The 113,532-nt window shown below is 70.3% G+C and carries 107 protein-coding genes, 1 pseudogene and 2 riboswitches (1 of these 110 only partly in view); of the genes and pseudogenes, 67 read left to right on the top strand and 41 right to left on the bottom strand.

Annotated features, from left to right (window positions below; translation table 11 throughout):
- Positions 1-1,343 carry the 3' portion of an acyl-CoA synthetase gene (locus ACTOWY_RS37610; protein ID WP_441314348.1) on the top strand. Its footprint begins 232 nt before the window's first position, so only the last 1,343 of its 1,575 coding nucleotides appear in the window; its start codon lies beyond the left edge, outside the window; it ends in the stop codon at positions 1,341-1,343.
- Positions 1,344-1,354: 11 nt separating this feature from the next.
- The gene (locus tag ACTOWY_RS37605) at positions 1,355-1,819 is read left to right on the top strand and encodes a pyridoxamine 5'-phosphate oxidase family protein (RefSeq protein WP_441314347.1); all 465 of its coding nucleotides are present in this window, start codon (positions 1,355-1,357) and stop codon (positions 1,817-1,819) included.
- A 341-nt stretch (positions 1,820-2,160) separates the two neighbouring features.
- On the opposite strand, the gene ACTOWY_RS37600 is transcribed toward ACTOWY_RS37605, so the two are convergent.
- Positions 2,161-2,952, bottom strand: a complete 792-nt coding sequence (locus ACTOWY_RS37600; RefSeq protein WP_441314346.1) for a crotonase/enoyl-CoA hydratase family protein — start codon at positions 2,950-2,952, stop codon at positions 2,161-2,163.
- A 62-nt stretch (positions 2,953-3,014) separates the two neighbouring features.
- Between ACTOWY_RS37600 and ACTOWY_RS37595 the strand changes: the two genes are divergently transcribed.
- The 3 genes from ACTOWY_RS37595 (at position 3,015) to ACTOWY_RS37585 (ending at position 9,506) form a co-directional block, all read left to right on the top strand.
- Positions 3,015-4,613, top strand: a complete 1,599-nt coding sequence (locus ACTOWY_RS37595) for an acyl-CoA synthetase (protein WP_441314345.1) — start codon at positions 3,015-3,017, stop codon at positions 4,611-4,613.
- Positions 4,594-5,691 (top strand): NAD(P)H-dependent flavin oxidoreductase, encoded by a 1,098-nt coding sequence (locus ACTOWY_RS37590; protein ID WP_441314344.1) that lies wholly within the window; start codon positions 4,594-4,596, stop codon positions 5,689-5,691. The genes ACTOWY_RS37595 and ACTOWY_RS37590 overlap by 20 nt, the downstream gene beginning before the upstream one ends.
- Before the next feature lie 104 nt (positions 5,692-5,795).
- A complete protein-coding gene (locus tag ACTOWY_RS37585) occupies positions 5,796-9,506 on the top strand; it encodes a glycoside hydrolase family 2 TIM barrel-domain containing protein (RefSeq protein WP_441314343.1) in 3,711 nt (1,236 codons plus the stop codon).
- Here the strand turns inward: ACTOWY_RS37585 and ACTOWY_RS37580 are convergent.
- Both ACTOWY_RS37580 and ACTOWY_RS37575 read right to left on the bottom strand, forming a co-directional pair.
- Positions 9,503-10,585 carry an acyl-CoA dehydrogenase family protein gene (locus ACTOWY_RS37580; RefSeq protein ID WP_441314342.1) on the bottom strand — a complete coding sequence of 361 codons (1,083 nt, stop codon included), beginning with the start codon at positions 10,583-10,585 and terminating at the stop codon, positions 9,503-9,505. The genes ACTOWY_RS37585 and ACTOWY_RS37580 overlap by 4 nt on opposite strands.
- 92 nt (positions 10,586-10,677) lie before the next feature.
- Positions 10,678-11,856, bottom strand: a complete 1,179-nt coding sequence (locus ACTOWY_RS37575; protein WP_441314341.1) for an acyl-CoA dehydrogenase family protein — start codon at positions 11,854-11,856, stop codon at positions 10,678-10,680.
- A gap of 159 nt (positions 11,857-12,015) precedes the next feature.
- Between ACTOWY_RS37575 and ACTOWY_RS37570 the strand changes: the two genes are divergently transcribed.
- The 16 genes from ACTOWY_RS37570 to ACTOWY_RS37495 all read left to right on the top strand — a co-directional run bounded on the left by ACTOWY_RS37570 (position 12,016) and on the right by ACTOWY_RS37495 (position 26,992).
- A complete protein-coding gene (locus ACTOWY_RS37570) occupies positions 12,016-13,098 on the top strand; it encodes a Zn-dependent alcohol dehydrogenase (protein WP_441314340.1) in 1,083 nt (360 codons plus the stop codon).
- A gap of 25 nt (positions 13,099-13,123) precedes the next feature.
- Complete coding sequence (locus ACTOWY_RS37565; RefSeq protein ID WP_441314352.1) at positions 13,124-14,017, top strand: 3-oxoacyl-ACP reductase; 894 nt, start codon at positions 13,124-13,126, stop codon at positions 14,015-14,017.
- Between the two features lie 21 nt (positions 14,018-14,038).
- Positions 14,039-15,550, top strand: a complete 1,512-nt coding sequence (locus ACTOWY_RS37560; protein ID WP_441314339.1) for an aldehyde dehydrogenase family protein — start codon at positions 14,039-14,041, stop codon at positions 15,548-15,550.
- A complete protein-coding gene (locus ACTOWY_RS37555) occupies positions 15,547-16,311 on the top strand; it encodes a glucose 1-dehydrogenase (RefSeq protein ID WP_441314338.1) in 765 nt (254 codons plus the stop codon). Before ACTOWY_RS37560 ends, ACTOWY_RS37555 begins: the two co-directional genes overlap by 4 nt.
- Positions 16,308-17,102: an MlaE family ABC transporter permease gene (locus ACTOWY_RS37550; RefSeq protein ID WP_441314337.1), complete on the top strand. Its 795-nt coding sequence runs from the start codon at positions 16,308-16,310 to the stop codon at positions 17,100-17,102. The genes ACTOWY_RS37555 and ACTOWY_RS37550 overlap by 4 nt, the downstream gene beginning before the upstream one ends.
- 13 nt (positions 17,103-17,115) lie before the next feature.
- Positions 17,116-17,934 carry an MlaE family ABC transporter permease gene (locus ACTOWY_RS37545; RefSeq protein WP_374205804.1) on the top strand — a complete coding sequence of 273 codons (819 nt, stop codon included), beginning with the start codon at positions 17,116-17,118 and terminating at the stop codon, positions 17,932-17,934.
- On the top strand, positions 17,931-19,202 hold the full coding sequence (locus ACTOWY_RS37540) for an MCE family protein (RefSeq protein WP_441314336.1): 1,272 nt from the start codon (positions 17,931-17,933) through the stop codon (positions 19,200-19,202). Before ACTOWY_RS37545 ends, ACTOWY_RS37540 begins: the two co-directional genes overlap by 4 nt.
- On the top strand, positions 19,199-20,236 hold the full coding sequence (locus ACTOWY_RS37535) for an MCE family protein (protein WP_441314335.1): 1,038 nt from the start codon (positions 19,199-19,201) through the stop codon (positions 20,234-20,236). Before ACTOWY_RS37540 ends, ACTOWY_RS37535 begins: the two co-directional genes overlap by 4 nt.
- Entirely contained in the window at positions 20,233-21,249 is a 1,017-nt protein-coding gene (locus ACTOWY_RS37530) for an MCE family protein (RefSeq protein ID WP_441314334.1), read from the top strand. Before ACTOWY_RS37535 ends, ACTOWY_RS37530 begins: the two co-directional genes overlap by 4 nt.
- A complete protein-coding gene (locus ACTOWY_RS37525; RefSeq protein ID WP_441314333.1) occupies positions 21,246-22,412 on the top strand; it encodes an MCE family protein in 1,167 nt (388 codons plus the stop codon). The genes ACTOWY_RS37530 and ACTOWY_RS37525 overlap by 4 nt, the downstream gene beginning before the upstream one ends.
- Before the next feature lie 83 nt (positions 22,413-22,495).
- Entirely contained in the window at positions 22,496-23,641 is a 1,146-nt protein-coding gene (locus tag ACTOWY_RS37520; RefSeq protein ID WP_441314332.1) for an MCE family protein, read from the top strand.
- Positions 23,638-24,867 carry an MCE family protein gene (locus ACTOWY_RS37515; RefSeq protein WP_441314331.1) on the top strand — a complete coding sequence of 410 codons (1,230 nt, stop codon included), beginning with the start codon at positions 23,638-23,640 and terminating at the stop codon, positions 24,865-24,867. The genes ACTOWY_RS37520 and ACTOWY_RS37515 overlap by 4 nt, the downstream gene beginning before the upstream one ends.
- Positions 24,864-25,358, top strand: coding sequence for a hypothetical protein (locus ACTOWY_RS37510; protein ID WP_441314330.1), 495 nt, complete (start codon positions 24,864-24,866; stop codon positions 25,356-25,358). Before ACTOWY_RS37515 ends, ACTOWY_RS37510 begins: the two co-directional genes overlap by 4 nt.
- Positions 25,355-26,095 carry a hypothetical protein gene (locus ACTOWY_RS37505; protein WP_441314329.1) on the top strand — a complete coding sequence of 247 codons (741 nt, stop codon included), beginning with the start codon at positions 25,355-25,357 and terminating at the stop codon, positions 26,093-26,095. Before ACTOWY_RS37510 ends, ACTOWY_RS37505 begins: the two co-directional genes overlap by 4 nt.
- Before the next feature lie 37 nt (positions 26,096-26,132).
- Positions 26,133-26,495: a metalloregulator ArsR/SmtB family transcription factor gene (locus ACTOWY_RS37500; protein ID WP_441314328.1), complete on the top strand. Its 363-nt coding sequence runs from the start codon at positions 26,133-26,135 to the stop codon at positions 26,493-26,495.
- Positions 26,492-26,992, top strand: coding sequence for an SRPBCC family protein (locus ACTOWY_RS37495; protein WP_441314327.1), 501 nt, complete (start codon positions 26,492-26,494; stop codon positions 26,990-26,992). Before ACTOWY_RS37500 ends, ACTOWY_RS37495 begins: the two co-directional genes overlap by 4 nt.
- A gap of 59 nt (positions 26,993-27,051) precedes the next feature.
- Here ACTOWY_RS37495 and ACTOWY_RS37490 read toward each other — a convergent pair whose 3' ends face one another.
- Positions 27,052-28,293, bottom strand: a complete 1,242-nt coding sequence (locus ACTOWY_RS37490; protein WP_441314351.1) for a glycoside hydrolase family 18 protein — start codon at positions 28,291-28,293, stop codon at positions 27,052-27,054.
- A 330-nt stretch (positions 28,294-28,623) separates the two neighbouring features.
- On the opposite strand from ACTOWY_RS37490, the gene ACTOWY_RS37485 reads away from it, so the two are divergent.
- A complete protein-coding gene (locus tag ACTOWY_RS37485; RefSeq protein WP_441314326.1) occupies positions 28,624-29,805 on the top strand; it encodes a serine hydrolase domain-containing protein in 1,182 nt (393 codons plus the stop codon).
- A gap of 70 nt (positions 29,806-29,875) precedes the next feature.
- Here the strand turns inward: ACTOWY_RS37485 and ACTOWY_RS37480 are convergent, their stop codons facing one another.
- The 3 genes from ACTOWY_RS37480 to ACTOWY_RS37470 all read right to left on the bottom strand — a co-directional run bounded on the left by ACTOWY_RS37480 (position 29,876) and on the right by ACTOWY_RS37470 (position 36,031).
- Entirely contained in the window at positions 29,876-34,168 is a 4,293-nt protein-coding gene (locus ACTOWY_RS37480) for a GH92 family glycosyl hydrolase (protein WP_441314350.1), read from the bottom strand.
- 254 nt (positions 34,169-34,422) lie between these two features.
- Complete coding sequence (locus tag ACTOWY_RS37475; RefSeq protein ID WP_441314325.1) at positions 34,423-34,860, bottom strand: PPOX class F420-dependent oxidoreductase; 438 nt, start codon at positions 34,858-34,860, stop codon at positions 34,423-34,425.
- A 64-nt stretch (positions 34,861-34,924) separates the two neighbouring features.
- Entirely contained in the window at positions 34,925-36,031 is a 1,107-nt protein-coding gene (locus ACTOWY_RS37470) for a matrixin family metalloprotease (RefSeq protein ID WP_441314324.1), read from the bottom strand.
- 135 nt (positions 36,032-36,166) lie between these two features.
- Here ACTOWY_RS37470 and ACTOWY_RS37465 point away from each other — a divergent pair, with 135 nt between their 5' ends.
- Positions 36,167-36,799 (top strand): TetR/AcrR family transcriptional regulator, encoded by a 633-nt coding sequence (locus tag ACTOWY_RS37465; RefSeq protein ID WP_247762469.1) that lies wholly within the window; start codon positions 36,167-36,169, stop codon positions 36,797-36,799.
- A 985-nt stretch (positions 36,800-37,784) separates the two neighbouring features.
- The gene (locus tag ACTOWY_RS37460) at positions 37,785-38,009 is read left to right on the top strand and encodes a hypothetical protein (RefSeq protein WP_441314323.1); all 225 of its coding nucleotides are present in this window, start codon (positions 37,785-37,787) and stop codon (positions 38,007-38,009) included.
- A 2-nt stretch (positions 38,010-38,011) separates the two neighbouring features.
- Here the strand turns inward: ACTOWY_RS37460 and ACTOWY_RS37455 are convergent, their stop codons facing one another.
- The 3 genes from ACTOWY_RS37455 to ACTOWY_RS37445 form a co-directional block, all read right to left on the bottom strand.
- Positions 38,012-39,652: an AMP-dependent synthetase/ligase gene (locus tag ACTOWY_RS37455; protein WP_441314322.1), complete on the bottom strand. Its 1,641-nt coding sequence runs from the start codon at positions 39,650-39,652 to the stop codon at positions 38,012-38,014.
- Positions 39,653-39,660: 8 nt separating this feature from the next.
- Positions 39,661-40,881, bottom strand: coding sequence for a lipase family protein (locus ACTOWY_RS37450; protein WP_441314321.1), 1,221 nt, complete (start codon positions 40,879-40,881; stop codon positions 39,661-39,663).
- 196 nt (positions 40,882-41,077) lie between these two features.
- Positions 41,078-41,674 (bottom strand): TetR/AcrR family transcriptional regulator, encoded by a 597-nt coding sequence (locus ACTOWY_RS37445; protein WP_441314320.1) that lies wholly within the window; start codon positions 41,672-41,674, stop codon positions 41,078-41,080.
- Positions 41,675-42,037: 363 nt separating this feature from the next.
- On the opposite strand from ACTOWY_RS37445, the gene ACTOWY_RS37440 reads away from it, so the two are divergent.
- The 5 genes from ACTOWY_RS37440 to ACTOWY_RS37420 all read left to right on the top strand — a co-directional run bounded on the left by ACTOWY_RS37440 (position 42,038) and on the right by ACTOWY_RS37420 (position 46,440).
- Positions 42,038-43,525 (top strand): AbfB domain-containing protein, encoded by a 1,488-nt coding sequence (locus tag ACTOWY_RS37440; protein ID WP_441314319.1) that lies wholly within the window; start codon positions 42,038-42,040, stop codon positions 43,523-43,525.
- On the top strand, positions 43,522-44,589 hold the full coding sequence (locus ACTOWY_RS37435; RefSeq protein WP_441314318.1) for a hypothetical protein: 1,068 nt from the start codon (positions 43,522-43,524) through the stop codon (positions 44,587-44,589). The genes ACTOWY_RS37440 and ACTOWY_RS37435 overlap by 4 nt, the downstream gene beginning before the upstream one ends.
- Positions 44,590-44,709: 120 nt before the next feature.
- On the top strand, positions 44,710-45,015 hold the full coding sequence (locus tag ACTOWY_RS37430; RefSeq protein WP_247762478.1) for a hypothetical protein: 306 nt from the start codon (positions 44,710-44,712) through the stop codon (positions 45,013-45,015).
- Positions 45,016-45,057: 42 nt separating this feature from the next.
- A complete protein-coding gene (locus ACTOWY_RS37425) occupies positions 45,058-45,834 on the top strand; it encodes an EI24 domain-containing protein (RefSeq protein WP_441314317.1) in 777 nt (258 codons plus the stop codon).
- 84 nt (positions 45,835-45,918) lie between these two features.
- Positions 45,919-46,440, top strand: a complete 522-nt coding sequence (locus ACTOWY_RS37420) for a hypothetical protein (RefSeq protein ID WP_441314316.1) — start codon at positions 45,919-45,921, stop codon at positions 46,438-46,440.
- On the opposite strand, the gene ACTOWY_RS37415 is transcribed toward ACTOWY_RS37420, so the two are convergent.
- From ACTOWY_RS37415 to ACTOWY_RS37400, 4 genes are read right to left on the bottom strand one after another with little or no spacing between them, the layout of a single operon-like run.
- Complete coding sequence (locus ACTOWY_RS37415; RefSeq protein ID WP_441314315.1) at positions 46,437-47,963, bottom strand: acyl-CoA mutase large subunit family protein; 1,527 nt, start codon at positions 47,961-47,963, stop codon at positions 46,437-46,439. The genes ACTOWY_RS37420 and ACTOWY_RS37415 overlap by 4 nt on opposite strands.
- 3 nt (positions 47,964-47,966) lie before the next feature.
- Complete coding sequence (locus ACTOWY_RS37410) at positions 47,967-49,493, bottom strand: AMP-binding protein (protein WP_441314349.1); 1,527 nt, start codon at positions 49,491-49,493, stop codon at positions 47,967-47,969.
- Between the two features lie 16 nt (positions 49,494-49,509).
- Positions 49,510-51,546: an acetate--CoA ligase family protein gene (locus tag ACTOWY_RS37405; RefSeq protein ID WP_441314314.1), complete on the bottom strand. Its 2,037-nt coding sequence runs from the start codon at positions 51,544-51,546 to the stop codon at positions 49,510-49,512.
- Complete coding sequence (locus ACTOWY_RS37400; RefSeq protein ID WP_441314313.1) at positions 51,546-53,900, bottom strand: bifunctional salicylyl-CoA 5-hydroxylase/oxidoreductase; 2,355 nt, start codon at positions 53,898-53,900, stop codon at positions 51,546-51,548. The genes ACTOWY_RS37405 and ACTOWY_RS37400 overlap by 1 nt, the downstream gene beginning before the upstream one ends.
- A 65-nt stretch (positions 53,901-53,965) precedes the next feature.
- Here ACTOWY_RS37400 and ACTOWY_RS37395 point away from each other — a divergent pair, with 65 nt between their 5' ends.
- Entirely contained in the window at positions 53,966-54,727 is a 762-nt protein-coding gene (locus tag ACTOWY_RS37395; protein ID WP_441314312.1) for an SDR family NAD(P)-dependent oxidoreductase, read from the top strand.
- A gap of 27 nt (positions 54,728-54,754) precedes the next feature.
- On the opposite strand, the gene ACTOWY_RS37390 is transcribed toward ACTOWY_RS37395, so the two are convergent.
- Together ACTOWY_RS37390 and ACTOWY_RS37385 are read right to left on the bottom strand one after the other, a co-directional pair.
- Entirely contained in the window at positions 54,755-55,156 is a 402-nt protein-coding gene (locus ACTOWY_RS37390; RefSeq protein WP_441314311.1) for a DUF952 domain-containing protein, read from the bottom strand.
- The gene (locus ACTOWY_RS37385) at positions 55,153-56,784 is read right to left on the bottom strand and encodes an AMP-binding protein (RefSeq protein ID WP_441314310.1); all 1,632 of its coding nucleotides are present in this window, start codon (positions 56,782-56,784) and stop codon (positions 55,153-55,155) included. Before ACTOWY_RS37385 ends, ACTOWY_RS37390 begins: the two co-directional genes overlap by 4 nt.
- A gap of 105 nt (positions 56,785-56,889) precedes the next feature.
- Between ACTOWY_RS37385 and ACTOWY_RS37380 the strand changes: the two genes are divergently transcribed.
- Positions 56,890-57,750 carry a PaaX family transcriptional regulator gene (locus ACTOWY_RS37380; RefSeq protein ID WP_441314309.1) on the top strand — a complete coding sequence of 287 codons (861 nt, stop codon included), beginning with the start codon at positions 56,890-56,892 and terminating at the stop codon, positions 57,748-57,750.
- Here the strand turns inward: ACTOWY_RS37380 and ACTOWY_RS37375 are convergent.
- The 4 genes from ACTOWY_RS37375 to ACTOWY_RS37360 all read right to left on the bottom strand — a co-directional run bounded on the left by ACTOWY_RS37375 (position 57,740) and on the right by ACTOWY_RS37360 (position 59,967).
- Entirely contained in the window at positions 57,740-58,036 is a 297-nt protein-coding gene (locus ACTOWY_RS37375) for a hypothetical protein (protein WP_441314308.1), read from the bottom strand. The two genes, ACTOWY_RS37380 and ACTOWY_RS37375, sit on opposite strands and share 11 nt — an antisense overlap.
- On the bottom strand, positions 58,036-58,578 hold the full coding sequence (locus ACTOWY_RS37370; RefSeq protein ID WP_441314307.1) for a DinB family protein: 543 nt from the start codon (positions 58,576-58,578) through the stop codon (positions 58,036-58,038). The genes ACTOWY_RS37375 and ACTOWY_RS37370 overlap by 1 nt, the downstream gene beginning before the upstream one ends.
- A gap of 241 nt (positions 58,579-58,819) precedes the next feature.
- Entirely contained in the window at positions 58,820-59,218 is a 399-nt protein-coding gene (locus ACTOWY_RS37365; RefSeq protein WP_441314306.1) for a RidA family protein, read from the bottom strand.
- The gene (locus tag ACTOWY_RS37360) at positions 59,215-59,967 is read right to left on the bottom strand and encodes an SDR family NAD(P)-dependent oxidoreductase (protein WP_441314305.1); all 753 of its coding nucleotides are present in this window, start codon (positions 59,965-59,967) and stop codon (positions 59,215-59,217) included. The genes ACTOWY_RS37365 and ACTOWY_RS37360 overlap by 4 nt, the downstream gene beginning before the upstream one ends.
- 50 nt (positions 59,968-60,017) lie before the next feature.
- Between ACTOWY_RS37360 and ACTOWY_RS37355 the strand changes: the two genes are divergently transcribed.
- Complete coding sequence (locus ACTOWY_RS37355) at positions 60,018-61,196, top strand: thiolase family protein (protein ID WP_441314304.1); 1,179 nt, start codon at positions 60,018-60,020, stop codon at positions 61,194-61,196.
- 16 nt (positions 61,197-61,212) lie between these two features.
- Positions 61,213-62,010 (top strand): enoyl-CoA hydratase-related protein, encoded by a 798-nt coding sequence (locus ACTOWY_RS37350; protein ID WP_441314303.1) that lies wholly within the window; start codon positions 61,213-61,215, stop codon positions 62,008-62,010.
- Positions 62,011-62,025: 15 nt separating this feature from the next.
- Here the strand turns inward: ACTOWY_RS37350 and ACTOWY_RS37345 are convergent, their stop codons facing one another.
- A complete protein-coding gene (locus ACTOWY_RS37345; protein ID WP_441314302.1) occupies positions 62,026-62,517 on the bottom strand; it encodes a TetR family transcriptional regulator in 492 nt (163 codons plus the stop codon).
- Positions 62,518-62,532: 15 nt separating this feature from the next.
- Here ACTOWY_RS37345 and ACTOWY_RS37340 point away from each other — a divergent pair, with 15 nt between their 5' ends.
- Positions 62,533-62,769 (top strand): hypothetical protein, encoded by a 237-nt coding sequence (locus tag ACTOWY_RS37340; RefSeq protein ID WP_441314301.1) that lies wholly within the window; start codon positions 62,533-62,535, stop codon positions 62,767-62,769.
- Here the strand turns inward: ACTOWY_RS37340 and ACTOWY_RS37335 are convergent.
- A complete protein-coding gene (locus tag ACTOWY_RS37335) occupies positions 62,694-63,149 on the bottom strand; it encodes an Lrp/AsnC family transcriptional regulator (RefSeq protein ID WP_247762500.1) in 456 nt (151 codons plus the stop codon). The two genes, ACTOWY_RS37340 and ACTOWY_RS37335, sit on opposite strands and share 76 nt — an antisense overlap.
- 125 nt (positions 63,150-63,274) lie before the next feature.
- Here ACTOWY_RS37335 and ACTOWY_RS37330 point away from each other — a divergent pair, with 125 nt between their 5' ends.
- From ACTOWY_RS37330 to ACTOWY_RS37320, 3 genes are all read left to right on the top strand, one after another.
- The gene (locus ACTOWY_RS37330) at positions 63,275-64,114 is read left to right on the top strand and encodes a tryptophan 2,3-dioxygenase (RefSeq protein ID WP_441314300.1); all 840 of its coding nucleotides are present in this window, start codon (positions 63,275-63,277) and stop codon (positions 64,112-64,114) included.
- Positions 64,115-64,177: 63 nt separating this feature from the next.
- Positions 64,178-65,347, top strand: coding sequence for a kynureninase (gene kynU, locus ACTOWY_RS37325; protein WP_441314299.1), 1,170 nt, complete (start codon positions 64,178-64,180; stop codon positions 65,345-65,347).
- Positions 65,348-65,406: 59 nt separating this feature from the next.
- Positions 65,407-66,018 (top strand): class I SAM-dependent methyltransferase, encoded by a 612-nt coding sequence (locus tag ACTOWY_RS37320; protein ID WP_441314298.1) that lies wholly within the window; start codon positions 65,407-65,409, stop codon positions 66,016-66,018.
- A gap of 7 nt (positions 66,019-66,025) precedes the next feature.
- On the opposite strand, the gene ACTOWY_RS37315 is transcribed toward ACTOWY_RS37320, so the two are convergent.
- Entirely contained in the window at positions 66,026-66,835 is an 810-nt protein-coding gene (locus tag ACTOWY_RS37315) for an alpha/beta hydrolase family protein (RefSeq protein WP_441314297.1), read from the bottom strand.
- A gap of 115 nt (positions 66,836-66,950) precedes the next feature.
- Here ACTOWY_RS37315 and ACTOWY_RS37310 point away from each other — a divergent pair, with 115 nt between their 5' ends.
- Together ACTOWY_RS37310 and glmS are read left to right on the top strand one after the other, a co-directional pair.
- Positions 66,951-67,223 (top strand): hypothetical protein, encoded by a 273-nt coding sequence (locus ACTOWY_RS37310; protein WP_441314296.1) that lies wholly within the window; start codon positions 66,951-66,953, stop codon positions 67,221-67,223.
- A gap of 33 nt (positions 67,224-67,256) precedes the next feature.
- A complete protein-coding gene (gene glmS, locus ACTOWY_RS37305; protein WP_441314295.1) occupies positions 67,257-69,074 on the top strand; it encodes a glutamine--fructose-6-phosphate transaminase (isomerizing) in 1,818 nt (605 codons plus the stop codon).
- A 9-nt stretch (positions 69,075-69,083) separates the two neighbouring features.
- Here the strand turns inward: glmS and ACTOWY_RS37300 are convergent, their stop codons facing one another.
- The 3 genes from ACTOWY_RS37300 to ACTOWY_RS37290 are packed head-to-tail and all read right to left on the bottom strand — an operon-like array spanning position 69,084 to position 72,679.
- Entirely contained in the window at positions 69,084-70,943 is a 1,860-nt protein-coding gene (locus tag ACTOWY_RS37300) for a CheR family methyltransferase (protein ID WP_441314294.1), read from the bottom strand.
- A gap of 34 nt (positions 70,944-70,977) precedes the next feature.
- Complete coding sequence (locus ACTOWY_RS37295) at positions 70,978-71,733, bottom strand: STAS domain-containing protein (protein ID WP_441314293.1); 756 nt, start codon at positions 71,731-71,733, stop codon at positions 70,978-70,980.
- Positions 71,723-72,679 carry a chemotaxis protein CheB gene (locus ACTOWY_RS37290; RefSeq protein WP_441314292.1) on the bottom strand — a complete coding sequence of 319 codons (957 nt, stop codon included), beginning with the start codon at positions 72,677-72,679 and terminating at the stop codon, positions 71,723-71,725. Before ACTOWY_RS37290 ends, ACTOWY_RS37295 begins: the two co-directional genes overlap by 11 nt.
- A gap of 88 nt (positions 72,680-72,767) precedes the next feature.
- On the opposite strand from ACTOWY_RS37290, the gene ACTOWY_RS37285 reads away from it, so the two are divergent.
- On the top strand, positions 72,768-73,085 hold the full coding sequence (locus ACTOWY_RS37285) for an STAS domain-containing protein (protein ID WP_441314291.1): 318 nt from the start codon (positions 72,768-72,770) through the stop codon (positions 73,083-73,085).
- Here the strand turns inward: ACTOWY_RS37285 and ACTOWY_RS37280 are convergent.
- On the bottom strand, positions 73,082-73,468 hold the full coding sequence (locus ACTOWY_RS37280; RefSeq protein WP_441314290.1) for a hypothetical protein: 387 nt from the start codon (positions 73,466-73,468) through the stop codon (positions 73,082-73,084). The two genes, ACTOWY_RS37285 and ACTOWY_RS37280, sit on opposite strands and share 4 nt — an antisense overlap.
- Before the next feature lie 130 nt (positions 73,469-73,598).
- On the opposite strand from ACTOWY_RS37280, the gene ACTOWY_RS37275 reads away from it, so the two are divergent.
- The 14 genes from ACTOWY_RS37275 to gcvP all read left to right on the top strand — a co-directional run bounded on the left by ACTOWY_RS37275 (position 73,599) and on the right by gcvP (position 85,030).
- Positions 73,599-74,318 (top strand): DUF6319 family protein, encoded by a 720-nt coding sequence (locus tag ACTOWY_RS37275; RefSeq protein ID WP_441314289.1) that lies wholly within the window; start codon positions 73,599-73,601, stop codon positions 74,316-74,318.
- 314 nt (positions 74,319-74,632) lie between these two features.
- Positions 74,633-74,860: a hypothetical protein gene (locus ACTOWY_RS37270; RefSeq protein ID WP_247762518.1), complete on the top strand. Its 228-nt coding sequence runs from the start codon at positions 74,633-74,635 to the stop codon at positions 74,858-74,860.
- Between the two features lie 111 nt (positions 74,861-74,971).
- Positions 74,972-75,598, top strand: coding sequence for a CDP-alcohol phosphatidyltransferase family protein (locus tag ACTOWY_RS37265; protein WP_441314288.1), 627 nt, complete (start codon positions 74,972-74,974; stop codon positions 75,596-75,598).
- Complete coding sequence (locus ACTOWY_RS37260) at positions 75,591-76,481, top strand: DUF881 domain-containing protein (RefSeq protein WP_441314287.1); 891 nt, start codon at positions 75,591-75,593, stop codon at positions 76,479-76,481. The genes ACTOWY_RS37265 and ACTOWY_RS37260 overlap by 8 nt, the downstream gene beginning before the upstream one ends.
- Complete coding sequence (locus ACTOWY_RS37255; RefSeq protein ID WP_185003507.1) at positions 76,478-76,810, top strand: small basic family protein; 333 nt, start codon at positions 76,478-76,480, stop codon at positions 76,808-76,810. The genes ACTOWY_RS37260 and ACTOWY_RS37255 overlap by 4 nt, the downstream gene beginning before the upstream one ends.
- A gap of 1 nt (position 76,811) precedes the next feature.
- The gene (locus ACTOWY_RS37250) at positions 76,812-77,549 is read left to right on the top strand and encodes a DUF881 domain-containing protein (protein ID WP_441314286.1); all 738 of its coding nucleotides are present in this window, start codon (positions 76,812-76,814) and stop codon (positions 77,547-77,549) included.
- 46 nt (positions 77,550-77,595) lie between these two features.
- A complete protein-coding gene (gene gcvH, locus ACTOWY_RS37245) occupies positions 77,596-77,982 on the top strand; it encodes a glycine cleavage system protein GcvH (protein WP_441314285.1) in 387 nt (128 codons plus the stop codon).
- A gap of 116 nt (positions 77,983-78,098) precedes the next feature.
- On the top strand, positions 78,099-78,554 hold the full coding sequence (gene garA, locus ACTOWY_RS37240; RefSeq protein ID WP_185003510.1) for a glycogen accumulation regulator GarA: 456 nt from the start codon (positions 78,099-78,101) through the stop codon (positions 78,552-78,554).
- On the top strand, positions 78,551-79,279 hold the full coding sequence (gene ftsR, locus ACTOWY_RS37235) for a transcriptional regulator FtsR (protein WP_441314284.1): 729 nt from the start codon (positions 78,551-78,553) through the stop codon (positions 79,277-79,279). The genes garA and ftsR overlap by 4 nt, the downstream gene beginning before the upstream one ends.
- A gap of 162 nt (positions 79,280-79,441) precedes the next feature.
- Positions 79,442-79,915 carry a bifunctional nuclease family protein gene (locus ACTOWY_RS37230; protein WP_086781012.1) on the top strand — a complete coding sequence of 158 codons (474 nt, stop codon included), beginning with the start codon at positions 79,442-79,444 and terminating at the stop codon, positions 79,913-79,915.
- Positions 79,916-80,321: 406 nt separating this feature from the next.
- Positions 80,322-80,888 (top strand): MerR family transcriptional regulator, encoded by a 567-nt coding sequence (locus ACTOWY_RS37225; protein WP_247762529.1) that lies wholly within the window; start codon positions 80,322-80,324, stop codon positions 80,886-80,888.
- Positions 80,889-81,020: 132 nt separating this feature from the next.
- Entirely contained in the window at positions 81,021-81,428 is a 408-nt protein-coding gene (locus ACTOWY_RS37220; RefSeq protein ID WP_441314283.1) for a hypothetical protein, read from the top strand.
- A gap of 119 nt (positions 81,429-81,547) precedes the next feature.
- The gene (locus tag ACTOWY_RS37215) at positions 81,548-81,808 is read left to right on the top strand and encodes a hypothetical protein (protein ID WP_441314282.1); all 261 of its coding nucleotides are present in this window, start codon (positions 81,548-81,550) and stop codon (positions 81,806-81,808) included.
- A gap of 82 nt (positions 81,809-81,890) precedes the next feature.
- Positions 81,891-81,990: riboswitch (glycine riboswitch) on the top strand.
- Positions 81,991-82,104, top strand: a riboswitch (glycine riboswitch).
- Between the two features lie 43 nt (positions 82,105-82,147).
- The gene (gcvP, locus tag ACTOWY_RS37210; RefSeq protein WP_441314281.1) at positions 82,148-85,030 is read left to right on the top strand and encodes an aminomethyl-transferring glycine dehydrogenase; all 2,883 of its coding nucleotides are present in this window, start codon (positions 82,148-82,150) and stop codon (positions 85,028-85,030) included.
- Positions 85,031-85,735: 705 nt separating this feature from the next.
- On the opposite strand, the gene ACTOWY_RS37205 is transcribed toward gcvP, so the two are convergent.
- The 8 genes from ACTOWY_RS37205 to ACTOWY_RS37170 all read right to left on the bottom strand — a co-directional run bounded on the left by ACTOWY_RS37205 (position 85,736) and on the right by ACTOWY_RS37170 (position 94,364).
- A complete protein-coding gene (locus ACTOWY_RS37205) occupies positions 85,736-85,978 on the bottom strand; it encodes a DUF397 domain-containing protein (RefSeq protein ID WP_441314280.1) in 243 nt (80 codons plus the stop codon).
- Between the two features lie 81 nt (positions 85,979-86,059).
- Entirely contained in the window at positions 86,060-87,805 is a 1,746-nt protein-coding gene (locus tag ACTOWY_RS37200; RefSeq protein WP_441314279.1) for a substrate-binding domain-containing protein, read from the bottom strand.
- Between the two features lie 173 nt (positions 87,806-87,978).
- Complete coding sequence (locus tag ACTOWY_RS37195) at positions 87,979-88,944, bottom strand: 3-methyladenine DNA glycosylase (protein ID WP_441314278.1); 966 nt, start codon at positions 88,942-88,944, stop codon at positions 87,979-87,981.
- A gap of 14 nt (positions 88,945-88,958) precedes the next feature.
- Positions 88,959-89,663, bottom strand: a complete 705-nt coding sequence (locus tag ACTOWY_RS37190; RefSeq protein WP_441314277.1) for a hypothetical protein — start codon at positions 89,661-89,663, stop codon at positions 88,959-88,961.
- Positions 89,660-90,184: an RNA polymerase sigma factor gene (locus tag ACTOWY_RS37185; protein ID WP_441314276.1), complete on the bottom strand. Its 525-nt coding sequence runs from the start codon at positions 90,182-90,184 to the stop codon at positions 89,660-89,662. Before ACTOWY_RS37185 ends, ACTOWY_RS37190 begins: the two co-directional genes overlap by 4 nt.
- Before the next feature lie 503 nt (positions 90,185-90,687).
- Entirely contained in the window at positions 90,688-91,731 is a 1,044-nt protein-coding gene (locus ACTOWY_RS37180; protein WP_441314275.1) for a hemolysin family protein, read from the bottom strand.
- Positions 91,728-93,086 (bottom strand): hemolysin family protein, encoded by a 1,359-nt coding sequence (locus tag ACTOWY_RS37175; RefSeq protein ID WP_441314274.1) that lies wholly within the window; start codon positions 93,084-93,086, stop codon positions 91,728-91,730. The genes ACTOWY_RS37180 and ACTOWY_RS37175 overlap by 4 nt, the downstream gene beginning before the upstream one ends.
- Before the next feature lie 249 nt (positions 93,087-93,335).
- Entirely contained in the window at positions 93,336-94,364 is a 1,029-nt protein-coding gene (locus ACTOWY_RS37170) for a LacI family DNA-binding transcriptional regulator (RefSeq protein WP_441314273.1), read from the bottom strand.
- A gap of 124 nt (positions 94,365-94,488) precedes the next feature.
- Between ACTOWY_RS37170 and ACTOWY_RS37165 the strand changes: the two genes are divergently transcribed.
- From ACTOWY_RS37165 to ACTOWY_RS37150, 4 genes are all read left to right on the top strand, one after another.
- Positions 94,489-95,646 carry a Gfo/Idh/MocA family protein gene (locus ACTOWY_RS37165; RefSeq protein WP_441314272.1) on the top strand — a complete coding sequence of 386 codons (1,158 nt, stop codon included), beginning with the start codon at positions 94,489-94,491 and terminating at the stop codon, positions 95,644-95,646.
- Positions 95,643-96,803 carry a dihydrodipicolinate synthase family protein gene (locus ACTOWY_RS37160; protein WP_441314271.1) on the top strand — a complete coding sequence of 387 codons (1,161 nt, stop codon included), beginning with the start codon at positions 95,643-95,645 and terminating at the stop codon, positions 96,801-96,803. Before ACTOWY_RS37165 ends, ACTOWY_RS37160 begins: the two co-directional genes overlap by 4 nt.
- A complete protein-coding gene (locus tag ACTOWY_RS37155; protein WP_441314270.1) occupies positions 96,800-97,630 on the top strand; it encodes a sugar phosphate isomerase/epimerase family protein in 831 nt (276 codons plus the stop codon). The genes ACTOWY_RS37160 and ACTOWY_RS37155 overlap by 4 nt, the downstream gene beginning before the upstream one ends.
- Positions 97,631-98,079: 449 nt before the next feature.
- Positions 98,080-99,549 carry a peptide MFS transporter gene (locus ACTOWY_RS37150; RefSeq protein WP_441314269.1) on the top strand — a complete coding sequence of 490 codons (1,470 nt, stop codon included), beginning with the start codon at positions 98,080-98,082 and terminating at the stop codon, positions 99,547-99,549.
- Between the two features lie 18 nt (positions 99,550-99,567).
- On the opposite strand, the gene ACTOWY_RS37145 is transcribed toward ACTOWY_RS37150, so the two are convergent.
- Positions 99,568-100,851, bottom strand: coding sequence for a cytochrome P450 (locus ACTOWY_RS37145; RefSeq protein WP_441314268.1), 1,284 nt, complete (start codon positions 100,849-100,851; stop codon positions 99,568-99,570).
- A 65-nt stretch (positions 100,852-100,916) separates the two neighbouring features.
- Here ACTOWY_RS37145 and ACTOWY_RS37140 point away from each other — a divergent pair, with 65 nt between their 5' ends.
- A complete protein-coding gene (locus ACTOWY_RS37140; RefSeq protein ID WP_441314267.1) occupies positions 100,917-101,837 on the top strand; it encodes a transposase in 921 nt (306 codons plus the stop codon).
- Between the two features lie 29 nt (positions 101,838-101,866).
- On the opposite strand, the gene ACTOWY_RS37135 is transcribed toward ACTOWY_RS37140, so the two are convergent.
- Entirely contained in the window at positions 101,867-102,433 is a 567-nt protein-coding gene (locus tag ACTOWY_RS37135; protein ID WP_441314266.1) for a TetR/AcrR family transcriptional regulator, read from the bottom strand.
- 171 nt (positions 102,434-102,604) lie between these two features.
- On the opposite strand from ACTOWY_RS37135, the gene ACTOWY_RS37130 reads away from it, so the two are divergent.
- On the top strand, positions 102,605-103,117 hold the full coding sequence (locus ACTOWY_RS37130) for a DUF1707 SHOCT-like domain-containing protein (RefSeq protein WP_441314265.1): 513 nt from the start codon (positions 102,605-102,607) through the stop codon (positions 103,115-103,117).
- 118 nt (positions 103,118-103,235) lie between these two features.
- Here ACTOWY_RS37130 and ACTOWY_RS37125 read toward each other — a convergent pair whose 3' ends face one another.
- Positions 103,236-103,601, bottom strand: a complete 366-nt coding sequence (locus tag ACTOWY_RS37125; protein ID WP_441314264.1) for a TSUP family transporter — start codon at positions 103,599-103,601, stop codon at positions 103,236-103,238.
- 17 nt (positions 103,602-103,618) lie between these two features.
- On the bottom strand, positions 103,619-104,023 hold the full coding sequence (locus ACTOWY_RS37120; RefSeq protein WP_441314263.1) for a sulfite exporter TauE/SafE family protein: 405 nt from the start codon (positions 104,021-104,023) through the stop codon (positions 103,619-103,621).
- 80 nt (positions 104,024-104,103) lie between these two features.
- Between ACTOWY_RS37120 and ACTOWY_RS37115 the strand changes: the two genes are divergently transcribed.
- Entirely contained in the window at positions 104,104-104,799 is a 696-nt protein-coding gene (locus ACTOWY_RS37115; protein WP_441314262.1) for a GntR family transcriptional regulator, read from the top strand.
- Positions 104,800-104,972: 173 nt separating this feature from the next.
- On the opposite strand, the gene ACTOWY_RS37110 is transcribed toward ACTOWY_RS37115, so the two are convergent.
- A complete protein-coding gene (locus ACTOWY_RS37110; RefSeq protein WP_247762569.1) occupies positions 104,973-105,569 on the bottom strand; it encodes a TetR/AcrR family transcriptional regulator in 597 nt (198 codons plus the stop codon).
- 315 nt (positions 105,570-105,884) lie between these two features.
- Here ACTOWY_RS37110 and ACTOWY_RS37105 point away from each other — a divergent pair, with 315 nt between their 5' ends.
- From ACTOWY_RS37105 to ACTOWY_RS37080, 6 genes are all read left to right on the top strand, one after another.
- Positions 105,885-108,416 carry a PQQ-dependent sugar dehydrogenase gene (locus ACTOWY_RS37105; RefSeq protein WP_441314261.1) on the top strand — a complete coding sequence of 844 codons (2,532 nt, stop codon included), beginning with the start codon at positions 105,885-105,887 and terminating at the stop codon, positions 108,414-108,416.
- A gap of 201 nt (positions 108,417-108,617) precedes the next feature.
- Positions 108,618-109,865: an ergothioneine biosynthesis glutamate--cysteine ligase EgtA gene (gene egtA / locus ACTOWY_RS37100; protein WP_441314260.1), complete on the top strand. Its 1,248-nt coding sequence runs from the start codon at positions 108,618-108,620 to the stop codon at positions 109,863-109,865.
- Positions 109,862-111,208 (top strand): ergothioneine biosynthesis protein EgtB, encoded by a 1,347-nt coding sequence (egtB, locus tag ACTOWY_RS37095; protein WP_441314259.1) that lies wholly within the window; start codon positions 109,862-109,864, stop codon positions 111,206-111,208. The genes egtA and egtB overlap by 4 nt, the downstream gene beginning before the upstream one ends.
- 2 nt (positions 111,209-111,210) lie before the next feature.
- The gene (egtC, locus tag ACTOWY_RS37090) at positions 111,211-111,957 is read left to right on the top strand and encodes an ergothioneine biosynthesis protein EgtC (RefSeq protein WP_441314258.1); all 747 of its coding nucleotides are present in this window, start codon (positions 111,211-111,213) and stop codon (positions 111,955-111,957) included.
- Positions 111,957-112,931 carry an L-histidine N(alpha)-methyltransferase gene (gene egtD / locus ACTOWY_RS37085; RefSeq protein WP_441314257.1) on the top strand — a complete coding sequence of 325 codons (975 nt, stop codon included), beginning with the start codon at positions 111,957-111,959 and terminating at the stop codon, positions 112,929-112,931. Before egtC ends, egtD begins: the two co-directional genes overlap by 1 nt.
- Positions 112,932-112,943: 12 nt before the next feature.
- Positions 112,944-113,414 (top strand): nitroreductase family deazaflavin-dependent oxidoreductase, encoded by a 471-nt coding sequence (locus ACTOWY_RS37080; RefSeq protein WP_441314256.1) that lies wholly within the window; start codon positions 112,944-112,946, stop codon positions 113,412-113,414.
- On the opposite strand, the pseudogene ACTOWY_RS37075 reads toward ACTOWY_RS37080, so the two are convergent.
- Positions 113,411-113,532: pseudogene (locus ACTOWY_RS37075) on the bottom strand (IS630 family transposase); the annotation flags it as partial. The gene ACTOWY_RS37080 and the pseudogene ACTOWY_RS37075 overlap by 4 nt on opposite strands.

The raw sequence follows: 113,532 nt of genomic DNA, 5'->3' as shown, positions 1-113,532 counted from the left end.
CCCTGCAGACCGGGCTGTACTTCGTGCCGGTGAACTGGCACCTGGTCGGCCCGGAGATCAACTACATCATCGGGGACAGCGGGGCCAAGGCCTTCGTCGCGCACGAACGCTTCACCGAGGCGGCCCAGGCCGCGGTCTCGGGCGCCGCGGTGCCTGCGGAGGCGCGGTTCGCGGTCGGGAAGATCGACGGGTTCCGGCCGCTGACCGAACTGGGTGAAAATGAACCTCCCTACCGACCGGACGGTAGGGTGCTAGGTTCGCCGATGCTGTACACCTCCGGCACCACCGGCCGGCCGAAAGGCGTGCGGCGGCCGCTCACCGGAGAGCCGGTGGACGAGATCCCGGCCCGCAACCGGCTGTTCTTCGCCCTGTTCGACCTCAAGCCGCACGACGGGCACGTGCACCTGTGCGGTTCGCCGCTCTACCACGCCGCGGTGCTCAGTTTCGGCGTCGTCTCGGTGCTCTACGGGCACCCGGTGGTGCTGATGGACGGCTGGGACGCCGAGGAGTCGCTGCGGCTGATCGAACGGCACCGGATCACGCACAGCCACGTGGTGCCCACCCAGTTCAACCGCCTGCTCACGCTGCCCGAACAGACCCGGCGACGCTACGACCTGTCCTCGCTGCGCAAGATCGTGCACGGGGCCGCGCCCTGCCCGACGGAGACCAAACGCCGGATGATCGAGTGGCTGGGGCCGGTGATCATGGAGTACTACGCGGCCACCGAGGGCGGCGGCGCGGTGATCGACTCCGCCCAGTGGCTGGCCAGACCCGGTTCGGTCGGCCTGCCCTGGCTGGGTTCGCAGGTCAGGGTGCTTGACGAGGAAGGTACCGACCGACCGGTAGGCGAGCCTGGACTGGTGTATCTGCAGGCCGGGGCGGTGACCACGTTCGAGTACCACGGGGATCCGGAGAAGACGAAGGCCAACCGGGTCGGCGAGCTGTTCACCATGGGCGACATCGGCTACCTGGACGCCGACGGCTACCTGTTTCTGTGCGACCGGCGCAACGACATGATCATCTCCGGCGGGGTGAACATCTACCCGGCCGAGATCGAGGGCGAGCTGGCGGTGCACCCGAAGGTGGCGGACGTGGCGGTGTTCGGCATCCCACACCCGGACTGGGGCGAGGAGGTCAAGGCGGTGGTCCAGCCCGCCGACGGGGTGGTCGCGGACGCCGCGCTCACCGAGGAGCTGCTCGCCTACGCCGGCACCCGGCTGGCCCGGTTCAAGCTGCCGCGCAGCATCGACTACCTCGACTCGCTGCCCAGGGATCCCAACGGCAAGCTGTACAAGCGCAGGCTGCGCGAACCGTACTGGGCGGGCAGCGCACGCAACATCTGAGAGGGAGCCGCATGAGTCGCCGCGACCAGATCACCATGTCCCCGGCCGAGGTGGAGGACTTCCTCGCCGAGCACCGCACGCTGGTGGTGGCCAGCCTCGGCCCGACCGGCCACCCGCACGTGGTGCCGATGTGGTTCGCCCTGCTGGACGGGGAGATCGTGTTCTGGACCTACGCCTCCTCACAGAAGGTGCTCAACCTGCGCCGGGACCCGCGGCTGAGCTGCCTGGTGGAGGCAGGGGACAGCTACGAGAAGCTGCGCGGGGTGTCCATGGAGGGCACCGCGCAGGTGGAGACCGATCCGGCGGCCGTGCTGCGGGTGGGGACGGCGATCCTCACCCGCTACGGCGGCGGCCCGGTGGACGAGGCCGCGCAGGAGCACATCGCCCGGCAGGCGGTGAAACGAGTCGCGATCACCTTCCACCGCAGCCGCATCGCCAGCTGGGACCACCGCAAACTCGGCGCAGGCGTCTACTGACCCACAACAGCCAACCCACCACCAACTCCGGCCAACTCACCGCCAACTTCGGCCAACTCGCCGCCAACTACGGCCAACCCACCGTCCACAACGGCCAACACACCGTACGAGAACGGCCAACACGCCGGGCCCGAAGGGCATGCCGCGTGTTGGCCGAAATGGACGGTGTGTTGGCCGAAGTTGTACGCCGGGTTGGCCGTTGTGGGACGGCTCGGGTGGCGAATTCGCCCTGGCGTGCCGATCTTCCGGCGAGTTGGGCCAACTGGTACGCCGGTTTTGCCCAAGCGGGCGTACCAGTTGGCCCAAGTGGGGCGGGGGATCGGCGGAGCTGGTGGGGTGGGTTACTCGCCGCGGAACTGGGGTGGGCGTTTTTCCTTGAAGGCGCGTGGGCCCTCGCGGGCGTCCGCGCTGGCGAAGACCGCGGCGCCCAGTTTCGCCTCCAGCTGGAACGCCTCGTCCTCCGGCAACCCCTCGGTCTCCCGGATCGTGCGCAGGATCGCTTGCACGGCCAGGGGCCCGTTCGCCGCGATCCGGCCAGCCAGTTCCAGGGCCTTGTCCAGGGCCTGGCCGTCCGGGACGACGTGGCCGATCAGGCCGATCTCCTTGGCCTCGGCCGCGCTGAGGTGCCTGCCGGTCAGCAACAGGTCCGCGGCCAGGGTGTACGGGATCTGCCTCGGTAGCCGGACCGCGCTGCCCCCCAACGGGAACAGGCCCCACCGCGCCTCGGACACGCCGAACCGCGCGCTCTCCCCGGCCACCCGGATGTCGGTTGCCTGCAGGATCTCGGTGCCACCCGCGATCGCCGGGCCTTCCACGGCGGCCAGCAACGGTTTGCTGAGTCGGCGGCCTTTCAGCAGCGCGGGGATCACCGCCAGGTCGAAGCCCGCGCGGAACTGTTCGCTCGGGTGGGACTGGGTCATCGCCTTGAGGTCCGCGCCCGCGCAGAAGGCGCCGCCCGCGCCGGTCAGCACGCAGGCGCGGATGGACGGGTTGGCGTCCACCTCGTCCCAGGCCTCGCGCATGATCGACAGCATCGGGCCGGACAGGGCGTTGCGGGCCTCCGGGCGGTTGAGCGTCACCACGAGCACGGCGTCTCGTTGTTCCACCAGGCAATGCGGAGCGTCAGCGGGCATGGAGCCGTTCTCCTCTCCATGGGCTATTGCCGAATAACAATAACACGTTCTACTTTCGAAGCGTGGCCGTCAACATCGCGGATCTCGTCGAACATGCCGTCGATCTCGTGCCCGAGCGTGTCGCCGTGATCTGTGGCGACCGTCAGGTCAGCTACGCGGAGCTGGAGGAGCGATCGAACAGACTCGCCCACCACCTGCGAAAAAACGGGGTCGTACCCGGTTCGCATATCGGGGTGCACTCGCGTAACTCCATCGAGGCGGTGGAGGCGATGATCGCCGCGTACAAACTGCGCGCGGTCGCGATCAACATCAACTACCGCTATCTCAAGAACGAGTTGCAGTACCTGTTCGGCAACGCCGACCTGGTCGCGCTGATCCACGAGCAGCGGCACAGCGAGGTGGTCGCCGAAGTGCTGCCGCACGTCCCCGGCCTGCGGCACACCGTGGTCATCCCGGACGAGTCCGGCCAGGAGTTCACCGGCGTGGCCTACCCGGACGCGCTCGCCGACGGCGCCCCGGACCGCGACTTCGCCGAACGCAGCCCCGACGATCACTACATCCTCTACACCGGCGGCACCACCGGCCATCCCAAGGGCGTGGTGTGGCGGCACGAAGACATCTGGCGGGTGCTCGGCGGTGGCATCGACTTCTTCAGCGGCGCCCGCCTGCCCGACGAATGGCACCAATGCCGCGCCGGCAAGGATTTCGCGCTGATCCGGCTGCCGGTGGCGCCGCTCATCCACGGCGCCGCCCAGTGGGCCACCTTCCAGAGTCTGTTCGGCGGCGGCACCGTGGTCCTGGTGCCGCACTTCGACGCGGACGAGGTGTGGCAGGCGATCGGCCGGCACCGGGTCAACGTGCTCACCATCGTCGGCGACGCCATGGCCCGCCCGCTCATCGAGGCATACCATCGCGGCGGCTACGACGCCTCCTCGCTGTACGCGGTCTCCAGCAGCGCCGCGCTGTTCTCGCCCAGTGTCAAGGAACAGTACGTCGCCGCGCTGCCCAACATCATGCTCACCGACACGATCGGCTCCTCCGAGACCGGGTTCAGCGGCATCGGCGTGATCGGCCGCGACGGGCAGCCCAAGGACGGCCCCCGGGTCAAGGTGGACGCGGACACCGTGGTGATCGGTGAGGACGGAAAGCCTGTCGCCCCAGGGGCTGTGGGCAGGCTGGCGCGGTCGGGGCACGTGCCGTTGGGCTATTACAAGGATCCGGTCAAGACCGCGACCATGCTCACCGAGATCGACGGCCGCCGCTACGCCATCCCCGGCGACTACGCCAGGGTCGAGGCCGACGGCACGGTCACCTTGCTGGGCAGGGGAAACACCAGCATCAACACCGCGGGCGAGAAGGTCTATCCGGAGGAGGTCGAGGGCGCGCTCAAGTCCCATCCGGACGTCTTCGACGCCCTAGTCGTCGGCATCCCGGACGACCGGCTCGGCCGCCGGGTGGCCGCGCTGGTGCAACCCAGACCCGGTGCCACCCCGAGCTTTGCCGCGCTGGACGAGCACGTGCGCGGCCTGATCGCCGGGTACAAGGTGCCGCGCAGCCTGTGGCTGGTCACCGAGATCGGCCGCACCGCCAGCGGGAAACCGGATTACCGCTGGGCACAACGCTATGTCGAGGAGCACCGGGATGCGAACGTCGCTGTGTGAGACCCTGGGCATCGAGTACCCGGTGCTCGGTTTCACCCCGTCCGAACAGGTCGCCGCCGCGATCAGCCGGGCAGGCGGACTCGGCGTGCTCGGCTGCGTGCGCTACAACCGGGCCGAGGACCTGGACGCCGCCCTGGACTGGATGGACGCCAACACCGAAGGCAAACCCTACGGCGTGGACATCGTCATGCCCGCCGCGGCGCCGAAAGAGGGCACCGCGGTCGACCTGGACGCGCTGATCCCCCTGGCACACAGGGAGTTCGTGCACCGCACCCTCGCCCAGCTCGGCGTCCCCGAGACCGCCGAGACCGAACCCGGCGGCGTGCTCGGCTGGCTGCACTCGGTGGCCCGGTCCCATGTGGACGTTGCCCTCGGGCACCCGATCCGGTTGATCGCCAACGCGCTCGGCCCGCCGCCCATCGACGTGATCGACCGCGCGCACCAGCACGACGTCCTGGTCGCCGCACTGGCCGGCCGGGCCGAGCACGCGGTCCGGCACGTCTACGGCGGGGTGGACATCGTGGTCTCCCAAGGCTATGAGGCGGGCGGGCACACCGGAGAGATCGCCACCATGGTGCTGCTGCCCGAGATCGTGGACGCCGTCGGCGCCCGGGTCCCGGTGCTCGCCGCGGGCGGCATCGGCTCCGGCCGCCAGGCCGCCGCGGCCATCGCCCTTGGCGCGCAAGGGGTCTGGATGGGTTCCTACTGGCTCACCAGCACCGAGTACACCCTCGGCGGCCCGAACTCGGCCACCCAGCGCGCCCTCCTGGCGGCCCGCTCCAGTGACACCGTGCGCTCCCGCATCTACACCGGCAAACCCGCCCGGCTGCTGCGCACCCGCTGGACCGAGGCCTGGTCCGCGCCGGACGCGCCCGAACCACTGCCGATGCCGTTGCAGAACCTCCTGGTCAGCCAGGCACACCAGCGGCTCGCCGCCTCCGATGACCCCGAGGTGGTGGCGATGCCGGTCGGACAGATCGTCGGCCGGATGAACCAGGTCCGCCCGGTGGCGCAGATCATGACCGAACTGGTCGCCGAATACCAGGAGACCGTGCGCAGGCTCGCCGAACTTGGCTGAAAGTCCACACCCGGCCAGCAAGTTCCCCCCGATCGGAGGTTGAGCCCGCACCGGCGGCCGCGCAGGCTCGCTGAGGACCGGGTGCCGATCGGGAGGATCGAACCGTGCGGGTGAGACATCGGGCCGTGCTTGCGACAACGTTGTCCGCGGCCCTGCTGGCCGGTGGGCAGCTGCCGATCGGCACGGCGCAACCAGCCTTGGACGTGTACTCCTACCTGGAGAATCCGCGGATCACCGGTGAGGGCCAGGAGCCGCACCACGCCGAACTGCGGCCCTACCCCGATCACGCCGCCGCGTTACGCGGGGACGAGCGCACGCCGTTCACGCAGAGCCTGGACGGTGACTGGAAGATCCAGATGGCCGAGCTGCCGGAGCAGGTGCCCGCCGGGTTCAGCGCCGCCGACTACGACGTGCGCGGCTGGCGTACCGTGCGGGTGCCGCACACCTGGCAGACCGACGGTCTGGACCACCCGATCTTCCGCAACATCGCCGAGGAGATCGTGCCGGACACCCCGCCCAAGGTGCCAAGGGACATCAACCCGACCGCGGCCTACGCCAAGGACTTCACCGTCCCCGACAACTTCGCCGACCGCCGCACCATGCTCCGCTTCGAGGGCACCACGTCCAGCTATTTCGTGTGGGTCAACGGAAAACGGGTCGGCTACGACCAGGGTGGCTACACCCCGGCCGAGTTCGACATCACCGACGCGCTGCGGCCGGGCAGCAACCGGCTGGCCGTGCAGGTGCACCGCTGGGCCGCCGGGGCCTACCTGGAGGACGTCGACCAGTGGCGCTTCGCCGGGATCTTCCGCTCGGTGTGGCTCTACTCCACCTCGGCCAGCTTCCTCCGCGATCTCACCGTGCACACCGACCTGGATGAGCACCACCGGGACGCGCGACTGGACGCCACCGTCGAACTCGCCCGCAAACCCGGTGGCAGCACCGGGAAACACCGGGTCAACGCGACCGTGCACGACGCGCGCGGCGGGGTGATCGCCACCGCCACCGGCGAGGCGGAGCTGACCGGCGAGACCGCCAGACTCACCCTGAGCACCCCGGTGACCAACCCGGCCAAGTGGACCGACGAGACCCCGAACCTGCACGCCCTGGTGCTCGAACTGCTTGGCCCGGACGGGAAAACCGTGCACACCACCAGGGAGACCATTGGCTTCCGCGAACTGTCCATCAAGGACAGACAGCTGCTGGTCAACGGCAAACAGGTGCTGTTCAAGGGCGTCAACCGGGCCGAGACCGACGCCCGGCACGGCAGGCACCAGCCGAGGGACAAGCAGCTCCAGGATGTGCGGCTGATGAAGCAGCTGCACGTGAACGCGGTCCGCACCTCGCACTACCCGTCCGATCCGCACTTCTACGACCTGGCCGACCAGCACGGGCTGTGGATCGACGACGAGGTGGACATCGAGACCCACTCCCGCGAGCACTGCCCGAGCAACTGCCTGGCGGACAAGCCGGAATGGCAGGACGCGTTCCTGGAACGGTTCGTGGCCATGGTGCAGCGGGACAAGAACCACCCCAGCGTGTTCATGTGGGACACCGGCAACGAGGCCGGGCTCGGCGCCGGCCACTACAAGATGGCCGAGTGGGCCAAGAAGAACGCGCCCGGCCGCCCGCTCTACCACCAGTCCAACCGGCCCGACGGCGACGCGCCGTACGCGGACGTATGGGGACCGCGATACCCGCATCCGGACGAGCACGCCAAACAGGGCCGGGACAGCACAAAACCGGTCATCATGGGCGAGTACGCGCACGCCCAGGGCAACAGCCTCGGCAACTTCCGCGAGTTCTGGGACGTCATCCGGGCCAATCCGGTGCTGCAGGGCGGGTTCATCTGGGACTGGGCCGAGCAGAACCTGAGCCTGCCGCTGAAACTCACCCCGGACCACTCACCCAACAAGATCACCGCCCACCTCAACGGGATGCCGGAACTGGTAGAGGGCAGGCGCGGCAAGGCGGTCAGCCTGTCCGGCCTGGACGATTTCGTCGAGGTCTACCGGGATCGCAAGCTCGACCTGACCGGTCCGCTCACCCTGGACGCCTGGGTGAAACCGGCCACCCAGTGGCGCGGCGACTTCACCGTGATCGCCAAGGGCGACCACCAGTTCGCGCTGAAGATGAAGGACCAGCGCACCCTGGAATTCTTCGTGTATTCCCAGGGTGATTGGCGGTTCGTGCACGCCACCGTGCCCGCCGACTTCTTCGGCAACTGGCACCGGGTCAGCGGCAGCTACGACGGAGCCATGCTGCGCCTCTACATCGACGGCCGGGAGGTCGGCCAGAAACCCTGGTCCGGTCCGGTGAACAACACCGCCGAGCAGGTCAACATCGGCCGCAACTCCGAACTGCACGAGGACCACAACGGCCGGATGGCGCACGGGCTGATCGACGACGCCCGGGTGTACGACCGGGCCCTGAGCGCGCAGGAGCTGGCCGCCGATCCGAGTGGCACCGCGGTGCTGGCGCTGGACTTCGACCGGACCGTGGACGCCGGCCGGTACGACTCCTTCGGCGCGCACCAGTCCGGCGCGGACGGCCTGGTGGACGCGGACCGGCGACTCCAGCCGGAAACCGCGCAACTGGCCTGGGCGCACCAGCCGCTGCGCTTCGCCTACGCCGACGGGAACCTGCGGATCAGCAACGAACAGCGGTTCGCGCCGATCGAGGGCGTGCGGCTGCACTGGCGGATCACCGAGGGCGGCAAGGACATCCGGCAGGGCGAGCAGCCGCTGCGGGTCGAACCCGACCAGACCGTGACCGTGCCGATCCCGGCCGTGGCCAACCCCGCCGACCGGGAGCGGTTCCTCACCGCGCGGGTGCTGCGACCCGGCGGTGAACTGTTCGCCCACGACCAGTTCGGCGCGGGCGGCAAGGTGGTGCCCGGTTTCGCCCCGCCCCCGGCCACCGGACGACCCGTCATCGTGAACGGCTTCAACCAGGTCGTGGTACACGGCAACGGGTTCCGGTACGTGGTGGACAAGCGCACCGGCACGCTCAGCTCGATGCGGGCCGGCGAGGTCGAACTGCTCAAGCAGGGCCCTCGGCTCAACGCCTGGCGCGCGCCGATCGACAACGAGGCGGTGGACTGGGGCCAGGCCGAGGCGCCGCTGTGGCGGGCCGCCGGACTGGACCGGCTGAGCACCAAGGTCGATTCGGTCGCGGTGGAGGGAAATACGGTGGTGGTGCGCAGCACGGTGGCCGCCCCCGATGTCGCCGACGCCTCCTTCGGTCAGACCGTGCGGTACACAGGGGACGGTGCGGGCACCATCTCGCTCGGCCACGAGGTGCGCCCGGCCGGCCGGATGCGCACCCTGCCGTATCTGCCGCGGATCGGGTTCAGTCTCGGCGTGCCAGCGGAGTTCCAGCGGTTCGCCTGGTACGGACGGCAGCTTGAGAGCTACAACGACCGGCGCGAAGGCAGTCCGATCGGCGTCTGGCAGTCCACCGTGGACGCCGAACAGCGCGGGTACGGAAAACCGCAGGACCACGGCAACCGGACGGACTCCCGGTGGGCGCTGCTCACCGACGGGCGCACCGGCGGACTGCTGATCAGCGGGGTCAACGACGTCAGCGTGAGCAGCTACGACGACACCGACCGGGCCGAGTACCCGTTCCAGCTGAAGAAGAACCCGGGCTGGACCACGCTCAGCGCCGCCTACGCCGCCAGCGGGGTCGGCGACACCCCGAACAACATCCGGGCCAAGTACAAGGTCCGGGCCGATATCGACTACAGCTACGGCATGATCCTGCGCCCGCTCAACCGCACCGAGATCAGCACCGGCCTGCCCGCCGGGAGTTAGGGACGGTGGACCAGGGCGGCGCCCAGCGCACGCAGGTGCGCGGTGGCGCCGCCCAGGGCGAACTCGGCGTGTTTGGCGGCCACGAAGTAGCGCTGCAGCCGGTGGTCCAGGTCGATGCCGACGCCGCCGTGCACGTGCACCGCGGTGTGCGCCACCCGGTGCCCGGCGTCGGCGGCCCAGAACTTGGCCGTGGCCAGGGCCTCCGAACTGGGCAGGCCCTCGCTGACCCGCCAGGCCGCTTGCCACAGGGTGAGCCGGATGCCCTGCACGTCCACGTAGGCGTCGGCCAGCCGCTGCGCCACGGCCTGGAACTGGCCGATCGGGCGGCCGAACTGCACCCGCTCGCGGGCGTACCCGGCGGTCAGTTCCAGGGCCCGTTCGGTGATGCCGAGCTGTAGCGCGCACCAGCCGAGCACGGCCCTGGTGTGCAGGAACTCCACCGCCGCCGGGTCCAGGACCCGGTCCGCGGGCAGGGGAGTGGCGCTCAGCTCCAGCTGTGCCGTGCCTGCCCCGTCCACGGTCTCCTGCCGCCGCACCGACACCCGTGGGTCTTCTGGGGTCACCAGGAACACCCGCGGCCCGTCGGGGGTGTCCGCGGGGACCAGGAACGCCGCGGCGATCCCGCCTGCGGGTACCGCGGTCTTGGTGCCGGTGAGCAGCCAGCCGTCGCCGGTGGGTTCGGCGGTGCTGGCGGTCTCGTCGGTGAGGGCGGCGGTCAGCACCGTCTCCCCGGCCAGCGCGCCCGGCAGCCAGCGGTCCCGCGCGATCGACCCGCCGAACTCGGCGATGGCCGAGGCGGCCAGCACGGTGGAGGCCAGGTACGGCACCGGCGCGACCGCCCGGCCCAGCGCGACCAGCACCGAGCACTGCTCCAGCACGCCGTACCCGGATCCGCCCAAGGCTTCCGGAATCCCGGCCCCGAGCAGCCCCGACGCCCCAAGCATATTCCACAGTGGACGGTCGAACCGGTCTGGACCGGACTCGGCGGCCCGCAGCCGCTCCTGGGTGACCTGGTCGGCCAGGATCTCACCGGCCACAGTGGACAGTGCGTCCTGCGCCTCGGTCATGCTGAAGTCCACGATCTCTCCAGTTCTCGTATACCGAGTTGGCCAAAGTCGTACGCCGCGTTGGCCCAACTGGTACGCCGAGTTGGGCCAACTCGGCGGGCGGGTTAGCGGCGGATGGGGAGGCCGAGGGCGGTGGCGGCGATGATGTCGCGTTGCACCTCGTTGGTGCCGCCGCCGAAGGTCAGGATCAGGCAGGACCGGTGCAGTCGCTCGATCTTGCCGTGCAGCGCGGCCCCTGGCGCGCCCGCGCGCAGGGTGGCGGCCGGGCCGAGCACCTCCATCAGCAGCCGGTAGGCCTCGGTGGCCAGTTCGGTGCCGTAGACCTTGGTGGCCGAGGCGTCCGCCGGGGTGGGGGTGTGCGCCGCGCCCCAGGCGATCCGCCAGTTCAGCAGCTTCAGGTACTCCACCTTCGCGTGCACCCTGGCCAGGTGGATCTGCACCCACTCCTGGTCGGCCACTCGCGAGCCGTCGGGCAGTTTGGTCGCCTTCGCCCAGTCCAGGACCTCCTGCAGGGCGTTGCGGATCGGCGCGGCCGAGGTGAGTGCGACGCGTTCGTGGTTGAGCTGGTTGGTGATCAGCGGCCAGCCCTTGTTCACCTCACCCACCAGCGCCCCGGCCGGGACCCGGACCTCGCTGTAGTAGGTGGCGCTGGTGCCCGGCCCGGCCATGGTGCGCACCGGCGTCCAGGAGAACCCGGGCGCGTCGGTGGGCACGATCAGCATGCTGAGACCCTTGTGTTTGGGCGCCTCCGGATCGGTGCGGCAGGCCAGCCACACGTAGTCGGCGTACTGGATCAGGCTGGTCCACATCTTCTGTCCGTTGATCACCCACTCGTCGCCGTCGAGCACCGCCCTGGTGCGCAGTGAGGCCAGGTCGGTGCCCGCCTCCGGCTCGGAGTAGCCGATGGCGAAGTGCAGTTCACCGGCGGCGATCCGGGGCAGGAAGAAGGACTTCTGCTGGTCCGTGCCGAAGCGCATGATCGTCGGGGCCACGCTGTTGAGGGTCAGGAACGGCACCGGCGCGCCCGCGGTGGCCGCCTCGTCGGTGAAGATCAGCTGATCCAGCAGCGGGCGTTCCTGACCGCCGTACTCGCGTGGCCAGCCCAGCGCGAGCCAGCCGTCCCGGCCCATCTGCCGCACCACCTCCAGATAGGTGGCGCGGTCGCCGTAGTCGCCGCCGCCGGCGTACAGCGCCGCGCGCCGCTCCGGGGTCATCAGCTCGGCGAAGTACGCCCGCAAGTCCGCGCGCAACTGCTGCTGTTCCCGCGTGAAGGCGATCCGCATGGGTCAATACTAGAACACGTTCTTTCGAATCCGGAACGTGTACTTGAGTCGTCCACCCCGGTACACCTGTGCCACTCAGTTGGCCCTTGCTCGGATCGAGAACACATTCTAGTGTCGGTCCCCATCCGAGGGCACACTACTCGTCGAGGAGTGGATTCGGTGAAGGCTGCCGTGCTGAACCAGGTTGGCGACGACCGGCTGGAGCTGCGGACCGATGTGGCCACGGTCCCGCCCGGCCCCTTCGACGTGCGGGTGGCGGTGCGCGCCTCCGGCATCTGCCACAGTGATCTGCACGCTATGGACGGCACCCTGCCCGCGCTGGCGCCGGGTGTGCTCGGCCATGAGGGCGCGGGCGAGGTGGTGGAGATCGGCTCGGCGGTCACCGATCTGGCGGTGGGTGACCACGTGCTGATCACCTTCGTGCCACCCTGCCTGCGCTGCAAGTCCTGTCTGCGCGGCCAGTCGCACCTGTGCGCGGTGTACGCGATCGAGTCCTTCATGAAGCCCCGCTTCACCAAGGGCGAGCAGCCGCTGTTCGGCTTCGCCGGTTGCGGCACCTTCGCCGAGGAGCTGGTGGTGCCGCAGCCCGCGGCGATCAAGGTGCCCGAGGACGTGCCGTTCGAGATCGCCGCGCTGATCGGTTGCGGCGTGCTCACCGGCGCGGGCGCGGTGCTCAACACGGCCGCGGTGCAACCCGGTTCGACCGTGGTGGTGATCGGCTGCGGCGGGGTCGGCGTGTCCACGTTGCAGGGCGCGCGGATCGCCGGGGCGAGCACGATCATCGCGGTGGATCCGGTGCGGGACAAGCACGAGGCCGCGCTCAAGTTCGGCGCCACGCACACCGCCACCCCCGAGGAACTTCCCGGCCTGCTGCCCGAGCTGACCGGCGGTGAGGGCGCGGACTACGCGTTCGAGGTGGTCGGCCTGCCCGCCACCATCCGCTCCGCCTGGGACTCCGCCCGCCGCGGCGGCACCGTGGTGGTGGTCGGCGCCGGCCGGGCCGAGGCCCAGGTCAGCTTCTCCGCCCAGGAACTCTTCCTGCACGAGAAGCGGTTGCTGGGCTCCTTCTACGGCTCGGCCGACGTCCGCCGCGACTCGGCCAAGATGATCGACTTCTGGCGGGCCGGGCAGCTCGACCTGGACGGCATGATCAGCCGCAGGCTGCCCCTGGCCGAGATCAACGACGGCCTGGACACCCTGCGCGGCGGCAAGGTGATCCGGCAGATCGTGACCTTCGACTAGGCGGGTGTCGCTTGTGGACGATGGGCTGAGCCTGTCCGGCAAGGTCGCCGTGGTGACCGGCGCCGGCGCCGGACTCGGGCGCGCGGAAGCGCTGGCACTGGCTACGGCCGGGGCGAGTGTGGTGCTCAACGACCTGCCCGGCGCGGCCGAGCAGACCGCCGAGCTGATCAAGGAGGCCGGTGGCGCGGTCACCGTGGTGGCCGGGGACATCGCCGAGCGGGCCACCGCGGACGCGTTGCTGGCCGCGGCGCTGGCCGAGTTCGGCGGCCTGCACGTGGTGGTCAACAACGCCGGCGTGCTGCGCGACCGGATGCTGTTCAACCTCTCCGACGAGGACTGGGACCTGGTGGTCCGGGTGCACCTGCGCGGGCACTTCCTGTTGTCCCGCAACGCCAGCGCGTACTGGCGGCAGCAGGCCAAGTACACCGACGGCCCGGTATACGGCCGGATCGTGAACACCGCCTCGGAGTCCTTCCTGCTCGGCTCGCCCGGCCAGGCCAACTACGCCGCGGCCAAGGCGGGCATCGCCGCCCTGACCGTGTCCACCGCCAGGGCGCTGGCGCAGTACGGGGTGCGCGCCAACGCGATCTGCCCGCGCGCCCGCACCGGCATGACCCGGCACGTCTTCGGCGAAGCTCCCGCCGAGGGCCTGGATCCCCTTGACCCACACCACGTCGCGCCCTTCGTCGCCTACCTCGCCGCGCCCGCCGCCGAGACGATCAACGGCCAGGTATTCGTGGTGCACGGCGGCATGGTCGCCCTGCTCGCCCCGCCCACGGTGGAACAGCGGTTCGTCAGCACCGGGGACACCTGGAGCCTGGCCGAGCTGGACGCCACCGTCGGCGACTACTTCACCGGCCGCCCGGCCGGGCGCACCTTCGCCTGCACCGAGCTGAACGCGTTGCAGGCCCGCCCCTGATCCGCCAGCGAAGGAGTAGCCATGCCGCTCACCGTGTTGCCGCACCGGGACACCGCGGGCCTGTCCGATGGTCTGCTGCTGGTCGACGGGAAGTGGCGGGCGGCGGCCGACGGCGAACTCTGGCGGCACCGGCATCCGGCCACCGGCGAGGAGATCGGCGGCTTCGCGGTGGCCACCGTGTCCGATGTGGACGAAGCCGTGCGCACCGCCCGCCGCGCCTTCGACGACGGCCCGTGGCCCAGAGCCCGTGCCGGGGAACGCATCCGCACCCTGCACCGCTACAGCAACCTGCTGCGCGAGCACACCGCCGAGCTGCAGGCGTTGCAGGCACTGGACAACAGCGTGCCGCTGTCCTTCGGCGGGATCTACACCACCTCGGTGGGCGCGGCCGCGGACGTCTTCGACCACCACGCCGGCTGGATCGACAAGCTCGGCGGGGACACCCTGCCGCCGTACCAGGGCGGTGATCACCTGGCCATGACCTTCCGCGAACCGGTGGGCGTGGTCGCCGCGATCCTGCCCTGGAACGCGCCGTTCCTGCTGTTCGCGCAGAAACTCGCGCCCGCGCTGGCCGCCGGATGCACGGTGGTGGTCAAACCCTCCGAATACGCCACCTTCTCCGTGCTGCGCATGGTGGAACTGCTCGCCGAGGCCGGATTGCCCGACGGCGTGGTCAGCGTGGTCACCGGCCCCGGCGCCACGGTGGGCGAGGCGCTGATCACCCACCCCGCGGTGGACAAGATCAGCTTCACCGGCAGTCGCGCGGTCGGCAGACGGATCATCGAAGCCTCCGCCAGTACGTTCAAACGGGTTTCCCTGGAACTGGGCGGAAAGAGCCCCAGCCTGGTGTTCCCGGACGCGCCCAACATCGGCCTGGCCGGGATGACCTCGATGGGCACCGTCACCATGGGCCTGTCCGGCCAGGCGTGTGTGGCGCACAGCCGGGCCCTGGTGCACCGCGACGTGTACGAGGAGTTCCTGGCCGCCGCACAAATGATGGCCGGGGTGATCACCTACGGCGACCCGTTCGACGCTGGCACCCTGGCCAGCCCGCTGATCAACGAACGCCAGCTGGAGCGGGTACTCGGCTACATCAACCGGGGCCAGGAGGAAGGCGCCCGGCTGGTCACCGGCGGGTCCAAAGTGGAGGGTGAACTCAGCACCGGCCACTTCGTGCAGCCCACCATCTTCGCCGACGTGGACAACGGCATGGCCATCGCTCAGGAGGAGATCTTCGGTCCGGTGCTCGTGGTGGTGCCGTTCACCGATGAGGACGAGGCGATCCGGCTGGCCAATGACACCGAGTACGGCCTGGGCGCCGGGATCTACACCGCGGACAGCCAGCGCGCCTTCCGGGTCGCCCGCAAGCTGCGCGCCGGAACCATTGGCATCAACGGGTTCACCGTCGAACCGCACCTGCCCTTCGGCGGGTTCAAGCAGTCCGGGCTGGGCCGCGAGGGCGGGCGCAGCGCGTATGAGGCCTACACCGAACTGAAAACCGTGCTGCTACCGCTGACCGAGGAGCTGATGTGAGGCTGGACGGCAAGGTCGCCCTGATCACCGGCGCGGCCCGCGGACTCGGCGAGGCCGTGGCCCGCCGATTCCTGCGCGAGGGGGCCAGGGTGGTGCTGGCCGACATCGCCGACGACACCGGCCACCGGCTCGCCGAGGAACTCGGGCCCAGCGCCCGCTACCGGCACCTGGACGTCGGATCCGAGGACGACTGGGCCGGGGTGGTCGCCGAGACCGTCACCGATCTGGGCCGCCTAGATGTGCTGGTCAACAACGCCGCGGTGCTGCACTTCGCGCCGCTGGCGCAGACCACCCTGGCCGACTACGAGCGGGTCATCCGGGTCAACCAGATCGGCTGCTTCCTCGGCATGCGCGCGGTGATCCCGGTGATGACCGAGGCCCGCGCCGGATCCATCGTCAACGTGTCCTCTGTGGAGGGTCTGGCCGGGATGCCGACCCTGTCCGCCTACACCGCGAGCAAATTCGCCATCCGCGGCATGACCAAGGTGGCCGCCCTGGAACTGGCCGCGCAGGGCGTACGGGTCAACTCGGTGCACCCCGGCGCGATGGACACCCAGATGGCCGGCGAGGCACTGGGCGGCATCGAACTGGACCGCGCCGCCATGGGCAAACTGGTGCCGATGAAGCGGATCGGCCAGCCCGAAGAGGTGGCCAACGTGGTGCTGTTCCTGGCCAGCGACGAAAGCTCCTACTGCTCCGGCGGCGAGTTCGCCGCGGACGGCGGCGCCACCGCGACGCACGCGTTCGGGTCGGTCGGATGACCGCTCCTCCCGCACGGCAAGGCGTGCCCGGCCTGGCGGCACTACGCCAGGTCGGGCGGATGAGCCTGCTGTCCTGGGAAGTGCTGGCCAGCCTGCCGCGCAGGCCGTTCCCCCTCGCGGAGTCGATCCGGCAGGCCTGGTTCTTCGCCAGCGTCACCATCCTGCCCACCGCGCTGGTCGCGATCCCCTTCGGCGCGGTCATCTCCCTGCAACTCGGCTCGCTCACCCAGCAGATCGGCGCCCAGTCCTTCACCGGCGCGGCAGGCGCCCTCGCCATCATCCAGCAGGCCAGCCCACTGATCACCGCGCTTCTCGTTGCCGGAGCAGGCGGTTCGGCGATGTGCGCGGACATCGGGGCCCGCACCATCCGCGAGGAAATCGACGCCCTAGAGGTGCTCGGAGTGTCCCCGGTGCACCGGCTGATCCTGCCCAGGGTGCTCGGCGCGATGCTGATCGCGGTGCTGCTCAACGGAGTCGTCAGCGTGGTCGGCGTGCTCGGCGGGTTCTTCTTCAACGTGATCCTGCAGGGCGGCACCCCCGGCGCCTACCTGTCCAGCTTCTCCGCACTGGCCCAGCTCTCCGACCTGTGGATCAGCGAGTTCAAGGCATTCCTCTACGGCTTCGTCGCGGGCATCGTGGCGGCCTACCGCGGCCTCAACCCCTCCGCCGGACCCAAAGGCGTCGGCGACGCGGTCAACCAGGCCGTGGTGATCACCTTCCTGCTGCTGTTCCTGATCAACATGGTGATCACCGGCGTCTACCTCCAGCTCGTCCCGGCGAAGGACGGGTGAGCCCGTGGCCGTGGTGGCGCGCAAGGTCCGATTACCCGTGCCGGGACTGGAGGCACTGGGCCGCCAGCTCTGGTTCTGCCTGCGCGCCCTCGCCCTCATCCCGCTGACCATTCGCCGCTACACCAGGGAAATCCTGCGGCTGCTCACCGAGGTCAGCTTCGGCAGCGGCGCCCTCGCCCTGATCGGCGGCACCCTCGGCGTGATGATCGGCATGACCGTGTTCACCGGCGCGGTCGTTGGCCTGCAAGGCTATTCCGCGCTCAACCAGCTCGGCACCTCCACCCTCACCGGGTTCATCTCCGCCTACTTCAACACCCGCGAGGTCGCCCCGCTCTCCGCCGGACTCGCGCTCTCGGCCACCGTCGGCTGCGGATTCACCGCCCAGCTGGGCGCGATGCGCATCTCCGAGGAGATCGACGCCCTGGAGGTCATGGGCGTGCGCAGCCTGCCCTACCTGGTGACCACCCGCATCCTGGCCGGACTCGGCGCGGTGATCCCGCTCTACGTGGTCGGCCTGCTCTGCTCCTACCTGGCCTCCCGGGTGGTCACCGTGCTCTTCTACGGCCAGTCGGCAGGCACCTATGACCACTACTTCGGCCTGTTCCTGCCGCCCGCCGACGTGCTGTGGTCCTTCCTCAAGGTCGTCGTGTTCGCCGTCGTGATCATCCTGGTGCACTGCTACTACGGCTACACCGCCAGCGGCGGACCGGCCGGAGTCGGTGTCGCGGTGGGCCGGGCGGTGCGCGCGGCGATCGTGGCCCAGATGTTCCTGGACCTCTTCCTCAGCCTGGCCATCTGGGGCTCCACCACCACCGTGCGGATCGCCGGATGAACGACCGCACCGCGCCACTGCGCTTCCAGCTGCTGGGACTGGTGTTCCTGCTGGTGGTCGCGCTGTTCGTGGCGGGCTCGATCGCGGTGTACCGCAAAGCTTTCACCCCGGTGGCCACGGTGCTGCTGGAGGTGGACCGGGCCGGTACGCAGTTGCGGGCGGGCGCGGATGTCAAGGTGCGCGGGCTGATCGTCGGCGAGGTCCGGGCCATCCGGGCCGGCCAGGACCGGGCGGTACTGGAACTGGCCCTGCAACCCGAGCGGATCCCGCTGATCCCGGCCGAGGTCACCGCCCGCCTGCTGCCCAAAACCCTCTTCGGCGAACGCTATGTGGCCCTGCAACCGCCGGAGCGGCGCAGTGGGAAGTCCCTTGTGGACGGTCAGACCATCGGCCTGGACCGTAGCCAGGCCGGGGTGGAGATCGAAGCGGTGCTCAACGACCTGCTGCCGGTGCTCACCGCGGTCCGCCCCGACCAGCTCGCCGCCACCCTCACCGCGATGGCCAACGCCTTGCGCGGCCGGGGAAAGCAACTCGGCGGCACCCTGATCCGGCTCGGCGACTACCTGGACGGCCTGGCCCCGGCACTGCCCGATCTGCGCGCCGACCTCAAGGCACTGGCCAAGGTCGCCGACACCTACACCACCGCCGCCCCCGACCTGCTCCAGGCTCTCGCCGACGCCACCACCACAACCCGGACCGTGCTCGACCAGCAGCACAACCTGCGGGCGCTGTTCGGCAACGTGACCCTGGCCGCCATCGACATCGAGGCGTTCCTGAAAGTCAACCGGGACAACCTGATCGCCCTGGTCGCCGAGGGCAGGCCGACCCTGGAGGTGCTGGCCAAGTACGCGCCCGAGTACCCCTGCCTGCTGGAACAACTCGTCGCGATGATCCCCAACACGGACAAGACCTTCGGCAAGGGCAGCAAGGAACCGCACATCGCCAAGTTCACCCTGGAGATCACCGCCAGCCGCGGCAAGTACCGGCCGGGCGTGGACGTGCCCAAGTACCTCGACCAACGCGGCCCGCGCTGTTACCCGCCCGCCAAACCACCCGGCCGGTTCCCGCAGTACCCGCCCGGCGGGCCGGTCCTGGACGGCTCCACGCATCCGGCCTCAGTGCCCTCGGTGGCCAACTCCCGGCCGGAACGCGAACTGATCAACGCGCTGGCCGCGCCGATCCTGGAGAAACCGGTGGCCGAGGTGCCGGAGTGGGCCGGACTGATGCTCGGACCGATGTTCCGGGGCACGGAGGTGACCCTGCGATGAACGTGCTCTCGCCACTGGCCAAACTCACCGTGTTCACCGCGGTGACCGTGACCCTGACCGCGTTGCTGGCACTCACCATCGCCAACTCCACCGGCGGCCCCAAATCCGGGTACGCGGCCAGGTTCACCGATGTCACCGGCCTCAACGTCGGCGACGAGGTCCGCATGTCCGGCGTCCGGCTCGGCAGCGTCACCGCGATCACCGTGGCAGATCAGAAACAGGCCAGGGTCGAGTTCGAAGTGGACAGTGCCACCCCGCTGCCCGCCGCGGTCACCCTGACCGTCAAGTACCGCAACCTGGTCGGCCAGCGCTACCTCGCCCTGGCCCTGGACAACGGCGACGTCCGGCAGAAACTGCCCTGGGGAGCGGAAATCCCACTCAGTCGCACCCGTCCCGCACTCAATCTCACCGTGCTGTTCAACGGTTTCCGCCCGCTGTTCCAGGCCCTCAACCCGGACCAGGTCAACAAACTCGCCGGCGAGATCATCCAGGTATTCCAGGGCGAGGGCGGCACCATCGAGAGCATCCTCGGCCACACCGCCTCACTCACCTCGGCCATCGCCGCCAAGGACAAGGTGATCGGCGAGGTCGTCGGCAACCTCAACACCGTCCTGGACACCGTCAACGGCCGCACCGGCGAACTCACCGGACTGCTCGACCAGCTGCAACGACTGGCCAGCGGCCTTGCCGCACAACGCCAGCCCATCGGCCAGGCCATCGCCGCCCTCGGCGAACTGACCCAGGTCACCGCCGGACTCCTGGACGCCGCCCGCCCCGCGCTCAAGGCCGATATCGGCGCCCTGGGCCAGATCGCCGGACAACTCGGCAACCGCAGCGACCTCCTGGAGAACTTCCTGGACCGCTTCCCGACCAAGGTCCGCTCCATCGCCAGAGTCGCCAGCTACGGCGGCTGGTTCAACTTCTTCGCCTGCCGCATCTCCGGCAAGGTCGGCGTCGGCGCCCTCGGCCTCACCGTGGACCTGCCACTGCTGCCCCTGGTGGGCACCCCGATGCCGGAACGGTGCAGCCAATGAGAAGGGTGAGCGCGAGCGCGCAGACCAGGATCGGCGCGATCACCGTCGTCGGCCTGCTGCTGGGCACCCTGGCCGCCTTCAACGCCGAGGACCTGCCGATCATCGGCGGCGGCACCACCTACACCGCCGAATTCGCCGAGGCCGGTGGCCTGCGCACCGGCAACGAGGTGCGGGTGGCCGGGGTCAAGGTGGGCCGGGTGACCACGATCAGCCTGGCGGGCAACAAGGTCCTGGTCGGCTTCCGGCTCAGCGACACCCGGCTCGGCGACCGGACCACCGCCGCCATCGAGATCAAGACCCTGCTCGGCGACAAGTACCTGTCCCTCATCCCCGACGGCGCCCAACCGCAACGCCCGAACGAACCCATCCCGCTGGCCCGCACCACCACCCCCTTCGACGTCACCGACGCGGTCAACCAACTCGGCGAAACAGTGTCTAAAGTGGACACTCGGCAATTGGCGGACAGCTTCCGGGTGCTCACCGACACCTTCCGCAACACACCCGACAAGACCAAGTCGGCCCTGGACGGCCTGTCCGCGTTGTCCCGCACCATCGCCAGCCGCGACGACCAGCTCGCCGCCTTGCTGGCCAACACCTCCCAGCTCAGCGGCACCCTGGCCGGCCGCGACGACCAGGTCCGGCGGCTGATCGCCGACGCCAGCCAGCTACTGGGCGAGCTGGACCGGCGCAAAGCCGCGATCAGCGCGTTACTGCGTGGCACCAAGGACCTCGCCGCGCAGCTCAAGGGCCTGGTCGCGGACAACCGGGCCCAACTCGGCCCGGCACTCAAGGAACTGGACAAGGTCACCGGGATCCTGCAACACAACCAGGACCAGCTCAGTGCCGGACTGCGTGACCTGGCCCCGTACGTGCGGCTGTTCAACAACACCATCGGCAACGGCCGCTGGTTCGACGGCTACTTCTGCGGCCTGGTCCCGCCCTACGCCAAGGTCGGCGTGTTCGAGATCAACGAGAACATCTGCACCCCGCCGCTCACCGGAGGTGGCCGATGACCCACCGCAGCACCACCGGCCGCAGCCTCACCAACCTCCTCGCCCTGGCCTGCGTCACCGCGTTGCTGCTCAGCGCCTCCCTGGTCTGGTTGCAGGGCGGCTCCGGCGGCTCGTCGATCACCGCGTTCTTCGCCCGCACGGTCGGGCTGTACCCGGGCTCGGAGGTGCGGGTGCTCGGCGTGCCGGTCGGGCGGGTGCGCGAGGTGACCCCCGAGGGCGAGCGGGTCCGGGTGCGGTTCGAGGTGGACCGCGGCATCCGGATCCCGGCCGAGGCCAAGGCCGTGGTGATCGCACCCAGCCTGGTCAGCGACCGCTACCTCCAGCTCACCCCCGCTTACGAGACCGGCCCCGAACTGGCCGGTGGCGCGGAAATCCCGTTGACCCGCACCGCGATCCCGGTCGAACTGGACGAACTGCTCGGCGACGTCGGCGAACTGAGCCGCGCGCTGGGACCCGACGGGGCGAACAAGAACGGCGCGCTCTCCGGCCTGCTGGACACCGCCGCGGCCAACCTCAAAGGCAACGGCGCCGCACTCAACGCCACCGTCAAGGACCTGGCCGCCGCCGCGGAAACCCTCAACCGCTCCCGCAAGGACCTCTTCACCACCGTCGACGGCCTGCGCCAGTTCACCGCCGCCCTGGTCGCCTCGGACGGCCAGCTCCGCGCCTTCAACAACCGGCTCGCCTCGGTCAGCGGCCACCTCGCCGCCGAACGCGAACAACTCGGCGCGGCCTTGCAAGGCTTGGCCGGGGCGATGATCGACGTCAAGGAGTTCATCACCGCCAACCAGGACCGGCTGAAGTCCACAGTGGACAAACTCGCCAGCGTCACCAAGGTCCTGGTCGACCAGCGCGCCGCACTCGCGGAGGTCCTGGACGTGGCACCGCTGGCCGCCACCAACTACCTCAACAGCTACGACGCCGCCTCCGGCACCTTCGCCGTACGCGGCGCGATCAACGAACTCACCTACCCACCGGTCCTGCTGCTGTGCCGAGTGATCCAGGCCGGAACCCCCAAACAGCTCCCGAAACTCCTCGGCGACGCCTGCGCCCAACTCGCCCCCCTCCTGGACGGCGTCCTCAAACTCCCCAGCCCAGCCGAAATCCTCGCCGCCCTCCAACAAGGCCGCCTCCCCAAACTCCCCCTCCTAGGCGGCCGCTAATGCCCCCCACCCGAGCGTTGGCCGTTCTCGTACGCCGACTTGGCCAAAGTCGTACGGCCCGTTGGCCCAACTGGGCGTACGAGTTGGCCCAACTCGTACGCGGGCGCTGGGTGCTGGCGCCGGTGGTGGTGCTGGCGGGGTGCACCGGGATGTACGGGGTGCCGCTGCCGGGCGGGGCGGACCTTGGTGACGCGCCGTACCGGATCACTGTGCGGTTCGCGGACGTGTTGGACCTGGTGCCGCAGGCCGGAGTCAAGGTGAATGACGTCGCGGTGGGACGGGTGGAGGAGATCAAGCTCGGCGCGGACTACGCGACCGCGGAGGTGCGGCTCGCGGTCAACGGGGCGGTGCGGTTGCCGGGCAACGCCCTCGCCCGGTTGCGGCAGTCGAGCTTGCTGGGGGAGAAGTTCGTCGAACTGGCCGCGCCCAAGGAACCCGAGGGACAGCTGGCCGAGGGCGCGGTGATCCCCCTGGACCGGACCAACCGCAGCACCGAGATCGAGGAGGTGCTGGGCGCACTGTCCCTGCTGCTCAACGGCGGCGGGATCGGGCAGCTGCGGACGATCACCACCGAACTGGACGCGGCACTGGCCGGGAACGAAGCCCGGTTGCGCGGCCTGCTGTCCACTGTGGACAAGGTGGTGGCGGATCTGGACGGGCAGCGGGTGGGCATCACCAGGGCCATCGACTCGATCAGCCGGCTGTCCACCACACTGGTCGCGCAACGGCACAACCTGACCACCGCGCTGGACCACCTGGCGCCGGGGCTCGCGGTGCTCAACACCCAGCGGGACCAGCTGGTGGAGATGCTGCGGGCACTGGACAAACTCGCGGTCACCGCCACCGACACCGTACGCCGCAGCTCGACCAACCTGATCGCCGACCTGAAGCTCCTCGAACCGGTGCTGCGCAAGATCGCCGAGGCCGGGGAGAACCTGCCCAAGTCCCTGGAGATCCTGGTGAGCTTCCCGTTCACCGACCAGACCCTGCACACCCTGCGCGGCGACTACGTCAACGCCGACGTCAAGCTGGACCTGGACCTCAGCTCCATCCTGGACAACCTCACCCGCTCCAACCAGCCCATCATCCAGCCGCCGGATCCGCGAAAACCCCCGGCTGAGCCGTTGCTGCCCGGCGCGCCTTCGGGGACGCCGAAGCCGCCGGAGCAACCGGGTCTGCTGGGCGGGCTCGGCGGGTTGCTGCACACGATCCTGGGTGGTCGGCGATGAGCCGGGGCGTGATCATCCGAATTGGACTGTTCCTGGCCATCGCGGCGATCGGACTCAGCTACGTGGGCGCCCGGTACGCGGGACTGGACCGGCTGTTCGGCGCCCGCGGGTACCTGGTCACGGTGCGGCTGGCCGATTCCGGGGGGATCTTCACCAATGCCGAGGTCACCTATCGCGGGGTCGCGGTGGGGCGGGTCGGGCAGCTGCACCTGACCGAGCGCGGGCTGGAGGTCGAGCTGGACATCGAACACTCCGCGCCGCGCATCCCGGCGGACACCGAGGCGGTGGTGGCCACCCGGTCCGCGGTGGGGGAGCAGTACGTGGACCTGCGGCCCAAGCACACCAGCGGGCCCTACCTGGCCGAAGGGTCGGTGATCGAGCAGCAGCGCACCACCATTCCGGCCGAGGTGTCCTCGGTGCTGGCCGATGCGCACCGCCTGGTCAAGAGCGTGCCGGTGGACTCGCTGCGGACGGTGGTCGGCGAGTTGAACACGGCCTTCGCAGACGCCGGGCCGGACCTGCAACGGTTGCTGGACAGCGCGGACAGCCTCACCCGGACCGCGATCCAGCACCTGCCGCAGACCAAGGAGTTGCTGGCCAACGCCAAGACCGTGCTGGGCACGCAGGAGGAGCAGAGCAGGCAGATCCTGGACTACAGCCGGAGTCTGCGGGAACTGGCCGATCAGCTGCGGCGATCGGACCCGGATCTGCGGGTGCTGGCCAAGGAGGTGCCGGAGGTCGCGGCGCGGACCGATGATCTGCTGCGGCGGTCCGGGACCGGGCTGTCGGTGCTGCTGGCGAACCTGTTGACCACCAGCCGGATCACCAGTGCGCGGACCGCGGGGCTGGAGCAGTTGCTGGTGGCGTTTCCGGTGATCACCGCGACCTCGCCGACCGCCTCCGGGGATGGCACCGGGCATTTGGGACTGGTGCTGAACTTCTTCGACCCGTTCAGTTGCACCAAGGGCTATGAGGGCACCAAACAGCGGCCGGGCAAGGAGACCACGGACGCGGCGTTGAACAACAAGGCGTACTGCGCGGAGCCGCCGAACAGTCCGACCGGGGTGCGCGGATCGCAGAACGCGCCATTCGGTGGACGGCCCGCGGTGTCGCCACCGGCCAGGCAGCAGCAGGCGGATCCGCGGTTACCCGGGCCGCTGGGATTGCTCGGACCACAGCCGGGGCCGCGGACATTGGGGCAGTTGCTGGGGTTGGAGGGCCGATGAGATCAGTCCTTTGTGGACTTGTCGCGGTGGCGTTGCTCGCGGCGGGCTGGTTCGGCTGGGGCTGGTGGGCGGCGAGCGGGGATCCGGATCTGCGGCAGGCCGTGGAGCGGGACGCCGCCCTGTCCGCCGGGCAGCGGGCCGTGGTGGAGCTGAACACCCTGGATCACCGGGATGTGGAGGCTGGACTGGCGCGCTGGCGGGAGGTGGCCACCGGGACGTTGCTGGAGGAGCTGGCGCAGAACCGGGAGCAGCACGCCAGGGACATCAAGACGGCCCGCACCGCGACCACGGCGAAACTGCTGTCGGCTGCACTGACCACTGTGGACGGTCACGCGGGGGCGGCGCGGCTGATCGCGGCGGTGGAGGTGACGGTGGCCAGGGACGGGGCACAGCCGAGCACCCAGCGCAGCCGGTTGTCGGCGGAACTGACCCGGACCGCGGCGGGATGGCGGGTGGGGCGGTTGCAGACGATGGGGGTGGGTGGGCCGTGACGCGCGGGCGCGGGGTGCAGAAGCCGGTGCGGCGGGTGCGGGTGGTGGCCGGGCGGCATCCAAAGCCGGTGACCTCGGAGGTGGCCGCCGAGCCGGAGGTCACCCCGCCTGCCCCGAGCCTGCCCGAGACCGCGTTGCCGGTGGCGGTGGAGATCGCCCCGGCAGAGGTCGAACCGCCATTGCCAGCCCCAGCGGAGACCAAGCCAGAATCCGGCGAACCGTCGGCGGAGGCTTCGGTGAAGCGGACGTTTCCGCTGGTGCCGGTACTGAGCGCGGTGCTGGTGGTCGCCATCGGGTTCGCGATCTGGGCCGCGGTCGCCACGCAGTCGCTGCGGCCGGGCGGGAATGTCGCGCTGGTCGACAATGCGACCACGGATGTGGTGCTGCGGCAGGTCACCGACGCGGTGCGGGACACCTTCAGCTACGACCACGCCGACACCGGCCGCACCGAACAGGCCGCCGCCCGGGTGCTCGACGGCCGCGCCATTGAGCAGTACCGCGAGCTGTTCGCCGAGGTCCGCAAGGTCGCCCCGGCGCAGAAACTGGTGCTCACCACCACCATCCGGGCGGCGGGTGTGCGGGAGATCCAGGGCGACACCGCCACCGTGCTGGTCTTCGTCGATCAGCAGATGCTGCGGACCGGCGACAACGTGCAGAACTCCGGGGCGGCGCAGCTGGAGGTCACCGCGCGGCGGGACGGCCCGAACTGGCGGATCGTCGAGCTGAAGGTGCTCTGACTGGCCAACGCGTAACCGATGGGTTACGCTTCCGGTCGTGGATGAGGTGGCGGGCGCGATCGCCGATCCGGTGCGCAGGGAGATCCTGGTGCTGCTCCGGGACGGCCGGTTGTCCGCGGGCGAGATCGCCGGGCAGTTCGAGATCAGCCGGCCCGCGGTGAGCAGGCACCTGCGGGTGCTGCGGGAGAGCGGGCTGGTTCAGGACGAGCTGGTCGGCAGGCAGCGGCTGTACACACTTGATCCGCAACGCTTCCGGGAACTGGCCGCCTGGCTGGTCCAATTCGAGCGGCCGACCGGGTGGGAACACCGGCTCGACGCACTGGAAACCGAGGTCTACCGCACCCGCAGGGAAAGCCGTGCGCGGCCCCCTGCGGTGGAGGACAAGGAGAACACGGCATGAATCCGTTGCCCACCGGCCGGTTGTTCGGCACCGAGACCGGCGTCGATCTGGTGCTGACGCGCACTTTCCGGGCCCCGGCCGAGGATGTCTGGGCCAGCCTGACCGAATCCGAGCGCACCGCGCGCTGGTTCGGGCCGTGGACCGGGGAATCCGGTCCCGGGCGCACGATCAAGGTGCAGATGGTCTTCGAGGAGGGCCAGGGGTGGATGGACGTCCGCATCGACGACTGCGCCCCGCCCCGGCTGCTGAAGCTGAGCACCGTGGACGAGGTCGGCGTCTGGCTGCTGACCATTGAAGTGTCCGAAGTGGACGGTGTCACTGAGCTGAAACTGGTGCACCACCGGGAAAAGCGGGAGGGTGCCGGCGAGATCGGCCCTGGGTGGGAGTACTACCTGGACATGCTGGTCGCGTCCAGGGAGGGCAAGGCGCTGCCCAGTTTTGACGACTACTACCCGGCGCAGCAGGAGTACTACGAGACGCTGGCCGTGTCGGAGTAATGGAGACCGGGGTGGTCCCAGTGGTGGGACCACCCCGGTTGCCTTGGTGCGGCAAGGGATTAGCTGATGCCACCCTTGACCGCGGTGATCAGCTCGCCGTTGCTGGTGTCACCGGAGAGTTCCCAGAAGAACGCGCCGCCCAGATTCTGGGTCTTGGCGTAGGAACCCTTGCCGCGGATGGTGGACGGGGTGTCGTAGCTCCACCACTGGTTGCCGCAGTGGGCGTAGGCGGTGCCGGCGACCGTGCCGTTGCTGGGGCACTTGGTCTTGAGCACCTTGTAGTCCTCGATACCGGCCTCATAGGTGCCCGGCGCGGCCCCGGTCGCGGTGCCGCCCGGCTCCTTCTTGGTCACGCCGGTCCAGCCACGGCCGTAGAAACCGATGCCCAGCAACAGTTTGCTGGCCGGGATGCCCTTGCTCTTGAGCTTCTGGATCGCCGCATCGGAGTTGAAGCCCTGCTGCGGGATGCCGGTGTAGGAGGTCAGCGGCGAGTGCGGGGCGGTCGGGCCCTGGGCGTTGAACGCGCCGAAGTAGTCATAGGTCATCGGCAGGTACCAGTCCAGGTACTGCGCGGCGCCCGCGTAGTCCGCGGCGTCGATCTTGCCGCCATTGGAGCCGTCCGCGGTGATCGCGGCGGTGACCAGGTTATTGCCGCCGAACCGCTTGCGCAGTGCCTCGATCAGCGTCTTGAACGAGCCGAAACCGCTGGTGTCACAGGAAAGCCCGCAGGCGTTCGGGTACTCCCAGTCGATGTCGATCCCGTCGAAGACATCCGCCCAGCGCGGGTCCTCGACCAGCTTGTAGCAGGACTCGGCGAAGGCCGCGGCGTTCTTGGACGCCTGGCCGAAGCCGCCGGACCAGGTCCAGCCACCGAAGGACCACAGCACCTTGATGTGTGGGAACTGCTTCTTTAGCTTGCGCAGCTGCCCGAAGCTGCCCCGCAGCACACCCGGATCCCAGGTGTCGGCCTTGCCGTCGACACTGAGGTCGGCGGTGTAGGCGCGGTCGTAGTCGGCGTAGGCGTCACCGATGGCGCACTGGCCGTTGGTGACATTGCCGAAGGCATAGTTGATGTGGGTCAGCTTCGACGCGGAACCACTCGTGACGATGTTCTTCACGTGGTAGTTCCGGGCGTAGGTGCCCCACTGGGCGAAGTAGCCGATCACCTTGTTGGGCGCGGCCGCGGCCAGTGGCTCCGCTGCTTGTTCGGCCGCGGCGACCGGCGCCGCGATCGAGGCTGGGGCCAGGGAAGCGATCAGGGCAGCCGCTGTCGCGAACGCGGCCACGAGGGTTCCGGCCATGGTGCGCCGACGTGTACTGGTCATCTGTAACTCCGCAGGGGACGAGGTACAGGGGGCACGCTGGCGGCGTGCGTCACACGCTAGGTGGTTTAGACCACTAGGTCAACGGTTTCCTGCGCGACCCGGCCCGGCCCACCGTGCGGCCTCCCGTCGGCGAGTCCCGCGGAGTGCCCATCCGCCGCCGAGTTGGGCCAACTCGTACGCCCACTTGGCCCAACTCGGCGTACGAGTTGGCCCAACTGGTTCAGGAGGGGGTGGGTTGCGGTGCCGACGCGAGGGTGCGTACAGTGTGCGCAAGACGGGAACGATGTGCGCGACTGGGGAGTGAAGATGAACGAGGCGGGGCTGCGGCTGGTGCGGGAGCAGTTGGCGAAGCGGGTGGATTCCGGGGAGGTGCCGGGGCTGGTCGCGTTGCTCGGGACCGCGGATGAGACGCACGTCGAGGTGCTGGGGGACATGCATGTGGGGGGTGGGGCGGCGATGGCGGAGGACTCGATCTTCCGGCTCGCCTCCGCTACCAAGCCGATCATCGCGGCCGGGGTGATGGCGCTGGTGGAGGACTGCCGGTTGCGGCTGGATGACCCGGTGGACGAGTGGTTGCCGGAGTTGGCGAATCGGCGGGTGCTGGTGCGGCCGGACGCTGAGGTGGCGGACACGGTGCCGGCCCGGCGGGCCATCACGGTGCGGGATCTGCTGACGTTCACCTGGGGGTTCGGGGTTGATCTGACCGGCGCCGACACGCCTATCCGGCGGGCGATGGCGGAATTGGGGTTGCTGGTGCCGCCGTCCGGGTTTGAGCCGGATGTGTGGATTCAGCGGCTGGGGTCGTTGCCGTTGATGGCGCAGCCGGGGGAGAGGTGGCTCTATCACGTCGGGTCGGATGTGCTGGGGTTGCTGGTGGCCCGGGTGACCGGAGGGTTGCTGGGGGACTTCCTGCGGGAGCGGATTTTCGCGCCGCTGGGGATGGTGGACACCGGGTTTTTCGTGCCGGAGGACAAGATTGATCGGTTGCCCACCAGCTACGCGCACGATCCGGCGACGGGGGAGCTGGTGGTGTGGGATCCGGCCGTGGGGGGCAAGTACAGCAAGCCGCCTCGGTTCGAGACGGGTGGGGACGGGCTGGTCTCGACCGCTGCGGACTACCACGCGTTCCAGCGGATGTTGTTGCAGGGCGGGAAGTATCGGGGGGAGCGGGTGTTGTCGCGGGGGTCGGTGGCGTTGCTGACCTCGGATCAGCTCACGCCCGCGCAGAAGGTGGAGAAGGACGAGCTGAACGAGTTCTTCGGGGACCACGGCGGGTTTGGGTTCGGGATGGGGGTGCGGATCGCTCGGCGGGGGTTCGCGCAGGTGGGGCAGTTCGGGTGGGATGGCGGGCTGGGGACTTCGGCGCAGGCTGATCCGGCGGCCGGGTTCAGTGGGGTGTTGCTGACGCAGGTGGCGCAGGATTCGCCGGTGTCGCGGTTGCTGATCAAGGACTTCTGGACCGCGGCTTACCAGGCTATGGAGGACTGAGGCTGGGTAGGGCGAAGGGCCCTCCCGTTGTCGCTGGGAGGGCCCCTCGGTTGTTCAGTTTGCTAGCGGCTCACAGGTCCTGGCACTGGCCGGTCCGGGGGCCGGTGCCGGTGTTGTCGAAGCCGTTGTCCACCGGTGCGGTGGTGTTGCCCGCGCAGGTCACGGGGCCCTGGATGCCGCTGGCGGAGACCACGGGGGCCTCCTGGGCGGTGTTGCCCACCAGGGTCACCGGGCCTTCGATCCGGGTGGCTTCGATGCTCAGCTCGCCGGTGGTGCCGGTGATGCTGATCGGGCCGGAAACGTTGCTGTTGAACAGAACCACGCCGGCGGCGCCAGTAGCTGACAGCGGGCCGCTGATACGGCTGCCGTAGGCGTGCAGGGTGGCGCCGGGGGCGACGGTGACCGGGCCGGTGATCTCGGCGTCGCGCAGGACCGTGGTGCCCTCGGTGACCGTGAGCGGGCCCTCGTGCTTGCCGGTGATCTCCTTGCCAGGCTTGGCCGCCGGCTTGCTGAGGAACTCGACCTCGGCCAGGGACACCGTGGCGCCCGCGCCGCCGGTGATCTCCAGGCGGTACTGGCTGTACCGGCCGGGGTTGGCGACCTTGAACGCCCTGGTGTGCTGGCGCCACTTGAATTGCTCGTTCTTGCGTTCGTCGACCGTGGCCCAGGTCTTGCCGTCGTAGGAACCCTTCAGCACCCAGCCGCTCGGGTCGGCCTCGGCCTTGCCGGAGGTCAGGGTGTAGAAGGTGACCGGGTCGGTCTGCACCTTGGGCTGGAACTGCACCCAGCCGGTCTTGCCGGGGAAGGCGATCTCGGTGGCGGAACTGTTGTCCGTCAACGGGGTCACGTCCACCGAGGCGGTGCGGGTGCCCTCGGCGTCGCGCAGCGGCGCGGGGACCGCGCTGCCCTCGGTGATCGACTTGGGTGCGGCGTCCTTGTCGGTGCCCCACTTCGAGGGCTTGTCGCCCATGTCGAATTCCAGGGTGCCGCCCTTGGCGATCAGGTCATGCGGCAGGTCGGTCTTGCCGTAGTTGCGGCCGTTGACCTTCAGGCCCTGCACGTAGACGTTGCGCAGGCTGTTCTTCGGCGCCTTGATCACCAGGTCCTTGCCGTTCTCCAGGTGCACGGTGGCCTTGGTGAACAGCGGGGAACCGATGGCGTAGCTGGGATTGCCCATCTGCAGCGGGTAGAAGCCGAGCGCGCTGAACAGCCACCAGGCGGACAGCTCGCCGTTGTCCTCGTCACCGCCGTAGCCCTGGCCGATGGTGGACCCGGTGTACTGCCGGGACAGCACCTCGCGCACCTTCTCCTGGGTTTTCCACGGCTGGCCCACGTAGTCGTACATGTAGGTGATGTGGTGCGAGGGCTGGTTGCTGTGCCCGTACTGGCCCATCCGCACATCCCTGGCCTCGATCATCTCGTGGATGATCCCGCCGTAGGAGCCGGGGAACTCCGCGGTCTCCGGGGTGCTGAAGAACTTGTCCAGCTTGGCCGCCAGCTTGTCCCGGCCGCCGTAGAGGTTGGCCAGGCCCTGACCATCTTGGGGCGCGTGGAAGGCCATGTTCCAGGCGTTGGTCTCGGTGTAGTCGTGGCCCCATTCGCGCGGCTCGTACTTGTCCGGCTCGACCCGCCAGCTGCCGTCGGGCTTGCGGCCCTGGAAGAAGCCGACCTTCGAGTCGAACATGTTGACGTAGTTCTGCGCCCGGTTCAGGAAGTACTCGTAGTTCTCCTTGAACTCCTTGCGGCGCGGGTCATTCGGCTTGGCCTCCTCGTAGAGGGTCTTGGCCAGCACCGCGATGCCGTAGTCGTTGATGTAGCCGTCCAGGGCCCAGGACATGCCCTCACCGGTGTTGGTGGAGGTGTAGCCCAGGAACACCGAGGTGTCCAGGCCCTTGCGGCCCACGCCAGGGTTCGGCGGGGCCACGGTGGCGTTCTTCACCGCGGCGTCGTAGGCGGCGCGCACGTCGAAGTTGGTCACGCCCTTGCGGTAGGCGTCGGCGAAGGCCACGTCCGAGCTGGTGCCCACCATCAGGTTCGCGTAGCCGGGGGAGGACCAGCGGGAGACCCAGCCGCCCTCCTTGTACTGCTGCACGAAGCCCTCGGCCATCTCGCCCGCCTTCTTCGGCGTGAACAGCGAGTAGGCGGGCCAGGTGGTCCGGTAGGTGTCCCAGAACCCGTTGTTGACGTAGATCTTGCCGTCGACGATCTTCGCGCCGGTGCTCACCGGGGTGTCCGGACCAGTCGGCGGGGCCACCGGGCTGGCGTGCTTGAGGACCGGCTTGTCCTTGCTGCCCACGTTCTCGTGCCCGGAGTTCGGGTACAGGAACAGGCGGTACAGGTTGGAGTACAGCGTGTGCAGCTGGTCCTGGGTGGCGCCCTCGACCTCGATGACGCGGAGTTGCTTGTCCCACTCGGTCTGCGCGCGCTCCTTGACCGAGTCGAAGGTGTCCGAAGTGGACACTTCCAGGGCCAGGTTCTTCTTGGCCTGCTCCACACTCAGCAGCGAGGTGGCGATCCGCATGGTCACGGTGCGGTTGTCGGCCGGGGTGTCGAAGCGCAGGTACCCGGTGACGTTGTCCCGGCCCGCCCCGGTCAGCTTGCCGCCCGCGGTCGCGGGACGGTCGAAGGTGGCGTGCACGAACAGCCGGGTGGCGCCGGTGGACAGGCCGCTCTTGATGTCGGAGAAGCCGGAGACGGTGCCGGTGGCCGGGTCCAGGGTCAGCCCGCCGTTGTTGTTGACGTTGTCGAACAACAGGCTGGAGGTGTCCCCGGTGAAGGTGAACCGGAACAACGCCGCGTGGTCCGTCGGCGCGATCTCGGTCTTCATCCCGTTCTCGAAGGTCACGCCGTAGTAGTGCGCCCGCGCCGTTTCGTTGACGTGCTTGAACGGCAGGGCGCGCGCGGCGCGGTCCAGCTTCGGCGTGCCCTCGGCCGAGGGCATCACCTGGAAGGTCTGCCGGTCGCCCATCCACGGGCTCGGCTGGTGGCTGGCGGTGAAGGCCTGCAAGGTGGGCAGGTTCTGCGGGTTGTTGGCCTTGGCGTACTCATACAGCCAGCTGGTGGTGCCCGCGTTGGTCATCGGGGACCAGAAGTTGAAGCCGTGCGGCACCGCGGTCGCCGGGAAGTTGTTGCCCCGGGAGAAGTTGGAGCTGGAGTTGGTGCCGCGGGTGGTGATCACGTGCTCGGACGGCCGCTTGGCGCTGATCTTCGGCGCGGTGCCCACCCGGATGTCGTCCACCCAGCCGGAGAAGCTGGCCGGGCCGTTCGGGTTGTCGTAGGCCACCAGGATCCGCTTGATCGTCTTGCCCGCGGCGACCTTGCCGATCACCGACTGCTGCAGGTTCCACTGGTTGGTGTAGAGCACCTTGGAGGCGCCCTGACCGCGTGGCGACAGCTCGAAGCCGTGCTGGTCGGTGGCCTTGAGGTCACTGAGGTAGGTGCCGTCGGCGAAGGCCAGGTCCAGCGCGGCGTGCGTGCTGGGGTAGTTCAGGTCGCCGGAGACGAACTCCGGGAAGATCAGGTAGGACAACTCGGTGTCCCGGCCGACCTGGATGTCGACGTCGAAGACCTTGTTGTAGGAGTAGCCGCGGCCCTTGGCCTCGTGCGTGCCCAGGTAGCGGAAGGCACGCGAGCCGGTGAACCCGCTGTTGTTGCGCACGTTGTACCCGCCTGCCGGGCCCTTGCCCGCGACGGTGCGCATGTACGGCGGGAACTCGCCGTTGCTCGGCCCGGCCAGCTGCAGCTCGGCCAGCTGGATCAGCGACGCGCCGTTGTTCAGCGAGATGTCCAGGCGGTAGTGCTGGTAGGCGACCGTGTTGGTCAGCGTGAAGGTCTTGGTCTCGTGCCGCTTCGCGAAACTCTCGCCGGTCCGACTGTCCACAGTGGTCCAGTTGGCGCCGTCGTTGGAGCCCTTGAGGGTCCAGTCCTTCGGGTCCCGCTCGGCCGCGTCGTTGGCCGAGGAGATCGCGTACTTCTGCACCGCGACCGCCTCGGACAGGGTCAGCGAGACCCAGCCGGTGCGCTCGAAGGCCAGCCATTTGGAGGCCAGGCTGCCGTCGAAGAGGTTGTCCCTGACCTCACCGCCCGCGGTGTTCTCCGCGCTGGCCGCGGTGGCGGTGATCTTGTCGTTGACGCTGCCCGGGATGCTCACCGAGTCCGCGCCGGTCACTCCGGACGCCTTCGGTTTGCCATCCGGCCCGGTCTCGGGCGTGTCGGTCCACGTCGGCTGTGGCTCGCCTGCCTCGAAGGAGGTGGCGAACGAGGTGCCCTCCACTGGCTGCCCCTGGTCTGTCTCCGGTGGCGCCGCCAGCGCGACCGGGGACCCGGCCAGGCTCAGCGCCACGATGCTCGCGCAGACCAGCATCATCGGTGATCGTGCTGCGCGCACTTTGGTCCTCACGCTTCGAGTCCTCCGCCTGGGATGTCGGGGGGTGCAGACGGCTGTGCTGGACTCGACCCGGCACAACCCGGACGAAAGCGAAGCCCGGGACTGACATCGATGTCAAGAATTTCGTCCGGTCTTGTCAGCGCTCAGGCGGCGGTTGAGGCCGGACGGCTCAGTCCGTGGCAGTCGCTGTCATCCGAAGGTGTTGCGCCGTTCGGGTCGCGCCGTGGGCATCAGGGGCGCTCCAGCGCGCCCGGCCGGAACGGCTCCACCCCGACCACCCGGCGCACCCGGAGCGGCTCGATCACCAGGATCACCCGCCGCTCACCGGGGAGCAGCCACTCGTAGGTGTCGGTGCCGACGTACTTCTTCGCCAGCCGGTCCATGCCCCGCTCGGCGACCGTCCCGGTCACGAACTCCACCACCCGGCCGCGGATCTCCACCCGGTCGTAGGGGTTCTCCGGCGAGGTCGCCGACAGCGACACCCGGGGATCGCGCCGCAGGTTGTCCTCCTTGACCCGGCCCAGCGCGGTGTTGATCAACACCCGGTCCCCGTCCGCCTCCGCCCACATCGGCGTGACCTGCGGCGATCCATCCGCGTTGAGGGTGGCCAGATGCCAGAACAGCGGCTTGGCCAGCCACTCCCGCACCTCCGGACCGAGTTCTGCCACGTGTCTTCTCCTCCCGGACGGCGCTGGTCGCGCGGTGGGGCGGGCGGACCCGCCCCACCGGTCTTCACCAGTACATCAGTCCGACCCCGCCGAAGCTCCACGAGTAGTACAGCCGCAGCCGAACGAGGTAGCGCCTGCCCTGCACCAGCTTCGCCTCGATCAGCGCGTTCAGGTCGGTGCCACTGTCATCGTCACCGGCCAGGTACACCGGCTGGCCGTCGATCTCCTCGAAGAGCACCAGCACCGCGTCGCAGCCGCCGAAGGTGCCGATCTGGAACTTGCCGGTGGCCGCCGGAGTGATGCTGAAATCGGCCTGCTGACCGGCCGCCAGCTCCAGCTGCACGGTCTTGAGGTGTTCCAGCGCGGTCGGCGCGCCGGTCGGGGCCGGGTACCACTTGCGCACGAACTCCTTGTCCACCGGGGACAGCACCCCCGGCGGGCGCAGGCCACCGGAGTACTTGGCCGGCTGGCGGATCAGGCCGGGGCCGAAGCCGTAGTGCATGATCGAATCCGGGTCCCAGGACGACCCCGTCACCTCGTCGTTGGCCAGTTTGCGCAGGATGTTGTGGAAGATGGTCTGCCGGTCCCAGAAGTTCGGCGGACCGGACAGCGAGGCGTAGACCTTCGCCTCATCCCACTCGATGCCGGCGAACGGGTTCTGGTGCTCGTGCGGCATGCCCAGGGTGTGGCCGATCTCGTGCAGGGCCGTGGTCACACCGTAGTCGTCCTCGGTCAGGTCCCAGCCGAAGTTCATCGTCCGGTCGTTGACCCCGGCGTGCAGCACCACGTCCCGGCCCACATAGGACCAGGAGCCGTCGCCGTCCATGAACCCGATCCGCAGCTCCGACTGGGCCCGGTCCGGCACCTCCTCGAAGCGCAGCCCGATGCCCAGCTCCTGCCAGGCCCGGAAGGCCCGCCGCACCACCTCCCGCTGCGGCTCCGCGCCCACCCAGGAGACGAACCGGGTGCTGCCGTCGGAGAAGCGCACCTGCTCGCCGTCGGTGTCCCGGTCGAAGAAGTAGTAGTGCAACACCGTGCCGTTGGCCCATTTGGAGCGGGTCCGGAGTATCGCCCGCACCCGCTCCAGGTTCAGCCCCTCTGGCACCGAGGGGGCGGACTGGGCGCGCAGGGCGCAGTAGCGGAAATCGGCGGAATGGTCCTGTTCGGGCATGTCAGCGCCCTCCTCGCAATGACGGCCGAACCTCCATGGTCAGCGCGGACCCGCCGATCCGGTGCCCGCCATCGGAGTGAGCCGGGCGAGCTTGGTCGGTACAGTGACCCGGCAGCGGCGCACTGGAGGAGGGTCATGGGCGCGGGACCGGTGGCACGACGGGACTACGCGGGTCGCTCGGCCGCGGACCGCCGGGCGCAACGCCGGGACCGGATGCTCGCCGCCGGCCTGGAACTCTTCGGCACCGAGGGCTACGCCGCCGCCAGCATCGAACGGCTCTGCGCCCAGGCCGCGGTGTCCACCCGCAACTTCTACGAGGAGTTCGGCAGCCGGGAAGCCCTGCTGATGGCCTTGCACGACCGGGTCAACACCGCCGCCATCGAAGCCGTGCGCACCGCCTTCGCCCGGCTGCCCGAGGCCGGGCTGGTGGAACGCACCCAGCTCGCCGTGCACACCTACCTCGACGCCACCGCGCACGACCCCCGGCTGGCCAGGGTCGCTTACGTCGAGGTGGTCGGGGTCAGCGCCGAGGTCGAGCGCTACCGAGCAGGCTGGCGGGAACGCTGGATCGACCTCCTGGAAGCCGAGGCACACCGCGCGGTCGACCGCGGCGAGGCCCAGCCCCGCGATTTCCGGCTCACCGCGATCGCCCTGATGGGCGCGGTGAACGAACTCGTGCACCACTGGTCAGTACTCGGCGGCAACACACCAATCGAGGACATCACCAAAGAAATAGCCCGCATAGCCACCTCCCAAATCCAGCACTAACCCACCCCCCGCGCGCGTGTTGGCCGTTGTCGTACACCGAGTTGGCCGTTACGGACGCCGAGTTGGCCGTTGTGGGACGCCGTAGGCACTGCGGTCGGGCGAAGCCCGGGACAGGCGGCGGGGGTGGCTTTTCCAACATCCCCCGAGCGGTTCCCCATCCCCGTCAGCCTGGAGAGGACACACCGCATCCTGGGCAAGCGGCCTGCAACCTGCTTCCGCCCGGCCAACCCAACGCGACGGGCCGCTTGCCCAGGATGTGGTTTGGTATCGGAGGGCTGACGGGGATGGGGAACCGCACACGAGCACTGCTCTTGCTCTTCGTCTTTGCTCTTGTTCTTCCCCCCATCCTTTGATTCCTGCCCGTCCGGCGAGGACGAACTTGATCTTGATTTTGTTTTAGATCAAAACCCGAAGATCAAAAAAGGATGGCCTCGCCGGCCGGGCAGACCGCCGGAGGGGTGGGGCAGATCAAGAGCCGGGCCAGCGGGTTGCGGGGCGGGGTTTGTGCTGCCGGGGCCGGTTCCAGCGTGGCTCCGAGGGCTCGCGTGTTCTCCGTACGGCCTTCCGCCAGCCAACCACACCTCACCGAGCGGCCCCCGTTGCGGATTCGTGGGCAGGCGGCGGCAGGTTGCAGGGGCCGCTCGGTGAGGTGTGGTCTGCATGCTCCAGGCCGTACGGAGAACACGCGAGAGCCCTCGTCGTGGGGTTTCACCCCCAACCCCACCCCCCGCTCCGTCCCACAACGGCCAACGTGGCGTACGAGTTGGGCCAACTCGGCGTCCATAACGGCCAACTCACCGTCCATAACGGCCAACACTCGGATGGCGGTATGGGGCGCACTTCCGGATGAAATGCCGTGAATGTTGCCAGTTTCCCGTTGGTGTCGATCACTCATGCTGAATGCTCGTACGTATGAAGCTCTGTCCTGATTGCTTCGGTTCCGGCACCGTGCCCGACAAGGACTACGCGGCCTGCGGGAGGTGTGGTGGCGTTGGAGACGTCCCCGGTCAGCACTGAGTCCCCCTGCACCCTGTGCCGCGGCACCGGCTACTTCGAGTGGGCCCAGCCCGCGCCCGGACCCGGCGGCTCGCTGGAGCTGCGGCTGTTGCGGCATCCGTGTGTGCACGGCTGCTCGGGCTGGTGGCGGCAGCCCGCGGCGGAACGCGGCCGGGTGGTGGAGGGCGTCGCCACCGCGGTACTGCCGCCCTAGCTTCAGTTTTCCGGGTAGAGCGCGTCCAACTCGGCTGCGTAGCGGGCCGCCACCACCGCCCGCCGCAGCTTCAGCGTCGGCGTCAGTTCCCCGGTCTCCACGCTGAAATCCCTTGCCAGCAAGGCGAATCGGCGGATCCGCTCCGGCGGCGCGTACGCCTCGTTGGCCGCGGTCACCACCTCCTCGATCAGCGCGCGCACCCGTGGGTGCCCGGCCAGTTCCGTGGGTTCCGCGCTGATCTCCAGTTCCCGGGCCAGGTTCGGCAGTTCGTCCGGGTCCAGGGTGATCAGGGCGACGGGGTAGGGGCGGCGGTCGCCGTGCATGACCGCCTGGGAGATCCAGCGGCAGCCGCGCAGGTCGTTCTCCAGGTTGGCTGGGGTGAGGTTCTTGCCGCCGGCGGTGATGATGATGTCCTTCTTGCGCCCGGTGATCCGCAGGAACCCGTCCTCGTCCAGGGCGCCCAGGTCACCGGTGTGCAGCCAGCCGTCGATCACCGTGGCCGAGGTGGCGTCCGGGTTGTTGTGGTAGCCGGGGAAGACGTTCTCACCCCGGGCCAGCACCTCGCCGTCGGCGGCGATGCGCACCTCGATGCCGGGGAAGGGTTTGCCCACGGTGCCGAACTTCCAGGCGTCCGGGTGGTTGCCGCTGATCAGTGCGGTGGACTCGGTCATCCCGTACGCCTCGTACACCGGGATGCCGCAGCCGGCGAAGAACTCCAGCACGGCGGGCGCGATCGGCGCCGCCCCGGTCAGCGCCTCCCGCAACCGGCCGCCGAACGCGTTGCGCACCATCTCCGGGACCTGTTCCGCCGGTAGCCCCAGGGCTTGCACGGTGGTGTGCACCTTCTCGAACAGCCGGGGCACCGACGGCAGAATCGTCGGGCGCAGCGCGGCCAGGTCGGGCAGCAACTGCCGGATGTCGCCGCGGTAGAAGCCCAGCGTGGCCCCGTGTGCCAGGGTCAGGAACTGCACGATGCGGGCGAACATGTGCGCCTGCGGCAGATACAGGAACATCACGTCGCCGGGCCCGACCCGGACCAGTGGGCCGATCGCGTTGAGCGCGGCGTGCCAGTTCCGTTCGGTCAGCAGGCAGCCCTTGGGCGGGCCGGTGGTGCCGGAGGTGTAGATGATCGTGTTGAGGTCCGGGGCCGGCGGAGCCGCGCGCACCCCACGAGCACGCAGTTCCGCCAGCGAGACCGCCCCCGGCACCTCGGTGAAGCTCACGATGTGCTGTAGCGCCGGGAGTTCCGGCCGCAACCCGGCCACCCGGTCCACCTGCGCCGCGTTGCCGCAGAAGACCAGTTTCGCCCCGGAATCACCCAGCACCCAGGCGCATTCCGGTGCGGAGTTGGTGGGGTAGACCGGCACCACCACCGCGCCGATCGCGGCGATGGCCAGGTCGGCCACCGTCCACTCCGGACCGGTCTCGGCCAGCACCGCGACCCGGTCGCCGGGGCCGATGCCGATGCCGGTGCCGGTGAGGCCGTCGGCGGTGGCGCGGACCGCTCCCGCGAGTCCGGCGTAGGACAGGTCCTGCCAGTCGCCGTCCCGGTGGAACCGCAGTGCGGGCGCGTCGCCGTAGACCTCGCCAGCCCAGGCGGCCAGGTCGGCGATCGCGGGATAGGTCCGCGTCACGTCAGCCATCCCCTCACTCAGCAGTTGCTCGGTGCCGGACGGTTGCCAAATCGGTCGGCCAGCCAGTGCACCGCACCGGGCGCGCCGGTGACGGCCAGGCTGATGTGCTCGCTCAGCAGGCTTTCCCGCAGCTGCACCCGCACCCCGCGCGAGCACCAGCCGCGAACCAGCTGCCGGGCGTCGTTGATCGGCATGAACTCGTCGTTGACCGATTGGTAGACATAGGCCGGAATCGCCGGGGTGCCGGTGCCCAGTCTGTTGTGCGCCAGCACCTTCTGGAACTGCGGCAGCTGGATCGGATCGGGCACCTCGGTGAACTCGCTGATCCGGTGGAAGGCGTAGGGCGGCGTCCACTGCGCGTGGCACTGATTGCGCACCTCGGCGAAAGCCTTGCGGCCCTTGGCGTTGAGCACCTTTTCCAGCCGCATCTCCGGATGCGCGGTGTCCAGTCCGATCGCGGCGGCCAGGAAGAAGCCGAAGAACGGGCCGCCGTCGATCTTGTAGCCGACGTTGCCGATGTCCCTGGGCACCCCGCCCGCGGCCACCCCGCGCACGTTCAGCTCCGGCGCGTACCCCGGTTGCAGCTCGGCCGCCCAGGAGGAGGCCAGGCCGCCTTCGGAGTAGCCCCAGATGCCGACCGGGCCCTTCGGATCCAGTCCGGCCTCGGGAAGTCGTTGCGCGGCACGGACTCCGTCCAGCACGGCGTGCCCGGTCGGTCGGCCGGCGGTGTAGGTGTGCGGGCCGGTGGTGGCCGAGCCCTCGTAGTCGCTGACCACGACCGCCCAGCCCTTGGCCAGGGCCAGGGTCATCAGCGCCAGCTCGTACTCGATCCCGGCCCGGAACCAGAACGAGGGCGCGCAGTTCGAGGACAGGCCGTGGGTGCCGATGTTGTAGGCCACCAGTGGACGCGGGCCGTTGGTCCAGGGTGTGTGCGGCACCAGCACGGTGGCGACCACCGCGTTGGGCGCGCCCTGGTTGTTCGTGGAGCGGTGCAGCACCTGCCAGGCACGCACCGGGAACGGCAGCACCAATGCCTTGGCCACGATCGGCCGGGAACGCAGGATATCGCCGGCGGCCACCGGCGGCAGCGGGGCAGGGGGACGGTAGAAGGGATCGGCCGAGGGCAGTGGCACCCCGGCCGTTTCGGCGTTCGCCGGTGCTGTGACCAGCGTGGACAGGGTCAGAACGGCGGTGAGCAGGCTGGTCAGTAGCGCACGACGACGGGAACTACTCGACATGTTCGCCCCTTTTCTCCGGGCGTCTGATAAGGGCTGTTGCCAGATGAACGGACCGTACCTACTCGCGCGTTAACTGACAAGACCCCTTACCGGATTGGCCCGGCAAGGGGTCTGCGCGTGATTTTGAGACAGCTGTGTCCCAAGTGCGGGTCAGCTGGAAACGAAGTCCATTGTGGACTGTCGGGTGTGGACTGGATCAGTCCTTGGCGAGCAGGCTGGTGAGCTGGCGGTGCAGCACCGCGCGCAGCCGCTCCGGCGGCATCAGGTCGGGGGCGGTCACCGCGTGCAGCACCATGCCGTCCATCAGCACGTGCAGCCGGTCCGCCTCCAGCTTCAGGTCCAGGCCCTCGGCCAGCATCCCGTTGGCCGCCAGCTCGTCCAGCAGGCGGCGGCAGGTCCGGGACAGGTGCTCGTGGCCGCCGCGGTTGATCCGCCGGGCCTCGTCGTCGACCAGGGTGCGGGAGAGGAAGGCCACCCACACCTCGGCCACCGCGCGCAGTTCGGACTCCATGGGCAGCATGCGTTCCAGGGCTTCCTGGGCCGCGTCCCTCGGGTCCGGCGGCAGCGTGCTCCTGGTGGGCGCCCGGCGCAGCACCTCGGAGATCATCCGCATCGCGAAGGCGAGCAGGTCGGACTGGGTGGTGAAGTAGTACTGCACCGAACTCGGCGACCAGCCTGCCTCGCGGGCCACGCTGCGCACCGAGGCGCCGTCGATGCCCTGCTGCCGGATCACCTGCCACAGCGCCCGGCCCAGCTCGCGGCGGCGCTGTTCGTGATCGACGACCTTGGGCACCGGACAACACCTCCCTGTGGCTACCGAACGAATACACCAGTGTCCGGTATCAGTGCGAGCGTACTGAATAAACTGTATGAAATGACTCCAAACGGGCCAAGTCGCACCCGCCTTGTTCTGCCGGTTTGGCTCCGGACGCCTACTGCCGGGGGCCAGCCGCCGCGCCGCCTTTCGTCGGGTCGTGATCAAGAAGTTGTCGTGGCGAGTAGGGAGATCGGACCTCTATGACTTACCGTGTCGATCAGGCAGTCGGTGTAAGGGGTTGTGCGGCAAGCGATAGGCACCGGATGGCCGCTTCAACCCCGCCGTTTGGCTACCTACCATGGTCCGACACGCGGCATGCTCGACCAAAGGGGGTCGGCGATGTGGTCTCGCCCTGCGCGCTGGGTCGCGTTCCTGGGGATCATCGGGCTCGCCTTCGGGCTGATCGCCGAGCCGATAGCCACCGCCCAGAGCGGTCAGGCCCCGACGTACACCTCCTTGCGGGCCTTCAACATTCCCAACGGGTACATCCGCCACGGCGGCGGCTGGGCCCGGCTGGACGACATCTACCCGCACAGCCCTGAGTGGGCGCGGGCGGACGCGACCTGGGCCGTTGTCCCTGGTCTGGCTGGCAACTGCGTGTCACTGGAGTCGCGCAACTTCAAGCGGCACTACCTGCGGCACCAGAACGGCAGGCTGCGCCTGGACGGCTTCCAGGACAGTCGCGGTTTCCGTGAGGACGCCACGTTCTGCCAGGTGTCCGGGCTGGCCGACCCCAACGCGGTGTCCCTGCGGTCCTTCCAGTTCGGCAACGCCTTCCTGCGGCACGCCGGCGGTCAGGTCTACCTGGCGGACAACGACAACAGCCCGCTGTTCCGGGCCGACGCGACCTTCCGGACCAGCTCGCCGCTGATCTCCGGGGTGTTCTACAACTCGCTGCTGGACCGCGGCGCCGATCCGACCATGGTGCGGCACAACAACGTCTACTACCTGCTGCAGGGCGACCAGTACAACGGCAACGACCTGGTGATCCGCAAGTCCGGCTCGGTGGAGGGCCTGCGGGACGCGCCGCCGATCGTGCTGTGGCGGCATCCGCAGTGCCCGGCCATCGCCTGCACCGAGGTGTGGGCGCCGGAACTGCAACGGATCCGCAACCAGTGGTGGATTTTCTTCACCGGCGCCTCGGACAACGGCAACGGCCGCAGTCATCGGATGTTCGCGCTGCGTGGCCGTACCGACGATCCTTCGGGTCCATACGACTATCTGGGTGAACAGCGGCTGCCGGACGGGCAGTGGGCCATTGACGGCGTGTGGTTCGAAAAGGACGGTCAGGGCTACTACGCCTGGTCCGGCTGGGACCGGGACTACGGCAACGCCAACGAGGTCCAGCATCTGTACGTGGCCAGGATGCACGATCCGATGACCCCGGCAGGCCCTCGGGTCAAGATCTCCTCGCCGACTCAGCGCTGGGAGACCCGGCCCAACCACGCGAACGTGCTGCTCAACGAAGGCCCGCAGCCGATCATCGGTCCGCAGAACCAGCTGTTCATGACCTTCTCGGCGAACGCGAGCTGGACCGACGACTACTGCATCGGCCTGCTCACGCTCAACGGCTCGCCCACCGAACCGGCCGCCTGGTCCAAGTCCGGCGACTGCGTCTTCCACGGCCAGGACAGCACCATCGCCCCTGGCCACAATGGATTCATCCAGGTCAACGGCCGCTGGTGGATCACCTACCACGCCAGGCAGTACCCGGGCACGGGCTGGATGGGCCGCAGTGTCCGGCTGCAACCGCTGTCCTTCAACGGGGCAGGCCAGCCGATCTTCGGCACCGCGGTCAGCGCGCACCAGCCGGTGCCGTTGCCGTGAGGCTGTTGCTGGGCAAGACCGTGTCCGTGCACTACGGACAGATGTACCTGCTGAACCGGGACAGCCCGTTCGACGGCGACCTGAGCGCGAGCTTCCGGGGCCAGTCCAACGGGCTGCTCGGCGCGGCCCGGCCCGAGCTGTTGTTCCTGATCACCGGCAGGCACACCGGCGAGGTGGGGCTGACCATCGAGCTGCACGACCAGCAGCCCCCGCTCGGCGAGGACTGGCCGGACGTGGTCGAAGCCTCGTGCGCGCTCACCGGCGACGATCCCGTGCTCAGCGAGTGGGGCGAACGCTGGTACGCCCTGGAGCTGCCGCCGGGGGAGTACCGGATCCGGTACTGCGCCCAGGGCATGGACGCCGCCAACGACGCGATCACCGAGGACGGCGTCGTGGACCGCTACCTGCTCCAGCTCTGGCCCGCCGAGCCCGCCCCTGACGCGGTGCTCCGCCAGACCAGCAAGAACGCCGCCTACTGGCATTCCGAGGCCCGCAAACTCCCGCCGCCGCCCACCCCGGCTCAACTCGCCGCCGAGGAAGCCCGCCGCAGCGCGGAGGAGCAGGTGCGGGCGGCGCTGCGGCAACGCCAGGAGGACATCCGCCGCTGGGGCGGCGAGCCGCCCAGCCCCGCGTTGCGGCACCTCAAGGGCAACGCCCGCAAGGTGATCCGCGAGCACCGCGAGGTGGCCGAGGCCCTCGCCGCCGCGCCGCCCGCCACCCAACGCGCGCTGGCCGCCACGCTGGCCCGCCAGGCATGCGCCGCCGCCGGGCTGACCACCCTGGACTGGATCACCGGCGCGCTGGCCGCGGTGGACCGCGGCGAGGAGCCCTTCACCGACTGGCGGGCGGCGGGGGAGCGGCTGCTCGCCGACCCCGGCGTGCCCAGCACGGTGGCCGTCCCCGGCGGCCTCCGGCAGCAGACCGCGGCCTTCGCCACCCTGCGCCTGGCCGTGCTGCCGGACCCCCTGGCCGCGGCCCTGGAGACGCTCTCGGCCACGCTGAGCACGGTCGGTCCCGACCACCGGGACGGCCTGCTCGCCCAGGTCCGGCACACCCTGTCCTGACGCCCGCGTCAACCCCGTTCGCCCGGATTTCACCTGACGGGGTGCAAGCCTTGGACCTGCGACGACGTCACTGGCAGCCCAGCTAAAGCGGCCTCGGGGACGTGGCCTATGTTTCTGCCCATGAGCACCGAGACCGCGCCGCGGTACATCCGGCTGAACGTCGAGCTGATCGTCGAGCTGACCGATGAGGGTGAGCTGAAGGCCGCTGCGCTGGAGCAGCTGAAGGCCGACACCGAGGTGTCGGAGGAAGCCCGCGTGGAGGCCATCGCCGCGCTGGAGGCCGACCCGGCCGACGCCCTGTCCTACTTCATCGACCCCTTCGCCGTGGTCAACGAGGCCCCCGGCATCGAGCTGGTCGAGGTTGGCTGGGACGGCGAGGTCACCGAGTACGACCCCGACGCCGAGGAAGAGGCGGACGAGGCCTGATTCGCCCTCCTGGCTGGATGTGACACCCCTACGATGATCGGTATGTCACATCCAGCCCAGGTCCCCGCCCCAGCCAAACTCGGCGTCCTCACCGGCCTCGGCTTCCTGGGCCGCGCGGTCGGCATCGCCTTCCGCAGCCCGAAACTGCTGCTCCTGGGCGCCATCCCGGCGGTGCTGACCACGCTGCTGATGCTCGGCGGCCTGATCACCCTTGCCTACTGGGCCGGTGACCTGGCCACCTGGCTGACCCCGTTCGCCGACACCTGGTCGGACTGGCTGCGCCAGACCACCCGGTTCATCGCCGGACTGGCCGTGGTGGTGGGCGCCATCGCGGTCAGCGTGGTCGCCTTCACCGCCATCACCCTGGTCGTGGGCAGCCCGTTCTACGAGCACATCTCAGAAACCGTCGAGGACAGCCTCGGCGGGGTGCCGGAGGCGGAGAAGGTCTCCTGGGGCCGGATGCTGTGGCTGGGCATCCGGGACTCGATCCTGCTGGTCGCGGTCAGCATCCTGATCAACCTGCCGCTGCTGTTCGCCGGGTTCATCCCGGTGGTCGGCCAGACCGTGATCCCGGTGCTGGTGGCGTGTGTGGGCGGCTGGATCCTGGCCCTGGAGTTCTCCGCGGTCCCGTTCACCCGCCGCGGCCTGACCCTCAAGCAGCGCCACCACATCCTGCGCAGGCACCGCGGCATGGTGCTGGGCCTTGGTGTGCCTGCCTACCTGCTGTGCGCCATCCCGTTCGTGTCCATCCTGGCCATGCCGATCGTGTTCATCGCCGCCACGCTGATGGCCCGCGAGGCGCTGTCCCGCCGCCCCTGACGAAAGTCTGGACCTGCGCTGACTAGCGGCTGCGTTCGCCTCCACCGGCCGTAGGACCCGGTCCCGGGGCCGTACGGTCTGGGCATGCGCAGTGAGGACGCGGCCACCAGGGCGATCACCCGGGTCTGGCCCGAGGTCGTGGTGGTGGCCGATTTCGCCAAGCGGCCGGATTACGCGGTCCGCGGCTACCCGCCCAAGGTCCCCGGCGCCCCACGGCGGCTGCATCTGTTGTGGATGGTGCCCGCGGTGCTGCTGATCGCGGTCGCGGTGTCGGCCTCGATCCTGGCTCCTGGCGGCTGGGATCGCAGTGAGCGCAAGCCGAAGGTGCGTGGGACGGGGCCGGGCGCGCTGGCCGTCGGCCTGGGTGAGGTGTCCCGGACGGTGCGCCTGGGTGGGATCAACCGGGAGCCGTGGCTGGCCGCGGGCGGCAACCGGGTGACGGTGTTCGTGACCGCCAACGGCGAGGTGCGCACGCTGTGGGAAGGCCGGTACGAGTCGATGCGGGTGTACGGCTCGCGGCGGCGACCGTTGCTGCGCCTGACCTTCGCCGATTCCTCCTCGATCGAACTGCCGCTGAGCCGGGCACAGGGCGCGCGGGCGCGTTAGAAAGCGGTGGTGGGCTGCCAGCGGCCGTGGATCTCCCGCAACCGGTCCACGATCTCGCCCACGGTGGCGTAGGCCTCCACCGCGACCACGCAGGCGGGCACCACATTCCCACCGGCCTTGGCCACCGCGCTCAGCTCGTCCAGGGCGTGTGCGACCGCGGCCGGGTCCCGTTCCGCGCGCACTCGTTGTACCGCCGCGACCTGTTCGGCCTCCGCGCCCGGGTCCACCGAGAAGACTTCGAGGGGTTCGGCGCCGGAGGGGTACAGGTTGACCCCGACCACGGGCCGTTCGCCGCTTTCCACCTCCACCGCGTACCGGTAGGCGGCGTCGGAGAGTTCGCGCTGGAACCAGCCGGAGCCGATGCAGGCCAGTGCGCCGCCGCGGTCCTCGATCTCGCCCAGCAGGCCCCAGATCCGCGCTTCCAGTTCGTCGGTGAGGGATTCCACCGCGTAGGACCCGGCCAGGGGGTCGACCGTCTCGGTCAGCCCGGTCTCGAAGGCCACCACCTGCTGGGTGCGCAGGGCCAGGGTGGCGGCGGCCTCGGTGGGCACGCCGAGTGCTTCGTCGTAGGCGCACACGTGCAGGGTCTGCACCCCGGCCAGTGCCGCGGCGGTGGCCTCGACGGTGGTGCGGGCCACGTTGTTCAGCGGTTGCTGCGCGGTCAGCGAGGATCCGGCGGTGAAGGCGAAGATCCGCAGCTGGTGCGAGCGCGGGTCGATCGCGCCGTAGTGGTCCCTGGTCAGCCGGGCCCAGACCCGCCGGGCGGCCCGGAATTTGGCGACCTCGCGGAGCAGGTCGATGTTGCTGGAGAGGAAGGTGAACAGGGTCGGCGCGACGTCGTCCACGCTCATCCCGCGGCGCACGCACTCGTCCAGGTAGGCGCGGGCGTTGGCGAAGGTGAAGGCGATCTCCTGCACGGCATCCGCCCCGGCCTCCCGGATGTGGTAGCCGCTCATGGCCAGGGGCACCCAGCGCGAGGCGTGTGCGGAGACGTGCTCGATGACGTCCACCGCGAGCTGCAACGAGGCTTCCGGCGGGAAGATCTGGGTGCCGCGCGCGATGAACTCCTTGAGCACGTCGTTCTGGATGAACAGTCCGAACGAGTTCGGGTCGACGCCGCGGCGTTTGGCCAGGGCCAGGAACATCGCCGCCCAGACGTAGCCGATGGAGTTCGCGGTGGTGCGCACCTGGCTGATGCGTTCCAGGGGGATGCCCTCCATCAGCGTTTCGATGTCGGCGAGTGAGTCGATGGCCACCCCGACCCGCCCGACCTCGCCGGCGGCCAGGGGATGGTCGGAGTCCAGGCCCAGCTGGGTGGGCAGGTCGAGTGCGACGCTGAACCCGGTCACCCCGGCGGTGAGTAGTTGCTGGAACCGCCGGTTGCTGGCCGCGGGGGTGCCGAACCCCGCGTACTGCCCCATGATCCACGGCTTCGGCTCGGCCGAAACCCCACGGGTGTAAGGGAATTCCCCGGGGTGCTCGGCCCCGTCGGGTGCGTAGTCCGCGCGCAGCCGCTCCACCACGACTCAGCCCTCCCGCTCGGCGAGAGTCTGCCGCAGCACCTGTTTGGCGATCTTCCCGGTGGAGTTCAACGGAAAACCGGTCACCCGGTGCAGCTCCTTGGGTTTCTTGTAGGCGGCCAGCCGCTCCCGGCAGTGCGCCAGCAGCGCGTCCTCATCCACCGACGCTCCATTGTGGACGGAGTAGGCGGCGACCACCCGCTGCCCCCAGTCCGGATCGGCGATGCCCACCACCGCGACCTCATGCACCCCAGGCACCTCGGCGAGCACGTCCTCCACCTCCCGCGGGTAGATGTTGTAGCCACCAGAGATGATCATGTCGCCCTTGCGGTCCACCAGCCACAGCCGTTCGGCCTCGTCCAGTCGCCCCAGGTCGCCGGTGTGCAGCCACCCGTCCCGCACGCTCTTGCCCAGATCGGTGCGCCGCCCGGACTGCCAGTACCCGCGCATCACATGCTCGCCCCGGGTGATCACCTCCCCGATCTCACCCGCCGCGACGTCGGTCCCGTCCTCGGCCACCACCCGCAGTTCGACCCCGAACGCGGGCCGCCCGGCCGAGGTCAGCAGCTCCGGCTGTTTCCCCAGCCCCGCAGCGTGATCGGCCGCGTCCAGCACGGTCACCGGCGGAATGGCCTCGACCAGTCCGTAGTACTGCACCAGGTTCGGCGTGATCCGCTCGAAGGCCTGCCGGATCTGCTCCGGCGGCATCGGCGCCCCCGCGTAACCGAGCATTTTCAAGCCCCGCATGGTCTTCCGGTCACACTCCGGCATCGCCAGTAGCCGCGCGATCATCGTCGGCACCAGCGCGGTGTGCGTGACCCCGCGCCGCGCCACCGCGTCCAGCACCGCGCCCGGATCCCACTGCGGGAGGATGAGTTGCGCCGCCCCCGCCACCAGGAACGGCAGCACGAACAGTCCGCTGGTGTGCGTGATCGGCCCGGCGTGCAGGTAGGTGTCCGCACCACCCGGGATCACCCCGAGCACGTCCGAGGTCATGTTGACCACGCTGGCCAGCCGATTCCGGTGCGTGCGCTGCGCGCCCTTGGGCCGTCCGGTGGTCCCGGAGGAATAGTTCAACGACACCAACGCATCCGCGTCCAGCACCCCCGGCGGCCACCCCGCCGCCGCGTCGCCGAGCAGGCGCTCGTACCGGATCCCCGGCCCGTCCCCGATGACCACCACCCGCCCGGCCAGCCCATCCCGCAACGCCTCGGTCGACTCCGCGAACCGCGCGTCGTAGATCAGCGCGGTGGCCCCGCAGTCATCCGCGATGTGCTCCCAGTCCCGCGGATGCAACCGATAGTTCAACGCCACCCGCACCAGCCCAGCCGCGGCCAGCGCCAGATCAGTCTCCACATAGGTGTTCTGATTCGTCTGAAGATCCAGAACCCGATCCCCAGCCGTCAATCCCAGGCCCCGCAACCCGTTGGCCAGCCGAGCCACCCGATCCCCGAGCTGCCCGAAACTCTGCCGCCCCTGCGGCCCGTCCAGGGCGGTTCGCGCCGCAAACCGCCGTGTCGCCCGAGCGACCACCCGTCCGACATCCACCTCAGTCAGCTCCTTCGGCCAGGTACACCGCGTCCAGGACCCGCACCCCGCGCGGCAGCACCGCCACCGGATTGAGATCCACCTGCCCACCCCACCCCGACACCAGCGAACTCACCCGCACCACAAGATCAACCAGAGCGTCCACATCAACCGCGACCCGCCCCCGAACCCCATACAGCAGAGCCGATCCCCGCAACTCACCCACCATCCGCCGCACCTCATCCGCATCCACCGGCAACGGCGCCAGCACCACGTCATCCAGCACTTCGGCGAAAATCCCGCCCAACCCCAGTGCCAGCATCGGCCCACAGGGCCCAGGAGCCACCCCGACCAGCACCTCCACCGCGCCAGTCACGAACTCCTCGACCAGCACCGCCCCACCCAGCGCCGCCAGCCGGTCATAAACCCCAGCCGCGGCCCCAGGATCCACATCCAGCGCCACCCCACCGGCCTCGGTCTTGTGCACCAACCCGGGCACCACGGCCTTGAACACTGCGCGTCCACCCACCTCACCCACCGCCGCGACGGCGTCCGCGGCCGAGCCGACCAGTCGTCCCACCGGCACCGGAATCCCGTTCTCCCGCAGCAATTCCTTGAAGTCAGCCTCGCTGATCCCGTTGGCGGGAGCCACAATCCCGCCTGCCGTGCCCGCCGCCGTCACCGCCACCCGAGCCCCGGCCCGCACCGCGGCCGCCGCCACCAGCACCGCCCGCCCGGGCGTCGGATACACCGGCACCCCACCGGCCCGCAACACCGCCGCCGCCCCTGGCGCCAAGTGCTCCGCCCCGGTCCGCGCGACCAGCACCGCCTTCCCCGTCTCCCGCCGCACCCGCGTCAGCCCGTCCGCGATCCCGGCCACATCCGACCCGGTCAGCACGCAGAAACAGGCCAGCACCACATCCACCGCCGGATCCGCCGCCACCACGTCCAGGCACCGCTGGAACAACTCCGGCCGCGCCATCACCGCCGCCGTGACATCCACCGGATTCTCCACCGACCCGTACGCCGGCACGACCTCCGCCAAGGCCGCCCGCGTCCCCGCCCCCAGCTCCGCCAGCCGCAAATCGTGCTGCGCCAACGCATCCGCGGCCAGGATCCCGGACCCACCCGAGGTCGTCACCACCGCGACCCGGTCCCCGAACGCCCGCGTCCCGGCCGCGAACGCCTCACCGACATCGAGGAGTTCATCCACATCGGACACTCGCACGATCCCGTACCGCCGCAGCACCGCGTCGGTCACCCGGTCGTCGGTGGCCAGTGCCCCGGTGTGCGAGGCCACCGCCCGCGCCCCTGCCGCCGACCGCCCGGCCTTGACCAGCGCCACCGGTTTGCCCGCCGCGGCCAACCGCCGCAACGACTCGACATCCGCCAGCGACTCCACATACCCCAGCAACCCGGTGCACCCGGGCTCCTCGGCCAGCGTCGCCAGCACTTCGAGGGCGGTCACCTCGGCCTCATTGCCGGTGCTCACCGACCAGCCCAGACCCAGCCCGCGCTCGAAAGCCAGGCTCACCGCCCCGAATCCCAGGGCCCCGCTCTGGCTCACCAGCGCCAGCGACCCCGGCACCAACCGGGTCGAGGGCGCCTCGAACAGTGGGCTGAACGAGGTCACCTGCCCACTCGCCACCCCCACCGACCCGATGCAGTTGGGCCCCAGGATCCGCAGCCCACCCGCTTTCGCCTGGGCCACCAGGGTTTCCTGCCGCCGTGCCCCCTCGGCGCCGGTCTCGGCGAATCCGGAGGAGCACACGATCGCCGCCCGCACCCCGGCCGCGACGCAGTCCTCGATCGCCGCGGGCACCCGGTCCGCAGCCACCATGATCATCGCCAGGTCCACCGGCCCGGGGCACGCCGCCACCTTCGGATAGGCGGGCAGTCCGAACACCGTCTCGTTTGTTGGATGCACCGGCAGCACGCGCCCCTGATACCCGTACCGCAGCAGGAACTCCACCGGTCGCCCGCCCAGTGCCCCTGGTCGTTCGCTCGCGCCGATCACGGCCACCGATCGGGCTGACCACAACGCGGCCAGGGCGCGCATCAGGCGCCGTCCGGAGTCCAGCGCGCGTGCCGGGTAGCCTGCTCGCCCTCCCGGACCAGGTCCAGCCGTGGCCGCGGCCCGTCCGTGCGCCCGGTCTGCGGCCGCCGCCGCCCGGCCCGGAACTGCACCGGCCAGTCCGCCGCCGGACCGGCGTAGTCCTGCTCGGCTGCCGCGTGCAGTGTCCATTGTGGATCGTAGAGGTGAGTGCGGCCCAGTGCGCACAGGTCGGCCCGGCCCGCGAGCAGGATCGAGTTGACGTCGTCGGCGGAGGAGATGGCGCCGACCGCGATCACCGCGATGCCATACTTGCGCCCGATCTCGTTGCGGATCCGGTCGGCGAAGGGTGTCTGGAAGCTGCGGCCGTACGCGGGTTGTTCGGTGGAGACGACCTGCCCGGTGGACACGTCGATCCCGGCCGCGCCGTGCCGGGCGAAGGCGTCCGCGATGGCCAGGGCTTCCTCGATGTCCACCCCGCCGTCGGCCCAGTCGGTGGCCGAGATGCGCACTGTCATCGGCCGTTCCACCGGCCAGGCCGCGCGCACCGCGTCGAAGACTTCGAGGGGGTAACGCAACCGGTTCGCCAGGCTGCCGCCGTACTCATCGGTGCGCTGGTTGGTCAACGGCGACAGAAACGAGGACAGCAGGTAGCCGTGTGCGCAGTGCAGTTCCAGCACGTCGAATCCGGCTCGCGCGGCCGAGCGGGCGGCGTCGGCGAACTGCTCCCTGATCAGCAGCATCTCCGCCCGGTCCAGTTCCCTGGGCACCTGGTTGTCCGGGGCGTAGCGCAGCGGTGAGGGCCCGCACACCGGCCAGTTCCCGGCGGGCAGCGGCTGGTCCATGCCGTCCCACATCAACCGGGTCGACCCCTTGCGTCCCGAGTGTCCGATTTGGACACCGATCCGGGCGGAGGTGTGGCCGTGCACGAAGTCCACCACCCGCCGCCACCCGTCCTCGTGCTCTGGCCGGTACAGCCCGGTGCAGCCTGGGGTGATCCGCCCGGAGGCGGACACGCAGACCATCTCGGTCATCACCAGGCCGGCCCCGCCGAGCGCCTTGCCGCCCAGGTGCACCAGGTGGAAGTCGTTCGGGGTGCCGTCGGTGGCGGAGTAGGTGTCCATGGGGGAGACCACGATCCGGTTCTTCAGCTCCAGCTCGCCGAGCCGGTAGGGCTGGAACATCGGCGGCCGGACCTCGCCGCCACCGGCGAACCAGGAGTCGATCCCGGCCACGAACTCCGGATCGCGCAACCGCAGGTTGTCGTAGGTGACCCGGCGGCTGCGGGTGAGGATGTTGAAGGCGAACTGCGCGGGCGCCTGATGCGCGTAACCGCCCAGGTTCTCGAACCACTCCAGGCTGGCCTGCGCCGCGCGCTGGGTGGAGAGCACCACCGGCCGCCGCTCGGTCTCGTAGGCGGCCAGCGCGCTGTCCACTGTGGACTCCTCATGCAGGCAGGCGGCCAGCGCGAGGGCGTCCTCCATGGCGAGTTTGGTGCCGGAGCCGATGGAGAAGTGCGCGGTGTGCGCGGCATCGCCGAGCAGCACGATGTTGCCGTGCCGCCAGGTCTGGTTGCGCACGGTGCCGAAGGTGACCCAGCGCGAGTTGTTCGCGTACAGCTCATGACCGTCGAGGACCTCGGGGAACAGCTCGCGCAGCATCGCGATCGACCCCTCGTCGCTCTCGCCCGGCGCGAGATCGTCCCGGTGGTGCCGGGCGAACCCGGCCCGCTGCCACACGTCCTCGTGCATCTCCACGATGAACGTGCTGCCCTTGGCGTCGTAGGGATAGCCGTGGATCTGCATCACCCCGTGCGGGGTATCCTTGATGTGGAACAGGAACGCGGGGAACACCAGGTCGGTGCCCAGCCACATGTACCGGCACCGCCGCGATTCCACGGTCGGCCGGAACACCTCCGCGTACCGGGCGCGCACCGCGGAGTTGACCCCGTCCGCGGCCACCACCAGATCGTGCGTGGCGGCCAGCTCGGCCACCTCCGGCGCCGGCGTGGACAGTCGCACCCGCACCCCGACCTCGGCACACCGCTCGTGCAGCACCTGCAACAGCCGTCGGCGGCTCATCGCGGCGAACCCGTGCCCGCCGGAGGTGATCACCTCGCCGCGGTAGTGCACGTCGATGTCGTCCCAGCGCGCGAACTCCCGCTGCATGGCCTGGTGGATCACCGGATCGGCGTGCTCGATGCCGCCGAGGGTCTCATCGGAGAACACCACGCCGAACCCGAAGGTGTCATCGGCCGCGTTGCGCTCCCACACGGTGATCTCGTGTTCCCGACCGAGCTGACGCGCCAGCGCGGCGAAGTAGAGCCCGCCTGGCCCGCCACCGACAACCGCGATTCGCACCTCGCCAGGGTATGCTGCAATCCTGACGACCGTCAACAGAACGAAATGCCACACCGGAGGTCGGGATGCGCTTCGAGGGCCGGACGGCAGTGGTCACCGGCGGCACCGGCGGCCTGGGCCGCGCGGTCTGCGCGGGCTTCGCCGCCGAGGGCGCCGCGGTAGCGGTACTGGATGTGGCAGGCGCGGCGGACTTCGCCGAGGACCTGACCAGCGGCGGCGCCGTTGCGGCGGGCTACACGGTGGACGTGCGCGACCCGGCCCAGGTCACCGAGGTGATGGCCGCCATCCATCAAGACTTGGGCGGCCCGCACATCCTGGTCGCCCTGGCCGGCGGCTCCCTGGGCACCCCGAAAGACCTGGCCGACATCGAACCCGAACACCTGGACCTGGTGGTCGACGTCAATCTCAAAGGCACCTTCTACTGCTGCCAGGCCGCCCTGCCCTACCTGGCCGCCGCGGGCGATGGCGCCATCGTCACCACCTCCTCGATCGGCGGCCGCCAGCCCTCCCCGGTCACCGGCGTGCCGTACGCGGCGAGCAAGGCGGCCCTGATCGGCCTGACCAAGCGACTGGCGAAGGAGGCGGGCCCGGACGGCGTACGCGTCAACGCGATCGCTCCCGGCTTGTTCCTCACCGACCGGTTACAGGGCATGTTCGACGGCCTGAGCCAGGCGGAACGCGACGAGGTGCTCAACGCGATCCCGTTGCGCCGCATGCCTGAGCTGCGGGAGGCGGTGGACCCGATCCTGTTCCTGTGCTCGGCCGAGGCTTCCTACATCACCGGGGTGGTGCTGGACGTCAACGGCGGCCGCTTCATGCCGCTCTGACGGCCGGTGTTCCGGGGCCGGACTACCTCAGCTCTCGGCGCGGGTCGCCGTCCTGGTGTGGGTGCGCGCGATCGGCCAGCGACGCAGTGCCGCGGGCAACTCGAAACCGTGCGGCTGCTCGGGGAAATCGTGCACGGCGATCACCGCGGACACCGGGATCGTGCCGTAGACGTGCGGGAACCACGGCGCGGACGGGTTGTCCGGATCGCTGGAAGCCCGCTCCCACACCAGTTCCGCGTCCAGCAGGTCCGGGGCGACGACCAGCAGCACCAGGTCGTCCCGGCCGCGGAAGAGGCGGTTCGCCGGGAGATGGACCAGGCCGAAGTCGCTGCAGTGCACGAAGCCCTCGGCGGCGTAGCCCTCGGGTTCGTGCCGGCCGGACTCCTGGGCCGCGGCCCAGTCCGCGTGCGAGCAGATGTGCAGGATCACCCGCCGATGGTCCCAGACTCCGCCGCGGCGCGTTCGCGCAGCCGGAATCGTTGCAGCTTGCCGGTGGTGGTGCGGGGCAGCTCGGGCAGGAACTCGATCACCCTCGGATACTTGTACGGCGCGATCACGCTCTTCACGAAGTCCTGCAGTTCGGTCATCTTGGCCGCGTCGCCGGTGACGCCAGGGGCGAGCACCACATAGGCGTGCACCACCATGCCGCGCTGCTCGTCCGGCGCGCCGACCACCCCGCATTCGACCACCTCGGCATGGCTGAGCAGGGCGTTCTCCACCTCCGGGCCCGCGATGTTGTAACCGGAGGAGATGATCATGTCGTCGGTGCGGGCCTGGTACCAGAAGTAGCCGTCGGCATCGCGCAGGTAGGCGTCGCCGGTGAGGTTCCAGCCATCCTGGACGTAGCTCAGTTGCCGCTCGTCGTCCAGGTAGCGGCAGCCGGTCGGGCCACGCACCGCGAGCCTGCCGACCACGCCGTCCGGCGCCGATTTCCCGTGCTCGTCCAGGATCTCCGCCCGGAACCCGGGCACCGGGCGGCCGGTGGCGCCAGGACGGATGTCGTCATCGGCGGCGGAGATGAAGATGTGCAGCAACTCGGTCGCGCCGATGCCCTCGATGATCCGCAACCCGGTCGCCCGCTCGGCCTCGTGCCACACCGCGCTCGGCAAAGCCTCACCGGCCGAGACCGCCCGCCGCAACCCGCGTAATCGGTCCGCCAGCCCGGCCGCCAGCATCGCCCGGTACGCCGTCGGCGCGGTGAACAGCACGGTCACCCCGTGCTCCCGCACCGCGTCGGCCAGCTCGGCCGGCGTGGCCCGCTCCAGCAACAGCGTCGCCGCGCCCACGTGCAGCGGGAACACGACTAGGCCGCCGAGCCCGAAGGTGAAGCCGAGCGGGGGAGTGCCGGTGAAGATGTCCCGCGCGTCCGGCCGCAGCACATGCCGGGCGAAGGTGTCGGAGTTGGCCAGCACATCCCGGTGGAAGTGCAGCGTCGCCTTGGGCCGCCCGGTGGTGCCGGAGGTGAAGGCCAGCAAGGCCACATCGTCCGCCGCGGTGGCCACCGGCTCGAACCCGGCCGGTTTCGCCGCCGCGCGCACCGTCAGGTCCGCCGGGTCATCACCGCCGTAGCCGATCACCGGCAGGTCCACTGCGGCCAGTTCGGCCAGGAACCGGTTGTCGCACAGCGCGATCGCCGGTTTCGCGATCTCGGTCAGCGTGCGCAGTTCACCCGAGCGCAGCAGCGGCATGGTGGTGACCGCGACCCCGCCCGCCCGCAGCACACCGAACCAGCAGGCCACCAGCCACGGGTTGTTCGGCCCGCGCAGCAGCACCCGGTTGCCCGGCACCAGCCCGCAGTCCTCCACCAGCACCCGCGCGACCTGGTTCGCCCGGTCCCGCAGCTGCCCGTAGGTCCAGGCCGGACCGGTGGGGCTGAGCAGGCACGGCCGGTCCGCGCCGTGCCGGGCGATGGTGTCCTCCAGCAGGGTGACCGCGCAGTTCAGCCGGTCCGGGTAGACCAGCTCGGGCAGGCTGAACTCCAGTTCCGGCCACTGCTCGCGCGGTGGCAGGTGGTCCCGGCAGAACGTGTCGACGTGTGCTGAGCGGGACAGAACCACGGGCACGCACCTCGTCTCGGCGTCGGTGAGCTGCCCGGCCAGTATTCACCGCTCATGACGACAGTCAATAGGCCGACATACGCATCGACGCGATATCGTTTGCCGGTGACCACCCTGGTTGACCTGTCCGAAGTGGACGGGGGAGCGGCGGACGCCCAGTCCGCGCAACCCCGCCAGCTCATCGTCACCGTCTACGGCCTCTACGCCCGCGAGGTCGGCGGCTGGCTGTCGGTGGCCGCCCTGATCCGCCTGCTGGGCGAACTGGGCGTGGACGAACCGGCGGTACGGTCCTCCATCTCCCGGCTCAAGCGACGCGGCATCCTGGACGCCTCCCGGGTGGGGGGCGCGGCCGGTTACGCCCTGTCCGAGCAGGCCAGACTCATCCTGCGCGAGGGCGACCACCGCATCTTCGAGCGCCCGAGGGCCACCGTGGCCGACGGCTGGGTGCTGGCGGTCTTCTCCGTCCCCGAGTCCGAGCGCCAGAAGCGGCACACCCTGCGCTCCCAGCTCACCAGACTCGGCTTCGGCAACACCGCCCCCGGCGTGTGGATCGCCCCGGCACACCTGCGTGCCGAGACCGCCGAGGTCCTCTCCCGCCTGGACCTGTCCGCCTACGTCGACCTGTTCCGCGCCGACCACCTGGGCTTCGCCGAACTGACCGGCAAGGTCGCCACCTGGTGGGACCTGGCCGCCCTGCGCACGCTGTACACGGAGTTCCTCACCGCGCACCGCCCACTGCTGGCCCGCTGGCGTCGCCGCCGCACGGTGCAGCCCGCCGAGGCCTTCGCCGACTACGTCCGCCTGCTCACGGCCTGGCGCCGCCTGCCCTACCTGGACCCGGGCCTGCCTGCCGAGTTGCTGCCGGCGGACTGGCCCGGCGCCGAAGCCGCCGAGTTGTTCACCGCCCTGCAGGACAAGCTCGCCCCGGCCGCGCACGACCACGCCGAGTCCCGCATCACCTCCTGACTCCATAGAGCTGGTTGAGATCCAGCACGTGGTGGCCCAGCACCACCCCAGCCGGCACCTCCAGCACCACCACGAGAAACACGTTCCGCGGACCAGGGAACAGCACATGCCGGAAGCCCAGCTCCGGCATGTCCCGCACCGCCTCGGGTGTGGCCGCGAAGCCACGCCGCTGGGCATGCGGGACCGACTTCAGATACGCCCGGACCACCGCGGGCACCTCGGCGGCGACCAGGACCGGGCGAGCCTGGATGGTCGCGCGGAACTCCGCGTCGGTGAGCAGGCGCATCAGTGGCCGGTGACCCCGTCGGTCCGCTCACGTAAGAGATCCGCGTGCCCGCAGTGCCGTGCGTACTCCGCGATCATGTGCACCACGACCCGGCGTAAGGCCAGTGGCCGCCCGGTGGCCAGGTGGATCCCGGTGTCCTCCAGCGCGTGCGCCGCCAGGATCTCCCGCGACTTCGCCACCTCGGCCCGCCACACCGCGAACGCCTCGTCGACGTCTCCGTCCAGGCTGTCGAAGTCCTGACTGGGGTCCTCGTCGGTGTAGTACAGGTGCGGCACGTCCCGCTGGGCGAACTGCATCTGGAACCACCACCGCTCCGCCCCGGACAGGTGCCGCAGGATCCCGTGCAGGGTCAGGCTCGACGGTGGAATCTGGGCGTGGGACAGGGCTTCCGGGGCCATGCCCCGGCATTTCAGCTCGAAGGTGGTCCGGTGCCAGTCCAGGTAGGCGGTCAGGATCTCGCGTTCGGAACCGTCCAGGGGTAGGGGCTGCCGGGTGTCCGCCGACAGCGTCTCCGCCAGGTGTGCGGGCTGGGTGAGTGCCATGCGAGGAGCGTGGCACGGCCCACCGACACCGGCCTCCTAGCGAACTTTATTTCGCTATGCGAACACGCCGTGGAGGTGTGCGCAGACTGGCGCGGCAGGTCCACCACCGACCACCTCGACCGTCTGGAGACACCCCGCCATGCAGCTCAGCCTACCCGCCGCCACCCGCCCACTTCCTTATCGCGCAAGGGAAAGGTCCGGGTTCGCGGCAGCGCGACGGCCGCTGTGCGTCCGCCTGTCCTCAGTCCAGCACCGCGGTTCCCTGAACCTCCACCAGCGCCTCGCGGTCCCACAGCCGCGCGATCCCGATCGCGGCCATCGCCGGGTACGACTCGCCGGCCAGCTCGCGCCAGACCTTGCCGATCTCCTTTCCGTGCGCCTTGTAGTCCTCGACGTCGGTCAGGTAGATGGTCAGCGTCGCGAGCTGATCCGGCCGTCCGCCCGAGGCCCGCAACGCGGTCAGCAGATTGCCCAGCGCCTGGCGGAACTGCGCCACCACGTCCGCGCCCACGATCTGGCCGTCCGCGTCCAGCGCGGTCTGCCCGGCCAGATACACCGTCCGGCCGGCTCCGGCGACCACCGCGTGGCTGAAGCCCGAGGGCCTGGCCAGCTCCGGCGGATTGACCCGTTCCAGACTCACGACTGCACCGTCCCGCCGTCGATGTTCAACCCCTGTCCGGTGAACGCCGGACTCGCCACGCAGAAGGAGACCGCGTCCGCGACCTCCGCCACCGAGATCATTCGCCCGATCGGCTGTTTCGCGGCCAGCATCGCCCGGATCTCCGCCGGCGGCCTGCCGGTGCGCTCGGCGACCGCGTCCACGGTCCGCTCGGTCATCGGCGTGTCCACATACGCCGGGCAGATCGCGTTCGCGGTCACCCCGGTCCGCGCCAGTTCGGCCGCTGCCGCCCGGACCAGGCCCAGCACCCCGTGCTTGGCCGCGGTGTACGCGGCGAGGTGCGCCTCGCCCTGTTTGGCCGCGGTGCTCGCGATGACGATCAGCCGTCCCCAGCCCGCCGCGCGCATGGCCGGGATGGCCCGGCGCAGGCACTGGAACGGGGCGGTGAGGTTGAGGGCCAGGGCGGCCGTCCACTCCTCGTCGGTGATCCGGTGCAGTGGGGTGGCGGTGCCCGAACCCGCGTTGGCGACCAGGATCTCCACCGGCGACCAGGCGGCCTCCACCGCGTCGAACAGCCCGGCCACCGCCCCCGGTTCGGTGAGATCGGCCGGGAGGACCAGGGACTCCCCTGGCAGGGTGGCCGCGACCGCCCGCAGTTCGGCCTCGCTGCGCGCGGTGAGCGCCACCCGGTGGCCCTCGCCGGACAACCGGCGGGCCACGGCCGCGCCGATGCCCCGGCCGGCGCCGGTGACCAGGCTGGTGCGTGCCATCACCTGCGAAGCTTGTCAAACGTTGGTGACGACCGTCAAGATGACGACATATGGACGCCTACCTGCTCGATGCCGTGCGCACCCCGTTCGGCCGCCATCGTGGCGGCCTGGCCGGGGTCCGGGTCGACGACCTGGCCGCCCTGCCCATCGCCGAGCTGATCCGCCGCAACCCCGGCCTCGACCCGGCCCTGGTGGACGAGGTCGTCTACGGCAACACCAATGGCGCGGGGGAGGAGAACCGCAACATCGGCCGGATGGCGGCGCTGCTCGCCGGGCTGCCGGTGACCGTGCCGGGGGTGACCGTCAACCGGCTGTGCGCCTCCGGTGGCGAGGCGGTCATCCAGGCCGCCCGCCTGCTCGCGGTGGGGGCGGGGCGGATCGCCATCGCCGGTGGGGTGGAGGGCATGTCCCGCGCGCCGTTCGTGGTGCCCCGCCCCGAGGAGGTGCTGCCGCAGCGGATGGAGATGGTCTCCACCGCACTCGGCTGGCGGCTGATCAACCCGAAGTTCCCGGCCGAGTGGACCGCGAGCCTGGGCGCCTGCGCCGAACAGGTCGCCGCGGACCTGGGCATCGGCCGGGCCGCCCAGGACGAGTGGGCGCTGCGCTCACACCGGCTGGCGAGCACCGCCTGGGACAACGGCTCGCACGACTGGGTCCTGCCGGTCGAGCAGGTCAGCAGGGACGAGGCGCTGCGCCCGGACACCTCGGCCGCCGCGCTGGCCCGCCTGCGCCCGGCGTTCAGCCCGGACGGGGCCGTCACCGCGGGGAACTCCTCCCCGCTCTCCGACGGCGCCCTGGCCGCCCTGCTGGGCACCAGGGCAGCCGCTGCCGAGCTGGGCCTGGAACCGTTGGCGCGCATCAGGGACAGCGCGACCGCGGCCTCCGACCCGCACCGCTTCGCGGTCGCCCCGGTGCCCGCGATCCGCACCCTGCTGCACCGCAACGGCCTGTCCCACCGGGACATCGCCCGCTGGGAGATCAACGAGGCCTTCGCCGCGATGGTGCTGTCCACCCTGGACCAGCTGGCCGCCGAGGGCTGCACACTGGACACCGACCTGGTCAATCCGGACGGCGGCGCCATCGCCCTCGGGCACCCCCTGGGCGCCTCCATGCCCAGGGCGATCGTGGACTGCGCGCGCGGGCTGCGGCGGCGCGGTGGCGGGCTGGGTGTGGTCGCGGCGTGCATCGGGGTCGGGCAGGGCATGGCCGTGCTCGTCCAGACCGACTGAGAGGACGAGGAGAACCGTGCGGATCGAGGACTTCACCGACATCGGCTACACCGTCGAGGACGACAACCACGCGGTGATCACCATCAACCGGCCGGAGCGGATGAACTCCTTCCGCGGCCGCACCGTGGACGAGCTGATCGCGGCGTTCAAACACGCCTGGGCGGACAAACGGGTGGCCGCGATCATCCTCACCGGCGCCGGTGAGCGGGCCTTCTGCGCGGGCGGCGACGTCAAGGAACGGGCCGAGACCGGTGGCTACGGCGAGACCGAATGGGGCACCTTCGAGATCGAACGGCTGCACCGGATCATCCGGGACGTGCCCAAACCGGTGATCGCCGCGGTCAACGGCGTCGCGGTGGGCGGCGGTCACGTGCTGCACGTGCTGTGCGATCTGACCGTGGCCGCCGAGCACGCCCGCTTCGGCCAGTCCGGACCCAGGGTCGGCTCCTTCGACGCCGGGTTCGGCTCCGCCTACCTGGCCAGGGTGGTGGGGGAGAAGCGGGCACGGCAGATCTGGTTCCTGCTCGACCTGTTCGACGCGCACACCGCCGAACGCTGGAACCTGGTCAACCAGGTCGTCCCGGCCGGGGAACTGCTCGACACCGCCCGCGCCTGGGCCCGCAAGATCGGCTCCTACTCGCCGACCGCGCTGCGCTTCCTCAAACACTCGTTCAACGCCGACACCGACCACATCGGCGGGATCTCCCACCTGGCCTTCGACGGCCTGGAACTGTTCACCGAGACCCCGGAGGGGAAGGAGGGCGCGGCAGCGTTCGCCGAGAAGCGCGATCCGGACTTCCGCCAGTACCGCTAGGGCCACCCGGCCCCGCTAGGCGGCGGCGGACCTGGTCAGCTCCGCGTGCGGGGCCGCGCCTGCCCGGCGGTCGTCCTCGACGGCCGAGGCGAGCAGGTGATCGGCCAGCAGCACCGAGATCGCCGCGGTGTCCGCGGGGGTGAAGCCCGCGGTCAGCAGGATCCGGGTGGTGGTCTCGATGTGGCCCAACCGGCGCGGGCCGCGGGGCGGGCGCAGCCGCAGCAGCTGGGCGGCGTCCCGGTGCGTGCGCGGCAGGGCGCGGAACTGGCGTAGGCCGGTGGCGAGTTGGTCGCGCCAGGGCTGGGATTCGTCGATGTCGAATGCCTCGGCGCAGATCGCCTCGGCGTCCAGGCCCAGCAGTTCGTCCTTGTCGCGGACGTGCCAGTACAGCGTCGCGGCGCGCACGCCCAGTTCGGCGGCCAGTGTGCGCGTGCTCAGCGCGGCCAGGCCGTGTTCGTCCAGCAGCCGCACCGCGGCCGCGGTGATCCGAGGGAGGTCGAGCGCCACAATCGGGGGTTCGTGATGGAGAGAACGGCACTGCGGGTGGCCGCCTGCCGCGCGGTCATCGGTTCGGTCGCCTACCTGGTGCTCACCCTGGTGCCCGGCTTCGGGTTCCCGGTGGTGGCGCCGCTGGCCGGGGTGGTGCGGCTCTGGGTGCTGGGGCTGGGGATCTCGTGGTGGCGTCAGTCCGCGGGTTCGGTCACCGGGCGCCAGTCCACCGGAGTGGACAGGACCATCGCGCTGGAGGTCTCGCCGTAGGTCGACAGTCGTTCCAGCAGGCGTTCCAGGGCGCGGATGGAACTGGCCGCGACCTTGACCACGGAACAGATGTCGCCGGTCAGCCGGACCACCTCGAGCACCTCGGGGCAGTCGTCGAGCAGTTCGGGGTGCACGGTGATGCAGCGCGCGCCGTAACACTTCATGCGCACCAACGCGATCACCGGCCGGCCTGCGATGCTCGGGTCCACCCGGGCGTGATACCCGGCGATCACGCCGAGCTGCTCCAGCCGCCGCACGCGCTGGGCCACGGTGGGTGGCGAGACGTGCACCCGGCGCGACAACTCGTTGTAGGACAGCCGTGCGTCGGCCTGCAACGCCTCCAGCAGCGCCCAGTCGACCTTGTCTAGCTCCGAGTTCACGAACGTGAGCCTAGGCGGCCCAACCGGATTCGAACGCAAGGCGCGACCACCGGATTCGCCCCCGCCGCCCATTCCGGTTTGGCCGGGACAGCGATGGAATGGAGGTCCACCACGAAGGGAGGACCATGACCGACACCGGCGGCTGTCCGATCATGGCGGAGCCCAAGCTGGACTTCGGCGGCACCACGCCGTACGAGGACTACGTGCACGCCTCGGTGCTGCATTCCTTGCAGCAGCGCTGGTCCACCGACCCCGGCGAGATGTCCTTCCTGGTCATCACCCAGATCATGGAACTCTACTTCGGACTGTTGTGCTTCGAGTGGCGGCAGGCGCAGACCGAGATGCGCGCCGACGACCTGGACTCCGCGGTCCGCACCCTGCACCGCAGCGTGCTGCACGTGCAGGGGCTCAACGCCGCCTGGCGCTCGATCGCGCGGATGACCCCCGAGGAGTTCAACGCCTTCCGGGCCAACCTCGGCGAGGGCTCCGGCTTCCAGTCCGGCATGTACCGGCACGTGGAGTTCCTGCTCGGCGAGAAGGCGCCCTCACTGCTCGTGCCGCACCGGGCGGTGCCCGCGATGCACGCCGAACTGGAGGAGGCGCTGGCCCGGCCCAGCCTCTACGACGACGCGCTCGGCCTGCTGCGCCGCCGCGGCTACGACGTGCCGGCCTCGGCCCAGGACCGCGATTTCACCCAGCCCTACCAACCGGATCCGCGGGTGGAGCAGGTCTGGACGCTGATCTACTCCGACCGCACCAAGCATCACGACGAGCAACGGCTCGGCGAGGTGCTCACCGATATCGCCGAGGAGTTCGCGCGCTGGCGCTACGACCACCTGCTGGCCACCCGCCGCGCCATGGGCGCCAAGGTCGGCACCGGCGGCTCGGCTGGCGTGGCCTGGCTGGAGAAACGGGTGCAGCGCAGCGTTTTCCCCGAGCTGTGGACCGCGCGCAGCTACGTCTGAGGACCGCGAGGCTGTGACCGGGCGGCTGTGACTGGGCGGCTGGCATTGAGGATGGAGAGCACGATGAGTTTGGCCGACACCGCGAGGAAACTGGACGCGCTCGACCCGATCGCGCACTGCCGGGACGAGTTCGACCTCGACCCGGATGTGGTCTACCTCAACGGGAACTCCCTCGGCGCGTTGCCGCGCGCGGTCGCGCCGCGGCTGGCCGAGGTGGTGGGACAGCAGTGGGGCCGTCGCCTGATCCGGGGCTGGGGCGAGGGCTGGTGGGGGGCGCCGGAACGCCTCGGTGACCGGCTCGCCCCGCTCATCGGCAGCGCGCCGGGGCAGGTCGTGGTCGGCGACTCCACCAGCGTCAACCTGTTCAAGGCCCTCATCGCCGCGATCCGGCTCAACCCGGGACGGCCGGAACTGCTGGTGGACGCGGCGACCTTCCCGACCGACGGCTACATCGCCGCCTCGGTGGCCCGACTCACCGGGGTGCGGGTCCGGCCGGTGCCCATGCCCGAGGCCGCCGCCGAGATGAACGAGCACACCGCGGTCCTGCTGGCCAACCACGTCGACTTCCGCTCCGGCGTGCTGCACGACATGGGCGCGATCACCGAGGCCGCGCACCGGGCGGGCGCGCTGGTGGTCTGGGACCTCTGCCACAGCGTTGGCGCGCTACCAGTGGAACTGGACTCCCACCAGGTCGACCTGGCGGTCGGCTGCACCTACAAGTTCCTCAACGGCGGACCCGGCGCGCCCGCGTTCCTCTATGTGCCGCGACGCTTCCAGGACGCCTTCGACCAACCGCTGTCCGGCTGGTGCGGGCACGCCGACCCGTTCGCGATGACCCCCGAGTACACCCCCGGCGCGGGCGTGACCAGGGGTCGTGCCGGCACCCCGGACATCCTGTCCATGCTGGCCCTGGACGCCGCCCTGGACGTCTGGGACAAGACCAGCATCGCCGAGGTGCGGGCCAAGGGCCTGCGGCTGACCGACTTCTTCCTGTCCTGTGTGGACGAACTGCTCGGCGACCGGGTCACCGTGCGCACCCCGCGGGACGCCGGCCGCGGCAACCACATCGCGCTGTCCGTGCCGGAGGCGGGACAGGTGATGAAGGAACTCATCGCCCGGGAGGTCATCGGCGACTACCGGCCCCCGGACGTGCTGCGCTTCGGATTCGCCCCGCTGTACGTGCGCTACGCCGACGCGCTGACCGCGGTCGAGGTGATCGCCGGCGTGGTCTGAATTTGCCGTTTCGGCAAGGAACATTGTCAGCCGGGCCGGAACAGGCGCACGGTGTCCCCATGGACGAGACCTACTGGGACACCCTGTACCGGACCCGCGACCAGGTGTGGAGCGGCGCGCCCAACGGCGTGCTGGTCGTCGAGATCAGCGGCCTCGCGCCGGGCCGGGCCCTCGAGGTGGGCTGCGGGGAGGGCGCCGACGCGATCTGGCTGGCCGAACAGGGCTGGCGGGTGACCGCCGCCGACATCTCCCAGGAGGCGCTGACCAGGGCGGACAACGCCGCCAGGGCCTGCGGGGTGACGCTGACCCTGCTGCACTCCGATATGCCGGCCACGCCACCTCCGCCTGCCGCCTTCGACCTGGTCGCGCTGAGCTACTTCCCGCTGCACCGGGCACTGGGACCGGCCAGCCTGCGCGCGCTGGCCGAGGCGGTCGCGCCCGGCGGGACGCTGCTGGTGGTCAGCCACGACCTGGCCGAGGGGCACGACCACCAGGGCCACGACGGCACCGAGATCAGGATGGCCGACTTCTACGCGCCAGCCGACTTCGCCGAGGCGCTGGGCGAGGGCTGGACCATCCTGGTCAACGAGACCCGGCCACGGGTGAGTCCCGCGCCGCCGGGCACGCCGCACACCCACGACACGGTCTTCCGCGCCCAGCGCCACAGCTGAGCGCTGGTCAGACCAGCAGATCAGCCAGCGCGCGCAGCACCTCGGGCCAGGCCGCGGAGTCCGGGTCGATCACCCCGTAGTGGCCCTCGCCGGGGAGTTCGCGCAGCTCAGTGGGGTCGCCGGCGGCGACGGCCGCGGCCGCGTAGGAGCGGCTGACCTCCGGCGGCACCCACGGGTCGGCCAGGCCCTGGAGCAGGATGCCGCGGACGCCGGTGGGCACCAGACGGGCCGGGTCGGCGGCGGCGTAGTGCTCCCAGTGCGAGTCCGGGTGGCCGCCGAGCAGGCCGGCCACCGCGCCGTCGCCGAGCTGCTCCTCATTGGCCAGCACCAGGTCCAGCACCCCGGCCAGGGACACCACGCCGCGCAGGGCCGGGCGGCGCGGGAGGTGCCAGGGGTTGTGCGCGGGCAGGCGGTGGCGGCTGGCCGACCACATGGCCAGCTGGCCGCCCGCGGAATGGCCGAGCAGAACCACCCGATCGGGATCCGCCGACGCGCCGAGCAAACCGGGCAGCGCGTCCAGCGCGGCCGCCACATCGTCCAGGGTGCCGGGCCAGCCGCCCTCGGGCTGGCCGACCCGGTTGTACTCGATGGCAGCCACCAGATAGCCCTCGTCGGCCAGGGCCGCGCACATCGGGCCGGTGTGCGCGCGGTCGTACTCGGCGAGCCAGAAACCGCCGTGCACCACCACGATCACCGGGTGCGGGCCCTCGGCCACCGGGTACCTGACATCGATCACCCGGTCCGGTCCTGGCCCGTACCGCAGCACGCGGTCAGGGGCGGGTGCCGGGCGGGTCAGCACGTCACGCGAGTCGGCCACGCGGCGACGCTAACACCGCCGGACGGGGCAGTATGGGAGGCTGGCTTGCCCGAATCCGGGCAGGAAAGTTGCTCAGTCGGACCGGGGCGGGGCAGTCTCGGGGCTGGAGGTACCTGTGGGCGCGCCGCCGTTGCCGGACGATCTCGTACGGCACGTGGTCGTGAGCACGGGGCTGCCACCGGCGGTCGCGGCGCGGGTGGTCAGCGATGTCATGGGCTACTTCGCCGAACCGGTCGAGGACTACGTCCGGCGGCGGCACCGGGAACTGAAACGGCGCAACCGCCGCAACGACGACATCTGGGCGATCGTGGCGGCGGAGCTGGCCGGACGGCCGGTGGCCGCGCCCGCGCTGTCCGCGCGGCAGCTGCGCCGGATCGTCTACGGCTAGCCGGATCATCCACTGAGCAGGGAGAAACAGCGTATGTGCGGACTTGTCGGTTATGTCGGACACCGGGACGCGGCCGAGGTGCTCCTGGAGGGCCTGCACCGGCTGGAGTACCGCGGCTACGACTCGACCGGGCTGGCCGTGCTGAGCAAGGGCAGGCTCAAGGTGGTCAAGGCCGCCGTGCGCGTGGCCGAACTGCGTGAACTGGTGCCGGACAAGCTCCCCGGCGGGATCGGGATCGCGCACACCCGGTGGGCCACCCACGGTGAGCCCACCGACGCCAACGCGCACCCGCACCTGGACCCCACCGGGCGGATCTCCCTGGTGCACAACGGGATCATCGAGAACGCCGAGGTGCTGCGGGCCAAGCTGAGCGCCGAGGGCGCCGAGTTCAGCTCCGAGACCGACACCGAGGTGCTGGCCCACCTGGTCGCCCGCAGCTCGGCCGAGCGCCTCGAAGACGCCGTGCGCGAAGCCCTCTCCGAGGTCGAGGGCACCTACGGGATCGTGGTGCTGGACACCCGGTTCCCGCAGGAGCTGGTGGTGGCGCGGCAGGGCAGCCCGGTGGTGCTGGGCATCGGCAACGACGAGATGTTCATCGCCTCCGACGTCGCCGCGCTGGTCCGCTTCACCCAGCAGGTGGTCTACCTCGACGACGGCGAACTCGCCACCGTGCGCGCCGGGGAGTACGTGACCAGCAGGCTGGACCGTTCCGCGGTGGCCAAGACGCCGACCACCCTCGCAATGAGCATCGAGGACTACGACCGGGGCGGGCACGAGACCTTCCTGCACAAGGAGATCCACGAGCAGCCCGCCGCACTGGACCGCGCCCTGCGCGGCCGCCTGGACGAGCGCTTCAGCACCGCCCGGCTCGGCGGGGTGGGCCTGGACGCGCGGGAGGTGCGCTCGATCCGCCGGGTGAAGTTCCTGGGCAGCGGATCCTCCTACTACGCGGGCCAGATCGGCGCGACCCTGGTCGAGGAACTCGCCCGGATCCCCGCCGACGCCGAACCGTCCTCGGAGTTCCGCTACCGCAACCCGGTGATCGACCCCGACACCCTCTACATCGCGGTCAGCCAGTCCGGCGAGACCGCCGACACCCTGGCCGCGGTGGCCGAACTCAAGCGCAAGGGCGGCCGCCTGCTCGGCGTGGTCAACGTGGTCGGCAGCGCCATCGCCCGGGAATGCGGCAGTGGGCTGTTCCTGCACGCCGGACCCGAGGTCTCGGTGGCCGCGACCAAGTCCTTCACCAACATGGCCGCCTCCTTCGCCCTGCTCGCCCTGCACCTGGGCCGGGTCCGCGACCTCAGCCTGGCCGACGGCCGCCGCCTGGTCGACGGGCTGCGCGGGCTGCCGGACCAGATCAGCGAGATCCTCGCCGCCGAGCAGGCCATCCGCGCGGTCGCGCACAAGTACGCCGACGCCCGGCACATGTTCTTCGTCGGCCGGGTGCGCGGCTTCCCGGTGGCCCGCGAGGGCGCGCAGAAGCTCAAGGAGATCTCCTACATCCACGCCGAGGCATACCAGTCGGCCGAGCTGAAGCACGGACCCCTGGCCCTGATCAACCCGGAGATGCCCTCGGTGGTGGTCATCCCCGCCGATGAGACCTTCGGCAAGAACCTGGCCACCATCGAGGAGATCAAGGCCCGCGGCGGCCCCGTCATCGCGGTGACCAACACCGAACTGCCCGCAGGCCTGGCCGACGACGTGCTGTTCGTGCCGCGCAACGAGGTCCAGCTCGACCCGGTGCTGCTCGGCATCCCGCTGCAGCTCTTCGCCCACCACATCGCGGAGAAGCTCGGCCGGGACATCGACCGCCCGCGCAACCTGGCCAAGAGCCTCACCGTGGAGTGAGCCGCGGCCTCAGCCGTGGTCGCCGGAGCCGGAATCCTCCTGCTCCATCAACAGGATCACGCCGGTGGTCTCCGCACCGGGGGCGCGCAGCGCCGAGCACATCACCCGCACGGTGATGGCGCGCCCCCTGCGGTTCACCGCGGCCAGCGCCAGCTCCTGGGTCTGCCCGTCGCCGTGCAGGATCTGCTTGATGCTCGGCCGGATCTGGTCCACCGGCAGGCCGATGTCCAGGTTCAGGAAGTGCTGGCCGAGGGTCTCCTCCGGCCGCAGCCCCCACAGGTCCTCGGCCCGCCGGTTCCAGACCCGCACGTGCAGATCCCGGTTGAGCACGGCCACCCCCGCGCGCAGGCTGGTGAGGATGGCCTCCAGAAAGGCGTTCGCCGCGTCCAGCTCGGTCGAACGGTCCCGCAGCTCGTCGTTGATCGACTGCAGTTCGTCGTTGGTGGACTGGAGTTCCTCGTTCATGGTCTCCAGTTCCTCGTTGGTCGACTGGAGTTCCTCGTTCGTCGTCTCCAGCTCCTCCACCGTGGACTGGAGTTCCTCGTTGGTGGTCTCCAGCTCCTCGTTCGTCGACTGGAGTTCCTCGTAGGCGGTCTCCAGCTGCCGGTTCGCGTACTCCAGCTCATCCTGCAACCGGCGGGAGGAGGTCACGTCCTGGAACACCAGCGTCACCCCGAGCAGACCGGAGTCGCCGTCCACCAACGGGTTCACCTGGATCTCCAGGTACAGCACCTCGTTCGCGGCGCGACGGAACTCGACATCGGCGACCAGCACCGTGCGGCGGTCCAGCTGCGCCTGCTCGATGTAGCGCCGCAGTTCCACCGGCCGGTAGGAGACGTCCAGATCGCGGAACGGCCGCCCCATGTCCTTGGCGGTGATGCCGAAGAGCAGCTCCGCCTGCCGGTTCGTCAGCGCCACCAGACCCTCGGCGTTGACCACGATCTGGGCCACCGGACTGGCCGCGAGGGCCTCGGCGCGCAGCAGGTCCAGGCCGGCCAGCTCCACCCGCGGCTGTGGCTGGGGCAGCTCGGCGAACATGGTGCCGTTCACCGGGATGTGCCGCAGCACCTTGCGGAAGACCCGCCGCTTCAGGTCGATCGGGGTGAACAGGCTGCCGTGGCTGAGCAGCATCTCCGCCTTGCCCAGGAACAGCACCCCGCCCTCGGCCAGCGCGAAGTGCAGCCGGGTCAGGATCCGAGACTGGGTCTCGGCGTTGAAGTACATCAGCGTGTTGCGGCAGACCAGCAGGTCTATCCGGGAGATCGGCGCGTCCTGCACCAGGTCGTTCCGGCCGAAGATCACCGATCGACGCAGGTCCTTGCGGAAGACGTACCGGTTGCCGCTGGGCTCGAAATAGCGTTCCAGCAGCTCGGCGGGCACATCGCGGACCTCACGGTCGCCGTAGCTGGCGTGCCGGGCCTGGCCGAGGCCCTCCTCGTCCACATCGGTGGCGTAGATCTTCACCCGGCGCCGGAAATCCTCCGGCCCGAGCAGCTCCGCCAGCACCATCGCCAGCGTGTAGGCCTCCTCGCCGGAGGCACATCCCGCGCTCCACACCCGGATCGGGCTGTCCGGCTCCTTGGCCGCGAGCAGCTCGGGCAGCACCTCCGAGCGCAGGTAGTCCCACGCGTCAGGGTCCCGGAAGAAGTTCGTGACGTTGATCAGGATGGTGTTGAACAGCGTGGTGAACTCCTCCGGCCGCACCTGGAGCTGATCCAGGTACTCCGCGTGGTCCGCCAGACCGAGCTGCGCCATCCGTCGTTGCACCCGGCGCACCAGGCTCGACCGCTTGTACCCGGTGAAGTCGAAACCCCTGGTCTCCTTCAGGTAGACCAGCAGCGCCTCGAACTGGGGGTCGGTCTGCGTCACGTGCTGCCTCTCCGGTGCGGCTACGACGCGGCAGCTACCGCCCGTTCCGACCGGCACCCGGCTGCCGCACCCGGAGCGTAGCCCACACGACCTTGCCGTCCACCGCGGAAAGGTGCCCCCACGCCGTGGCCAGTTTGGAGATCAGCACCAGCCCCTGGCCGCCCGCCCGCGCCGGCCGTCGCGCCAGCACCGGCGGCGCCGCGCTGCCATCGCGCACCGACAGACACAGGTAGGACCCGCGCATCGCCACGGTGAGCTGCAGCGCCGTGCCCGCGTGACTGACCGCGTTGGCCACCAGCTCGTTGGCCACCAGCACCGCGGCCTCGGCCAGCTCCTCCACCCGCCACGTCGCACAGGCCTGACCCACCGCCTCGCGCGCCTGCCTGCAGGCGCCAGCCTCCGGCAGGTACCACTCGCGCAGCACCGGCGACCGCGGCCGGTCCGCCAGCGCCGCCAGCGCCTCCGCCGGACCGGCGAACACCGTGAGGTAACGGACCAGCCCGATCCGGGCCATCGGCGCGAACACCTCCGCTGGCACCGAGCACAACGCCACCGGGATGCCCGGCCACTCCGCGGCCCGCCGGCTCAGCGCGGGGAAGACGGTCAGCGCCACCTCGTCACCCAGCCGCAGCCCGGTCAGCTCCAGCAGCACCGCGGCGGGCTGTTCGGCGAGGCATTTGGCCACCGCCCCGCGCAGTGCGGACGCGGTGTTCACCCGCAGCACGCCGTGCGGCCGGACCACCGCCACCGCCCCGGTCTGGTCGACCTGGCAGGCCAGCTCACTGCTCATCGGGTTCGCCTTCCCCGCGATCCGGTGGCCCGGTCGCGATCCGGTTGATCAGATCGCGTACCAGCCGGCCCGCGGCCTTGGTGTCGGTGGCGGTGTCGGCGAACCGGCGTGCCGCCCAGGTGTTGCCCCGCTCGGTGGCCGACTCGGCCATCCGGAAGCCCTGCTCGGCCAGCAAGGTCTCCGGCGACCAGGCGTGACCCACCCGGCAGCGGAAGCGGGGCACCGGCTCGCCGGGCAGGTCGAACAGCGCGCCGTGGCAGGACGGGCAGGCCAGCCCGGCGGGCACGGCGCCCAGTTCGTCGGTGGTCATGGGTGAGAACTCGGCCATCTCGGCCTCCGCTGCGAGCAGGTCGTCCACGACCCCACCGGTGTCGGGCACCTCAGCCGCGGCGACCTTCCCGATCAGCCCGCCGATCTCGGCGGCGGACAGGACGTGCTGGACGTCATTGTGCTCCTGAGCGCTGACCGGCATCGAACGGTGCGGCGCCTCGGCCGGGTCCTGCACCACGATCAGCCCGCCGACCGCCTTGATCGCGGCCAGCCCCGCGGTGCCGTCATCGCGCGCCCCGGAGAGCACCACGCCCACCGACCGCGACCCGTGCGCCCTGGCCACCGAACGGAACAGCGGATCTACCGCGGGCCGGTGCCCGTTCTCCGCCGGACCGCGGGAGAGCTGGATCCGGCCGTCGGTGAGCAGCAGGTGATGGTTGGCCGGCGCCACGTAGATGTGTCCGCGCCGGACCGGATCGCCGTGCACCGCGTGATGGGCGGGCAACGGACCACACCGGCTCAGGATGCGCGGCAGCGCGCTCGGCGCGTTACGTGGCACGTGCAGCACCACGAGAACAACGGCGGGCAGGCCCGGGGGGAGGGCGCCGACCACGGCGCACAACGCCTCGACCCCGCCCGCGGAGGCACCGATGGCCACCACGTCCCGGCGGGTCATGACCGGGAAATACCCGCGATCGGGCTAACCGAACCGACTTCACCCCAATGGCCGTTTCCCCGCCCCCGCGCCGGGCAACACTGCCCGCATGACGGCGGCGCCACCGGATCTCCAGCTCGACGTCGTGCGGATCGGGCGCACCACGACGTTGTTCGTGCACGGCGAGCTGGACCTGGCCGCCGCGCCGGAGCTGCGGCGGATGCTGGCCGGTTGCGTGCGCGCGGGCGGACAGCTGGTGGTCGACCTGCGGCAGGCCACCTTCGTCGACTGCGCCGCGATCGGCGTGCTGCTGACCGCCCGCCGCCGCCAGCTCATCCTCGGCGGCGGGCTGCGCTGCGCCCAGTCCCGCGGGCTGGTGCGCCGGGTCCTCCAGCTCACCGGCGCCGGCGCCGAGCTGGGTTGCTAGACCGCGGCCGGCGCGGCCTCCGGGACCGGCGCGGGCGCCTCGGGGCGGGCGCCGAAGCGGTCCACCGTCCAGCGGATCACGTTGTCCTTCAGTTCCACCCGCAGCACCACCGGCTCCGCGGACTCGCCCAGCCGGGCCAGCTGCTGCACCAGGTGCCTGCGCAGTTCGTCGACCACGGCGAAGGGCAGCGCGGCGGTCAGGGTGCGGGTCAGGCTGGAGCCGTCCGGGGCGGTGGCGGCCAGATCGGCGCGGAGGGTGACCTCGCCGGGGGCGTCCTTGCCGACCGGGTAGCCACCGAGGGCGTACACGCTCAGGCCGACCACCTGAGCGGCCCGGACCAGGTTGCCGTCGACATCGGCCAGCCACAGGTTCTGCTGCGTCATACCCCGATCATGCCCGCTGGCGGCCCGATTCTCCGCCTCGGACCCTCCCGATATGTTTTGTCAGGGGTGTGCGGCAAGCTTTCTTCCGCTGACCAAGATCATCAAGATCAACCCCCTGCTAGGAGAAGAGTTGTCGATTTCCCAGGCGTTGTCGGAGCAGGATCTGGACCACGTCCGCGGTGAGCTCACCGAGGGACGCCTCCCGATCGTGTGGTTCACCTCCTTGGCCGTTGGCGTCGAGGAAGGTCGTTCCGGCAAGGTGCTGGCCCTGGGTGATGAGTCGGAGGGCGACTTCATCCAGGTCCGGCCGACCGGGTCGATGGACGTGCTGTCCTTCTCACCGAGCGAAGTCACCATCACCAAGCCGTCCCGCAAACGGACGGTGACCCCAACCGAGGAGGTTCCCGTGACCACGGCAGAGGCCGAGTCCCCCAACGAGGCGCCCGCGTCCCCCGCGCAGTCGCCCGCGGCCGAGTCGTCGGCTCCGGCCGCCCCCGCGGCCGAGTCCGCCCCGCCCGTCCCCGCCGAGAAGCCCGCGGACAAGCCGAAGCCGGCCAAGCCCGCGGCCAAGAAGGCCCCCTCCGCCGGGGCAGCCGAGCTGACGGTCACCCTCACCGCCACCGCCGACGGCGAGTGGACCGTCGAGGTCGTCAGCGGCAAGAAGAAGGTCAAGCCCGCACCGGTGGCCGCGGCCAACGTGGCGAACCTGGCCGCCGAGCTGCCGGAGGAGGCGGCCGAGGCCGTCCAGTCCGTCATCGACGCCGCCAGGGAACGGCACCGCCAGCGCGTCGAGCAGCTGCAGGCCGAGCTGGCCGCCGCCCAGCAGGCCCTGGAGGAGCTGGCCGGCTGAGGCCGCTCAACCGTTCGTCGACGGAGCCGTGCGCCCAGCGTGCGGCTCCGTCGACGTTAGACCAGACGGCGCTCAAGGCCGCGCACCGCGCTGACCTGTTACTTCGTGTTTCGGTCAGGAAACTTCCGGTCGATAGGACATCAAGGCTTTAGCCGGGACGAAGTCTGGTTTGCCCTTCACCGACGCCGTGGCGCCGGTCACCGCTACCCAGTCCGAATCGGACCTAAACCCCTCGACCGCACCACATCATTGGTTCATCGCCGCTAACGCTCAACCGCGGTGAGCCGAACTACCTGATGGAGGTGCCGCCCACCATGAGCGCACAGACGGTCTTCGCGACCATCGACGACCCGGCGAGTACGACCCGCCTGTCCAGCCTGCCCACCGCGCCGTGCAGCGTGGTGTGGAGCGGTGGACACGCGTTCGTCCTGGAGCAGGGCTTCGGCCGCTCCCGCTGGGCCGGAGTCGATGACCGGGGCCGCGCGCAGTTGCTGACGAATGCGGATCTGCAGCGTCAGGGGTGGAGCACCCGCCGCGACTGAGTCGCGGCGCCCTCGCCACCCGTCTGATCCCCTCGGGCCACCCCACATCGACCCCGAACCGGTGTGGCACCCTGAGCAGCGCGGATCAGACGGGTGGCTGGAGGGGAACGAGTGAGCAGCACCAGGCAGGAACCGGCACAGGCCGAGCTGCCGGACCGGGTGTGGACCGTTCCGAACATCCTGAGCTTCCTCCGGCTCGCCGGAGTCCCGCTGTTCCTGTGGCTGTTGCTGGGCCCGAAAGCGGACATCGCCGCGTTGATCGTGCTGGTCGTCGCCGGTCTCAGTGACTGGCTGGACGGCAAACTGGCCCGCTGGCTCAACCAGTCCAGCCGCCTGGGCGCCCTGCTCGACCCGGCGGCCGACCGGCTCTACATCCTGGCCACCCTGATCGCCTTCCTGATCCGCGACATCGTGCCCTGGTGGGTGGTCGCGGTGCTGGTCGGCCGGGAGATCGTGCTCGGCATCGCGGTGCTGGTGCTGCGCCGCCTGGGCTACGGCCCGTTCGAGGTGCACTACGTCGGCAAGGCCGCCACCTTCTGCCTGATGTACGCCTTCCCGCTGCTGCTGCTCACCGACGGCACCTACACCGGCGCCGAGTGGTTCCGGCCGCTGGCCTACGCCTTCACCATCTGGGGCAGCGCCATGTACGTCTGGGCCGCCGTGCTCTACCTGATCCAGCTCGGCGGCGCGCTGCGTGCGGGCGCCCCGCCCCGGCTCGCGCAGGCCGCCGGTGGCTGACCCGAAACCCGCTGAGCTGGGCATCCTGGGCCAGCTGCTCGGCGACCACCTGGACGCGGGCTACGACGAGGCGCACCAGCGCCGCGGCGGCGAACCGCCGAAACGTCGCAGTCACAAGGCCTGGCTGGTCGGCGGCGCGCTGCTGGCCGGACTGCTGATGGGCGTGGCCGCCTCCGACGCCGGTCAGCGCGCCCCGGACGCCGACCAGGCCCGGCGCAGCCTGGCCGATGACGTGCAGGCCGCCCGCGCCAACACCGAGGAACTGAGCCGCCGCGCCGCCGAACTGGCCCGGTCCCTGGACCAGGCCCGCGGCCGCGCCCTCGACGGCGACGAGGCGGGCCGGGCCGAGCTGGACCGGCTCACCGCGCTCAACCAGGCCGCGGGCGCGGTCGCGGTGCGCGGACCGGGACTGCTGATCACCGTCCGGGACCCGATCGAGGCCCGCGGCGGGCAGAACCACCAGAACATCCTGGACCGGGACCTGCAGGTGCTGGTCAACGCGCTGTGGTCGAGCGGGGCCGAGGCGGTCGCGGTGGGCGGCGTCCGGTTGCAGCCACGGGCCACCATCCGGCAGGCAGGCGGCGCGATGCTGGTGGACAACCGGCCCATCACCCAGCCCTACGTGCTGGAGGCGATCGGCTCGCCCGCCGAGATGCGCGACGCGCTCGCGCTCACCGAGGCCAGCCGCCGCTTCCTCGGCTTCGCCGCCGACTACGGCACCGTGTTCACCGTGGAGACCCGCGACGAGCTGCGCCTGGCCGCCGCCGGGATCACCGAAGGCAGAATGGCCGCCACCGTCACCCGCCCGCCGGTCTCCCCGACCACCCAGCCGCCGCCGCGTTCGACCACCCCGCCCACCAGCACCACTGGAGGAAAACGGTGATCGCCCTGTTCGCCCTGGCCGTGGGCGTCCTGCTCGGCCTGTGGCTGGACCCCACGGTGCCCGAATGGGCTCAGCCCTACCTGCCGATCGCGGTGGTCGCCGCGCTGGACGCGCTTTTCGGCGGCATCCGGGCCCGGCTGGACGGCAAGTTCGACGCCAAGGTCTTCGTGGTCTCCTTCGTCTCCAACGTGGTCATCGCCGCGCTGATCGTGTGGCTGGGCGACGAACTGGGCGTGGGCGCGCAACTGTCCACCGCGGTGGTGGTGGTCTTCGGCATCCGGATCTTCGGCAACGCCGCGGCCATCCGGCGACACCTGTTCAAGGCCTGAGATGACCGAACCGGAATCGACGCGGCGCACCGGCGCCAAACACCGCCTGGTCCGGATCAGGGACAACCGCTGGGTCACCGGATCCACCATGGTGCTGCTCTGCCTGGTGCTGGGCGTGGCCCTGGTCGCCCAGGTCCGGCGCACCCAGACCGGCGAGGGCCTGGCCGAGGCCCGGCCGCAGGACCTGATCGTGCTGCTGGACGGCCTGCAGGCCAAGGAAGCCTCGCTGCGCAAGGAGATCGCCGAATCCGAGGCCACCCTGCGCAGGCTGCAGGAGGGCGGCACCGCCTCGGCCGCGGCCCTGGAGGAGGCCCGCCGCAGGGTCACCGCGCTGGCCGTGCTCACCGGCACGGTGCCGGTGGCCGGACCCGGACTGCGGATCGAGATCAACGACGGCACCGGCAAACTCGGGCCCGAGGTGCTCCTGGACGTCATCCAGGAACTGCGCAACGCCGGCGCCGAGGCAGTGCAGGCCGGACCGGTGCGGGTGGGCGTGGACACCGCGCTGACCGGCGCGGACGGGCTGATCCGGATCGACGGGACCACCCTGACCCTGCCCTACGTGATCACGGCCATCGGCGATCCCCCTACTCTTGCCGCGGCACTGAACATCCCCGGTGGGGTGGTGGACACAGTGGAACGCAAGGGCGGCTCGACACGCATCCAGCAACAGGACCGCGTGGAGATCACCGCGTTGCGAGCGGAACGCAAGCAGAAATACGCTCGACCAGCCGGTTGACACAAGTTGGTCGGCGCGTCGCACCGGCACGGGAGGAGAACACTCGGTGAATGTGCCCGAGCAGTTGAAGTACACGGACGAGCACGAGTGGGTGCAGGTCACCGGCGACGGCGTGGTGCGCATCGGCATCACCGACTACGCGCAGAGCGCGCTGGGTGACGTGGTGTTCGTGCAGCCGCCCACGGTCGGCGAGACGGTCAAGCCCGGCGATTCCGTCGGCGAGGTCGAGTCGACCAAGAGCGTCTCGGACATCTACGCGCCGCTGGCAGGCGAGGTCACCGCGGTCAACGAGGTCGTGGTCACCGCGCCGGAGACCATCAACTCCGATCCCTACGGCGAGGGCTGGCTTTTCGAGCTGCGGCTGGACGACGCCGCGGCGCTGGAGCAGCTGCTCGACGCCGCCGCCTATGCCGAGAAGATCAGCGAAGCGTGATCTCGATCTTTCGCCGGCTCTTCGGCAAGCGCAGGAGCCGCTCAGGGAACGACGAGACCAACACGGTACGTTGGCAGGACACTTCGCATGATCCATCCGGCACGAGGAGCACTCAGGTGAGCACGCACGACGGGCCCGGCGTTCCGCCGGAGCGTCCCGCAGAGTCCACTTCGATCTTCCGCGCCGACTTCCTCTCCGAGGTCGAAGGCACCGAGACCGCGGCTCCCGAGCCCGCGATCTCCGGGGTCGACGCGCTGCCGTCGGGTTCGGCCCTGCTGGTGGTCAAGCGTGGCCCGAACGCGGGTTCGCGCTTCCTGCTCGACCGGGACACCACCAGCTCCGGCAGGCACCCCGACAGCGACATCTTCCTCGACGACGTCACGGTTTCCCGGCGGCACGCCGAGTTCCGCCGTGAGGGCGGGGAGTTCGTCGTGGTCGACGTCGGCAGCCTCAACGGCACCTACGTCAACCGGGCTCCGGTGGACACCGCGGTGCTGGCCAACGGGGACGAGGTCCAGATCGGCAAGTTCCGACTGGTCTTCCTGACCGGCCCCGGCGCACCGGCTCAGTGACGGCGGCCGGGCGGCCCCAGCGTGGTGGCCTCAGCATCGGCACGGTGCTCGCGCAGCTCCGGGCCGAGTTCCCCGAGGTGACCATCTCCAAGATCCGGTTCCTGGAATCGGAAGGCTTGGTCCGCCCGGCGCGTACCCCCTCGGGGTACCGCCAGTTCTCCCCGATCGACGTCGAACGTCTCCGTTTCGTGCTCGCCGCCCAGCGGGATCACTACCTGCCGCTGAAGGTGATCAAGGAGCAGCTGGAGGCGATCGACGACGGCGAACTGCCCGCCGGTCCCGCCCCGCGCCCGCCGCGGACGCTGGTCGCGGTGGACGGCCTGCCCACCGCCACCGCCTTCGAGCGCGGCGGCGAGATCCGGCTGACCCGCGAGGAACTGCTGGAGACCACCGGCATCGACGCGGCCACCCTGATCGAGCTGGAGCGCTACGGGCTGGTGCGGGCGGGCGCCGCCGGGTTCTACGATTCCGACACCGCCGCGCTGGTCCGCACCGTGCGCGCGATGACCGAGTTCGGCATCGAACCCCGCCACCTGCGCGCGTTTCGTTCCTCCGCCGACCGGGAAGTCGGGCTGGTGGAGCAAATCGCGGCGCCACTGGCCCGGCAACGCGACCGGGACGCCAGGGCCAGGGCGGATGAGGTGGTCAGGGAGCTGGCCGCGCTGTCCGTGACGCTGCACACGTTGCTGGTCAAGATCGGACTGCGGGGCGTGACCGGCGGATGACTCCCGCGCAGGTCGCGGCCGAAACGTGATATTCGTGCCCGCGATGACATGTACTGGAGCGGGCAACCGTGTCCTGCGGCGGGTAGCGTCGGAGGAGTCGGTACGCGATCCTCGTCATGGTGGGGATGTTGCGGTCCAACGCACTGGAGGAGGCGAGTTCCGATGAGCGAGATGCGCGTCGTCGGTGTGCGGGTGGAGCTACCCGCGAACCAGCCGATCCTGCTGCTGCGTGAAACCGAAGGTGACCGCTATCTGCCGATCTGGATCGGCTCGGTGGAGGCGACCGCGATCGCGCTGGAGCAGCAGGGGGTACGGCCGTCCCGGCCGCTGACCCACGACCTGCTCAAGGACGTGATCGGGGCACTGGGGCGGCAGCTCGAACAGGTCCGGATCACCGATCTGCAGGAGGGCACCTTCTTCGCGGAGCTGGTCTTCGACGGGGATGTGCGGGTCTCGGCCCGGCCGAGCGACTCGGTGGCGCTCGCGCTGCGGGTCGGGGTGCCCATCCACGCCGAGGAGTCCGTGCTCGCCGAGGCGGGCCTGGTCATCCCGGACGAGCAGGAGGACGAGGTGGAGAAGTTCCGCGAGTTCCTGGACTCCGTGTCACCGGAGGACTTCCGCGGGGCGGACACCTAGAGACAACGCTGACTTTTGCCAGGGCCCGGCGACACCGCGTGAGCGGAGTCGCCGGGCCCTCGCCGTTGGGTGATCAACAACCTTCGTCCATAACACGATCGTGTGGTCAAGCTGTGATCTTGTGGCGGTTGTGCTGGGATGCGTGGCCGCTCGTCACCGTCCGACCAGGTGACAGCGCGGGAATCGGTTCAGAAGAGTGAACCGGACCCGGGGTCTGAGCGCGACGCGGGAGCCTTCCCCGCGCGTCGCGTTGACCCGGGGGATGGGCCGTCTTACCGTCGGTGGCGAGTCAATCGCGCCGGGGTGGATCCACTTCCCGGCCGCCTGCTCAGGACCGGCACGCCAGTGTGCGCACGGGCGTGCGGTCGCCGTTGCCGACCAGAAGGTCGGCCGAGGGGAGGCACGCGTGGTCGAGGAAGCGCCCAGCGATCGAGGCGCGCCCGAGCAGGGTGCCTTGTTCCCGGACCTGTCGTTGCCGGACGAACTGGTCGGCTACCGGGGACCCGCCGCCTGTCAGATCGCCGGGATCACCTACCGGCAGCTCGACTACTGGGCCCGCACCGGACTGGTCGCGCCGACCATAAGGAGTGCCCACGGCTCCGGGAGCCAGCGCCTCTACTCCTTCAAGGACATCCTGGTCCTGAAGGTGGTCAAACGTCTGCTCGACACCGGGGTCTCGCTGCAGAACATCCGGGTCGCGGTGGATCACCTGCGCCGCCGCGGCGTGCGCGACCTGGCCCGGATCACGCTGTTCAGCGACGGCACCACGGTGTACGAGTGCACCTCCCCGGAGGAGGTGGTGGATCTGCTGCAGGGCGGGCAGGGCGTGTTCGGGATCGCGGTCAGCGGGGCGATGCGCGAGATCAGCGGCACCATCCACGAGTTCCCGGCCGAACGCGCCGACGGGGTGGAGCTGCTGCCCGGCGAGGACGACGAGCTGTCCCGCAAGCGCCGGGACCGGCAGACCGGCTGAACCACTGGTCCTGCTCCGAACGGGTCGACCGCCGGGGCAGGAAACCGCCGCCGCTCTTCTGCCAGGGCACGCGGTGTCCAACACTGACCGCGGGCCGCCGGAGGGTGGCCGCGATCAGGGGGTTCATCAGGCATGATCCGACGTGTTGTGTTGCTGCTGCTCGCGGTCCTGGCCGCGGCGCCCGGCCTGGCCGTGCCCGCGGTGGCCGGTGCCGAGGGCGTCACCAGGCCGCTGACCCTGCGGCATGAGCAGGCGGGTTTCGCCGCCCAGGTCACCAGGGTGTGCGATCCCGGGTGCACCGACACGGTGCGCGGGTTGTTCGTCACCGCGGGCGCGCCGGGGGAGTGCTACCGCCTGGAAGGCTCGATGCGCGGGTTGTGGACGCCGTTCACCGAACCCCAGTGCGGCCTGGACAAGAGTCAGGTGAGCAAGTCCTGGCAGTACTTCCCGCCCGGCTTCTACCGGATCTGCCGCGGTGACTGGCCGGACTGCGGCCCACAGGTGCGCACCCCGGTCTGGGACGTGCACGGCAGCGGCTGACCAGGGGCGCTCCAGGTATCCGCGATCGTTACCGCCGGTGACCCGAACGACCTAGTCCCACCGACCGGGACCGGACGCATCCTCGCTGGTGCGGATGGTCTCCGGATTGGGGGAGGGCGATGGCCTTCGAACGTAGCGCCGCGGTCATCGGGGCTGTCGGCGCGGTGGTGGCGGCGGTGGTCGGGGTGTTCCTGACCCAGGCGGTGCTTGCGCCCGGCGGCTCCTCGCCGAGCCCGACCAGGGTGGTCAGCCAGCTGCCGCTGACCAGCACCACCATCAGCCGCACCAGCACCACCCGGCCCACCACCAGCAGCACTCGGCGCAGCACCACCACGACCACTCGGCGTACCAGCACGACCACCAGCTGTGTCTGTCCCTGACCACCGTTGGTGACCTGGTGTTCTTGGGCACGTCGGAAACTTCCGGTGAACTCCGGCGGGGTAGGATTTCGCGCGTAGTCGTGATCCCCACGCGGGAGAGCCCGGACCGGAGCCATCGGTCCGGCGCCGAAGGAGCAACTCCTCCCCGGAACCTCTCAGGCCAAGCGGACCGTGTGGGCAGACACCTCTGGAAAGCGGTCCTCGTCCTGCGCGGACCCGCCGACGGTGCAAGTCCGGTCCGCCGTGACCGGGTGAAGCTCTCAGGCGCCCGGACACCGGGTACGGACAGAGGGGGAGGGCAGTTCCGCATGCCCACCCCTAGGCGCCGGAGGCGAGAGCATGACCCAGCCGAACCCCGATCGCATCCCGTTGGCCGCGCTGGAGCACGGCACGCCCTTCGCCGACCGGCACGTCGGTCCGCGGCCCGCCGAACTGGCCCGGATGCTCGACGTCATCGGGGTCGGCTCGCTGGAGGAACTCGCCCAGCGGGCGGTGCCCCAGGTGATCCGCGAGGGTGAGCTGAGCCTGGCCCTGCCCGCCCCGGCCACCGAGTCCGAGGCGCTGGCCGAACTGCGCGCGCTGGCCGACCGCAACACGGTCAGGGCCCCCATGATCGGGCTCGGCTACTACGGCACCGTGACCCCGCCGGTGATCAAGCGCAACATCCTGGAAAGCCCGGCCTGGTACACCGCGTACACCCCGTACCAGCCGGAGATCTCCCAGGGCCGGCTGGAAGCCCTGCTCAACTTCCAGACCATGGTCGCCGACCTGACCGGCCTGGACACCGCCAACGCCTCCATGCTCGACGAGGGCACCGCGGCCGCCGAGGCGATGACGCTGGTGCGCCGCGCCGGCAAGTCCAAGTCGGCGCGGTTCGTCGTCGACGCCGACTCGCTGCCGCAGACCATCGCGGTCATCCAGACTCGCGCCGAACCACTCGGCATCGAGATCGTGCTCGCCGACCTCGCCCAGGGCCTGCCCGAGGGCGAGTTCTTCGGCGTGCTGCTGGCCTACCCGGGCGCGGGCGGCGAGGTCCGCGACTACCGGGCCCTGGTCGAGCAGGCGCACGAACGCGGCGCCCAGGTCGCCGTCGCCGCGGACCTGCTCGCGCTGACCCTGCTGGTCCCGCCCGGCGAGTTCGGCGCGGACGTCGTGGTCGGCACCACCCAGCGCTTCGGCGTGCCGATGGGCTTCGGCGGCCCGCACGCCGGTTACATGGCGGTGCGCGCCGGACTCGAGCGCCAGCTGCCCGGCCGCCTGGTCGGGGTCAGCGTGGACGCCGACGGCAACCCCGCCTACCGGCTCGCGCTGCAGACCCGCGAACAGCACATCCGCCGGGAGAAGGCCACCAGCAACATCTGCACCGCCCAGGTGCTGCTCGCGGTGATCGCCGCGATGTACGCGGTCTACCACGGCCCCGAGGGCCTGCGCGGCATCGCCACCCGGGTGCACCGGCTGGCCACCGTGCTCGGCGCAGGCCTGCGCGCGGGCGGCGTCGAGCTGCGGCACGAGCGCTTCTTCGACACCGTGCTCGCGCACGTGCCCGGCAAGGCCGCCGAGATCGTCGCCAAGGCCCGCGCCCTGGGCGTCAACCTGCGTCTGGCCGACAACGACCACGTCGGCATCGCCTGCGACGAGACCACCACCCGCGAGCACCTCGCGCTGGTGTGGCAGGCCTTCGGCGTCACCGGCGACGTGGACGCGCTGGATGCCGAGACCCCCGACGCCCTCGGTGGCGGGCTGAACCGCACTTCGGACTACCTGACCCACCCGGTCTTCCACGCCCACCGCTCGGAGACCGCGCTGCTGCGTTACCTGCGCGCCCTCTCCGACAAGGACGTGGCTCTGGACCGCAGCATGATCCCGCTCGGCTCCTGCACCATGAAGCTCAACGCCACCACGGAGATGGAATCCATCACCTGGCCGGAGTTCGCCGGGCTGCACCCCTTCGCCCCCGCCGCCGACGCCGCGGGCCTGCTCTCCCTGGTGCACGACCTGGAGGCCTGGCTGGCCGAGGTCACCGGCTACGACGCGGTCAGCGTGCAGCCCAACGCGGGCAGCCAGGGCGAGTTCGCCGGCCTGCTCGCCATCCGCGCCTACCACCGCAGCCGCGGCCAGGAAGCCCGCGACATCTGCCTGATCCCCTCCTCCGCGCACGGCACCAACGCCGCCAGCGCGGTGATGGCCGGCATGCGGGTGATCGTGGTCCGCTGCGACGACAAGGGCAACATCGACCTCGGCCACCTGCGCGAGACCGTCCAGGCCCACCGCGACGACCTGTCCGCCATCATGATCACCTACCCGTCCACGCACGGCGTGTACGAGGAAACGGTCGCCGAGGTCTGTGCCCTGGTGCACGAGGCCGGTGGCCAGGTCTACGTCGACGGCGCCAACCTCAACGCCCTGGTCGGCCTGGCCCGCCCCGGCAAGTTCGGCAGCGACGTCAGCCACCTGAACCTGCACAAGACCTTCTGCATCCCGCACGGCGGCGGCGGCCCCGGCGTCGGCCCGATCGGCGTCCGCGAACACCTGGCGCCGTTCCTGCCCAACCACCCGCTGCAGCCCACCGCGGGCCCCGCCACCGGCGTCGGCCCGATCAGCGCCGCACCCTGGGGCAGCGCCTCCATCCTGCCCATCTCCTGGGCCTACGTCCGGATGATGGGCCCCGACGGCCTGCGCCGCGCCACCCTGACCGCCGTCGCCGCGGCCAACTACGTGGCCCGCAAACTCGACGAGCACTTCCCGGTCCTCTACACCGGCGAGGGCGGCTTCGTCGCCCACGAGTGCATCCTCGACCTGCGCCCCATCACCAAGGCCACCGGCGTCACCGTCGACGACGTGGCCAAGCGCCTGGCCGACTACGGCCTGCACGCCCCCACCATGTCCTTCCCGGTGGCGGGCACCCTCATGGTCGAACCCACCGAAAGCGAGGACCTGGCCGAGCTGGACCGCTTCTGCGAGGCCATGATCGCCATCCGCAAGGAGATCGACAAGGTCGGCGCGGGCGAGTGGCCGGTGGACAACAACCCGCTCCGCAACGCCCCGCACACCGCGGAATCCCTGACCGGCGACTGGGACCACCCGTACACCCGGGCCGAAGCGGCCTTCCCGATGAAGTCGGACCGCCCGAAGATCTGGCCGCCGGTGCGCCGGATCGACGGGGCGAAGGGCGACCGGAACCTGGTCTGTTCCTGCCCGCCCATCAGCGCCTTCGAGAGCTGACAGCAAGAACGACAAGCGCCCCGGGCCAACGGTCCGGGGCGCTTCGCATTGGGTTCTGCGGCGGCGGGCGGGCGAAGCCCGAAGCCGGGCGGCCGGGGTGGCTTTTCAAACTCCACCCGAGCGGTTCCCCATCCCCGTCAGCCTGGAGAGGACACACCGCATCCCGGGCAAGCGGCCTGCAACCTGCTTCCGCGTGCCCGCCCAACCGCAACGGGCCGCTTGCCCGGGATGTGGTTTGGTATCGGAGGGCTGACGGGGATGGGGAACCGTACGAGCACTGCTCTCTGCTCTTGATTTTCCCCCCATCCTTTGATTTCTGCCCGTCCGGCGAGGACGCACTTGATCTTCGCTCTTGACTGTCAACCCGAAGATCAAAAAAGGATGGCCTCGCCGGCCGGGCAGACCACCGGAGGGGGGAGGCAGATCAAGAGCCGGGCGAGCAGGTTGCGGGGCGGGGTTTGGGTTGCCGGGGCTGGTTCCAGCGTGGCTCCGAGGGCTCGCGTGTTCTCCGTACGGCCTTCCGCCAGCCAACCACACCTCACCGAGCGGCCCCCGTCGCGTTGGGCGGGCAGGCGGCGGCAGGTTGCAGGGGCCGCTCGGTGAGGTGTGGTCTGCATGCTCCAGGCCGTACGGAGAACACGCGAGAGCCCTCGTCGTGGGGTTTTCACCCCCACCCTCCACCGTCCACAAAGGACTCCGCCTCGCTCAGTCCTCCCCGCCGCGCCCTTCCCCGCTCCGCCCTTCTCCGCCATGACCACCCAACTCATCCAGCCCGTGCACAAAAGCCGCGAACGCCCCCGGCGAGAACGACAACCCCGCCCCGTCCGGATTCTTCGAGTCGCGCACCACCACCGCATCCGGCAAGACCGCCACCTCCACGCAGTTCTCCCCGTTGCCGCTGCTGTAGCTGCTCTTGCGCCATCGCGGCGCGGGGCGGTCTGCTGCCATTACCCACTCCATTCGTGCCCGGGTGCGGCATGTGCGTCCCGGACACCGTCACGTCGACAGGTCCTCGGCGGAGGAACGAGGTCAGCCTGCGGAGAGCAACTGCGCCAGCGCGGGGTCGATCGCCGCGCCGTCCGCGGCGACGGACACCGAGCCGCCCGTGGACTGGGCGATCTTGGTGAGTGGGGCGCGTTCCGGGTCGGGGCCGATCGTGATGAAGCTGATCGAGACCTTCTTGTTCGGGTTACGCACCTTGTCCAGCTCGGCCTGCAACTGTTGCAGGTTCAGACCGCCGTCGTTGGGGCCGTCGGTGAGCACCACGATCCGGTTCGTCCGTCCTTGCTCGTAATTCTCCACAGCCGAGCGGTACACCACAGCCAGGCTTGAGTACAGCTGGGTGGCGCTCACCGGCTTGAGGCCCTCGATCGCACCCCGCAGGGCGTTGCGCTGCTGCTCAATACCCTTGGTCGGCACCAGTTGGCGGTACGGCTTCTTGCCATCCAGGGACCGGGAGAACTCCCACATACCCATAGAACCCGACACCGACCGGTCCACCTGGCCACGCAACGCGGCCTTGAGCCAGTCCATCCGGGATTTGTCCTGGCCGCCGTCGGCGTGCATCGACCCGGACACGTCCACCAGCATGGTCACCGTCTGGCCGTTGTCGGCCGAACTGGCCCAGGAGGCGGCCAGCTGTTGCGAGGTGTTCTCATCCGCGGGCGCCAGCAGGTCGTCGTTGGCGATCCAGGTGATCCCCGGTGAGGTCAGCGGGCGTTCGTTGGTGCTGCGCACGCGCACCCCGGCCTGCTGGGCGAGGACCTTCTCCTGCGCGGGCTCGCGCAGGAAGTCGCCGAACTTCTGCGCCGCGCGCACCTGGGCGTCCTTGATCCAGTCCCCGGACAGCGGCAGCAGCGGGAAGTCCGCCGAGGGCGCCGGGCCCGTCGCCGGGATGCCGTAGAGCGGCTTGTCCGGTTTCGGCTTGCCGTCCACGCCCAGGTTCCGGCGGAACAGGTCGATCTCCAGCACCGGCACACCGTCGTAGGGCGAGGTGGCCAGGTCGGGGGTCTTGCTCAGCTCGACCAGGGCGTCCTGGGTGGTCGGCGGCACGCCCGCGACCTTGGCCTTGGCCACCTGGTTCAGCGCGGCGCGCACCGCGGGCTGGGTCAGCATGTCCATGGTCACCGGGCCGCGTTCCTTCTTCCCGGCCCAGGCCAGCGCGCACTGCACGGCCAGCGCGCTGGCCGGGTTGCGCACCAGGTCCGGCACACCCATGGTGAACCGGCCCCAGTCGCTCATGCCGAAGCGCTTCCAGCCGTCCGGGGCGGCCAGCAGTCCGGGGACCTCGCTCCAGCGGAACCCCTGCCCGGAGCGCAGCGGCTGCGCCGCGGGTTCGGGCACCGCGAGCACCACCGGGGAGTTGCCGATCGACTCGGCCGGTGCGCCCAGCAGCGACTTGTTCTGCGCGCGCAGCTGGTTGACCCACAGTGAGGACTCCGGCAGCCAGGCCGAGGGCGGCTGGCCGAGTGTGCCGGTGTCCCAGCCCTGGGTGAGCGCGGTGAGCACGGTGGGCGAGTCCAGCGCCTGGATCTCCACCCGCAGGCAGTAGTCGTCGATCACCGGGCGCTGTCCGTTCCAGGCGATCGCGGCGCTCTGCAGCGGATCGGCCACGCTCGGCGTGACCGCCATCCGCAGCACCAGCTCGCCCTGCCTGCACTCACCGGCCTGCGCGGCGGCCCGGCGGTCCAGGATGCCGCCCAGCCAGGTCCAGCTCAGATAGCCGAGCACGAACAGCGCGACGACACCAACGATGACAAAGGGCCATCGAGCCATCCCGCGCCGGGTGCCTTCCCCAGCCGCGCGGTGTCGAGCCATCCGACGTCCCCTTCAGCCCCGCGTGACCATCCGGCATTTCCCACCGGGATCACCATCAAACCGTTGGTAATCAACAGCCATCAGCCGTTGACGTGTCACGCTAACAGGTGACACAAGAGCGTCAAGATATGTTACGGAGAGTGGACGGAAGCCGAGGTTTGCGGAAACGTCTCGTGATCGTCATGGTCGGCCGCCGACCTCGCCGCTCCCGGCCATCGGAGCAGCGTACGGCACAGGTCGACCAGCGCGGCGCGGAGTGGCTCGGCCCGCTGGGAAAATGCACTTTGCATTTTGACGTACTCGGCGCGGCCTTCCGTGGTTTCGATCCGCACCGGCGGATAACCCAGTGCGGCGAGATCGTACGGGCTGGCCCGCATGTCCAGTTCGCGCACATCCAGGGCCAACTCGAAACAGTCCGCGATCAGTGCCGAAGGCGGGTACGGGGCGAGTTTGTAGGCCCACCGGAACAGGTCCATGGTCGCGTGCAGGCACCCCGGCTGCTCCAGCGCGACCTGGGTCTCCCTGGTCGGCTGCAGGGTGTTGCGCGGCCGGGCCGGCTCGGTGAAGAACCGGAAGGCGTCGAAGTGCGAACAGCGGATCTGGCTGTTCTCGACCAGTTCGTCGGTGCCCGCGTGGCCCAGCCGCAGCGGCCAGCCCACGTGCCGGACCTGCTCCGGATCGGTCCGGTAGACCATCGCCCACTCGTGCAGACCGAAGCAGCCCAGCCGGGGCGGACGGCTCGCGGTCGCGCTCAGCAGCGCCGCGACGAACTCGGCGGTGCGCCGCCGGGCGGCCGGGAACGCGGCCGGGTCCAGGGTGACCCCGTCGGCGGTGCGGGTGTAGGCGGGCTTGCGCAGGTACTCCGCGGCCGAGTCCCCGGCCAGGGTCACGCCGGGCCCCGGATGCCACCGTTCCAGCTGCGCGGGCTTGAAGCTGTAGTAGGTGAACATGAAGTCGAGCACCGGATGCTTCTCGCCTGCCGCCTTGCGTTCGCGGTGCCCGTCGGTCCACGGCCGGATGCGCTCCAGGTAGGTCGCGCGCTGTGCATGCCAGTCCGCCTCGCCGAGGACGAGGTGCTCTGCTGACAGCGCGGCCACCAGCCGATTCTAGGTCACTGACCGCGCAGCACCGCCCAGGTGACCTTGCCGCCGGGACTCGGCGTGCGCCCGTGCGCCAACGCCAGCTGGCCGAGGGCGGGCGGGGTCCGGGCCGGCGCGTCGGGTGTCCGGTCCCGCACCGACACGGTCAGCCGGATGTCGCGCATCCGCACCCGCACCCACAGTTCGGGCCCGCCCTCCTCGACCGCGGCCGACACCAGCTCCTGCACGATCAGCAGCGCGTCGCCGAGGGGTTCGTGCTGCCCCCAGTCCAGGCATGCCTCGGTGACGAACAGCCGGGCGCGCAGCCCGCTGATGTCCCCGCACGGCAGGCGCACCTGCCGTTGCCGGACCGGGGGCGGACTGCGGCACACCCGCACCGCCTCGGTCAGTGTCGGGCACACCGGCAGCAGCCGGGCCAGCGGACCGGTCGCCACCGCCTGCTGCAGTTCCGGTTCCTCGGCGACCAGGGCCATCGGGATGTCCGGCCACACGTTCACCTGCCGCCAGACCCGGTGGAAAATGCCCAGGGCCGATGGTGAGCCCAGCTGCAGCTTGTCCAGGATCACCACCAGTGCGGCGGGTTCGGCCGCGGCGATCTTGAGCAGTCCGTCCAGCAGCCGCTGGTGGGTGGACAGGTCCAGCCTGCCCACCGGCTGGACCACCGCGAGGTGGCTGCGGTTCCAGACGATCAGCCGGAGCGGGCTCGGTCTGCTCACGGTTCGGTCGGCTCCATCTGCCCGATCTTGCGGCGTATCCGGCGGCGTCCGGCGCGGGCGGCCTGCTCGACCGCCAGTTCGCTGATCCGCAGCCGTTCGCCGACCTCGCGGTAGGAGCGGCCGTCGGCGAGCAGCATCAGGATCCGCCGGTCGGCCTCGGCCAGCAGATCGGGCTGGTCGAGCATCCAGCGCGCGTGCAGCCGGTCGGTGACCGCCTCGGCCACGCCCGTGCCTGCCACCGGGGCCAGCATCGGGTGGTCGAAGATCCGGTTGGCCACCGCCTGGCGGCGCAGGTGGTCCACGCACAGCCGTTTGACCACGGTCATCAGGAACGGGCGCAACCGGCTGCGATCCAGGTCCGGGTGCGCGGCGGTGCGGATGAAGGCCTCGTGCACGAGGTCCTCGGCATCGTCCCCCGCGCCACGGCGGGCGGCGAGGCGGACGAGTTCGGGGCGCAGCCTGGCGCACTGGCCCCAATCGGCGGCGGAGAAGGACATGGCGGGCGGCGACGCGTTCCGCATGGGGTGTCCCCACTGGCGAGGAGGATTACAGTCCGTGATTCTCTCGCCATTCTGTGTACAGGCACGTCGCCCGGGAGCGTGTGAGTCAGCTCACAGTTCAGGGGTGTGACTCCCGTTCGTACCCATACGGGGGCAACGCCACAGGTCGTCAGCGGGACGGTGCGGTCGGAGCAGGGCCGACCGCGCCGCCTCCGTCGCTGGCAACCACCAGGGCGGGATACCGCGACTCGAGCGGGCGGATGTCACGATTTGCCCCGAGCGCGGAGGTTCCCGCGCAACGGGGCCGGCACCTGGCATGTGGGTGCCGGCCCCGTTGTCCTTGGCGTGCTCCGCACGCTGGATTTTTCGCTTCTAAGTCGCCTCGTCGTGCATCCGCCGCACGCGAAGCAAGCTTCGGATGCGTCGGACGCACGACAAGGCAACGCGAAAAATCGGCACCCCGCCGCTGGTGAAGAGCCCGCCGTGTCGCTGCGCGCCACGCCTGTTTCGCAACAGGTGGACGGTTAGCTTGGGACGTGGGTGGCGTCTCGGACCGTGCCTACGTATTCCTCTACCAGGTCTTCTAGGGCGACCACGCCTAGTACTGCGCCGTCTGGGGCTACTGCGCCTGCCAGGTGGCTTTGGGCTCTTCTTAGTGCGGCTACTGCTTCGTCCAGGCGGGCGTCTGCTGGGAGTTCTGGTAGGCCGCGGATTCGGTTGAGGGGGACTGGGGTTGACGGGTCGGCGCTGGCGAGGTCCAGGACGTCTTTGACGTGTAGGTAGCCGCGGACTGAGCCGGTGGCGGTGCGGACCGGGAAACGGGAATAGCCGGTGCTGACCACCGCCTGTTGCACGTCGCCGACCGTGGGGCGTTCGGGCACCGTGGTCAGTTTGTCCAGGGGGACCAGCACGTCGGCGACGGTGCGCTGGGCCGAGGACAGGGTCTGGGTCAGGCGGCGGTGTTCGGAGTCATCTAGGAGGCCCTCGCGCCGGGATTCGGCGATCAGTTCGGACAGCTCGTTCGGCGTGTAGGCGGTGTCGATCTCGTCCTTCGGCTCCACCTTCAGCAACCGGAGCACGCCGTTGGCCAGCCAGTTCAGCACCGTGATCACCGGGCGGACCAGGCGCACGAAGAACACCAGCGCGGGCACCATGCGCAGTGAGGTGCGCTCGGGTCCGGCGATGGCGATGTTCTTGGGCACCATCTCGCCGAGCACGATGTGCAGCACCACCACGACGAGCACCGCGGCGATGAAGGCCAGCACATCGGCCACCGCCTCGGGCACACCCAGCGGCAGCAGCAGTGGGCTCAGGTGCGCGGCCACCGCCGGTTTGGCGATGGCGCCCAGCGCGATCGAGCACAGCGTGATGCCCAGTTGCGCGCCGGCCAGCATCAGCGAGATCTGCTCACTGGCCCTGATCACCGTGCGGGCCCCGGCCGAACCGGCGTCGGCGAGCGCTTCCAGGCGGTCCCGGCGGGCGCTGATCAGGGCGAACTCGGCGCCGACGAAGAAGGCGTTCAAGCCCAGCAACAGCAACGACACGATCAGTGCGACTCCGCCGCTCATGCCGGCACCTCCGCGGGGGCGATGACGGCCCCGGCAGGCACGGCCTCGGGCACGCGGGTGACGCGCAGGTCGGCGATCCGGTTGCGGTCCATCCGCATCACGGTGAGCCGCCAGCCGTCGTGCCGGACCTCGTCGCCGACCTGGGGAATCCGGCCGAGCCGGTAGAGCACGTAGCCCGCGATGGTCTCGTAGTCGCCCTCGGGCAGGTCGAAGCCGGTGGCCTCGGCCACCTCGTCACCACGCAGCAGCCCGGAGACCATCCAGCTCTGCTTGCCCAGCGGGCGGACCGGGTTGACCTCGCCGCGGTCGTGTTCATCGCGCACATCGCCGACGATCTCCTCCACCAGGTCCTCCAGGGTGACCAGGCCGGCGGTGCCGCCGTACTCGTCCACCACCAGGGCCACCTGGAGTCCGGAGGCACGCAGCCGGTCCAGCAGCGCGTCCCCTTCCAGGGTGTCCGGCACCGTTGGCACCGGCCGGGCCAGGGAGGAGACCCTGGTGGTGTCGCGCTGGTCCACCGGCACGCCGAAGGCCTGCTTGACGTGCACCACGCCGATCACGTCGTCCAGATCGCCGCTGTGCACCGGGAACCGGGAGAACCCGGTGCGCAGGCTCAGCTCGATCAGATCGGGCACGGTGGCGTCCGAACGCAGCGCCTGCACGTGCACCCTGGGCGTCATCAGCTCGTCGGCGAGCCGGTCGCCGAAGCGCAGCGACCGGTCCAGCAGGGTGGCCGTGCCCTTGTCCAGGGAGCCGCGGGCCGCGCTGGTGCGCACCAGCGAGCCGAGTTCGTGCGGGGACCGCGCCGAGCGCAGCTCCTCCACCGGCTCGACGCCGAAACCGCGCACGATCCAGTTGGCCGCGCCGTTGAGCCCGGTGATCACCCACCGGAACACGCCGGAGAACCCGGCCTGCAGGCCCGCGGTGGCGCGGGCGGTGGGCAGCGGCCGGGCGATGGCCAGGTTCTTGGGCACGAGTTCGCCGAAGACCATGGACAGCACGTTGGCCAGCAGCACCGCCAGGGCCACCGCCAGCACCAGCGCCACCGACTGGGGCAGGCCCAGCCAGATCAGCAGTGGTCCGGTGAGCCGGGCGATGGCCGGTTCGGCCAGGTAACCGGTGACCAGGGTGGTGATGCTGATGCCCAGCTGTGCACCGGAGAGCTGGAAGGACAGGGTCCGGTGCGCGTGCTGGACCTGCTTGGCCCTGCGGTCGCCGATGGCACGGGCGTGCGCGTCGACGGTGCTGCGCTCCAGCGCGGACAGGGAGAACTCGGCGGCCACGAAAAGGCCGGTACCCAGGGTCAGCACCAGCAGGCCGACCAGGCTGAGCACGATGGATAGCGTTCCGGTCACCGCTCGCCTCCGCGGAGACGGGTGTCCGGGCCGCTATGACAGCCGGGGCTTTCCCCCGGCTCGCTACTGTTTCCGGGGGACCGCGCGTCTGGCACGGGGTGCTTCACTCCTCAAACAGGATGGATCACAGAATCGGACCCGCGTGCGCGGATCCTACCCAGTGTAAGCGCTGGACAAACGCGGTCCGGCCGCGTTTCTGTGACCCATGTCCCCTCTACGTGGGAATGTCGCGCGTGTCTGAGCGTGCTCTCAGCGTGGTGGCGCTGTCGAATCGCGCAGCACGACCTCGCCGTTGATCCGGATCGAGCGGGTCTGCGGTGGCGGCTGCTCGTCCAGCGCGAGCCGGGCCGCGCGCTCGCCCATCTCCTCCAGGGGCAGCCGGACCGTGGTCAGCGAGGGCACCAGGTCGGACAGGGTGGGGATGTCGTCGAACCCGGCCACCGAGATGTCGTTCGGCACGGTCAGCCCGGCCTGCCGGAAGGCGGCCATCGCACCCAGCGCCATCACGTCGTTGACGGCGAACACGCAGGTCGCGCCGGTCTTGCTGGTCAGCAGCTGCTGAGCCGCCGTGAAGCCGCCGTCCCTGGTGAAGCCGCCGTGCAGCACCGCGTCGGCGGCCAGTTCGATGCCGGATTCGGCCAGTCCGGCGCGGAACCCGGCCAGCCGGTCCCTGGCGCTGACCAGCTCGGCCGGTCCTGCCAGCACGGCGAAGCGCCGGTGACCCTGCTCGACCAGCGCGCGGGCCAGTTTGGTGGCGCCCAGCTTGTTGGCCGGGATCACCGTGTCCGCGGGCAGTCTGGCCTGGGACACACACGCCAGCCTGCCGCCCTGCGCGGTGAACGCCTGCACCTCGGCGGCCAGTTGCGCGGTGGTGTTGCGGTCGGTGGTGCGGGTGCCGGCCAGCACGATCGCCCTGGCCCGGTGCGCGCGCAGGGTGGACAGCAGCGCCAGTTCCCGGCCGGGGTCCCGGTTGGTGGTGCCGAGCACCACGATCAGCCCGTTCTCCTCGGCCACCCTGGTCACCCCGGCGGCGATGGAGGAGAAGTACGGGTCGGCGATGTCGTGCACCACCAGGCCGACCAGCACGCTGGAGTTGCGCGCCAAAGCCTTCGCCGAAGCGTTCGGGAGATAGCCGAGGGAACGCGCCGTGGCGAGCACCCGGTCCCGCAGTTCGGTGCTCACCTGCCGCGTGCTGCCGTTCAGCACGCGGGACGCGGTCGCCAAGGACACGCTCGCCTGTCTGGCCACCTCGGCCAGCGTGACCTGCCGTTGCGTCACCGGTCCACCTCCATACTCGCGGTACGCAGAGTAGCTGGCCCGCGCCTTGACGGTGGCGAGCCCGTGACCGTAGCGTGTTGGAAAGCGCTTTCCAGACTGCCACCTACGTGCACGGGAGGTCGACATGTCGGTGCGCCCCATCGGGATCGCACTCAACGGAGTCACCGGACGCATGGGATACCGGCAACATCTGGTGCGTTCGCTGCTGGCGATCCGGGACGAGGGCGGCATCCGGTTGCCGAATGGGGACACCTTGTTACCAGAGCCGGTGCTGGTGGGCCGGGATCCGGCCAAGCTCAAGGACATCGCCGACCGGCACGACCTGCCGCGCTGGAGCACCGATGTGGACGGTGTGCTGGCCGACCCCGGGGTGGAGGTCTACTTCGACGCCCAGGTGACCAGCGCCAGGGTCGCCTCGGTGCACCGGGCCATCGCCGCCGGCAAGCACGTCTACGCGGAGAAACCCGTCGCCCCGGACGTGCCTGCCGCGCTGGAGCTGGCCAGGGCCGCCGAGGCCGCCGGGATCCGGCACGGCGTGGTCGCGGACAAGCTGTACCTGCCGGGTATCAAGAAGCTGCGGCGGCTGCTGGACGGCGGGTTCTTCGGCCGGGTGCTCAGCGTGCGCGGCGAGTTCGGCTACTGGGTGTTCGAGGGCGACTGGCAGCCCGCGCAACGACCCAGTTGGAACTATCGCGCGCAGGACGGTGGCGGCATCGTGCTGGACATGTTCTGCCACTGGAGTTACCTCCTGGAGGGCCTGTTCGGCCCGATCACCGCGGTGACCGCGCGCGCGGTCACCCATGTCCCACAACGGTGGGACGAGCACGGGCAGTCCTACGAGGCGACCGCGGACGACGCCGCCTACGCCATCTTCGAGCTGGGCGAGGGCGTGATCGCGCAGGTCAACTCCTCCTGGTGCACCCGGGTGCGGCGGGACGAGCTGGTCGAGTTCCAGGTGGACGGTGTGCAGGGCAGCGCGGTGGCCGGCCTGCGCGAGTGCGTGGCCCAGCATCGCGCGCACACGCCGAAACCGGTGTGGAACCCGGATCTGCCGGTGGAGGCGGACTTCCGCTCGCAGTGGCATCCGGTGCCGGACAACGCCAGTCACGACAACGGCTTCAAGGAGCAGTGGACCGAGTTCCTCCGGCACCTGGCCGACCCGGAACCCGCGCGGGCGTACCCGCACAACTTCCACACCGCCGCCCGCGGCGTGCAACTCGCCGAGCTGGGCCTGCGCTCCTCCGCCGAGGGCAGGCGGCTGAGCGTGCCGGAGCTGACGTGACCGAGGTCCTGCTGCCCCAGCCCGGCGGCGCCCTGCACCGGCACACCCTGGACACCCGCGGCTGGCGCTGGCCACCGCCGGCCAGACCGTCGAGTTCGCGCCAGGTCCTCGCTGCCGCGCACGTGGTCGCCTGCCCCTTCGCCGACAACACCCCCGGCGCCCCGCCCGAACTGGACTGGGACAGCACCCTGGCCTACCGGCACCATCTGTGGCGGCACGGACTCGGCGTGGCCGAGGCGATGGACACCGCGCAACGCGGCATGGGCCTGGACTGGCCGATCGCGGCCGAGCTGATCCGGCGCAGCGCCAAGGAGGCCCGCGCCTGCGGCGGCCGGATCGCCGCGGGCATCGGCACCGACCAGCTCACCGGCCCGGCCACCCTGGACCAGGTCGCGCAGGCCTACCTGGCACAGCTGGAGGTGGCCGCCGAGGCCGAGGTCCAGCCGATCCTGATGTGCAGCCGCGCCCTGGCCGCCATCGCCCGCGCACCCGAGGACTACCACCGGGTCTACGACCGGGTGCTGCGCGCCGCGGACCGCCCGGTGATCCTGCACTGGCTGGGCCCGGCCTTCGACCCCGCGCTCACCGGATACTGGGGCAGCACCGAGGTCGCCGAGGCCACCGGGCACTTCCTGGACCTGATCCACGCGCACGCGTCCACAGTGGACGGCATCAAGGTCTCGCTGCTCGACGCCGGGCACGAGATCGACCTGCGCAGGCGGCTGCCCGAGGGGGTGCGCTGTTACACCGGCGACGACTACCACTACCCGGAGCTGATCGCGGGCGACGAGCAGGGCCACAGCGACGCCCTGCTGGGCATCCTGGACGGCATCGCGCCGATCGCCGCCGCGGCACTGTCCCTGCTGGACGCCGGGGACACCGCGGGTTTCCGGGCGCAGCTGGCCACCACGGTCCCGCTGTCCAGTCACCTGTTCGCCACCCCGACCTACCACTACAAGACGGGCCTGACCTTCCTCGCCTGGCTCACCGGCCACCAGGCCAACCTCACCATGGTCAACGGCGCCCAGTCGGCCCGCTCCCTGCCGCACCTGGCCGAGGTCCTGCGCCTGGCCGACCGGACCGGCTTGCTGCCCGACCCGGACCTGGCCGCCCACCGCTGGCGCCTCCTGCTGGCCACCGCGGGGGTCGAGTCGTGAACCACCTGTCCATGAACCAGATGACCGTCCGCGGCCTCACCGTGCCCCAGCTCCTGGACGCCTGCCAGCGCCACCAGGTGCCCGCGGTCGGCCTGTGGCGCGACCCGGTCCAGACCAACGGCGTGACCAAAACCGCCCACCAGGTAAGGGAATCCGGCCTCACGGTCACCTCCCTCTGCCGGGGCGGCTTCCTCACCAACCCCGCCAACCAGCCCGAAGCCCTCGCCGACAACCGCCGCGCCATCGACGAAGCCGCCGAACTCCACGCCCAGTCCCTGGTCCTGGTCGTCGGCGGCCTGTTCGACCGCGACCTGCCCGCCGCTCGAACCCGGGTCGCCGACGCGGTCGCCGAACTCGCCCCCTATGCCGCCGAACGCGACGTCATCCTGGCCCTGGAGCCGATGCACCCGGTCTTCTGCGCGGATCGCGGCGTGCTCTCCACCCTGAAACAGGCCCTGGACATGGTGGAGGCGATCGGCAGCCCCGCGGTGCGGGTGGTGGTGGACACCGTGCACGTGTGGTGGGACCCGGAGGTGGAGGCCCAGATCGCGCGGGCGGCGGAGCGGATCGCGCTGTACCAGGTGTGCGACTGGATCACTCCGTTACCGGCGGATGTCCTCGCGGGGCGCGGGATTCCGGGGCAGGGGCACATCGACTTCGGGGTGCTCGGCGGGTGCGTGGCGGCTGCCGGGTATGCGGGGTTCGCGGAGGTGGAGGTGTTCCACGAGGAGGTGTGGGCGGCTGATCCGGAGGAGGTGTTCGCCCGGGTGATCAAGGCGCACCGGGAACTGGTGCTGCCGGGCTTGGAGCGTCACCTCTCCGGGTGATGGCGAGATCGAATGGCTCGTCGGCACTGCGATTCCAGCGCGAGGACACCGCGAATCGGACCGCGGGGAGGAAACTCGCCGCCGGGCTGGAATTCAGTGCCGGACGTGGCCGGGAACACACCGAACTCCGCCGCGGCTATCCGGAGCTTGTCGGTGACCTGCGGGAATTCCTGGAGTTACCCGGCCAGGACGGAACCGACCCGTGGCGACTTGGTCCGCTGCTCGCCGATCCGCCCACGCTCCAGGGCCGCGCTGGCGGTCGATCCGGATCTGGCAGTTGTGCTGACCAAGTGTTTCAACAGTGAATGAGACCTGGGTCACCAGGTCCTTTCGTAGCACTTAATTCGGTGAAAGACAGGCCGTTGTCGAGCCAAATCGGACGCGCGTACTCTTCCGCCCTTGACAGGTCCGGTTAACCCGGGCGGTGTGACATCAGGAGGGACCTCACCGTGAGCGCGACCGTCAACGAAGCGGCGCCGCAACGCGGCTTCTTCGGCCAGCCAAGAGGGCTGTCCAGCCTCTTCTTCACCGAGATGTGGGAGCGGTTCTCCTATTACGGGATGAAGGCGCTGCTGGTCATCTACCTCTACAAGGCCGTGAGTGAGGGCGGTCTGGGCATCCCCAAGGAGACCGCGATCGCGGTCGGCTCGGTCTACGCCGCCGCGGTGTACATGGGCTCCCTGCCGGGTGGCTGGATCGCCGACCGCCTGCTCGGCGCGCAGAAAGCGCTGCTCTACGGCGGCATCCTGATCATGTTCGGGCACATCAGCATGGCCATCCCGGCCGGCGCCTCGACCACCTACGTGGGCCTGGTGCTGATCGTGCTGGGCACCAGCCTGCTCAAGCCGAACATCTCCAGCATCGTCGGCCGCCTCTACAGCGAGGACGACCCGCGCCGGGACGCCGGCTTCACCATCTTCTACATGTCGATCAACATCGGTGGCGGCATCGCGCCGCTGCTGTGTGGCTTCCTCGCCGCCCAGTGGGGTTACCACGTCGGCTTCGGCGTCGCCGCGATCGGCATGTTCTTCGGCCTGGTCCAGTACGTGCTAACCCGCAAGAACCTCGGCGAGGCCGGTCTGCGCCCGACCAACCCGCTGCCGGAGGACCAGCGCGCCAAGATCGTTGGCCGGCTGGTCGGCATCGTGCTCGCGGTCCTCGCCGCGGTGGTGGCCGCGATCCTGCTCGGCGTGCTGGAGGTCGGCGGCGTGGTGCTGCTGATCAGCGGCATGTCCATCCTGCTGCCCGCCGGCTACTTCGCCTTCATGCTGCGCAGCGACAAGACCACGCCGGTGGAGCGGGACCGGGTCAAGGCCTACATCCCGCTGTTCATCGGCGCCACCCTGTTCTGGATGATCTTCGAGCAGGCCGGCACGGTGCTCAACATCTACGCCGAGGAGCGGGTCGACCGGAACATCTTCGGCTGGGAGTTCCCTGCCCCCTGGTTCCAGTCGGTGAACCCGGCCTTCATCGTGCTGCTGGCTCCCCTGGTGGCCGCGCTGTGGCTGCGCCTGGGCACCCGGCAGCCGTCCACTCCGCGCAAGTTCGCCGTCGCGCTGGTGCTGATCGGCCTGTCCTTCGGCATCCTCGCGGTGGCCGGGCTCAGCGGCGAGAAGGTCGGCGCGCTGTGGCTGCTGCTGGTCTTCGCGGTGCAGACGGTCGGCGAGCTGTGCCTGTCCCCGGTGGGTCTGTCCGCGACCACGAAGCTGGCCCCGGCCGCCTTCGCCTCGCAGATGATGGGCCTGTGGTTCCTGGCCACCGCGGCGGGCAACGGCATCGCCGGTCAGATCGCGCCGCTGTCCACCACCATGTCCGAACTGGCCTACTTCGGCCTGCTCGGCGGCGCCGCGATCCTGCTGGCCGTGTTCCTGTGGATCGGTGCCAACCGGGTCAAGCGGCTGATGCACGGCGTCAACTGACGCTCCGCCCGCGCCGGGTCAGGCCGCCGAACTGGCCGCCCGGCGCGGGCAGTGCACGGGCAGGCTGGTCAGCATCGGCAACGTCCGCCCGTCCCCGCGTTCGGGCGCCCCGGCCAGCTCCAGCCGCGGGTGCCGCTGGAACAGCGCGCGCAACGCGATCCCGGCTTCCAGGCGGGCCAGCGCCGCGCCGACACAGAAGTGGATCCCGCCGGAGAAGGCCAGGTGTTCCCTGGCGTTGGGGCGGGTCGGGTCGAACTGGTCCGGGTGGTCGAACACCGCCGGATCCCGGTTCGCCCCGGCCAGGGAGAGCACGATCTGCTCGCCCCGCCGGATCCGGAACCCGGCCACCTCGGCGTCCACCCTGGCGAAGCGCGCGGTCAGGTGCACCGGCGGGTCGTACCGCAGGGTCTCCTCCACCACCGCGGCGGCCAGTCCGGGATCGCGGCGCAGGTGGCCCAGCGCGTCCGGGTGGGTGAGCAGGCCGAGCGCGCCCTTGCCGATCAGGTTCACCGTGGTGCCGAACCCGGCCAGCAGCAGCAACCCGCTGGTGGCCAGGAGATCCTTGCTGCTCAACGATTCGCCGTCGACCTTGGCGTGCACCAGTCCACTGAGGATGTCCTCGGCCGGGTGCCTGCGGCGGAAGGCGATCAGCTCGGTGAAGAACTCCTGCAGTTCGAGCATCACCTGCCGCAGCCGCTCGAACTCCCCGACCGAGTTGACCCCGTCGAAGGCGGGCGCGATCCGGTTGGCCCAGCCGCGGAAACGCTCGTGCTCCGGCGCGGGCACGCCCAGCAGATCGCAGATCACCTGCACCGGAACCCGGTTGGCGAACAACGGGATCAGGTCGACCTCGCCGGCGTCCTCGAACTCGTCCAGGCAGTCGGCCACGATCCGCTCGATCTCCTGCGCGCGCCGGGCCATCGTGCGCGAGGTGAACCAGGGCGCGACCAGTCGGCGCAGCCGGGTGTGGTCGGGCGGGTCCATCATCAGGAACGAGTCCTCGATCGGGTGCACCGGTTCGGTGGCCGCCCGTTGCGGGAACACCCCGTGCGGGCCGGGCATGCCGAAGCGCTCGTCCCGCAGCAGCCGCGCGGACAGCTCGTGCCCGGCGCCGACGTAGAAGCCGAACCGGCTGCGCACCAGCGGCCCGGCCGCGCGGATCTGCTCATACAGCGGGTACGGGTCGGCGGTGCCACGGCGCACCAGCCGCGCGCCGGGATCACCGATCACGGAAGCGCCCCACAGCGCGGCGCGATGGGTCAGGAAGGTCAGCTGCGACCGCAGATGTCCCAGCACGGTCACTAGTGCACCCTCTTCTGAGCAGACGCCAACTGGGCGTGTGTGGTAGGAACCAGGCGGAAGCCGGGGTGATCGCCGACTACCTGCGGGTCCGCTTCCACCGCCTGCGCCCGGCCGCGCCGATGTCCAGCCATACCAAGGCATTGCGGGCCGTGGTCCGCACCCGCGGTGACCTGGTCGAGGCCCGGGTCGCGGCCACCAACCAGCTCGCGGCGCTGCTGGACGCGCACTGGCCCGGCGCCAAAGCGATCTTCGCCGACATCGAGTCGGCGATCGCCCTGGCCTTCCTCACCCAGTACCCGACCGCCGTATCGGCTGCCGGCCTGACCGAGAAGCGGATGGCCGCGTTCTGCGCCAAGCAGGGCTACTCGGGCAGGAAACCCGCCGCCGTGCCGCTGGCCAGGCTGCGCTCGGCGCCGGCCGGCACGCTCGATCCCGTTGTGTCCGAAGGGATCCGTGACGCGGTGCTGGCTCAGGTCGGCGTGCTCACCGCGCTCAACACCGCGATCAAGAACCTGGACCGCTCGACCGGCGAGAGGATGGATACCCACCCCGATGGGGAGATCTTCCGCTCCTTCCCGCGTGCTGGCACGATCAACGCCGGCCAGATCCTGGCCGAGTGGGGCGAGGCCCGTGAGGTGTTCGACCACCCCGATGCCGTCGCCGCGCTGGCCGGGATCACCCCGGTCACCAAGGCCTCCGGCAAACAGCGCGGCGTGTCCTTCCGCTGGGCCTGCAACAAACGCCTGCGTCAGGCCATCACGACCTTCGCCGCGAACAGCCGCTTCGTCAGCCCCTGGGCCGCGGGGATCTACGACAGGGCCCGAGCCTCGGGCAAGGACCACGCGCACGCCACCCGCATCCTGGCCCGCGCCTGGGTCCGGGTGATGTGGCGTTGCTGGCAGGACGGCACCGCCTACGATCCGTTCCTGCACGGCGGGGCCCGGCAGGTCCCTGAACAGTCGGTCACACAACCCGCCGCTGCCTGATTTCGATCTTGAGGTTGACACAGGGGGTGTCATCGGGCGACCCCTCTCAGCACGGTCTCGACCACCAGTTCCGGCGCCGCCTTCGGGGCCAGCTCGCCGTTGTCCACGGCCTCCCAGGCCGCGCACAGCACCGCCACGAACACCTGCACCACCCAGTGCGGCGCCAGATGCGCGGCGAAGCGGCCCGCGGCCTGTTCGCGTTCCACCAGTTCGCTCAGCGGCCGGGCGACCCGCTCGAAACCGGCCAGCACCTCGCGGTTGGCGGTCAGCGAACGCTCGTTGGCCAGCCAGGACACCCGGGGACCCAGCGGCAGCAACGCGGTGGCCAGCGCGAGCAGCGCCCGCTCCGGCGCTTCGGTGGCCATCGGGACCTCGCCGACGCCCTCCGCGATGGCCGCGAGGGCGTCGAAGGCCAGTGCCTGCAACAGGTCGTCCCTGGTCGGATAGTGCCGGTGCACGGTGGTGCGGCCGATCCCGGCGGCCGCGGCGATCTCGCCCAGGCTCGCGCCAGGGTCCTTGGCCAGCAGGCGGGCGGCGGCGTCGAGCACCCGGTGCCGGGTGCGGGCCCCTCGGGACAACTGCGGTGTACTGGGCATGTCCTGCTCCAAGTGGAACAACTTTGTTCCACTGTCCCGTCACCCAGTGCCACGGACAAGCGGCCGGACGGCGGGAGTGTCTTGACCCGTTCGGTTGGCCGCCGGTCCGCTTGACGAGAACTCAGCGTCACGAAAGAATCTCGCGCACTGAGAGAATCAGGGGGGACAGCCATGGCCGCCGAGGACAACCGTCCGGTGCTGCGGATCACCGACCAGGAGCGGGAGGTCGCGGTCGCCCAGCTCAACACCGCGGTCGCCGACGGCAGGCTGACCTGGCCGGAGCACAACGAGCGACTGGCCAGGGCCTATGACGCGCGCACCTCGGCCGAACTGCTGCCGGTGCTGGCCGACCTGGGCGCGCCCGCGGTGCCCGCGCAGCGGGTGGTCGCGGTGGGCAGCAAGATCCAGCGCGCGATGGAACCGGGGCGGGTGGAGGTCAAGGCGGTCTTCGGCGCGGTGATCCTGGACCTGTCCGGGCTTTCCGGGGACACCGAGGTCGAGGTGGTGGCCACCGCCTTCTGCGGCAAGGTGATCATCACGGTGCCGCCCGACGCGACCGTGCTGGACGAGGGCAGCGCGGTGCTGGGCAAGCGGGCGCTGCCGGGCGCCACCCAGGCTCGGGGGCCGCGGGTGCGGATCACCGGGCGCAGCACGTTGAGCAAACTCGCGGTGCTGCGCGGCTAGGCCCGGCGATGACGAACCCGTCGGCTGGCAGCCGTAGGTTCGGCCGGACCAGCACCGCCGCGGCGGACCAGCGCGGTCCCGATCGCGACCTTCTCCGGCCGCTTCACCGGCGGCTGAGCTAGTCCGACTTGGCCCTGAGCATGCGATAGGCGGTGAAGGCCAGCAGCGCGGCGAAGAGCACCACCGAGAGCCGTGGCGGCAGCAGCAGCGCGAGCAGCACGCCGCCGTAGGCCGAGACCACCCCGGCCAGGCCGAGGATCGCGGCCGAGCGCAGATCGGTGTTGCCGCGCTTGAGGTTCTGCACGGTGGCGATGATCCCGGTCGGGATGACCACCAGCAGCGAGGTGCCCTTGGCCACCACATCGCTGATGCCGAAGAGCAGGATCATCGCCGGCACCATGATGATCCCGCCGCCCACGCCGAACATCCCGGACAGCGTGCCCACCAGCAGGCCCAGCGCGAGCATCAGCGCCGCCCCGCCCACGCCGAGTTCGACCTCGCTCAGTCGTTGCGGGGTCTCGAAACCGAGCCGGATCGCGGTAGCAGCACCGCGGCGAAGCCGTAGCGCAGCCAGCGCACCGGCAGCACGTGCAGCAGCCAGGTGCCCAGCACCGCACCCGCCATGGACCCGGCCGCCAGCAATGCGGCCACCAGCCAGTTCACCGACCCGTCCACGGCGTAGCCGATCGCGCCGGTGATCGAGATCGGCACCACCGCGGCGAGCGAGGTGCCGTGCGCGAGTTTCTGGCCGAAACCCGCCAGCAGCACCAGGGCCGGAACGATCAGGACCCCGCCGCCGACCCCGAATAATCCGGAGAGCAGACCGCTGGTCAGCCCGATGGCGAGCAGGGCGGTCGGCGCCTGCCGGACGGGGGAGTGCTGGACCTGGTCGAGCTGGTCGGGCATGCGCATCCTCGGTTTGGCGGCGGACGGAACTGGCTACAGTATTTGCAGCGGATTGTTGATATGGCAACTAGGAGGCGCTCGTGCCCAGGCCGCGCAATGACACGCCGACGGCCAAGGTAACCGAGCTGCCCGGACTCAGCGCGCCGACCCCGTTGGGACATCAGCTGTATCGCCTGCTGGAGGAGGCGATCCTGGACGGCGCCCTGACCCCGGGACAGCGCCTGGACCCGGACGAGCTGGCCCGGCATTTCGGGGTGAGCCGCCTCCCAGTCCGTGAGACGCTGCGCGCGCTGGACACCGCGGGCTGGATCGAGCTGCGGCCGCGTGAGGGCGCGTTCGTGCGCACCTGGTCCACCCAGGAGGTGGTGGACCTGTTCGAGGCGCGCACCGTGCTGGAGGGCGAGATCTCGGCCAAGGCCGCGTTACGCCGCACCGAGCCGCAACTGGCCCGGCTGACCGAACTGGTCGAACTGGGCCGGGAGGCCCTCGACTGCGAGGAACCCGAGCGGTTGCCGACCATCAACGAGCACTTCCACGCCGCGATCGCGGCCTGCGCGCACAACGAGGTCCTGGCGGGAATCCGCGCCGGACTGGCCAAACGGGTCCGCTTCTACTTCGCCGCGGTCGCCCCCGCCCGCGGCGCGGACAGCATCGCCGAACACCAGGCCCTGGTCACCGCGATCCGCAACCGGGACGCCGGCCTGGCCGCCGAACTCGCCCGCCAGCACGTCCGCCGCACCCGAGCCGCCCTCGGCGAACACCTCACCAGCCCCTGACCCCACCCACAACAGCCAAAACCCCGTCCCACAACGGCCAACACACCGTCCATATCGGCCAACTCACCGTCCACAACGGCCAACACGCCGCGCGGGCTTGAACCCCCGCCCGCGTGTTGGCCGTTCTGGTACGCCGCGTTGGCCGTTGTCGTACGCCTTGTTGGCCGTTCTGGTTACGGCAGGGAGCGGCGGTGGCGGCGGACGGTTTCCTCGACCAGGTCCAGCACCGGGTCGAGGTCGTCGGCGGGCAGGCCCATGGCCAGGTGCGAGACCAGGCCTTCCAGGACCAGTTCGAGGAATCCGGTCAGCACGTCGACGTCCACGTCGTCGCGGAGGTTTCCGGCCTCGCGCTGCCGTTGCAGCCGGGCTTTGGTGGCCGCGGTCAGTGCCTCGGAGCGTTCGGCCCAGCGGGCCCGGAAGTCCGGGTCGGTGCGCAGCCGCCGGGAGACCTCCAGGCGGGTGCCCAGCCAGTCCGCCGGGTGTTCGCCGCCGTCGTGCGACTCGTGTTTGAGCAGCTCGCGCATCACCTGCACCAGGCCCTGCTCGGCCACCACCTGCGCCATCCGGTGCGCGTCGTCCTCGGCCAGCGCCAGGAACAACGACTCCTTGTCCCGGAAGTGGTGGAAGATGGCGCCGCGGGAGAGCGCGGTGGCTTCCTCCAGGCGGCGGACCGTGGCACCCTCGTACCCGAAGCGGGCAAAGCAACTCCGCGCTCCGTCGAGGATCTGGCGGCGGCGCGCGTCGAGGTGGTCCTGGCTTACCCGTGGCACCTACTGATCGTGACAGTCCGAACCGGGCGGGTGCAAACCGTACGTACGTACTTCACAGTCGGGATTCATCCCACGGCCGATCGGGTTCATTCCTGCAAACGTTCTCGCATCCCGACGACCGGCCGTTGACAGCCCGGTGACACGGTGGTGTTATCTGGCCCGCGGGTTAGGAAACTTTGTTTACTGTCCGCGTTTTCCGGCCCGGCACCAGGTGAGTCCGCCAGCTCGCGCACGTCCGCCGCCCCCTGCAGACGACCGCACTTCCGCAAGCTGTGTGAGGTAACTGTGGCAACGAGTCCAGCCCGGTCACGACGTGTGACCGCGGCCTCCATCGCTGTGGCGCTCGCGGCGTTCGCCGTGGGCTCCGCTCCCGCCGCGAGCGCGGCGCCCACCGACTACGAGGCAGAGGACGCCTCGATCTCCCAGGGAGTCGTCGAGTCCAACCACACCGGGTTCACCGGACGGGGCTTCGTCAACTACACGAACGTGACCGGCGGCTACGTCGAGTGGACGGTCACCGCGGCCGCCGCGGGCACCCAGACCCTCACCCTGCGCTATGCCAACGGCACCGCGGTGAACCGGGCCATGGACGTCGCCGTGGACGGCGCGATCGTGGCCAACGACCTGGCCTTCGAGGGCACCGGCGCGTGGACCACCTGGACCACCAAGAACATCACCGCCACCCTGAAGGCGGGCGCGAACAAGATCCGGGCCACCGCGGTGACCGCCAACGGCGGCCCGAACGTGGACAAGCTCTCGGTGGAGAGCAGCGACACCCAGGCGCCGACCCCGCCGCCGAACCTGCGCTCCACCGGCAAGACGGCCAGCTCGGTCTCCCTGGCCTGGGACGCGGCCAGTGACAACGTGGGCGTCACCGGCTACGACATCTACCAGCACGGCCAGCTGATGAAGAGCGTCGGCGCGGTGCTGGCCGCCACGGTGGACAACCTGGAGCCGGACACCCTCTACGACTGGACGGTCTTCGCCAAGGACGCCGCGGGCAACGTCTCGCCGGCCTCCAACCCGGTGCCGGTGCGCACCGACCCGGCCCCGCCGGACAACGAGAAGCCGACCATCCCCGGTTCGCTGCGTTCCCCCGGCAAGACCTCGACCAGTGTCGACCTGGCCTGGAACGCCTCAACGGACAACGTGAAGGTCACCGGCTACGAGATCTTCACCGACGGCGCGCAGACCGGCACCGCCGACGGCAGCACCACCACGCACACCGCGGCCGGTCTGGCCCCGAACAAGGCCTACACCTTCCAGGTGCGGGCCAGGGACGCCGCGGGCAACCGCTCCGACCTCTCCGGCCCGATCACCGTGACCACCAGCCCCAGCGGCGGCGCCGGCGTGCCCGAGCCGGGCGCGGTCAGCCAGATCGTCGGCGGCGTGGACGTGGCCTGGGGCCTGGCGTTCCTGCCGGACGGCTCCGCGCTGGTGACCGAGCGGGAGAGCTTCAATGTGCTGCGGGTGACCCCGTCGGGTCAGAAGACCGTGCTCGGCAAGATCCCCGGCGCGCAGAGCACCGGCGGCGAGGGCGGCGCGCTGGGCCTGGAAGTCTCGCCGAACTTCGCCAGTGACGGATTGGTCTACATCTACCACACGGCGTCCTCGGGCAACCAGCTCGTGCGGGTCAAGCTGGAGGGCAACACCCTCTCCGGCTGGCAGACCTTGCTCGGCGGCACCCCGAAGAGCCGCTTCCACAACGGCGGCAGGCTGCGCTTCAGCCCCGACGGCAGGCACCTGTTCATCTCCACCGGTGACGCCCAGAACGGCCCGAACGCGCAGAACCTGAACAACAACGCGGGCAAGATCCTGCGGCTCAACGCCGACGGCAGCATCCCCGCGGACAACCCGTTCCCCGGCAAGGCGATCTGGAGCTACGGCCACCGCAACGTGCAGGGCTTGGACTTCGACTCGCAGGGCCGGTTGTGGGCCTCGGAGTTCGGCAACTCCCAGCAGGACGAGGTCAACCTGATCACCAAGGGCGGCAACTACGGCTGGGACAAGTGCGAGGGCACCTCCGGCTCCGGTTGCGCGGGCACCATCCCGCCGAAGAAGACCTGGTCCACCAGTGCCGCCAGCCCCAGCGGGTTGACCATCATCAACGACCACGTCTTCGTCGCCACCACCAGGGGCGAGCGGATCTACCGGATGCGCATCGACGCCGCGGGCAACCTGGTCGACCAGAAGATCTACTTCCAGGGCAGCTACGGCAGGCTGCGCACGGTGGAGGTGGACAAGCAGGGCGATATCTGGCTGACCACCAGCACCGACAAGGACGGCACCACGGGCAACGACCGCATCCTGCGCATCGACGTCCAGTACGAGGGCGGCGAACCCCAGCCCGGCGACTTCAAGCTGTCCAGCACGGCCTTCGCCGACAACGCGATGATCCCGGCCCGGCACACCTGCGCGGGCGACAAGGTCGCGGGCCAGGACCCGTCCCCGCCGCTGGCCTGGGGCGCGGGCACCGCGGGCGCCAAGGCGTACGCGATCGTCTTCGCCGACCGGGTCAACAACGGCAACAAGCTGCACTGGGCGATCTGGGACATCCCGGCCGCCACCCTCAAGCTGCCCGATGACCTGCCAGCGGGCTTCACCGTCCCCGGTCAGGGCGGCGCCAAGCAGAAGGCCATGGGCAGCGGGGCCAACGCGCAGAAGTTCTTCGGCCCCTGCCCCGGCGGCAACACCAACCCGTACACCTTCACCCTCTACGCCCTCAACACCACCACCGTCCCCGGCCTGACCTCCGGTTCGACCATGGCCCAGATCGAGGCCGCGATCAAGGCCAACAGCACCGCCAACACCGTGCTGCGTGGCCGTTCCAACGCCAAGGCCGGCTGACCACCCCAGCCGGTAGCCGCTGCGGGCGCGGACACCCAGCCCCGCGCCCGCAGCACCCCGGCATCCCCGCCCCCCGCGTCCGGGCCACGAACACCGCCCCCGGCGGCGCCGTCTCCCCAGCTAGCCGATCGTTGGAGTGCGAGGTTCACTTTCGGCGTGTAGCTTCGGATGTCGGTCGATCACAAGGGGTGATCAAAAGTGATGCCGTCCGAAGCAACCACCTTCGCGGAACCGCTGTCCCAACCGCTGCACGACCGGGCGGAGGCTGAGGCATATGTCGCCTCTGTCTGCTTCAAAACCGGCCCACCCGAGCTGGTCGGGGTCGAACTGGAATGGACCGTGCACCACGCGGACCAGCCCGCTCGACCACTCAGCCTGAACACGCTCCGTGACGCACTGGGCACGCACGCACCACCGCTGCTGGTCCAGGGCAGCCCGCACCACCCGCTCCCGAACGGCTCCCTGATCACCGTCGAACCCGGTGGCCAGGTCGAGATCTCCACCCAACCGGCGCCCAGCCTGGCCGGGCTGTTGCCCGTGGCCACCGCCGACATCGCCTATCTCATCGAACTCCTGCGTGGCGCCGGACTCCGGCTGGGTCAGCACGGCATCGACGCGCACCGGCTCCCGCGCCGACTGCTCCAGGTCCCGCGCTACGCGGCCATGGAGACCGCGTTCAACCGCCGCGGACCGGACGGCCGGACCATGATGTGCAGCACCGCCGGACTCCAGGTCTGCGTGGACGCGGGCGAACCCGGCCGGGTCGCCACCCGCTGGGCCGTCGCACACGCGCTGGGACCGGTGCTGGCGGCGGCCTTCGCCAACTCCACGGAGTTCGCCGGGCGGCGCACCGGCTGGGCCTCGGCCCGGATGCGCACCCTGTTCGGCACCGATCCCAACCGCACCAGAGCCGGCGAGGTCAGCGCCGACCCGGCCGCGGACTGGGCCCGCCGGGCCATGGACACCCCGCTGATCTGCCTGCGCCGCCCCGGCACCTGCTGGGACGCGCCACCGGGCCTGACCTTCGGCGCCTGGGCCGACGGCGCGCTGGAGCGCCGCCCCACCACCGACGATCTGGACTACCACCTCAGCACGATGTTCCCGCCGGTCCGCCCGCGCGGGTACCTCGAGATCCGCTACCTGGACACCCAGCCGACCGGCGAGTGGACCGTCCCGGTGGCGCTGCTGATCGCGCTGTTCCACCGGGAGTCCACAGTGGACAGCGCGCTGGACGCGGTGAGTCAGGCCGCCGACCGCTGGGTCGAGGCGGCGCGGCACGGCCTCACCGATCCGGTGCTGGCCATGGTGGCGCCACGGGTCTTCGACCTGGCGCTGCGCGCGTTGCCCGAGCTAGGGCTGCCAGCCGCCACCAGGGCGCTGGTCGAGGAGACCGTGGGATACCTGTTGGCCGGCCGTGCTCCGGTCGGCGCGGCCGAGGAGCTGGCATGACCGTCAACCCAGTCGATCTGCCCATCGAGCAGCTACGCGACACGGTCGCGGAATCCTTACAGCGGGCCAGGAACCGCAGCACCGGGCTCACCGAGTCCATCGACGAGGCCGATCTGGTCAAACAGCACTCCAAGCTGATGTCGCCGCTGATCTGGGACTACGCCCACATCGGCAACCAGGAAGAACTCTGGCTGGTGCGCGATGTCGGCGGCCGCGACCCGGTGCGCCAGGACATCGACGAGCTGTACGACGCCTTCAAACACCCCCGCGCCGGCCGTCCGCAACTCCCGCTGCTCAACCCGAGGGAGGCCAGGACCTATGTGCGCGAGGTGCGGGAGAAGGTCCTCGACGTGCTCGACACCTCACCACTGGAGGGCGGTCGGCTGCTCGACGGCGCGTTCGCCTTCGGCATGATCGCCCAGCACGAGCAGCAGCACGACGAGACCATGCTCGCCACCCACCAGCTCCGCATCGGCCCGGCCGCCCTGCACGCCCCACCGCCGCCGGACCCACCCTCCGATGTGGACAGACTCCCGGCCGAGGTGCTGATCCCCGGCGGCCGGTTCGAGATGGGCACCTCCACCGAACCGTGGGCCCTGGACAACGAACGCCCCGCGCATCCGGTGCAGGTGGCCGACTTCTTCCTGGACACCACCCCGGTCACCAACGGCGCATACCGCCAGTTCATCGCCGCCGGCGGCTACGACGACGAACGCTGGTGGAGCGAGGCCGGCTGGGCGCACCGGCAGCGCGCCAACCTGTCCGCCCCGCTGTTCTGGCGTTCCGACGGCCACGACGGCTGGCTGCGCCGACGCTTCGGCGTGCTGGAACCGGTGCCGGACAACGAACCCGTGCTGCACGTCAGCTTCCACGAAGCCCAGGCGTACGCCAGCTGGGCGGGCAAGCGGCTGCCCACCGAACCGGAATGGGAGAAGGCCGCCCGCTTCGACCCGGCCACCGGCCGCTCCCGCAGATATCCCTGGGGCGACAACGATCCCGGTCCCGAACACGCCAACCTGGGCCAGCGGCACCTGCGTCCCGCGCCCGCCGGGTCCTATCCGGACGGCGCCTCCCCGCTGGGGGTGCGCCAGCTCATCGGCGATGTCTGGGAGTGGCTGGACAGCGACTTCCTGCCCTACCCCGGATTCGCCGCCTTCCCCTATGACGAGTACTCCAAGGTGTTCTTCCGCGGCGACTACAAGATGTTGCGCGGCGGCAGTTTCGGCACCGACCAGGTGGCGGTGCGCGGCACCTTCCGCAACTGGGACCACCCGGTCCGCCGACAGATCTTCAGTGGATTCCGGTGCGCGCGCGACGCGCGTGCAGAGGAAGTGAACCGCTAGGCGTGTGCCGCCATCTGGCTTACCTGGGCCCCGCCATGCCCTTGGCCGACCTGGTGCTGACCCCGCCGCACTCGTTGCTGCGGCAGTCCTGGGCGCCCGCGGACATGCGCGGCGGCGGCACGATCAACGCCGACGGCCACGGCGTCGGCTGGTACCCCACGCCCGGAGCCGCCCCGGTCCGGCACCGCAGTGCCAGTCCACTCTGGACGGACACCTCCTTCGCCTCCTGGGCGGGCGCGGTGTCCGCGGGCGCGGTGCTGGCCGCGGTGCGCTCGGCCACCGTCGGCATGCCGGTGACCGAATCCGCCAACGCCCCCTTCCTGGACGGCCAATGGCTGTTCAGCCACAACGGAAAAGTCACCGGCTGGCCGCACTCGGTGGCTGAGCTGGCCGAGACCCTCCCGGCGACCGACCTGCTCACCCTGGACGCGGGCACCGACTCCGCCCTGCTGTGGGCGTTGCTGCGCAGGCGATTGCGCGCGGGCGAACCCGCCGCGACCGCCGTGCCCGATCTCCTCCGGACGGTGGCCGCGGCCGCCCCGGACTCCCGGCTCAACCTGTTGCTGACCGACGGCACGAACATCGTGGCCACCACTTGGTGGTACTCGTTGTCCGTGCGCCACACGGGAAACTCCGTGATCGTCGCCTCCGAACCCACTGATGAGCGCGACTGGCAGCCGGTCCCCGACCGGCATCTGGTGCTGGCCAATTCGTCCACTCTGGACATAATCCCCCTTGAGGATCATTGATGACGCTGCCCGTACTGGACATCCACCTGACCGAGCACGACGCGGCCGCCGCACTGCGTGCCGATGTCCTCAGTGGACTCACCGCCAACCCGAAATCCCTGCCGCCCAAGTGGTTCTACGACGAACGCGGCAGCGAACTCTTCGAGAAGATCACCGAGCTACCCGAGTACTACCCCACCGGCGCCGAACGCGAGGTGCTGACCCAGGTGGCAGGCGAGATCGCCGCCACCACCGGCGCGGAGACCATGGTCGAACTCGGCTCTGGCTCCTCCGCCAAAACCCGCCTGCTGCTGGATGCCCTGCGCGCCAACCACACCCTGCGTCGCTTCGTGCCGCTGGACGTCTCGGCCGCCGCCCTGGTCCAGTCCACCGCCGCCCTGGCCGAGGACTACCCTGGCCTGGAGGTCCGCGGCGTGGTCGGCGACTTCACCCGCCACCTGGACCGGCTCCCCGTCGGCGGCAGGCGCCTGGTCGCCTTCCTGGGCGGCACCATCGGCAACCTGCTCCCGGCCGAACGCGCCGACTTCTTCGCCGACATCCGCGCCGCCCTGCAACCGGGGGAGTGGCTGCTGCTGGGCACCGACCTGGTCAAGGACCAGGACACCCTGGTCCGCGCCTACGACGACAGCCAGGGCGTGACCGCGGACTTCAACCGCAACGTGCTGCGCGTGCTCAACCGTGAACTCGCCGCCGACTTCGAGGTCGACGCCTTCGAGCACGTCGCGGTCTGGGACGAGGACTGGGAGTGGATCGAGATGCGCCTGCGCGCCACCAAGCCGATGAGCGTCCGCGTCGACGCCCTGGACCTGGAGGTCAAGTTCGACGCGGGGGAGGAGATGCGCACCGAGGTCTCGGCCAAGTTCCGCCAGTCCGGCGTCCGCCGGGAACTCGCCGCCGCAGGCTTCGACCTGCGCAAATGGTGGACCGACCCGGCGGGTAGGTTCGGGGTCTCGCTAGCCCGCGCCGAGGGATAATAAGGTCTAAACATGAATCTTGTTCGCAACCTGGCGGTCAAGTTCGGCCGCCAGGAGTGGTTCGCCACCCTCGGCCGCAAGCTCGTCCCGCTGGACGTCAAGATCCAGCAGCGCACCAAGGGCAAGATCAGCGTGTCCGAGCTGCTGGGCCTGCCCGCCCTGCTGCTGACCACCACGGGTCGGAAGAGCGGTCAACCCAGGTCGGTGCCCCTGTTGTTCGTGCCCTACGGCGAGCAGTTCATCGTCACCGGCTCGAACTGGGGTCAGCAGCACCACCCGGCCTGGTCGGTGAACCTCCTCGCGACCCCCGAAGCCCAGGTCACCTTGCGCGCCAAGAACTTCCCGGTGACCGGACGCCTGGTCACCGGCGAGGAACGAGCCAAGCTCTGGTCCGAGATCGTCAAGGTCTGGCCCGCCTACAACACCTACGCCGAACGAGCGGGAAACCGGGAGATCCGGGTTTTCCTGCTCACCAAGAGCTAAGCACCTGGCCAGAAGTCTTGTCCGAAACCTTCGGGTAGCCAGGGGCTGGTCCAAGGGGCGGCAGTGGTGAGGTGCTGCTCGGTGGTTCGGCTGCGGAAGTAGGCGTGGGTCTGGCGGA

Origin of the sequence: Crossiella sp. CA198 (assembly GCF_052078295.1) — a bacterium.
Taxonomy (GTDB): Bacteria; Actinomycetota; Actinomycetes; order Mycobacteriales; family Pseudonocardiaceae; genus Crossiella.
This window is presented reverse-complemented; position numbering and strand designations above follow the sequence as displayed.

Excerpts from the sequence above, each read along its gene's own strand:
- ACTOWY_RS37605 (WP_441314347.1), top strand. The coding sequence starts at position 1,355 with ATGAGTCGCCGCGACCAGATCACCATGTCCCCGGCCGAGGTGGAGGAC.
- ACTOWY_RS37600 (WP_441314346.1), bottom strand. The coding sequence starts at position 2,952 with ATGCCCGCTGACGCTCCGCATTGCCTGGTGGAACAACGAGACGCCGTG.
- ACTOWY_RS37590 (WP_441314344.1), top strand. The coding sequence starts at position 4,594 with ATGCGAACGTCGCTGTGTGAGACCCTGGGCATCGAGTACCCGGTGCTC.
- ACTOWY_RS37575 (WP_441314341.1), bottom strand. The coding sequence starts at position 11,856 with ATGCGGATCGCCTTCACGCGGGAACAGCAGCAGTTGCGCGCGGACTTG.
- ACTOWY_RS37560 (WP_441314339.1), top strand. The coding sequence starts at position 14,039 with ATGCCGCTCACCGTGTTGCCGCACCGGGACACCGCGGGCCTGTCCGAT.
- ACTOWY_RS37550 (WP_441314337.1), top strand. The coding sequence starts at position 16,308 with ATGACCGCTCCTCCCGCACGGCAAGGCGTGCCCGGCCTGGCGGCACTA.
- ACTOWY_RS37540 (WP_441314336.1), top strand. The coding sequence starts at position 17,931 with ATGAACGACCGCACCGCGCCACTGCGCTTCCAGCTGCTGGGACTGGTG.
- ACTOWY_RS37535 (WP_441314335.1), top strand. The coding sequence starts at position 19,199 with ATGAACGTGCTCTCGCCACTGGCCAAACTCACCGTGTTCACCGCGGTG.
- ACTOWY_RS37530 (WP_441314334.1), top strand. The coding sequence starts at position 20,233 with ATGAGAAGGGTGAGCGCGAGCGCGCAGACCAGGATCGGCGCGATCACC.
- ACTOWY_RS37525 (WP_441314333.1), top strand. The coding sequence starts at position 21,246 with ATGACCCACCGCAGCACCACCGGCCGCAGCCTCACCAACCTCCTCGCC.
- ACTOWY_RS37515 (WP_441314331.1), top strand. The coding sequence starts at position 23,638 with ATGAGCCGGGGCGTGATCATCCGAATTGGACTGTTCCTGGCCATCGCG.
- ACTOWY_RS37510 (WP_441314330.1), top strand. The coding sequence starts at position 24,864 with ATGAGATCAGTCCTTTGTGGACTTGTCGCGGTGGCGTTGCTCGCGGCG.
- ACTOWY_RS37495 (WP_441314327.1), top strand. The coding sequence starts at position 26,492 with ATGAATCCGTTGCCCACCGGCCGGTTGTTCGGCACCGAGACCGGCGTC.
- ACTOWY_RS37490 (WP_441314351.1), bottom strand. The coding sequence starts at position 28,293 with ATGGCCGGAACCCTCGTGGCCGCGTTCGCGACAGCGGCTGCCCTGATC.
- ACTOWY_RS37485 (WP_441314326.1), top strand. The coding sequence starts at position 28,624 with ATGAACGAGGCGGGGCTGCGGCTGGTGCGGGAGCAGTTGGCGAAGCGG.
- ACTOWY_RS37480 (WP_441314350.1), bottom strand. The coding sequence starts at position 34,168 with ATGCTGGTCTGCGCGAGCATCGTGGCGCTGAGCCTGGCCGGGTCCCCG.
- ACTOWY_RS37470 (WP_441314324.1), bottom strand. The coding sequence starts at position 36,031 with ATGCCCGAACAGGACCATTCCGCCGATTTCCGCTACTGCGCCCTGCGC.
- ACTOWY_RS37465 (WP_247762469.1), top strand. The coding sequence starts at position 36,167 with ATGGGCGCGGGACCGGTGGCACGACGGGACTACGCGGGTCGCTCGGCC.
- ACTOWY_RS37455 (WP_441314322.1), bottom strand. The coding sequence starts at position 39,652 with ATGGCTGACGTGACGCGGACCTATCCCGCGATCGCCGACCTGGCCGCC.
- ACTOWY_RS37450 (WP_441314321.1), bottom strand. The coding sequence starts at position 40,881 with ATGTCGAGTAGTTCCCGTCGTCGTGCGCTACTGACCAGCCTGCTCACC.
- ACTOWY_RS37440 (WP_441314319.1), top strand. The coding sequence starts at position 42,038 with ATGTGGTCTCGCCCTGCGCGCTGGGTCGCGTTCCTGGGGATCATCGGG.
- ACTOWY_RS37430 (WP_247762478.1), top strand. The coding sequence starts at position 44,710 with ATGAGCACCGAGACCGCGCCGCGGTACATCCGGCTGAACGTCGAGCTG.
- ACTOWY_RS37425 (WP_441314317.1), top strand. The coding sequence starts at position 45,058 with ATGTCACATCCAGCCCAGGTCCCCGCCCCAGCCAAACTCGGCGTCCTC.
- ACTOWY_RS37420 (WP_441314316.1), top strand. The coding sequence starts at position 45,919 with ATGCGCAGTGAGGACGCGGCCACCAGGGCGATCACCCGGGTCTGGCCC.
- ACTOWY_RS37405 (WP_441314314.1), bottom strand. The coding sequence starts at position 51,546 with ATGCGCGCCCTGGCCGCGTTGTGGTCAGCCCGATCGGTGGCCGTGATC.
- ACTOWY_RS37395 (WP_441314312.1), top strand. The coding sequence starts at position 53,966 with ATGCGCTTCGAGGGCCGGACGGCAGTGGTCACCGGCGGCACCGGCGGC.
- ACTOWY_RS37375 (WP_441314308.1), bottom strand. The coding sequence starts at position 58,036 with ATGCGCCTGCTCACCGACGCGGAGTTCCGCGCGACCATCCAGGCTCGC.
- ACTOWY_RS37370 (WP_441314307.1), bottom strand. The coding sequence starts at position 58,578 with ATGGCACTCACCCAGCCCGCACACCTGGCGGAGACGCTGTCGGCGGAC.
- ACTOWY_RS37360 (WP_441314305.1), bottom strand. The coding sequence starts at position 59,967 with ATGGCACGCACCAGCCTGGTCACCGGCGCCGGCCGGGGCATCGGCGCG.
- ACTOWY_RS37355 (WP_441314304.1), top strand. The coding sequence starts at position 60,018 with ATGGACGCCTACCTGCTCGATGCCGTGCGCACCCCGTTCGGCCGCCAT.
- ACTOWY_RS37340 (WP_441314301.1), top strand. The coding sequence starts at position 62,533 with ATGGAGAGAACGGCACTGCGGGTGGCCGCCTGCCGCGCGGTCATCGGT.
- ACTOWY_RS37330 (WP_441314300.1), top strand. The coding sequence starts at position 63,275 with ATGACCGACACCGGCGGCTGTCCGATCATGGCGGAGCCCAAGCTGGAC.
- kynU (WP_441314299.1), top strand. The coding sequence starts at position 64,178 with ATGAGTTTGGCCGACACCGCGAGGAAACTGGACGCGCTCGACCCGATC.
- ACTOWY_RS37320 (WP_441314298.1), top strand. The coding sequence starts at position 65,407 with ATGGACGAGACCTACTGGGACACCCTGTACCGGACCCGCGACCAGGTG.
- glmS (WP_441314295.1), top strand. The coding sequence starts at position 67,257 with ATGTGCGGACTTGTCGGTTATGTCGGACACCGGGACGCGGCCGAGGTG.
- ACTOWY_RS37295 (WP_441314293.1), bottom strand. The coding sequence starts at position 71,733 with ATGAGCAGTGAGCTGGCCTGCCAGGTCGACCAGACCGGGGCGGTGGCG.
- ACTOWY_RS37290 (WP_441314292.1), bottom strand. The coding sequence starts at position 72,679 with ATGACCCGCCGGGACGTGGTGGCCATCGGTGCCTCCGCGGGCGGGGTC.
- ACTOWY_RS37285 (WP_441314291.1), top strand. The coding sequence starts at position 72,768 with ATGACGGCGGCGCCACCGGATCTCCAGCTCGACGTCGTGCGGATCGGG.
- ACTOWY_RS37280 (WP_441314290.1), bottom strand. The coding sequence starts at position 73,468 with ATGACGCAGCAGAACCTGTGGCTGGCCGATGTCGACGGCAACCTGGTC.
- ACTOWY_RS37270 (WP_247762518.1), top strand. The coding sequence starts at position 74,633 with ATGAGCGCACAGACGGTCTTCGCGACCATCGACGACCCGGCGAGTACG.
- ACTOWY_RS37250 (WP_441314286.1), top strand. The coding sequence starts at position 76,812 with ATGACCGAACCGGAATCGACGCGGCGCACCGGCGCCAAACACCGCCTG.
- ACTOWY_RS37230 (WP_086781012.1), top strand. The coding sequence starts at position 79,442 with ATGAGCGAGATGCGCGTCGTCGGTGTGCGGGTGGAGCTACCCGCGAAC.
- ACTOWY_RS37220 (WP_441314283.1), top strand. The coding sequence starts at position 81,021 with ATGATCCGACGTGTTGTGTTGCTGCTGCTCGCGGTCCTGGCCGCGGCG.
- ACTOWY_RS37215 (WP_441314282.1), top strand. The coding sequence starts at position 81,548 with ATGGCCTTCGAACGTAGCGCCGCGGTCATCGGGGCTGTCGGCGCGGTG.
- gcvP (WP_441314281.1), top strand. The coding sequence starts at position 82,148 with ATGACCCAGCCGAACCCCGATCGCATCCCGTTGGCCGCGCTGGAGCAC.
- ACTOWY_RS37205 (WP_441314280.1), bottom strand. The coding sequence starts at position 85,978 with ATGGCAGCAGACCGCCCCGCGCCGCGATGGCGCAAGAGCAGCTACAGC.
- ACTOWY_RS37200 (WP_441314279.1), bottom strand. The coding sequence starts at position 87,805 with ATGGCTCGATGGCCCTTTGTCATCGTTGGTGTCGTCGCGCTGTTCGTG.
- ACTOWY_RS37185 (WP_441314276.1), bottom strand. The coding sequence starts at position 90,184 with ATGCGGAACGCGTCGCCGCCCGCCATGTCCTTCTCCGCCGCCGATTGG.
- ACTOWY_RS37180 (WP_441314275.1), bottom strand. The coding sequence starts at position 91,731 with ATGAGCGGCGGAGTCGCACTGATCGTGTCGTTGCTGTTGCTGGGCTTG.
- ACTOWY_RS37165 (WP_441314272.1), top strand. The coding sequence starts at position 94,489 with ATGTCGGTGCGCCCCATCGGGATCGCACTCAACGGAGTCACCGGACGC.
- ACTOWY_RS37135 (WP_441314266.1), bottom strand. The coding sequence starts at position 102,433 with ATGCCCAGTACACCGCAGTTGTCCCGAGGGGCCCGCACCCGGCACCGG.
- ACTOWY_RS37130 (WP_441314265.1), top strand. The coding sequence starts at position 102,605 with ATGGCCGCCGAGGACAACCGTCCGGTGCTGCGGATCACCGACCAGGAG.
- ACTOWY_RS37120 (WP_441314263.1), bottom strand. The coding sequence starts at position 104,023 with ATGCCCGACCAGCTCGACCAGGTCCAGCACTCCCCCGTCCGGCAGGCG.
- egtA (WP_441314260.1), top strand. The coding sequence starts at position 108,618 with ATGCCGTCCGAAGCAACCACCTTCGCGGAACCGCTGTCCCAACCGCTG.
- egtB (WP_441314259.1), top strand. The coding sequence starts at position 109,862 with ATGACCGTCAACCCAGTCGATCTGCCCATCGAGCAGCTACGCGACACG.
- egtD (WP_441314257.1), top strand. The coding sequence starts at position 111,957 with ATGACGCTGCCCGTACTGGACATCCACCTGACCGAGCACGACGCGGCC.
- ACTOWY_RS37080 (WP_441314256.1), top strand. The coding sequence starts at position 112,944 with ATGAATCTTGTTCGCAACCTGGCGGTCAAGTTCGGCCGCCAGGAGTGG.